The organism is Gordonia sp. LUNF6, from assembly GCF_047041125.1.
GTDB classification, from domain to species: Bacteria; Actinomycetota; Actinomycetes; order Mycobacteriales; family Mycobacteriaceae; genus Gordonia; species Gordonia sihwensis.
Genome location: NZ_CP178181.1, coordinates 853439 through 967013, shown reverse-complemented (window position 1 = coordinate 967013; position 113575 = coordinate 853439). Strand labels below are relative to the sequence as shown.

111 protein-coding genes, 1 tRNA gene and 3 pseudogenes (2 of these 115 cut by a window edge) are annotated in these 113575 nt (G+C 68.6%); 41 read left to right on the top strand and 74 right to left on the bottom strand.

The window, feature by feature from the left end; genetic code table 11:
• A protein-coding gene (gene arsC, locus ACK8HH_RS04640) for an arsenate reductase (glutaredoxin) (protein WP_006897700.1) crosses the window boundary here: on the top strand, window positions 1-19 show its 3' portion. The gene continues 326 nt to the left of window position 1, outside the view; the window shows 19 of its 345 coding nt (coding positions 327-345); its start codon lies beyond the left edge, outside the window; it ends in the stop codon at window positions 17-19.
• 21 nt (window positions 20-40) lie between these two features.
• Here arsC and ACK8HH_RS04635 read toward each other — a convergent pair whose 3' ends face one another.
• Window positions 41-496, bottom strand: a complete 456-nt coding sequence (locus tag ACK8HH_RS04635; RefSeq protein WP_006897699.1) for a limonene-1,2-epoxide hydrolase family protein — start codon at window positions 494-496, stop codon at window positions 41-43.
• Window positions 497-660: 164 nt separating this feature from the next.
• Between ACK8HH_RS04635 and ACK8HH_RS04630 the strand changes: the two genes are divergently transcribed.
• The 5 genes from ACK8HH_RS04630 (at window position 661) to ACK8HH_RS04610 (ending at window position 5858) form a co-directional block, all read left to right on the top strand.
• Window positions 661-1266 carry a 50S ribosomal protein L25/general stress protein Ctc gene (locus ACK8HH_RS04630; protein ID WP_006897698.1) on the top strand — a complete coding sequence of 202 codons (606 nt, stop codon included), beginning with the start codon at window positions 661-663 and terminating at the stop codon, window positions 1264-1266.
• 23 nt (window positions 1267-1289) lie between these two features.
• Window positions 1290-1856: an aminoacyl-tRNA hydrolase gene (gene pth / locus ACK8HH_RS04625; RefSeq protein ID WP_045538499.1), complete on the top strand. Its 567-nt coding sequence runs from the start codon at window positions 1290-1292 to the stop codon at window positions 1854-1856.
• A gap of 154 nt (window positions 1857-2010) precedes the next feature.
• Window positions 2011-3375: a GH1 family beta-glucosidase gene (locus ACK8HH_RS04620; RefSeq protein ID WP_412475578.1), complete on the top strand. Its 1365-nt coding sequence runs from the start codon at window positions 2011-2013 to the stop codon at window positions 3373-3375.
• Window positions 3372-4676: an MFS transporter gene (locus ACK8HH_RS04615; protein WP_062368020.1), complete on the top strand. Its 1305-nt coding sequence runs from the start codon at window positions 3372-3374 to the stop codon at window positions 4674-4676. Before ACK8HH_RS04620 ends, ACK8HH_RS04615 begins: the two co-directional genes overlap by 4 nt.
• Window positions 4677-4739: 63 nt before the next feature.
• The gene (locus ACK8HH_RS04610; RefSeq protein ID WP_045538511.1) at window positions 4740-5858 is read left to right on the top strand and encodes a beta-ketoacyl-ACP synthase 3; all 1119 of its coding nucleotides are present in this window, start codon (window positions 4740-4742) and stop codon (window positions 5856-5858) included.
• Window positions 5859-5894: 36 nt separating this feature from the next.
• Here the strand turns inward: ACK8HH_RS04610 and ACK8HH_RS04605 are convergent, their stop codons facing one another.
• The 7 genes and pseudogenes from ACK8HH_RS04605 to ACK8HH_RS04575 all read right to left on the bottom strand — a co-directional run bounded on the left by ACK8HH_RS04605 (window position 5895) and on the right by ACK8HH_RS04575 (window position 11838).
• Window positions 5895-6656, bottom strand: a complete 762-nt coding sequence (locus ACK8HH_RS04605) for an ABC transporter permease (protein WP_346074656.1) — start codon at window positions 6654-6656, stop codon at window positions 5895-5897.
• Window positions 6640-7644 carry an ATP-binding cassette domain-containing protein gene (locus ACK8HH_RS04600; protein ID WP_062368018.1) on the bottom strand — a complete coding sequence of 335 codons (1005 nt, stop codon included), beginning with the start codon at window positions 7642-7644 and terminating at the stop codon, window positions 6640-6642. The genes ACK8HH_RS04605 and ACK8HH_RS04600 overlap by 17 nt, the downstream gene beginning before the upstream one ends.
• A 105-nt stretch (window positions 7645-7749) precedes the next feature.
• Window positions 7750-8394, bottom strand: coding sequence for a PadR family transcriptional regulator (locus ACK8HH_RS04595; protein WP_412475577.1), 645 nt, complete (start codon window positions 8392-8394; stop codon window positions 7750-7752).
• A gap of 88 nt (window positions 8395-8482) precedes the next feature.
• Window positions 8483-9079 (bottom strand): TetR family transcriptional regulator, encoded by a 597-nt coding sequence (locus tag ACK8HH_RS04590; protein ID WP_006897690.1) that lies wholly within the window; start codon window positions 9077-9079, stop codon window positions 8483-8485.
• Window positions 9076-9945 (bottom strand): ABC transporter ATP-binding protein, encoded by an 870-nt coding sequence (locus ACK8HH_RS04585; RefSeq protein ID WP_412475576.1) that lies wholly within the window; start codon window positions 9943-9945, stop codon window positions 9076-9078. Before ACK8HH_RS04585 ends, ACK8HH_RS04590 begins: the two co-directional genes overlap by 4 nt.
• Window positions 9942-10784, bottom strand: coding sequence for an ABC transporter ATP-binding protein (locus ACK8HH_RS04580; protein WP_062368015.1), 843 nt, complete (start codon window positions 10782-10784; stop codon window positions 9942-9944). Before ACK8HH_RS04580 ends, ACK8HH_RS04585 begins: the two co-directional genes overlap by 4 nt.
• A pseudogene (locus ACK8HH_RS04575) lies at window positions 10781-11838 on the bottom strand (ABC transporter permease). The gene ACK8HH_RS04580 and the pseudogene ACK8HH_RS04575 overlap by 4 nt, the downstream one beginning before the upstream one ends.
• Window positions 11839-11999: 161 nt before the next feature.
• Here ACK8HH_RS04575 and ACK8HH_RS04570 point away from each other — a divergent pair.
• On the top strand, window positions 12000-13019 hold the full coding sequence (locus ACK8HH_RS04570; RefSeq protein WP_045538489.1) for a beta-ketoacyl-ACP synthase III: 1020 nt from the start codon (window positions 12000-12002) through the stop codon (window positions 13017-13019).
• A gap of 81 nt (window positions 13020-13100) precedes the next feature.
• On the opposite strand, the gene ACK8HH_RS04565 is transcribed toward ACK8HH_RS04570, so the two are convergent.
• Window positions 13101-13865 carry a TSUP family transporter gene (locus ACK8HH_RS04565; protein ID WP_062368014.1) on the bottom strand — a complete coding sequence of 255 codons (765 nt, stop codon included), beginning with the start codon at window positions 13863-13865 and terminating at the stop codon, window positions 13101-13103.
• A 63-nt stretch (window positions 13866-13928) separates the two neighbouring features.
• Here ACK8HH_RS04565 and ACK8HH_RS04560 point away from each other — a divergent pair, with 63 nt between their 5' ends.
• Window positions 13929-15539, top strand: a complete 1611-nt coding sequence (locus tag ACK8HH_RS04560; RefSeq protein WP_045537770.1) for a peptide chain release factor 3 — start codon at window positions 13929-13931, stop codon at window positions 15537-15539.
• Window positions 15539-16198, top strand: coding sequence for a hypothetical protein (locus ACK8HH_RS04555; protein ID WP_006897683.1), 660 nt, complete (start codon window positions 15539-15541; stop codon window positions 16196-16198). The genes ACK8HH_RS04560 and ACK8HH_RS04555 overlap by 1 nt, the downstream gene beginning before the upstream one ends.
• Window positions 16199-16215: 17 nt before the next feature.
• Here ACK8HH_RS04555 and ACK8HH_RS04550 read toward each other — a convergent pair whose 3' ends face one another.
• The 7 genes from ACK8HH_RS04550 to ACK8HH_RS04520 all read right to left on the bottom strand — a co-directional run bounded on the left by ACK8HH_RS04550 (window position 16216) and on the right by ACK8HH_RS04520 (window position 23957).
• Window positions 16216-17214: an enoyl-CoA hydratase/isomerase family protein gene (locus ACK8HH_RS04550; RefSeq protein WP_006897681.1), complete on the bottom strand. Its 999-nt coding sequence runs from the start codon at window positions 17212-17214 to the stop codon at window positions 16216-16218.
• 80 nt (window positions 17215-17294) lie between these two features.
• Window positions 17295-17963, bottom strand: coding sequence for a DUF4282 domain-containing protein (locus ACK8HH_RS04545; protein ID WP_006897680.1), 669 nt, complete (start codon window positions 17961-17963; stop codon window positions 17295-17297).
• A 160-nt stretch (window positions 17964-18123) separates the two neighbouring features.
• Window positions 18124-19941, bottom strand: a complete 1818-nt coding sequence (locus tag ACK8HH_RS04540; RefSeq protein WP_045537767.1) for an ABC-F family ATP-binding cassette domain-containing protein — start codon at window positions 19939-19941, stop codon at window positions 18124-18126.
• Window positions 19942-20008: 67 nt separating this feature from the next.
• Window positions 20009-20929 (bottom strand): 4-(cytidine 5'-diphospho)-2-C-methyl-D-erythritol kinase, encoded by a 921-nt coding sequence (locus ACK8HH_RS04535; RefSeq protein WP_006897678.1) that lies wholly within the window; start codon window positions 20927-20929, stop codon window positions 20009-20011.
• Complete coding sequence (gene rsmA / locus ACK8HH_RS04530) at window positions 20929-21825, bottom strand: 16S rRNA (adenine(1518)-N(6)/adenine(1519)-N(6))-dimethyltransferase RsmA (protein WP_006897677.1); 897 nt, start codon at window positions 21823-21825, stop codon at window positions 20929-20931. Before rsmA ends, ACK8HH_RS04535 begins: the two co-directional genes overlap by 1 nt.
• 64 nt (window positions 21826-21889) lie before the next feature.
• Window positions 21890-23002, bottom strand: a complete 1113-nt coding sequence (locus ACK8HH_RS04525) for a resuscitation-promoting factor (RefSeq protein WP_006897676.1) — start codon at window positions 23000-23002, stop codon at window positions 21890-21892.
• Window positions 23003-23078: 76 nt separating this feature from the next.
• Complete coding sequence (locus ACK8HH_RS04520; RefSeq protein WP_006897675.1) at window positions 23079-23957, bottom strand: TatD family hydrolase; 879 nt, start codon at window positions 23955-23957, stop codon at window positions 23079-23081.
• Between the two features lie 272 nt (window positions 23958-24229).
• Between ACK8HH_RS04520 and ACK8HH_RS04515 the strand changes: the two genes are divergently transcribed.
• The 5 genes from ACK8HH_RS04515 (at window position 24230) to ACK8HH_RS04495 (ending at window position 31798) form a co-directional block, all read left to right on the top strand.
• The gene (locus ACK8HH_RS04515) at window positions 24230-25762 is read left to right on the top strand and encodes a DUF222 domain-containing protein (RefSeq protein WP_412475575.1); all 1533 of its coding nucleotides are present in this window, start codon (window positions 24230-24232) and stop codon (window positions 25760-25762) included.
• Window positions 25763-25764: 2 nt separating this feature from the next.
• Complete coding sequence (locus ACK8HH_RS04510; protein WP_045537780.1) at window positions 25765-26496, top strand: HAD family hydrolase; 732 nt, start codon at window positions 25765-25767, stop codon at window positions 26494-26496.
• Between the two features lie 127 nt (window positions 26497-26623).
• Window positions 26624-28993, top strand: coding sequence for a glycoside hydrolase family 65 protein (locus tag ACK8HH_RS04505; protein ID WP_045537778.1), 2370 nt, complete (start codon window positions 26624-26626; stop codon window positions 28991-28993).
• 31 nt (window positions 28994-29024) lie between these two features.
• Complete coding sequence (metG, locus tag ACK8HH_RS04500) at window positions 29025-30596, top strand: methionine--tRNA ligase (RefSeq protein WP_045537763.1); 1572 nt, start codon at window positions 29025-29027, stop codon at window positions 30594-30596.
• Window positions 30593-31798 carry an aminodeoxychorismate synthase component I gene (locus tag ACK8HH_RS04495; protein ID WP_412475574.1) on the top strand — a complete coding sequence of 402 codons (1206 nt, stop codon included), beginning with the start codon at window positions 30593-30595 and terminating at the stop codon, window positions 31796-31798. The genes metG and ACK8HH_RS04495 overlap by 4 nt, the downstream gene beginning before the upstream one ends.
• Here the strand turns inward: ACK8HH_RS04495 and ACK8HH_RS04490 are convergent.
• Together ACK8HH_RS04490 and rsmI are read right to left on the bottom strand one after the other, a co-directional pair.
• On the bottom strand, window positions 31767-32843 hold the full coding sequence (locus tag ACK8HH_RS04490) for a tellurite resistance/C4-dicarboxylate transporter family protein (RefSeq protein ID WP_412475573.1): 1077 nt from the start codon (window positions 32841-32843) through the stop codon (window positions 31767-31769). The two genes, ACK8HH_RS04495 and ACK8HH_RS04490, sit on opposite strands and share 32 nt — an antisense overlap.
• A 2-nt stretch (window positions 32844-32845) precedes the next feature.
• Entirely contained in the window at window positions 32846-33718 is an 873-nt protein-coding gene (gene rsmI / locus ACK8HH_RS04485) for a 16S rRNA (cytidine(1402)-2'-O)-methyltransferase (protein ID WP_006894772.1), read from the bottom strand.
• A gap of 35 nt (window positions 33719-33753) precedes the next feature.
• Here rsmI and ACK8HH_RS04480 point away from each other — a divergent pair, with 35 nt between their 5' ends.
• The gene (locus ACK8HH_RS04480) at window positions 33754-35328 is read left to right on the top strand and encodes a dolichyl-phosphate-mannose--protein mannosyltransferase (protein WP_375002557.1); all 1575 of its coding nucleotides are present in this window, start codon (window positions 33754-33756) and stop codon (window positions 35326-35328) included.
• Here the strand turns inward: ACK8HH_RS04480 and ACK8HH_RS04475 are convergent.
• Together ACK8HH_RS04475 and ACK8HH_RS04470 are read right to left on the bottom strand one after the other, a co-directional pair.
• Complete coding sequence (locus tag ACK8HH_RS04475; RefSeq protein WP_006894770.1) at window positions 35282-36496, bottom strand: MFS transporter; 1215 nt, start codon at window positions 36494-36496, stop codon at window positions 35282-35284. The genes ACK8HH_RS04480 and ACK8HH_RS04475 overlap by 47 nt on opposite strands.
• A 140-nt stretch (window positions 36497-36636) precedes the next feature.
• Window positions 36637-37503, bottom strand: coding sequence for a universal stress protein (locus ACK8HH_RS04470; RefSeq protein ID WP_006894768.1), 867 nt, complete (start codon window positions 37501-37503; stop codon window positions 36637-36639).
• A gap of 176 nt (window positions 37504-37679) precedes the next feature.
• Here ACK8HH_RS04470 and ACK8HH_RS04465 point away from each other — a divergent pair, with 176 nt between their 5' ends.
• Window positions 37680-37979, top strand: a complete 300-nt coding sequence (locus tag ACK8HH_RS04465; protein ID WP_006894767.1) for a hypothetical protein — start codon at window positions 37680-37682, stop codon at window positions 37977-37979.
• A 15-nt stretch (window positions 37980-37994) separates the two neighbouring features.
• Here the strand turns inward: ACK8HH_RS04465 and ACK8HH_RS04460 are convergent, their stop codons facing one another.
• Entirely contained in the window at window positions 37995-39683 is a 1689-nt protein-coding gene (locus tag ACK8HH_RS04460) for a cation:proton antiporter (protein ID WP_006894765.1), read from the bottom strand.
• Between the two features lie 161 nt (window positions 39684-39844).
• Here ACK8HH_RS04460 and ACK8HH_RS04455 point away from each other — a divergent pair, with 161 nt between their 5' ends.
• The 4 genes from ACK8HH_RS04455 to ACK8HH_RS04440 all read left to right on the top strand — a co-directional run bounded on the left by ACK8HH_RS04455 (window position 39845) and on the right by ACK8HH_RS04440 (window position 44388).
• Window positions 39845-40855 carry an AurF N-oxygenase family protein gene (locus ACK8HH_RS04455; protein ID WP_006894764.1) on the top strand — a complete coding sequence of 337 codons (1011 nt, stop codon included), beginning with the start codon at window positions 39845-39847 and terminating at the stop codon, window positions 40853-40855.
• Between the two features lie 10 nt (window positions 40856-40865).
• Window positions 40866-42359, top strand: a complete 1494-nt coding sequence (locus ACK8HH_RS04450; RefSeq protein WP_006894763.1) for an FAD-dependent oxidoreductase — start codon at window positions 40866-40868, stop codon at window positions 42357-42359.
• 107 nt (window positions 42360-42466) lie between these two features.
• A complete protein-coding gene (locus tag ACK8HH_RS04445; protein WP_045537753.1) occupies window positions 42467-42754 on the top strand; it encodes a hypothetical protein in 288 nt (95 codons plus the stop codon).
• Complete coding sequence (locus tag ACK8HH_RS04440) at window positions 42751-44388, top strand: alpha/beta hydrolase (RefSeq protein ID WP_006894761.1); 1638 nt, start codon at window positions 42751-42753, stop codon at window positions 44386-44388. The genes ACK8HH_RS04445 and ACK8HH_RS04440 overlap by 4 nt, the downstream gene beginning before the upstream one ends.
• Window positions 44389-44421: 33 nt before the next feature.
• On the opposite strand, the gene ACK8HH_RS04435 is transcribed toward ACK8HH_RS04440, so the two are convergent.
• Entirely contained in the window at window positions 44422-45822 is a 1401-nt protein-coding gene (locus ACK8HH_RS04435; protein ID WP_412475713.1) for a carboxylesterase/lipase family protein, read from the bottom strand.
• 204 nt (window positions 45823-46026) lie between these two features.
• Between ACK8HH_RS04435 and ACK8HH_RS04430 the strand changes: the two genes are divergently transcribed.
• Together ACK8HH_RS04430 and ACK8HH_RS04425 are read left to right on the top strand one after the other, a co-directional pair.
• Complete coding sequence (locus ACK8HH_RS04430) at window positions 46027-46470, top strand: FluC/FEX family fluoride channel (protein ID WP_006894759.1); 444 nt, start codon at window positions 46027-46029, stop codon at window positions 46468-46470.
• Window positions 46467-46820 carry a fluoride efflux transporter FluC gene (locus ACK8HH_RS04425; RefSeq protein WP_006894758.1) on the top strand — a complete coding sequence of 118 codons (354 nt, stop codon included), beginning with the start codon at window positions 46467-46469 and terminating at the stop codon, window positions 46818-46820. Before ACK8HH_RS04430 ends, ACK8HH_RS04425 begins: the two co-directional genes overlap by 4 nt.
• 31 nt (window positions 46821-46851) lie before the next feature.
• Here ACK8HH_RS04425 and ACK8HH_RS04420 read toward each other — a convergent pair whose 3' ends face one another.
• Entirely contained in the window at window positions 46852-47217 is a 366-nt protein-coding gene (locus tag ACK8HH_RS04420) for an ArsR/SmtB family transcription factor (RefSeq protein WP_278126373.1), read from the bottom strand.
• A 178-nt stretch (window positions 47218-47395) separates the two neighbouring features.
• Here ACK8HH_RS04420 and ACK8HH_RS04415 point away from each other — a divergent pair, with 178 nt between their 5' ends.
• Genes ACK8HH_RS04415 through ACK8HH_RS04395 form a run of 5 tightly spaced genes read left to right on the top strand, consistent with a single transcriptional unit; the run spans window position 47396 to window position 52370 of the window.
• The gene (locus ACK8HH_RS04415; RefSeq protein ID WP_062367629.1) at window positions 47396-48985 is read left to right on the top strand and encodes an ABC transporter substrate-binding protein; all 1590 of its coding nucleotides are present in this window, start codon (window positions 47396-47398) and stop codon (window positions 48983-48985) included.
• Window positions 48986-48989: 4 nt separating this feature from the next.
• Entirely contained in the window at window positions 48990-50045 is a 1056-nt protein-coding gene (locus tag ACK8HH_RS04410; RefSeq protein WP_082781315.1) for an ABC transporter permease, read from the top strand.
• Window positions 50042-50866: an ABC transporter permease gene (locus ACK8HH_RS04405; RefSeq protein ID WP_062367630.1), complete on the top strand. Its 825-nt coding sequence runs from the start codon at window positions 50042-50044 to the stop codon at window positions 50864-50866. Before ACK8HH_RS04410 ends, ACK8HH_RS04405 begins: the two co-directional genes overlap by 4 nt.
• Window positions 50863-51693: an ATP-binding cassette domain-containing protein gene (locus ACK8HH_RS04400; protein ID WP_062367631.1), complete on the top strand. Its 831-nt coding sequence runs from the start codon at window positions 50863-50865 to the stop codon at window positions 51691-51693. Before ACK8HH_RS04405 ends, ACK8HH_RS04400 begins: the two co-directional genes overlap by 4 nt.
• On the top strand, window positions 51690-52370 hold the full coding sequence (locus ACK8HH_RS04395; RefSeq protein ID WP_412475572.1) for an ABC transporter ATP-binding protein: 681 nt from the start codon (window positions 51690-51692) through the stop codon (window positions 52368-52370). The genes ACK8HH_RS04400 and ACK8HH_RS04395 overlap by 4 nt, the downstream gene beginning before the upstream one ends.
• On the opposite strand, the pseudogene ACK8HH_RS04390 reads toward ACK8HH_RS04395, so the two are convergent.
• The 9 genes and pseudogenes from ACK8HH_RS04390 to ACK8HH_RS04350 form a co-directional block, all read right to left on the bottom strand.
• Window positions 52310-53543, bottom strand: a pseudogene (locus ACK8HH_RS04390) (ammonium transporter). The gene ACK8HH_RS04395 and the pseudogene ACK8HH_RS04390 sit on opposite strands and share 61 nt — an antisense overlap.
• 189 nt (window positions 53544-53732) lie before the next feature.
• Entirely contained in the window at window positions 53733-54647 is a 915-nt protein-coding gene (locus ACK8HH_RS04385) for an urease accessory protein UreD (RefSeq protein ID WP_412475571.1), read from the bottom strand.
• Between the two features lie 8 nt (window positions 54648-54655).
• A complete protein-coding gene (ureG, locus tag ACK8HH_RS04380) occupies window positions 54656-55282 on the bottom strand; it encodes an urease accessory protein UreG (RefSeq protein ID WP_006894749.1) in 627 nt (208 codons plus the stop codon).
• Between the two features lie 7 nt (window positions 55283-55289).
• Window positions 55290-56003: an urease accessory protein UreF gene (locus ACK8HH_RS04375; RefSeq protein ID WP_231875742.1), complete on the bottom strand. Its 714-nt coding sequence runs from the start codon at window positions 56001-56003 to the stop codon at window positions 55290-55292.
• Window positions 55990-56598 (bottom strand): urease accessory protein UreE, encoded by a 609-nt coding sequence (gene ureE / locus ACK8HH_RS04370; RefSeq protein ID WP_045540040.1) that lies wholly within the window; start codon window positions 56596-56598, stop codon window positions 55990-55992. Before ureE ends, ACK8HH_RS04375 begins: the two co-directional genes overlap by 14 nt.
• Before the next feature lie 53 nt (window positions 56599-56651).
• Window positions 56652-58370 (bottom strand): annotated as a pseudogene (locus ACK8HH_RS04365) (urease subunit alpha).
• A complete protein-coding gene (locus ACK8HH_RS04360) occupies window positions 58370-58837 on the bottom strand; it encodes an urease subunit beta (RefSeq protein WP_045540038.1) in 468 nt (155 codons plus the stop codon). Before ACK8HH_RS04360 ends, ACK8HH_RS04365 begins: the two are co-directional and overlap by 1 nt.
• A gap of 35 nt (window positions 58838-58872) precedes the next feature.
• Window positions 58873-59175 carry an urease subunit gamma gene (locus tag ACK8HH_RS04355; protein WP_412475570.1) on the bottom strand — a complete coding sequence of 101 codons (303 nt, stop codon included), beginning with the start codon at window positions 59173-59175 and terminating at the stop codon, window positions 58873-58875.
• 251 nt (window positions 59176-59426) lie between these two features.
• Window positions 59427-60254 (bottom strand): HNH endonuclease family protein, encoded by an 828-nt coding sequence (locus ACK8HH_RS04350; RefSeq protein ID WP_081598052.1) that lies wholly within the window; start codon window positions 60252-60254, stop codon window positions 59427-59429.
• A 528-nt stretch (window positions 60255-60782) separates the two neighbouring features.
• On the opposite strand from ACK8HH_RS04350, the gene ACK8HH_RS04345 reads away from it, so the two are divergent.
• Window positions 60783-60855: transfer RNA gene (locus ACK8HH_RS04345), tRNA-Ala, on the top strand.
• 40 nt (window positions 60856-60895) lie between these two features.
• On the opposite strand, the gene ACK8HH_RS04340 is transcribed toward ACK8HH_RS04345, so the two are convergent.
• Complete coding sequence (locus ACK8HH_RS04340) at window positions 60896-61624, bottom strand: hypothetical protein (RefSeq protein WP_045540197.1); 729 nt, start codon at window positions 61622-61624, stop codon at window positions 60896-60898.
• 432 nt (window positions 61625-62056) lie between these two features.
• Between ACK8HH_RS04340 and ACK8HH_RS04335 the strand changes: the two genes are divergently transcribed.
• The 3 genes from ACK8HH_RS04335 to ACK8HH_RS04325 all read left to right on the top strand — a co-directional run bounded on the left by ACK8HH_RS04335 (window position 62057) and on the right by ACK8HH_RS04325 (window position 64329).
• A complete protein-coding gene (locus ACK8HH_RS04335) occupies window positions 62057-62821 on the top strand; it encodes a lytic transglycosylase domain-containing protein (RefSeq protein ID WP_006894717.1) in 765 nt (254 codons plus the stop codon).
• A 154-nt stretch (window positions 62822-62975) separates the two neighbouring features.
• Window positions 62976-63506 (top strand): MmpS family transport accessory protein, encoded by a 531-nt coding sequence (locus ACK8HH_RS04330; protein WP_006894716.1) that lies wholly within the window; start codon window positions 62976-62978, stop codon window positions 63504-63506.
• A gap of 76 nt (window positions 63507-63582) precedes the next feature.
• Entirely contained in the window at window positions 63583-64329 is a 747-nt protein-coding gene (locus ACK8HH_RS04325) for a hypothetical protein (RefSeq protein ID WP_006894715.1), read from the top strand.
• Window positions 64330-64353: 24 nt separating this feature from the next.
• Here the strand turns inward: ACK8HH_RS04325 and ACK8HH_RS04320 are convergent, their stop codons facing one another.
• The 5 genes from ACK8HH_RS04320 to ACK8HH_RS04300 all read right to left on the bottom strand — a co-directional run bounded on the left by ACK8HH_RS04320 (window position 64354) and on the right by ACK8HH_RS04300 (window position 69108).
• The gene (locus tag ACK8HH_RS04320; RefSeq protein ID WP_006894714.1) at window positions 64354-64533 is read right to left on the bottom strand and encodes a hypothetical protein; all 180 of its coding nucleotides are present in this window, start codon (window positions 64531-64533) and stop codon (window positions 64354-64356) included.
• Between the two features lie 37 nt (window positions 64534-64570).
• Window positions 64571-65926, bottom strand: a complete 1356-nt coding sequence (gene glpR / locus ACK8HH_RS04315) for a gephyrin-like molybdotransferase receptor GlpR (RefSeq protein WP_346074669.1) — start codon at window positions 65924-65926, stop codon at window positions 64571-64573.
• A 120-nt stretch (window positions 65927-66046) separates the two neighbouring features.
• Window positions 66047-66703 (bottom strand): GNAT family N-acetyltransferase, encoded by a 657-nt coding sequence (locus ACK8HH_RS04310; RefSeq protein WP_039866720.1) that lies wholly within the window; start codon window positions 66701-66703, stop codon window positions 66047-66049.
• 30 nt (window positions 66704-66733) lie between these two features.
• Entirely contained in the window at window positions 66734-68038 is a 1305-nt protein-coding gene (glp, locus tag ACK8HH_RS04305) for a gephyrin-like molybdotransferase Glp (protein WP_062367640.1), read from the bottom strand.
• Window positions 68039-68172: 134 nt separating this feature from the next.
• A complete protein-coding gene (locus ACK8HH_RS04300; RefSeq protein ID WP_039866719.1) occupies window positions 68173-69108 on the bottom strand; it encodes a UTP--glucose-1-phosphate uridylyltransferase in 936 nt (311 codons plus the stop codon).
• A gap of 59 nt (window positions 69109-69167) precedes the next feature.
• Between ACK8HH_RS04300 and ACK8HH_RS04295 the strand changes: the two genes are divergently transcribed.
• Entirely contained in the window at window positions 69168-69755 is a 588-nt protein-coding gene (locus ACK8HH_RS04295) for a 5-formyltetrahydrofolate cyclo-ligase (protein WP_006894709.1), read from the top strand.
• A 37-nt stretch (window positions 69756-69792) separates the two neighbouring features.
• Here ACK8HH_RS04295 and ACK8HH_RS04290 read toward each other — a convergent pair whose 3' ends face one another.
• Window positions 69793-70098, bottom strand: a complete 306-nt coding sequence (locus tag ACK8HH_RS04290) for an FmdB family zinc ribbon protein (protein ID WP_006894708.1) — start codon at window positions 70096-70098, stop codon at window positions 69793-69795.
• Window positions 70099-70198: 100 nt separating this feature from the next.
• Entirely contained in the window at window positions 70199-71467 is a 1269-nt protein-coding gene (gene nhaA, locus ACK8HH_RS04285; protein WP_062367673.1) for a Na+/H+ antiporter NhaA, read from the bottom strand.
• Between the two features lie 113 nt (window positions 71468-71580).
• Here nhaA and ACK8HH_RS04280 point away from each other — a divergent pair, with 113 nt between their 5' ends.
• The 3 genes from ACK8HH_RS04280 (at window position 71581) to ACK8HH_RS04270 (ending at window position 73969) form a co-directional block, all read left to right on the top strand.
• Window positions 71581-72234, top strand: coding sequence for an SAF domain-containing protein (locus ACK8HH_RS04280; protein WP_062367642.1), 654 nt, complete (start codon window positions 71581-71583; stop codon window positions 72232-72234).
• Window positions 72235-72329: 95 nt separating this feature from the next.
• Complete coding sequence (gene mscL / locus ACK8HH_RS04275; RefSeq protein ID WP_045538908.1) at window positions 72330-73136, top strand: large conductance mechanosensitive channel protein MscL; 807 nt, start codon at window positions 72330-72332, stop codon at window positions 73134-73136.
• 149 nt (window positions 73137-73285) lie between these two features.
• A complete protein-coding gene (locus ACK8HH_RS04270; RefSeq protein ID WP_045538910.1) occupies window positions 73286-73969 on the top strand; it encodes a heme oxygenase (biliverdin-producing) in 684 nt (227 codons plus the stop codon).
• Window positions 73970-74052: 83 nt separating this feature from the next.
• Here the strand turns inward: ACK8HH_RS04270 and ACK8HH_RS04265 are convergent, their stop codons facing one another.
• The 8 genes from ACK8HH_RS04265 to ACK8HH_RS04230 form a co-directional block, all read right to left on the bottom strand.
• Window positions 74053-74697, bottom strand: coding sequence for an MspA family porin (locus ACK8HH_RS04265; protein ID WP_045538912.1), 645 nt, complete (start codon window positions 74695-74697; stop codon window positions 74053-74055).
• Window positions 74698-74727: 30 nt separating this feature from the next.
• Complete coding sequence (locus ACK8HH_RS04260; RefSeq protein ID WP_045538914.1) at window positions 74728-75360, bottom strand: MspA family porin; 633 nt, start codon at window positions 75358-75360, stop codon at window positions 74728-74730.
• Window positions 75361-75686: 326 nt separating this feature from the next.
• Entirely contained in the window at window positions 75687-76208 is a 522-nt protein-coding gene (locus tag ACK8HH_RS04255) for a molybdenum cofactor biosynthesis protein B (protein WP_006894701.1), read from the bottom strand.
• 73 nt (window positions 76209-76281) lie between these two features.
• Complete coding sequence (locus tag ACK8HH_RS04250; RefSeq protein ID WP_045538916.1) at window positions 76282-77685, bottom strand: trypsin-like peptidase domain-containing protein; 1404 nt, start codon at window positions 77683-77685, stop codon at window positions 76282-76284.
• 91 nt (window positions 77686-77776) lie between these two features.
• Window positions 77777-79195 (bottom strand): sensor histidine kinase, encoded by a 1419-nt coding sequence (locus ACK8HH_RS04245; protein ID WP_045538918.1) that lies wholly within the window; start codon window positions 79193-79195, stop codon window positions 77777-77779.
• A 3-nt stretch (window positions 79196-79198) separates the two neighbouring features.
• A complete protein-coding gene (locus ACK8HH_RS04240; RefSeq protein WP_006894695.1) occupies window positions 79199-79882 on the bottom strand; it encodes a response regulator transcription factor in 684 nt (227 codons plus the stop codon).
• Between the two features lie 70 nt (window positions 79883-79952).
• Window positions 79953-81551 (bottom strand): FAD-dependent oxidoreductase, encoded by a 1599-nt coding sequence (locus tag ACK8HH_RS04235; protein WP_062367643.1) that lies wholly within the window; start codon window positions 81549-81551, stop codon window positions 79953-79955.
• A gap of 66 nt (window positions 81552-81617) precedes the next feature.
• On the bottom strand, window positions 81618-82550 hold the full coding sequence (locus ACK8HH_RS04230; protein WP_412475569.1) for an AurF N-oxygenase family protein: 933 nt from the start codon (window positions 82548-82550) through the stop codon (window positions 81618-81620).
• A 158-nt stretch (window positions 82551-82708) separates the two neighbouring features.
• On the opposite strand from ACK8HH_RS04230, the gene ACK8HH_RS04225 reads away from it, so the two are divergent.
• Window positions 82709-83479: an SDR family oxidoreductase gene (locus tag ACK8HH_RS04225; RefSeq protein WP_006894692.1), complete on the top strand. Its 771-nt coding sequence runs from the start codon at window positions 82709-82711 to the stop codon at window positions 83477-83479.
• 100 nt (window positions 83480-83579) lie between these two features.
• On the opposite strand, the gene rpmF is transcribed toward ACK8HH_RS04225, so the two are convergent.
• Window positions 83580-83753, bottom strand: a complete 174-nt coding sequence (rpmF, locus tag ACK8HH_RS04220) for a 50S ribosomal protein L32 (protein WP_006894691.1) — start codon at window positions 83751-83753, stop codon at window positions 83580-83582.
• 205 nt (window positions 83754-83958) lie between these two features.
• Here rpmF and ACK8HH_RS04215 point away from each other — a divergent pair, with 205 nt between their 5' ends.
• The gene (locus tag ACK8HH_RS04215; RefSeq protein ID WP_006894690.1) at window positions 83959-84891 is read left to right on the top strand and encodes an AEC family transporter; all 933 of its coding nucleotides are present in this window, start codon (window positions 83959-83961) and stop codon (window positions 84889-84891) included.
• Window positions 84892-84902: 11 nt separating this feature from the next.
• Here ACK8HH_RS04215 and ACK8HH_RS04210 read toward each other — a convergent pair whose 3' ends face one another.
• Genes ACK8HH_RS04210 through ACK8HH_RS04195 form a run of 4 tightly spaced genes read right to left on the bottom strand, consistent with a single transcriptional unit; the run spans window position 84903 to window position 89624 of the window.
• Complete coding sequence (locus tag ACK8HH_RS04210; protein ID WP_006894689.1) at window positions 84903-85565, bottom strand: DUF1707 domain-containing protein; 663 nt, start codon at window positions 85563-85565, stop codon at window positions 84903-84905.
• A gap of 30 nt (window positions 85566-85595) precedes the next feature.
• Entirely contained in the window at window positions 85596-86174 is a 579-nt protein-coding gene (mug, locus tag ACK8HH_RS04205) for a G/U mismatch-specific DNA glycosylase (RefSeq protein ID WP_062367645.1), read from the bottom strand.
• 6 nt (window positions 86175-86180) lie between these two features.
• Window positions 86181-88169, bottom strand: a complete 1989-nt coding sequence (locus tag ACK8HH_RS04200) for a VWA domain-containing protein (RefSeq protein WP_045539332.1) — start codon at window positions 88167-88169, stop codon at window positions 86181-86183.
• A 3-nt stretch (window positions 88170-88172) separates the two neighbouring features.
• On the bottom strand, window positions 88173-89624 hold the full coding sequence (locus ACK8HH_RS04195) for a sigma 54-interacting transcriptional regulator (RefSeq protein ID WP_412475568.1): 1452 nt from the start codon (window positions 89622-89624) through the stop codon (window positions 88173-88175).
• A gap of 103 nt (window positions 89625-89727) precedes the next feature.
• Between ACK8HH_RS04195 and ACK8HH_RS04190 the strand changes: the two genes are divergently transcribed.
• Complete coding sequence (locus ACK8HH_RS04190; RefSeq protein ID WP_278126330.1) at window positions 89728-90327, top strand: TIGR03086 family metal-binding protein; 600 nt, start codon at window positions 89728-89730, stop codon at window positions 90325-90327.
• A gap of 18 nt (window positions 90328-90345) precedes the next feature.
• On the opposite strand, the gene ACK8HH_RS04185 is transcribed toward ACK8HH_RS04190, so the two are convergent.
• The 4 genes from ACK8HH_RS04185 to ACK8HH_RS04170 form a co-directional block, all read right to left on the bottom strand.
• Entirely contained in the window at window positions 90346-90912 is a 567-nt protein-coding gene (locus tag ACK8HH_RS04185) for a maleylpyruvate isomerase family mycothiol-dependent enzyme (RefSeq protein WP_412475567.1), read from the bottom strand.
• A complete protein-coding gene (locus tag ACK8HH_RS04180; RefSeq protein ID WP_412475566.1) occupies window positions 90909-91403 on the bottom strand; it encodes an SRPBCC domain-containing protein in 495 nt (164 codons plus the stop codon). Before ACK8HH_RS04180 ends, ACK8HH_RS04185 begins: the two co-directional genes overlap by 4 nt.
• On the bottom strand, window positions 91400-91762 hold the full coding sequence (locus ACK8HH_RS04175; RefSeq protein WP_045539337.1) for an ArsR/SmtB family transcription factor: 363 nt from the start codon (window positions 91760-91762) through the stop codon (window positions 91400-91402). The genes ACK8HH_RS04180 and ACK8HH_RS04175 overlap by 4 nt, the downstream gene beginning before the upstream one ends.
• A 148-nt stretch (window positions 91763-91910) precedes the next feature.
• Window positions 91911-92306: a YchJ family protein gene (locus ACK8HH_RS04170; RefSeq protein ID WP_045539339.1), complete on the bottom strand. Its 396-nt coding sequence runs from the start codon at window positions 92304-92306 to the stop codon at window positions 91911-91913.
• 96 nt (window positions 92307-92402) lie between these two features.
• Between ACK8HH_RS04170 and ACK8HH_RS04165 the strand changes: the two genes are divergently transcribed.
• The 3 genes from ACK8HH_RS04165 to ACK8HH_RS04155 are packed head-to-tail and all read left to right on the top strand — an operon-like array spanning window position 92403 to window position 94413.
• On the top strand, window positions 92403-92792 hold the full coding sequence (locus tag ACK8HH_RS04165; RefSeq protein WP_045539340.1) for a GntR family transcriptional regulator: 390 nt from the start codon (window positions 92403-92405) through the stop codon (window positions 92790-92792).
• Complete coding sequence (locus ACK8HH_RS04160) at window positions 92789-93715, top strand: ABC transporter ATP-binding protein (protein WP_045539342.1); 927 nt, start codon at window positions 92789-92791, stop codon at window positions 93713-93715. The genes ACK8HH_RS04165 and ACK8HH_RS04160 overlap by 4 nt, the downstream gene beginning before the upstream one ends.
• Complete coding sequence (locus ACK8HH_RS04155) at window positions 93712-94413, top strand: hypothetical protein (protein ID WP_006894677.1); 702 nt, start codon at window positions 93712-93714, stop codon at window positions 94411-94413. The genes ACK8HH_RS04160 and ACK8HH_RS04155 overlap by 4 nt, the downstream gene beginning before the upstream one ends.
• Before the next feature lie 29 nt (window positions 94414-94442).
• Here ACK8HH_RS04155 and ACK8HH_RS04150 read toward each other — a convergent pair whose 3' ends face one another.
• The 17 genes from ACK8HH_RS04150 to ACK8HH_RS04070 form a co-directional block, all read right to left on the bottom strand.
• Window positions 94443-95198 (bottom strand): sulfite exporter TauE/SafE family protein, encoded by a 756-nt coding sequence (locus ACK8HH_RS04150; protein ID WP_045539344.1) that lies wholly within the window; start codon window positions 95196-95198, stop codon window positions 94443-94445.
• A gap of 45 nt (window positions 95199-95243) precedes the next feature.
• On the bottom strand, window positions 95244-96845 hold the full coding sequence (gene purH / locus ACK8HH_RS04145) for a bifunctional phosphoribosylaminoimidazolecarboxamide formyltransferase/IMP cyclohydrolase (protein WP_412475565.1): 1602 nt from the start codon (window positions 96843-96845) through the stop codon (window positions 95244-95246).
• A complete protein-coding gene (gene purN, locus ACK8HH_RS04140; protein WP_222111768.1) occupies window positions 96842-97423 on the bottom strand; it encodes a phosphoribosylglycinamide formyltransferase in 582 nt (193 codons plus the stop codon). The genes purH and purN overlap by 4 nt, the downstream gene beginning before the upstream one ends.
• 49 nt (window positions 97424-97472) lie before the next feature.
• A complete protein-coding gene (locus ACK8HH_RS04135; protein WP_375002599.1) occupies window positions 97473-98900 on the bottom strand; it encodes a DUF6350 family protein in 1428 nt (475 codons plus the stop codon).
• A 134-nt stretch (window positions 98901-99034) separates the two neighbouring features.
• On the bottom strand, window positions 99035-99943 hold the full coding sequence (locus ACK8HH_RS04130; RefSeq protein WP_412475564.1) for a DUF5336 domain-containing protein: 909 nt from the start codon (window positions 99941-99943) through the stop codon (window positions 99035-99037).
• A gap of 109 nt (window positions 99944-100052) precedes the next feature.
• On the bottom strand, window positions 100053-102011 hold the full coding sequence (locus ACK8HH_RS04125) for an acetoacetate--CoA ligase (RefSeq protein ID WP_222111754.1): 1959 nt from the start codon (window positions 102009-102011) through the stop codon (window positions 100053-100055).
• Window positions 102008-103660: an AMP-binding protein gene (locus ACK8HH_RS04120; RefSeq protein ID WP_278126322.1), complete on the bottom strand. Its 1653-nt coding sequence runs from the start codon at window positions 103658-103660 to the stop codon at window positions 102008-102010. Before ACK8HH_RS04120 ends, ACK8HH_RS04125 begins: the two co-directional genes overlap by 4 nt.
• Window positions 103661-103733: 73 nt before the next feature.
• Window positions 103734-104588, bottom strand: a complete 855-nt coding sequence (locus tag ACK8HH_RS04115; RefSeq protein ID WP_101841611.1) for an HpcH/HpaI aldolase/citrate lyase family protein — start codon at window positions 104586-104588, stop codon at window positions 103734-103736.
• Between the two features lie 26 nt (window positions 104589-104614).
• Window positions 104615-105115 (bottom strand): MaoC family dehydratase, encoded by a 501-nt coding sequence (locus ACK8HH_RS04110; RefSeq protein ID WP_006894664.1) that lies wholly within the window; start codon window positions 105113-105115, stop codon window positions 104615-104617.
• Complete coding sequence (locus tag ACK8HH_RS04105; protein WP_062367651.1) at window positions 105112-106260, bottom strand: acyl-CoA dehydrogenase family protein; 1149 nt, start codon at window positions 106258-106260, stop codon at window positions 105112-105114. Before ACK8HH_RS04105 ends, ACK8HH_RS04110 begins: the two co-directional genes overlap by 4 nt.
• A gap of 129 nt (window positions 106261-106389) precedes the next feature.
• Complete coding sequence (locus ACK8HH_RS04100) at window positions 106390-108468, bottom strand: acetyl/propionyl/methylcrotonyl-CoA carboxylase subunit alpha (protein WP_006894661.1); 2079 nt, start codon at window positions 108466-108468, stop codon at window positions 106390-106392.
• A gap of 5 nt (window positions 108469-108473) precedes the next feature.
• A complete protein-coding gene (locus tag ACK8HH_RS04095; protein WP_006894660.1) occupies window positions 108474-110045 on the bottom strand; it encodes a carboxyl transferase domain-containing protein in 1572 nt (523 codons plus the stop codon).
• 164 nt (window positions 110046-110209) lie between these two features.
• Complete coding sequence (locus ACK8HH_RS04090; RefSeq protein ID WP_006894659.1) at window positions 110210-110824, bottom strand: TetR/AcrR family transcriptional regulator; 615 nt, start codon at window positions 110822-110824, stop codon at window positions 110210-110212.
• A 13-nt stretch (window positions 110825-110837) separates the two neighbouring features.
• Window positions 110838-112214, bottom strand: coding sequence for a carboxyl transferase domain-containing protein (locus ACK8HH_RS04085; RefSeq protein WP_412475563.1), 1377 nt, complete (start codon window positions 112212-112214; stop codon window positions 110838-110840).
• Window positions 112215-112250: 36 nt separating this feature from the next.
• Window positions 112251-112469, bottom strand: a complete 219-nt coding sequence (locus tag ACK8HH_RS04080; protein WP_045538625.1) for a hypothetical protein — start codon at window positions 112467-112469, stop codon at window positions 112251-112253.
• 129 nt (window positions 112470-112598) lie between these two features.
• The gene (locus ACK8HH_RS04075; protein ID WP_260868946.1) at window positions 112599-113264 is read right to left on the bottom strand and encodes a DUF5336 domain-containing protein; all 666 of its coding nucleotides are present in this window, start codon (window positions 113262-113264) and stop codon (window positions 112599-112601) included.
• Between the two features lie 65 nt (window positions 113265-113329).
• On the bottom strand, window positions 113330-113575 hold the 3' portion of the coding sequence (locus ACK8HH_RS04070; RefSeq protein ID WP_006894656.1) for an RDD family protein. Its footprint extends 195 nt past the window's final position; the window shows 246 of its 441 coding nt (coding positions 196-441); its start codon lies beyond the right edge, outside the window; its stop codon occupies window positions 113330-113332.

Sequence of the window (113575 nt, the reverse complement as noted above, 5' to 3'; positions counted from 1 at the left end):
CGACGAGATCCTGCCGTAGCCCGCTAACGATTCAGCCCCGCTAACGATTCACGCTGTACGCACTCACCGGATCCTCGAGCGGCCGATGCAAACCCGGAACGACCACCGCGGCGAGCGCGCGGACGAATCCCCGGGTGCAGTTCCAGAAGTCGAAGTAGTCACGCCACACGGCGATCCGGCCTTCGCGTACCTCGTTGCGGCCGCATACCCAGAACTGGATCCGCAACGGCCCCACCCGCAGTTCATCGATCCGCTCGGTCAGCACCACGCCGTCGTCGTCGGCGCTGATCGCGCGGATCTGCGCGTCGAATCCGATGCGATCGCCGTTGAGCCCGCGCATCACCTTCGCGAACCGTCGCTTGCCTCGTACGGTCGGCAGCGAGACGTTGGTGTACACGATCTCGTCGTCCACGCATTCCAGGGCCGCCTCGACCCGACCCTGGGCGAGGTCGGCGAAGAAGGCGTGGACGAGATCCGTCGGTTTCTGTGAGGTCATGCCCCGATGGTATTCTTGCCGCTGTTGTCTCGGCGAGGGTGCGAAGTCACCGTTATCGGCGCGACGGTCACCAGCTCTGCGGACTGCGTCGTCAGTCCACTCCTCGACCGTGTGCGGCGACGCTGAGGCGCCACCACGAAGAATCCCGAACCGAGGAGAATCGCATGGCTACCGCCCCGCAGCTCGCCGCCGCCGTCCGTGAAGAGAAGGGCAAGGGCGCCGCGCGCCGCGCCCGCGCCGCAGGCCAGGTCCCCGCCGTCCTGTACGGCCACGGCACCGACCCGGAGCACCTGCTGCTCCCCGACCGTGAGCTCGCCGCCATTCTGCGCGCCAACGGCGTCAACGCCGTCGTGGAGCTCGACATCGCCGGCCAGAAGCAGCTCGCGCTGACCAAGCAGGTCGACGTCCACCCGATCCGCAACTACATCGAGCACGTCGACCTGCTCATCGTCAAGCGTGGCGAGAAGGTCAACGTCGAGGTCGCCATCCTGATCGAGGGCGTCGCCGCCAGCGGCACGCTCACCATTCAGGACGCCAGCGCCGTCGAGGTGGAGGCCGAGGCCCTGCACATCCCGGAGAACATCGTCGTGGACGTCCACAACCTCCCCGCGGGCACCAACGTCACCGCCGCCGACCTGAAGCTGCCGGCCGGCGTCGAGCTGATCACCGACCCCGAGACCCTCGTGGTCACCATCGAGGCCGCCAAGACCGCCGCGGAGACCGTGGGCGAGGAGGCCGACGAGGAAGCCGCCGAGGACGCCGCGGAGTGATCTCCCCGGCTGGACGGCTCTGAGTGAAACTCATTGTCGGACTGGGCAATCCCGGTCCCGCTTACGAGAAGACCAGGCACAACGTCGGCGCGATGGTCGCCGACGGCCTGGTCTCCTCGTACGGCGAGAAATTCTCCGTGCACAAGCGCTCCGGCGCGCTGACCGCCACTGTGCGCATCGGCGGCGAACCGGTACTGGTCGCGAAGTCACGGACGTACATGAACGTCACGGGCAGGCAGATCGGCCCGCTGGCGTCGTACTACTCGGTCGCTCCCGGCGACCTGATCGTGCTCCACGACGAGCTCGACATCGACTTCGGTGCCGTGCGTCTCAAACTCGGCGGCGGTGAAGGCGGGCACAACGGCCTGCGCTCGATCAGCCAGACCCTCGGTACCCGCGACTACCTGCGCGTCCGTCTCGGCATCGGGCGCCCGCCCGGACGTCAGGATCCGGCCGATTACGTCCTCAAACCGTTTCCCGGTTCGGCGAAGGCCGAGGTTGAACTGCTGGTGGCCAACGGTGTCGACGCCGCCGAACTGCTCGTGAAGCAGGGACTCGAAGCCGCTCAGAACGTCGTTCACGCCTGGTAGTCGGCCCGACGTCACCGGACCCGCCCGACGAGCCTGCGGCCGTCGGGACAAATTTGCGCGACCGCCTTCCCGATCCCCTCGCCGTCGGCGATGATGTCCTCAGTCGACTCTTGATCAATTGATCAAATCCCGCGACATGAAGGAGGTCATCGGTATGACGGCGCCCGCAGGCGACACCAGAACCGACATCCCCGGGCTGCCCCGCCCGATCCGCTGGTCGGCGGCTACGGCAGCGTTCCAGATCGAGGGTGCGCGCGACGAAGGCGGCCGCGGTCGGTCGGTGTGGGATCTGTGGGTGCAGACGCCCGGCAAGGTGATCGACGGTTCCACCGCCGAACCAGGCCCCGACAGCTATCACCGGTGGGCCGAGGACGTCGCGCTCGCCGCCGGCCTCGGGCTCGACCGCTACCGGTTCTCCATCTCATGGACCCGGGTGCAGCCAGACGGCACCGGGCCTTCGAACCCCGCGGGCCTGGACTATTACTCGCGACTGGTCGACGATCTGCTCGCGGCGGGCGTCACGCCCTTTCCCACGCTGTATCACTGGGATCTGCCGGTGCCGATTCACGAGGCCGGCGGCTGGTGCTCACGCGACACCGCCGCACGCTTCGCGGACTACACGGAACTCGTCGCCGACCGGCTCGGCGACCGGGTGAAGAACTGGTACACGATCAACGAACCCGCGATGACCACGCTCCAGGGCTACGCCGTCGGCGCGCTCGCGCCCGGAGAGTTCCTGCTCTTCGACGCCCTCCCGACCGCCCATCACCAACTGCTGGCTCACGGTCTGGCCACCCGAGCGCTGCGGGCGGCCGGAGCCGACGCCGTCGGCGTCGCCAACAACCACACGCACGTCCGGCCGCTGAATCCCGAGTCCCCCGCCGATCGTTCGGCCGTGGACGCCTACGACCTGCTCCACAATCGCATCTTCGCCGATCCGATTCTCACCGGCGCGTACCCGGACCTGTCCGCGTTCGGCCACGAGATGCCGGTGCGCGAGGGCGACATGGAGACGATCGGCCAGGCGCCCGACTTCTACGCGGTCAACTTCTACAACCCGACGACGGTGACCGCTCCGACGGGCGAGGACAATCCGATCCCCTTCGACATCGTCCCCACCCCGGGGGCACCGGTCACCGGATTCGGCGACGAGTGGCCGATCGTCCCCGAAGCGCTCACCGCGCTGCTCGTCGACTTCACCGAGCGCTATCGCGACCTCCCGCCCCTGATCGTCAGTGAGAACGGCGCCTCGTTCCCCGAGCCGGACCGTGCCGCACGCGTCGACGACGCTGACCGGATCTCGTATCTGGACGGTCATATCCGCGCGGTGGGAGCGGCCATCGCCGCCGGCGCCGACGTCGAGGAGTACACGGTGTGGTCGCTGATCGACAACTTCGAGTGGGCCGACGGCTTCACCCAGCGCTTCGGCCTGGTTCACGTCGACTTCGACACCGCCGAGCGCACGCCCAAGGCCTCCTACGACTGGTACCGCCGCGTCATCGAGGGGAACCGCGCGTGAACCGCCCCGCCCCGATCGGGCGCCGCTGGATGACACTGTTCACGCTCGCCTGGCTGGTGATCTGGATGGCGCAGCTGACACCCCTGCAACTGCTGTTGCCGCTGCAGCTCGACTCGCAGACCTCCGACGACGGCGACCGCTGGATCCACAGCGTGGTGGTGTCCGGCCTCATCCTCGGCATCGGCGCCCTGGCGGGCGTGGTCGCCGGTCCGCTCGCGGGTGCCGCGTCCGACCGCACCGACGGCTCCCGGTTCCCGTCGTGGCTGGGCGGCCGACGCCGAGTCTGGGCGCTCGGCGGCAGTTGGGGCATCGCGCTCTTCCTCGCGCTGACCGGGCTCGCCCACCGTCCCTGGCTGGTGGCGATCTGCTGGGTCGGGGTCTCGGTGGCAGTAGCGGTGGCATCGGCGGCGTTCACCGCGATGATCCCCGATCAGCTGGCGCCCGACCAGCGCGGCGCGGCCTCGGCGGCCATCGGTTCCTCACAGGCCCTCGGCATCGTCCTGGGCGTGGGCACGGTGGTGGTCCTCGGTCTCGATGTCCTGCCCGGTTATCTGGTGCTGGCCGCACTCGTCGTCGTGGTCGGCACGTGGGCGTCGATGGGCCTGCCCGACCGCCCGGCGCCGCGCAGCGAACTCGCGATCGGCATCACCGACCGCCCACGCTGGGCGTCCTTGCGAGACCGCGACTTCTGCTGGATGCTCGGCGGTCGACTCATCGCCAACGTCGGCAACGCACTCGGAACATCGTTGTTCCTGTTCTTCCTCCTCTACGGCCTGCACCAGGACAAGGACGCGGCCGAGGACAATCTTCTGATCCTGATCGTCGTGTACACGATCTTCGTGGTCGGCAGCTCCGTGATCTTCGGGATGATCTCCGACCGTCGGGGCCACCGCCGGACGCTCACCGTCGTCGCGGCGATGGTCCAGGCCTGTTCGGGACTGGTGATCCTCGCGCATCCCACGTATGCGGTCACGATGGCCGGCGCGGCTCTCATGGGTGTCGGCTACGGCGCGTTCATGACCGTCGGCCTCGCCTTCGCCACCGATCTGCTGCCGCACGTGGAGGATCACGGCCGGGACCTCGGCATCGTCAACGTCTCCGCGGCCCTGGGTCAGTTGGTCGGGCCCATGCTGGGAGCGGGACTGGTCGCCGCGGTCGGCGGATTCTGGCTGGTCTTCGCGATGGCATGTGTGTTGTCCGTGGTCGGAGGCCTGATGACGCTGGGCGCCCGGAACACCGACTCCGCCCCCGCGGTCGTCGAGCCGACATCCTCTGCCGACGCCGGTTCGGCCCGGAAGTAGAATTACGCCCGAGTGTCCGGCGCACCACGGTCGCCGGAATCGAGCAATGAGAACGGACGAATCTTGGCGACATTGGCTACCCCGTCGGGCCACCCGAACGTTGCGATGCTGGGCATCGGCGCATACCGCCCCAAGCGACTGATCACCAACGACCAGCTGTGCCGGGTGCTCGACTCGTCCGACGACTGGATCTTCGAGCGCAGCGGCATCCGCAACCGTCGCTGGATCAGCGGCGACGAGACGATGCGGAGCATGTCAGCGGCGGCCGCCGATCGCGCGATCGTCAACTCCGGTGTCGATCGCGAGAAGATCGATCTGATCATTCTCGCCACCAGCAGCTGGCCGTGGAACGTCCCGCACGGAGCCCCGATCATCGCCTCCGACATCGGCCTCAACGGCATCCCCGCCTTCGATGTGGCGGCAGGCTGCGGCGGCTTCGGTTACGCCCTCGGCGTCGCCGCCGACGCGCTCCGCGCGGGCAGCGCACACTATGCCGTCGTCATCGGCGTCGAGACCATGTCCGTCGGTCTCGACCCGACCGACCGCAGCACCGGATTCATCTTCGGAGACGGGGCCGGAGCGGTGGTCGTGGGGCCGAGCGAGGTGAACGGAATCTCCCCGGTGGTGTCCGGCAGCGACGGCGAGAACGCCGAGGCCATCGCGCAGAACATCAACACCGTCGACTACATGGCACGATCGGTCGAGTACCAGGAGAAGGATCCGCAGACCGATCCCGTCGGGCGGATGATCATCAAGATGGAGGGGCCCAGGGTGTTCCGCTGGGCCGCCATCACCCTGCCCAAGGCGCTGACCAAGCTGCTCACCGAGTCGGGTGCGGGGCCCTCGGACATCGAGGTCTTCGTCCCGCACCAGGCCAACGCCCGGATCAACGAGCTGATGCGGAAGAATCTCGGCCTGCCCGACGACCTGCCGATGGCGGGCGACATCGAGAACACCGCGAACACGTCGGCGGCCTCGATCCCGCTGGCCATCGAGGAGATGCTGGCGACCGGCAAGGCCCAGGGCGGCCAGCTGGCCCTCATCCTCGGCTTCGGCGCGGGTCTGAGCTACGCCGGCTGCGTGGCGACACTTCCGCCGGCCCCGACCGTCTCGTCCTTCGACGGGCTCGACGAGGCCGAGCCGGGACCCCTCGCCGCGCATCTGGCCGGCATCGTCGACTGACGCCGGCCCTGACGGGTCGACTGACGCCGGTCGGGCTCAGGCGTTCTCCTTCCGGAAGACGCTGGTGCCCCACCATCCGCCCAGGGCGCTGAGCACGATCGCCGCCAGCAGACCCCACGCCACCTGCGACGACATCACGTCGCCGAGGAACGAACGGCGCACGGAGTCCACGATCCAGCGGAAGGGCATGAAGTCCGACACGCGCTCGAGCCACGCCGGCCCGAGAGTCATCGGCAGGAGGATGCCCGACAGCAGCAGGATCGGCATCAGCAGCATGTTGAGGACCGGCGCCATCACGTCCTCGCTCTTGGTGGTGAGTGCCAAGGCGTTCGACGCGGCGGCGCAGGCACCGCCGACCAACAGCGTGATGACGATGCCGAGAACGATGCCCGGCACCGAGGCCCGCATTCCCATCGCGTAGCCGAGAGCCACGAGGATCAGTGCCTGGACGAGCAGCTGCAGGAGGTCGCGCAGGAGCCGGCCGAACAGCAGCGAGGTCCGGCCGGCCGGTGTCACGCGCTCGGCTTCGATGACGCCCTCACGCCACTCGCCGATCAGCCCGAACCCGGCGAACATGGCACCGAACATTCCGAGCTGCACCAGCAGACCGGGAACGAGGAAGGTGTACGCGTTGTCGCCGACTCCCGGGAACTGCGCGACCAGCGGTTTCAGCAACGGCCCGAAGAGGACCAGATACATCACCGGTTGCATGATGCCGATGAGAACCCACGCGGGATTGCGCAGATTCATCCGCAGCTGCCGGCGGAAGACGATGTACGACTCACGCAGAAATCTCATCGGACACCTCCTCGGTGTCGGCAGCGGCCTCCGCATCGCGAAGACTGCGGCCGGTCAGGGTCAGGAAGACATCGTCGAGGGTCGGCCGCATGATCTCGATGGACTCGATCGTGTTGCCGCTCGCCTCGAGTTCGCGCAACAGCCCCGGCACCACCTTCGCCGACCCGCGGAGCCGGGCCCGGACTCCGACGCCGTCGACGCGGATCTCAGTGGCACCGAGCGACTCCAGTTGCGCCGCCGCGCGTGCGACGGGTTCACCGGCGCCGAACTCCAGGTGCACCAGATCGCCGGACACCTGTGACTTGAGGTTCTCCGGTGTGTCGGCCGCGACGATCCGGCCGTTGTCGATGATCATGATCCGGTCCGAGAGCGCGTCCGCCTCATCCAGGTAATGCGTGGTCAGGAACACCGTGGCACCGCGCTCGGTGCGCAGCTTGGAGATGTGTTCCCACAGGTTCGCGCGCGCCTGCGGGTCCAGCCCCGTCGTCGGCTCGTCGAGGAAGACCAGCGTCGGATCGTGGATCAGTCCCATCGCGATGTCGAGTCGGCGCCGCTGACCGCCCGACATGTTCTTGGGCATGCGATCCCACAGTCCGTCGAGTTGCAGTTGCGCGAACAGTTCCTTACCTCGTCGCACGGCGTCACGTCTGCTCATGCCGTACAACTGGCCGTGGTCGGCCACCTCGTCTCCGGCCAGCGCCTGAGAGAACGTCGCACCCATCTGGGAGACATAGCCGATGCTGCGCCGCACCTGAACCGACTCGGTGGTGACGTCGTACCCGTTGACCGTCGCGGTGCCCGCCGTCGGACGCAGGAGCGTAGTCAGCATTCGCAAGGTCGTCGTCTTGCCCGCGCCGTTGGGGCCGAGGAAGCCCACCACCTCCCCTTCGGCGATGTCCAGGTCGACGCCGTCGACCGCACGGACCTCGCGTTTGGACTTGCCCTTGCCGGTGACGAAAGTCGCGACGAGTCCGCGTGCGTGAATCATCCCGGTTCCTTCCGGTAGTCAAATTTGACTAGTCAATAGTGCGACGACGGCAGGCGGCGTGTCAATGGCCGGTCATGTTCGGCGGGTGGTCGGTTCGGCGGGTAGTCAGTTCGGCGCGCGGTGCAGCGCCGCGCGATAGCGTTCGCGATCCTCGACGATCTGGTAGCCGGGGTCGTCGGCGGGCGGCGCCCACCGGCCGGTGTCCTCGAAGCTGAGCGCGCCGGAGGCGATGTCGGCGAGCACCCCGTCGAGCCAGTGCAGTTCCACCTCCGCGAACTGCTTCCACAGTGCCAGAGAGCGCAACGCGTGCGGCGGTGCGTAGACCTGCCCGTCCTCCGGTGGCATGACGTCGCCGATGGCCCGGCGCACCGCGTCCCGGCGGGCGCGCAGAGCCGCTTCCGCGCGCCGGTCGTCGAGCATCGGGAGCAGTCCGAACGCGGCTTGGAAAGCGTGGCGGTCGTAGATGTTCACCTCCGAGACCCCGGCGACGATCGCGTCCTCCAGCACTACCCTGCCTGCTTCGGCGAGTTCGTACACCACCACGTCGCGACCGCCGTCGCCGATCGTGTGATCGATCAGGAGCCCCTGGCCCGCCAGAGATCGCAGAGCGTGGTAGATCGATCCGGGATTGATGCTCGCCCAGGCGTCGACCTGCCACGACATCAGCTCGCGCCGGATCTGATAGCCGTTCACCGGCTCGAACAATCCGACCGCGCCGAGCACCAGGAGCCGAGTGGTCGTGACGGACATACCTGTCACGGTAATCCGGTCAGTGCCGGAGCGGACGCACTACCCGGCGGCGCTAGATGTCCGGGGAGTACAGCTGACATGGAGGTGTCTAGAGGTCGCCCGTCAGATAGTGATCCATCACCGGCCCCACCTGGCGGGCGAGCTCGTCCGGCGTCGCACTCGCGATCTCGGGTAGCGCGAAGACGTAGCGGGCCATCACCAGGCCCAGCATCTGGCTCGCGACCAGCGAGATCCTCCGCTGCCTCTGATCGCCTCGCGCCGCGTCGTGCAGGACTCGTCCGGCCGCACCGAGGAAGAACTCCCGCACTCTGCCCGCGACCTCGTCGTCCGTCGCCGCCACACGCAGCATCGCGATCGCGCGCAGCCGCTGCTCCGGATTCTCCTCCCAGAAGCCGATGGCGCGGCGAACGAGCGCGACGCCGACGTCCGTCGACTCCGCGACCCCGGCCAGGATGTCGGCCGGATCGCGCTCCGGAGTCAGCGCCGCCACCAGCAGGCCCGATTTGGTTCCGAAGTAGTGGTGGATCAACGCGGCGTCGACGCCGGCGGCCCGCGCGACCTCGCGCATCGACGTGCGGTCGAATCCCTTGGCGGCGAACAGCTCCCGGGCAGCGTCGAGGATCGCACCGCGAGTCCGGCCGGCTCCGTCGTCGCCCGGCGGCCGCCCCCTGGTGCGTGCGTTCACTGCGCCGGCCGTTCCCGGGCGAGAACCAGCATCCGTTCCTCGATGGTGGCTCGGACGGGTTCGCACTCGGCGGAGACTCCCGCGGCGTCGAGTACCGCGTCGATCTGCGCCGGATCGGTGTCGGGCACTCGGATGTCGCGGCCGGCCAGGATCACCGGCACGTCGGCGTCGTTCAACGCCGCGAAGGCCGCCGCCCAGTCGTCGGTGCGAACGGCGATCGCGCGGGTGTCGCCGATGATGTCGTCCTCGCTGCCCGAACCGACCAGCCGACCGCCGACCATCAGGAGCAGCCGGTCGCACTGCTGCGCTTCCTCCATGTAGTGCGTCGTGACCAGCACCCCGACGCCGGCCTCCGCCTGCTGACGGATGGTGTCCCACAGCCGGGCGCGGGCGAGGGCGTCGACGCCGGACGTCGGTTCGTCGAGAACGAGGACTTCCGGTCGGTGAGCGAGGGCGATGGCGAACGCCGCCTGCCGCTGGGCGCCCAGGGACAGATCCCGCACGAGGGTGCGCCGCACGTCGGAGAACCGGCCGGGCAGTTCGGCGTTCTGCGCGCGGTAGGCGTCGGCGCTGAACTCCAGGTTCTCCTCCACCGTGAGGTCGGTGTAGAGCCCCAGGTTCTGCGGAACGTAGCCCAATCGTGCACGACGATCCCGATCCGGCGCGCCGCCGAGGACCTCGACGGAGCCCTCGGACGCCGCCGACAGGCCCAGAAGCATGCGGATGAGCGTGGTCTTCCCCGCTCCGTTGGCCCCGATGAGCCCGACCACTTCGCCTGCTTCGACGCTCATCGACACATCGTCGACAGCGGTGACGTCGCCGAATCGCCGGGTCACCGACCGCGCCCGCAGCACCGGTTCACTCATGCCGTCACCTCCCGTCGCATCCGGTCGGCGAGCGACAGTGAGATGACGATGTCCTCCAGATCGGGGTCCACCGGTTCGAGATCGACCGGGCGGGTCTCGCCGCCGGGCCGTTCGTCGGGCCAGTACTCGTGACGCTCGCGTCCCCGGCGCCATGACCACTCCGGTCGCGCAGGCTGTGCCGAGCGAGTGACGACTCCGGTGAATCCGGAGCGCACGTCGTCGTAGGAGCCCTGTGTCAGAACCCGTCCGGAGTCGAGGACCACCAGGTGCCCGGCGCGTTCGGCCTCGTCCAGGTACGTCGTCGACATCAGGACCGCGGCGCCTTCCGCCGCCGCCTCGGAGATCATCCGCCACAGATCGATGCGGCTGACCGGATCGACTCCGGTGCTCGGCTCGTCCATGACCAGCAGCTCGGGCCGGTGCAGCATCGCCATGGCTGCTCCCAGTTTGCGGCGCATACCGCCGGATAGCGCGGAGGCGGTCCGGTCCGCCGCGTCCGCGAGGCCGGCACGCCCGATCAGTTCGTCGCACCGCCGGTCGAGCTCGGTTCCGCGCAGGCCGTAGATCCCGCCGACGAACTCCAGGTTCTGCCGCACCGTCAGCGCCGCCCAGCTGCCCGGGCCCGCGGCGAGGAATCCGATGTGGTTCTTCCGCGGCGCACGCACCGTGCCCGTCGTCGGCGCGAGTTCACCGACCACGGTGCGCAGCAGCGTCGACTTGCCCGCGCCGTCGCCGCCGACCAGTGCGACGACCGTCCCGGCCGGCGCCCGCACGGACACATCGTCGAGGGCCGTCCGGTCACCGAACCGCACGCTCACCCCGTCGATCTCGGCGATCATTCGGCGCCCGCCTCGCTCGCCGCGTTGTGCACCTTCGGCGCGTTGGGAGCGAGATCACGCCGGAAGCGGAGCGTCGCCCCGGTGAACACCACGACGGCCATCACCGCCAGGACCACCAACGGGAGCCACAGCGACGAGATCGGCGCATCGCGCAGCATCACCCCCTGGGAGATCATCGTGAAATAGGTCAGCGGCAGCAGATAACCGATCCACCGCACGCCCGCGGCCATCGCTTCCAGCGGAAAGATCATGCCGGAGAGCAGAATCTGCGGCATCAACAGCATGAATGCGGTCTGAATCGCCTGCCCGGTGGTCTGGGAGACGGTCGAGATGAAGACTCCCAACCCGAGGACCACGAACAGGAAGAGCGCTGATCCCAGCGCGAATATCAGCACGTTCCCGTTGAACGGGACGTCGAACAACAGCATGCCGAGGACGGTCACGATGATCAGGTCGACCGCCGCGAGCAGGAAGTACGGCACGATCTTTCCGAGAATCACCTGACTCGGCCGGATCGGCATCACCGCGAGTTGTTCCAGTGTGCCAGCCTCCCGCTCCCGCACCAGACCGATGCTGGTGATGATGGTGCCGATGAACGTGAGGATCAGACCGATGATCGCGGGCACCATCACCCACGACGTCTTCAGATCCGGGTTGAAGAGGACCTCGACGTGGATCCGGTCGCCGAACTTGTTGAGCACCCCGACGCTCGACTGGGCGGCGAACATGTTCGACCGTCGACGAACGCCGTCGCCTGCTCCCCGGGACCGGCGGGGGCCACCACCGCGACATCGACCTCGTTCTCGCGCAGCAGGTCCTTCGCGTCTGCGGCCGTGCGGTCGGGGTAGGTATCGGTGACATCGAAGTACCCGGGCAGCGACTGCGCCACCTGTGTCGCCGTCGGCCCGACCACCGCGGTCTTGACCGAGGAGACGTAGAAGTTGGCCGCGTACCCGAAGATCACCAGCAGCAGAAGCGGCAGGACGATCAGCATGGCCATCGTGCGGGGGTCTCGCCTGAGTTCGCGGAACTCCTTGAGGATCATCGCGCGCATAGGACCATCTGACCACTGCGAGCCACTCTGGTCAACGCTTGATGAATATTTTACCGACCCACTCGGCGCCTCGCGTTACTTCCAGGTAACTGCGCGGCCGTGAGAGCGTGGAAGACAAAGGTGTGCTCCGGCACACATGCCTAGCGATCGGAGACCCAGATATGGCCGAATTGCCTGAAGCCGTCGGCACACAGATGATCGGCATGCTCGGGATCGGCGCCCACCGCCCCGAGCGCGTCGTCACCAACGACGAGATCTGCGAGCACATCGACTCCTCGGACGAATGGATCTACACCCGCACCGGCATCAAGAGCCGGCGGTTCGCGCGCCGGGACGAGACCGTGGTGGAGATGGGCGTCAACGCCGGCCGCAAGGCGATCGCCAACGCCCTCCTTTCGGGCGCGGACATCGATGCGGTCATCCTCGCCACCAACACCCATCTGCTGCTGACGCCCGCCGGCGCCGTCGCGATCGCCACCGAACTCGGTGCCAACGGAGTCCCCGCGTTCGACGTCACCGTCGGCTGCGCCGGATTCGGCTACGCGCTGTCGCTGGCCTCCGACATGGTGCGCGGCGGCAGCGCCACTCACGTACTGGTGGTCGGTGCCGAACAACTGTCGGTGACTCTGGACATGACCGACCGCACCAACTGCTTCATCTTCGGCGACGGCGCGGGCGCCGTGGTGGTCGGCCCCACCGAGAAGCAGGGCCTCGGCCCGGTGGTGTGGGGAAGCGACGGAACCCAGTTCAACGCGATCCGGCAGGACATCGACTGGGTCAGCTACATGGACGCAGGCGACATCGAGAAGCGGCCGTACCTGCGGCTCGAGGGCACCGCCGTGTTCCGCTGGGCCGCGTTCGAGATGGGCAAGGCCGCTCAGCGCGCCCTCGACGTCGCCAAGGTCGACGCCGCCGACATCGACGTCTTCGTTCCGCATCAGGCCAATTCGCGGATCAACGAGTTGCTTGCGCGCAGTCTGAAGTTCCCCGAGTCGACTGTCGTGGCGAACGACATCGAGAAGACCGGCAACACCTCGGCGGCGTCGATTCCGCTCGCCATGGAGGACCTGCTCTCCACCGGGCAGGCCAAACCCGGCGACACGGCCCTCCTGCTCGGTTACGGCGCCGGGCTCAGCTACGCCGCTCAGGTCGTCACGATGCCGCCGATACCGTTCGAGTGAGAGCTCCGAGAATTTCGGCTCCCGCAGCGCTCTGTGAGACCGTTGCGGGAGCCGAAATTTCTTCGATCACCAGAACTGGTCTTAGGTGAGCTTACCGGCCATCACCACGACCACCACGAGCAGCGCCACCCGAACCACGCCCGTGCCACGGCCGAGCACCAGCGTCGATCCCAGCACCGATCCGGCGATGTTGGCCGCGGCCAGGATCGCGCCCAGCGTCCACCACACGTCGCCCTGCACCGCGAAGACCACGAGTGCACCGCCGTTGGTGGCAGTGTTCGCCACCTTCGCCAGCGTGGCACTGGTGAGGAAACTCTGGCCGAGAAGCGCCGTCAACGTGATGATCAGGAACATGCCGGTCCCCGGACCGAAGATTCCGTCGTAGAAGCCGATGACGCCGAAGGCCACCAGCGCCGCCGCGTAGCGGCCGCGCCGGATCGGTCTCGAACCGGCGGCGCTCGCCGACCCGAACTCCGGGCGGCGCGCCACGAAGAGACCGACCGCCACCATCAGCACGATGACCACCGGCCGCATCACGTCAGAACTGGGGGCTCCGGCGGCCAGCGCGCCGAGCGCGGCACACGAGGCGGCGACGGGCACGCTCGCCGCGGCGAGCCCGCGGTCGACCGGCACCCGCCGCAGGTACAGCACCGCCGCGGTCGCGGTCCCCCAGATCGCGGTGAGCTTGTTGGTGCCGAGTGCCGTCGCCGGCGCCATCGACGGAAAGACGATGAGCAGCAGCGGGATCAGCACCAGTCCGCCTCCGCCGACCACCGCGTCGATCCAGCCCGCGACCACCGCGCCGCCGATCAACAGGGTCAGCACGGCTGGATCGGGCAGCGGCACGGGGATTCCTTCGCTCACTCGGAGATTTTGCGTCTGACGTCGGCAGACAGATAGCGTAATCGAGTGAGTTCTGAGGTCATCGCACGCGAGGTGAAGCGCCGTCGAACCTTCGCCATCATCTCCCATCCCGACGCGGGCAAGTCGACGATGACCGAGGCCCTGGCGCTGCACGCCCGGATGATCAGCGAGGCAGGCGCGGTGCACGGCAAGGGCGGCCGCCGATCCACCGTCTCGGACTGGATGGAGATGGAGAAGGCACGCGGAATCTCCGTGAGCTCCACCGCACTCCAGTTCAGCTATTCGCCGGGCGACGCCGACGCCGCCGATGCACCGAACGTCATCAATCTCGTCGACACACCCGGTCACTCCGATTTCTCCGAGGACACCTACCGGGTGCTGACGGCGGTGGACGCGGCCGTCATGCTGATCGACGCGGCGAAGGGACTGGAGCCGCAGACGCTGAAGCTGTTCCAGGTCTGCCGCCACCGCGGAATCCCGGTCATCACCGTCGTGAACAAGTGGGACCGCCCCGGCCGAACCCCGCTGGAGCTGATCGACGAGATCAGCGAGCGCATCGGCCTGATCCCGACCCCGCTGTACGTTCCGGTCGGCATCGCCGGCGACTACCGCGGTCTGCTCGACCGCCGCACCGGCGACTACATCCACTTCGAGCGCACGGCGGGCGGAGCGAAGATCGCGCCGGAGGAACTCCTCACCGCCGACCAGGCGGCCGAGCGCGAGGGCGACGCGTGGGTGGCCGCCCGGGAGGAGAGCGAACTCCTCGCCGAGCTGGGCCAGGACCACGACCAGGAGATGTTCCTGGCGGGCCAGACGTCGCCGATGATCTTCACCTCGGCCATGCTGAACTTCGGCGTGCGGCAGCTGCTCGACGCCCTCGTCGAGTTCGCGCCGCCGCCGCGCGGGCGCGAGTCGATCGACGGCGTCGAGCGCGCCGTGACCGACCCGTTCAGCGCCGTCGTCTTCAAGGTCCAGGCCGGCATGGACACCAGTCACCGCGACCGCCTCGCCTACATGCGGATCGTGTCCGGCGAGTTCGAGCGCGGCATGGTCGTCACGCACGCGCAGACCGGCAAACCGTTCGCGACGAAGTACGCGCAGGCGGTGTTCGGGCGCGACCGCTCCACCGTCGACACCGCGTTCCCGGGCGACGTGGTCGGCCTGGTGAACGCGATGGCACTGGCCCCCGGCGACACGCTGTACATCGACCCCCGGATCCAGTACCCGCCGATCCCCTCGTTCGCTCCCGAACACTTCTCGTCGCTGCGCGTCACCACCGCCGACAAGTACAAGCAGTTCCGCAAGGCCGTCGACCAGATGGACGCCGAAGGCGTGGTCCAGGTGCTGCGCAACGACGTCCGCGGCGACGCCTCGCCGGTCCTGGCCGCCGTCGGCCCGATGCAGTTCGAGGTCGTCACCGCGCGAATCAAGGCGGAGTTCAACGTCGACACCATCATCGAACCGCTCGGATACAGCCTCGCCCGCCGCACCGACGAACAGAGCGCACCCGAGCTCAACCGTCAGCGCGGCGTCGAGGTCTTCACCCGCAGCGACGGCGCGATCCTCGCCCTGTTCTCCGACAAGTGGCGCCTGCAGTACATCGAGAAGGAACACCCCGATCTGCTGCTGGAGCCGCTGGTCGCCGCGGCCGACTGATGGTCCCGCTGCGCCGCGCCGCGGTGCCCCTGATGCTCCTGGGCCTGACCGCCTGCGGCACCGACGCGACGACCGTCGACGAATCGGTCCCACCGCCTCCGCACAACGGGTCGACCAAGACGCTCGCCGACGGTGACTGCTCGGCGACACCCGCGGCCGGCCGGATCGTCCGGAGCGGTTACGGGCTGAACTATTCGCGCGGCACGATGACGGTCTCGGTGAAGCGTCCCGGCTCGCAGCGCTGCGTCGCCTTCGCCAAGTCCGGCCGCACCGACCCCGCGGTGCCGCCGGACACGCTGCTGTTCACCTTCACCGGAGACCGCGGCGAGGGCGGGCAACTGGAGTTCCTGGCGGTCGATCTCGCGGGTGGGATCCTCCCCTGGCCGGCCGGTGCGTCGGCCCGGGAGCCCGGGGCGCCTATCACCGCGACCGTCGGCGTCTCGCTCGACGGCACGTACTTCACATCCGCCACGTGCACGCTGCGGCTCGCAACCGTGACCGAGACGAGGGCTGCAGGTCGATTCGACTGCCCCGACGCGCTCGCTGCGCGGGCGAATCCCTTCGATCCCGACGACGACGTCTCCTACGACGATCCGACGGTCCCGGCGGCCCCACCCGAGTCGGCGGCGCTGTCGGGTCTGTTCACCGTGGAGAAGTAGGTCCGGACGCAGTCGCGCTAGGCGATGATCGCGGCGACGGTCGCGGCATCCACCTCTTCGACGGTCGCGGGCGAGAACGCCGGATTCCGGTCCTTGTCGACGAGGACCGCGCGGACGCCCTCGACGAAGTCGGGATGCCGGGTGATGCGGCCGGCCGCGGCCAGTTCACGGTCGAGACACTCGGCGAGCGATGAGGTCGCCCCCGCGGTGATCAGCCCGGCCGTCACCCACAGGCTGGTCGGTGACGCCGACGCCAGCAGATCGAGCATCTCCTCGGCCCACGCGTCACCGACCGCACCGCGCAGGCCGCCCACGATGCCGACGACGTTGTCGTCGTCGAAGTACTCGGCGATCTTGCGCAGCGGGAGATCGCTGGTGACCGGCCCACGATGGTCGGCGAGTGCGTCCCGCAGCGGGTCTCCGCGGCGGACGGCGTTCGCCACATCGTCGATCCGCTCCGACGGCACGAAATGAGTCGCGAGTCCGATGGCGACGGCATCGGCGCCGCGCAGGCGTGCGCCTGTCAGCCCGAGCCACATCCCGACGCCCTGCGGCAGACGCGGAAGGAAATACGTGGACCCCACATCGGGGAAGAACCCGATCGCGGTCTCCGGCATCGCGATCAACGCCTTCTCGGTGACCACCCGGACCTCGCCGTGCACGCTGATGCCCAGTCCACCACCCATGGCCGCACCGTCGACGAGGGCGACGTACGGCTTCGGGTACTCCGCGACGAGCTGGTTCAGCCGGTACTCGGCGGCGAAGTACCGGACCACCTCGTCGCTCTCACCGGCGAGCACGTGGTCGCGCACCACGCGGATGTCGCCGCCGGCGCAGAAGGCGCGATCACTTGAGGAGGTGACCAGCACGGTCTCGATCGCGTCGTCGTCGCCCCATTCCTCCAGCACGGAGTGCATCTCGGTGATCATCGACAGATCCAGGGCATTGAGCGCGCGGGGGCGGTCGAGGACGATCTCGCCGACGCCGCCGCGCACCTGGGTGCGGATGTAGGACATTCAGTCACGGTAGCGCAGCGTCCGTACCGCAGAAGAGAACGGGCGGGTCGAGCGACCGCTCGACCCGCCCGAGTATCCGATCAGCTGCGGGAGGTGTTCTCCGCGACGCGGCCGGTGTTCTCGGCGATACGAGCGGTGTTCTGGCTGATCTTGAAGATCGCGATGTACAGCTCGAAGATCACGCGCGCGAGGATCAGATAGATGAGGTACACCAGCGGCACGATGATCAGTGCCACGATCACCGTCAACAGGCCCGCGCCGACGTTGTCGCCCATCTCGGCGAAGCCGGAGATCACGCCGCCGATCAGTGCGATCGCGGCGATGATGGTGAACACGATCGTGACGATCATGTACAGCACCGGGATCACCCGGGTGGCGACCATCTTGCTGAACTGGAAGTCGAAGAGCGCCGACAGGAAGGAGCCGGACTCCTCCGGCGGCGGCTGGTGAGCGGCGCCGGGATCGACCGGGTAGGTCGGCTGGTTGTAGGCGCCGAACTGCTGCGTGTAATCGGACGGCTGGCCGTAGCCTCCGGGCTGCTGGCCGTACGTCTGCCCGTACTGGGGCTGACCGTACGGCGTCTGGCCGGGCTGGGATTGACCGGCCTGGGATTGGCCGGGTTGGGATTGACCGTAGTCGGGCTGACCGGGCTGGGACTGGCCGGGCTGCGGTTGACCGGGCTGGGACTGACCGTGATCGGGCTGCTCGCCCTCGGGCTGGTTGAACGGATCGTTAGGCGGAGTCGTCATATGTGAACCTCTCAGGAGTCATGCCTGATCGCCAGGTCGGCGACACTTGGTTGGAACAACGTAACAACTGGCTGTGACCCTCGCAGGCTCCCCGGCCGACACCGTCACGCGATGCGGTCGCGTCACGTATCGGGTCGGCGCACGCGCACGCGCGCCGCGGTCACGAATCGAGCAGTTCGGCCGCCTCCATCCACTCGGCCTCGGCGATCTCCTTGGCCGCCACCACTTCCCGGAGTCTGGCGTCCAGATCGGCGAGCCGCTCGGGGTCGACGGCGGCGTCGACCATCTCGGCGTGGAGCTTCTCCTCCTGCGCACTGAGCTTCTCCATCTGACGCTCCGCGCGGCCGAGTGCCTTGCGCGCCGCCTGGTGTTCGGCGGCCGAGAGTCCGCCGTCACCGGACGCGGGCTTCGGCTCGGCGGCCGGAGCGGATCGGCGGGCCGGAGGCGCATCGGTCTCGGCAGCCCGTCGTTCCAGGTACTGGTCGATTCCGCGCGGCAGGTTCGTCAGCGCGCCGTCGCCGAACAGCGCCCAGGTGCTGTCGCAGACCCGTTCGATCAGATACCGGTCGTGGCTGATCACGACCAGCGTTCCGGCCCAGGAGTCGAGCAGATCCTCCACCTGCTGGAGCGTGTCGATATCGAGATCGTTGGTCGGCTCGTCGAGCAGCAGCACATTGGGTTCGGCCATCAGCACACGCGTGAACTGCAGGCGGCGACGTTCGCCGCCGGACAGGTCTCCGACCGGCGTGCGCTGTCGCGCCGGGGAGAACCCGAGCCGTTCCGCGAGCTGACTCGCCGACAACTCCTTGTCGCCGAGCGTCACATGACCGGCCACCTCCTCGACAGCGTCGAGCACGCGCAGGGTGGGATCGAGGTCGTCGAGTTCCTGACGCAGCCAGCCGATCGAGACGGTCTTGCCCTCGATGCGGCGGCCCGGCGACACCGGCACCTCGCCGGCGAGCGCCCGCAGGAGCGTGGTCTTGCCGGAACCGTTGACCCCGACGAGGCCGACCCGCTCCCCCGGCGCCAGCCGCCAGGTGGTGTCCTCGAGCAGCACTCGACCCTCGGCGCCGTCCGACGACGGTGCGGTGAGCCGCGCGTTCTCGAGTTCGATGACCACGCGGCCGAGGCGGCGCTTGGCGAATGCGGAGAGTTCGACGGTGTCGCGCGGCGGGGGCACGTTCGCGATCAGCTTCTCGGCCGCCTCCACCCGGTAACGCGGCTTGGACGTGCGCGCTGGAGCACCGCGCCGCAGCCACGCCAGTTCCTTGCGCGCGAGGTTGCGCCGGCGCTCCTCGGCGGCATCGGCCTGCCTGGCGCGTTCGGCTCGCGCGAAGATCCAGTCGTTGTAGCCGCCCTCGTATTCGTCTACGCGCCCGGAGTGGACCTCCCACGTGCGGGTGGCGACGGTGTCCAGGAACCAGCGGTCGTGAGTGACGACGATGAGCGCGCTGCGCCGGTTCACCAGATGTTCGGCGAGCCAGTGAACGCCCTCGATGTCGAGATGGTTGGTCGGTTCGTCGAGGATCAGCAGGTCGGAGTCGGTCACCAGCGCGGCCGCGAGAGCCGTCCGACGACGTTGCCCTCCGGAGAGTTCGCCCACCTTGCGGTCGAGGATCGCGTCGACCCCGATACCTGCGAGGATGCCGCGGATCCGGGCGTCGCCGGCCCACTCGTGTTCGGGGGCGTCGGCGCCGACCACCGCGTCGGCGACGGTGATGCCGGGATCGAGGTCGCCGCCCTGGGTGACCGTCGCGATGTGGATGCCACCCGCTCGCGAGAGGCGCCCGGAATCGGGTTCGGTGATGCCCGCCAGGATCTCGAGCAGGGTCGTCTTACCGCCGCCGTTGAGCCCGACGACGCCGATGCGCTCACTCTCGTGCACGCCGACACTGACCTCGTCCAGAAGCGGCTTGATGCCGAAGCTCTTGCTGATGCGTTCGGCGTTGATCAGCGACGTATTGGTACGCGGGGGCATTCGTGCTTTCCGTTCAGTCAGTCGTCCAGCGAGGTCAGTCGTCCAGCGAGGTCAGTGGTCGGCGAGGTCAGTTGACCGCGATGAGGCGGGCGCCCGCCACCGGCCCGGACGCGGTCCGCACGGCCTTGGCCACACCGGACCCGGACAGTTCGGCGGCCACCCGGACGGCGGCGTCTTCGTCGGCGCACAGGAACGCGCAGGTGGGCCCGGACCCGGAGACGATCCCGGCGAGCGCTCCGGCCTCGCGGCCCGCCCGCAGGGTGCGCCGCAGCATCGGCTGCAGCGACAGCGCGGCCGGCTGCAGATCATTGTGGAGCAAAGGGGCCACGGCGCGCACATCGCCCGATGCGAGCGCCTGCATCAGCTCGTCCGGACGGGCGACGCCCGCGGCGGCGGGCTGGTCATCGCCGTCGCGGGCCCGGAGCCGGTCGATCTCCCGGTACACGTCCGGAGTGGACAGCCCGCTGCCCGACACCGCGAGCACCCAGTGCAACGCGCCGCGGTGCAGCACCGGCAGCAGTTGCTCTCCCCGGCCGGTGCCGAGCGCTGCGCCGCCGACCACGGAGAACGGGACGTCCGAGCCCAGTTCCGCGGCGATGGCGAGGAGTTCGTCGCGGGCGATGTCGAGCCGCCAGAGCCGGGCCGCAGCGACGAGCGCCCCGGCGGCGTCGGCCGAGCCGCCGGCCATGCCCCCGGCCACCGGAATCGTCTTGTCGATGGTGATCGCCACGTGCGGGTCCATCCCGGCATGCCGCGCCAACGCGACCACGGCCCGCGCGGCGAGGTTCGTCGCATCCGACGGCACCTGTCGGCGGTTCTCGCCGCGGACGGTCACCGACAGCGCGTCGTCGCCGCGCACGGTGACCTCGTCGTAGAGCGACAGCGCACAGTACAGCGTCGACAGTTCGTGGTATCCGTCGTCGCGGAGCGGCCCGACGCCCAGGTGCAGATTGATCTTCGCCGGGACCCGGGCGGTCGCGCCACCCATCATCGGGCGGCTCCGGTCTCGATCCCGGCTGCGTGGCCGGCGCGCGCGAGCCGGACGAAGTCATCGACGTCGCACCGTTCCCCGCGGAGCCCGGGGTCGATTCCCGCCGCTCGGAGGAGTTCTTCGGCCCGCGGGGCGCTGCCCGCCCACGACGAGAGCGCCGACCGCAGGGTTTTGCGGCGCTGAGCGAATGCGGCGTCGATCGCGGCGAATGTCTGCGCCCGCAGCTCCGGGTCGGTCCCGTAGACGTCGCGGCGGTCGATGCGGACCAGGCCCGACTCGATCTTGGGTTCGGGCCAGAAGACGTGTTTGCCGACGGAACCGGCTCGGGCCACGTCGCCGAAGAAGCGGGCCTTCACGCTCGGCACCCCGTAGATCCGGCCGCCCGGAGCGGCGGCGAGACGGTCGGCAACTTCGGCCTGCACCATCACGAGCGCGGTGCGGATGGTCGGGAACTGCGCCATGAGGTGCAACAGCACCGGAACCGCGACGTTGTACGGCAGGTTCGCGACCAGCGCGGTCGGCGCGTACGGGAGGTCGGCGGGGGTGACGGTGAGGGCGTCCGCGGTGACGACGTCGAAGTTCGCCGCCTGTGCGGGCGCGAACTCGGCGATCGTCCGTGGCAGTCGCGCGGCGAGCGTGCGGTCGATCTCCACCGCCACCACGCGGCCGGCCTCGGCGAGCAGCGCGAGGGTCAGCGATCCGAGTCCCGGTCCCACTTCCAGAACCACGTCGTCGGCACCGACGCCGGACACCGACACGATCCTGCGAACGGTGTTGGCGTCGTGGACGAAGTTCTGCCCCAGCGTCTTGGTCGGGCGCACATCGAGCTCTGCGGCGAGTGCGCGGATCTCGGCGGGACCGAGCAGACGAGGCGAATCAGGGACGATGTTCACCTGAACATTGTGACTGATGATCGTCGGGAGGTGCCGCAGCGGACGGCTGCACCGCGGGCGAGGATCAGCGGAGGCCGATCTGCGACGAGCAGGACGGCCACGCGCCCCAGCCCTGAGCGGCCTGCGTCTTCTCCGCGATGGCGATCTGCTCCTCGCGAGTGGCGAGATCCGGACGCGGCGCGTACTCCTGGCCGCCCCAGCGATCCCAGGTGTTCTGGTCGAACTGGATGCCGCCGTAGAACCCGTTGCCGGAGTTGATGGCCCAGTTGCCGGTCGATTCGCACTGAGCGAGACGATCCCAGACGCCGTACGGAACCGCCGGTGCACCCGGCTTGGTTCCGACGCGGACCGTGGCAGCCTTGGGCTCCACGAGAACCTTCTCGCTGATCTTGGTCTTCTTGACGACCTTGCCGTTGACGGTGGTGATCGAGTACTTCACATCGGCCTTGCCGGGAGTACCCGGGTCCTCGACCTTCTTGGTTCCCCGGGTCAGCGTGTCGTCGTCCTTGGTGTTCTCCGGCGGCTTGACGTCCTCGGTGAGGGTCTTCTCCTCGGTCTTGATCCGGGTGACGCGGATGTCCATGTCCTTGCTGACCGGAGTCTGCGCCGCGGGCACCACCTTGTCGGTGGGCGAGAGCGGCTTGCCCGCACGGGCGAGCAGGTCGCCGACCGTCTTGGCCGCAATGCTCGGCGTCGACTTCTGGCCGCCGTCGTCGAGCTTGACCCGCTTGGGCAGGGTGACGTCGAGATCGGCACCGTCCACCGGAAGCACGTCGTTCAGCGGTGCGGTCACCGCGCTGGTCGCCATGCCGCGTTCAGCGAGAACCTGACCGACGGTGGACGCGTTGGTGGTGATGTTCAACGGCCTGCCGTCGACCACCAGCTGCACTTTCTTGAGGCGGTCGACCGTGATGGTCTGGTTGTCACGCGGCGCACTCGAGAGCGGCACGTTCACCTTGTCGCCGTCGGCAGGGTCGATGCCGTTGTCGCGCAGCACGCTCCCGACCGAGAAGGCCATCGTGCTCACATGCATGGTCTGTCCGTCGACCGCCAGCGTCACCTCCTTGTGCATGACAGCTCCGGTGACGGCTCCGGCCGTGACGGTGGTCAGCACGGCTCCGAGGGCTACTCGGGCGCGCATGGAGGTGGACGTGTTGATTCTCTTCAAGACAGACATACAGTTCCCTGCCGGGTTGGGTATAGCTATCCGCGTCGGCAGCACGGATCACGGTACGGTAACGAATCGGGGTGGGTTACCGCAACGGAAACTTGTATATCCGGCGCGCATTTGCTCCAAGCGTGTGGGCCAACTCGTGATCGTCGACGCCGCGCAGTGCGGCCAGCGCGCGAGCGGTGTAGGGCACGCAATAGGACTGATTGGGCTGGCCACGATAGGGATGCGGGGTCAGGAACGGTGCGTCGGTCTCCACCAGCAACTGCTCGTCGGGAGTCAGAAGTGCGGCCTCACGCAACTCGCCGGAGTTGTTGAACGTCACAGTGCCAGAGAAGCTCAACACATACCCGAGGTCGACACATTCGCGGGCGATCGCACGGTCGCCGGAGAAGCAGTGCATCACCACCGTCTCCGGCGCCCCCTCGGCCGCGAGGACGTCCAGCAGGTCGCGATCGGCGTCGCGATTGTGGATCATCAGCGCTTTGCCGGATCGTTTGGCCAGATCGATGTGCCAGGCGAAGGCGTCGCGTTGGGTGGTCGGGTCCGCGCAGTCGTCCGAACGGGTCGTCCAGTAGTAGTCCAGACCGGTCTCACCGACGGCCACCACGCGGGGGTCGTCGACCATCTGTTCCAGCTCGGCTCGGGCCTCGTCATCCAGATCGGCGGCATGAGTGGGATGCAGTCCGACGGCCGCGAACGCTCGTCGGTCCCAATGCGCGGCGGCGACAGCCCAGCGGGCGTCGACCATGTCGTCGGCGACGGTGACCACCTGCTCCACGCCGACCGACTCGGCGTGGTCGAGGATGGCTCGGACGTCGGCCTCCGTCCGCCCGCCACAGGCCGCCAGGTGCGTGTGTGCGTCGACCAGCCCGGGCAACGCTTCCGGGTCCGGTGGCGGCAGGCGTCGCTTACGCTTCTTGATCTCCTTGGCGGTGAGTTCACCCGTCGAGTCGGTCACAGACCCACCTTGCCCGAGATCGTGTCCGTCGCGGAAATCCGGGTCCGCCTGGAAACTGGGGCACTTCGCAGTCGACGCTCTGCCCAGGCCGCCGTTCGAGGGTTCCCACCGAAACCATCGAGCCTGTCACCGATGCCCCACGGCGTAACAGAGTTGAGCCGGCGCACGTGCGTCTGTCTATGAAATCAGTTGTGTCATACCCGATTGGTAGTGTTCAGATATCCAAGAAAACATGGTGTGACCAGCTGAAACACTCGGGGGAGGTGGCAGCGATGACCGATCCGATCACCGATTCGATCGCGACTGTCGTTGCCACCGGTGCACTGCCGGGGCGGCCCGCCGAACTACTCGCCCTGATCGATGCCGCGGCGGTGAAGCTCGCCGAGACCTCCCTGTCACCGGAGACCGAACCGGAACTGCTGGCCCACACACAGACCGCCGAACGCATCCGGCGACGCTGGGACGGCGTTTCGTCCAGATTGTTGGTGGAGGTCTCCGACCGCAACGCGCACCGCACCGCCGGCTATCTGAATCCGCACCAGTACCTCTCGCAAGGGCTGCGGCTGGGAACCCGCGAGGCGGGTCGACGGCTCCGGATGACCGAGACCATCGGCGAGTTCTCCAACTTCCAAGGGCAGACGCTGCCTCCCCGGAAGCCCGCCACCGCCGCCGCGGTCGCGGCCGGGACTGTCGGCGCCGAACACGCGTTGGTGATCTCCGCGGTGCTGGCGAAAGTACCGGGCTGCATCTCGCCGGAGGTCAAAGCCCGTGCCGAGGCGGAGTTGGCCGACGCAGCGGCCGGACTGAACCCCGATGATCTGGGCAAGGTCGGTGACCGCCTGCTCGCCCATCTGGATCCGGACGGGCAGGAGAGTGATCACGTCGACCGGCAACGCCAACGCGGAATCACCATCCTCCCGCAAGACCGACAACTCATGAGCAAAGTCCGCGGCGCGATGACTCCGGAGTTGCGGGCGAAGTTCGAGGTGATCTTGACCGCCTGGGCCGCACCCGGGATGAACAATCCCGCCGACCCCGACTCACCTACCGGAACCATCGACGCCGACGGCATCGACGCCGAGGCTCTGGCGGCGGCGCGGGGTCGGGATCTGCGCAGTGCCGCCCAACGCACACACGACGCGCTGCTGGCGTTGTGTGATTACGTTCTCGCCCACGGCGGACTCGGTGCACCGAACCGGATACCGGCGGAGTTGGTCATCACCGTCACCGACCAAGAACTCGCCGCCCACGCCGGCATCGCCCTGACCGCCACCGGCACCCGCATCCCGATCGGCGAACTCGTCCGGCTCGCCGCCGACGCCGTGCCGCACCTGGCCGTCTTCCGGAATCACACCAGCGAAGTCCTCTACCAAGGCCGCGGTGCGCGGTGTGCGAGTAAGGCGCAGCGGTTGGCGTTGTTCGCCCGCGACCGCGGCTGCACCGCCCCCGGCTGCGACCGACCCTTCGCACAAACCCAGGCCCATCACGCACCGGACTGGATCACCCCCGCCGGACGCACCGACATCGACGCCCTCGGCGCCGCCTGCGGACGCCACAACCGCGCCGTCGGCACCAAACGCGGACAATGGGAAACCACCATCCTCCCCGACGGACCCCACACCGGACGCATAGCCTGGCGACCAGCCACCACCGAACACCCCTGGCGACTCAACCCCATCCACCACGCCGGACAAGCGAAGAATCTGCATCCGCCGAATCCGCACCCGCCGGCCCGTGCGGATGCAGCCGCCGGGGACACGACACGTCTGACGGGTAGAGACCCCGATCGGCGGGTAGCGTCGTGACCGTGCTGGGACTCCCTGATGACATCACGGTTGCGCTCTTCGACCTCGACGGAGTGCTCACCGACACCGCATCGGTGCACCGCGTCGCGTGGACGGACGCGTTCAACACCTTCCTGACCCGACGAGCCGGCGGCGACATCGGAGGCCGGACCGACAGCCTCCGCCCGTTCACCGACCAGGACTACTTCGACTACGTCGACGGGAGGCCCCGAATGGACGGCGTGCGCACCTTCCTCGCGTCGCGGAGCATCACCGTCGACGACGACACCGCCGCATCGATCGCGGACGGAAAGAACGACGCCTTTCTCGCCGCGCTCGCCCGCGACGGCGTCACCGCCTACCCCGGTTCCGTCCGCTACCTGCACGCCGCCCGCGAGGCAGGGCTTCACATCGCGGTGGTGACCAGTTCCCGCAACGGCGAGCAGGTCCTCGAAGCCGCGGGACTGACGCAGTTCGTGGAACAGCGCGTCGACGGCAACACCATCGTCGCCGAGCGACTCGCGGGCAAGCCCGCGCCCGACTCGTACCTGCGGGGTGCGGAACTGATGGGTGTCGCTCCCTCCGCCGCGGCGGTCTTCGAGGACGCGGTGTCCGGGGTCGCCGCGGGCGCTGCCGGTGACTTCGGCTACGTCGTGGGCATCGATCGCGTGGGCAGCGGCCAGTCGGATGCGATGAAAGCCGCCGGTGCCTCTATCGTCGTCACCGACCTCGACGATCTTCTCGCCGAGAACTGACCGCCCACCGCGCCGCCGAACCGAGCAGCTACGAGCCCGAGAAGGACCGTCCGTGATCGAACCGACCACCAGCGAGCTGGCCCACACCACGCACGGCGACACGTCGAGCCACACGGACCCGGTCAACATCCCGCAGCACGGCGTGCACCCGGTGGAGGGATTCGACGTCAGCCCGTGGCAGTTGCGCTGGCGGGGACTGGACATCGACATGATCGGCCGCACCGAGACCCTGTTCGCGCTGTCGAACGGTCACATCGGACTGCGCGGCAGCTTCGAGGAAGGCGAACCCGTCGACAAGCCGGGCACCTACTTGAGCGGGTTCTACGAGTTGCGCGACCTGCCCTACGCCGAGAGCGGCTACGGCTACCCCGAGTCCGGACAGACCGTCGTCAATGTGACGGACGCCAAGATCATCCGCCTGCTCGTCGAGGACGAGCCGATGGACCTGAGGTACGGGCGCACCGTCGAGCACGAACGTGTACTCGATTTCCGCACCGGCACCCTGCGGCGCAGCACCCTGTGGACCTCGCCGACCGGGCGCACCGTCCGCATCCGATCCGAAAGACTGGTCTCGTTCACCAAGCGCACCATCGCCGCGATCCGCTACGAGGTGGAGCCGATCGGTGAAGACATGAAACTGGTCCTCCAGTCCGATCTGCTCGCCAACGAGCCGATGGGCGGGGCGGCCTCCGCCAAGGAGGATCCGCGGTTGGCGGCGGCGCTGGAGCGCCCACTGGTCGCCGATCTCGCGGACTGCGAAGACTTCTCCGCGGTTCTCGTCCACCACACCGCACGCTCGGGACTCGCCGTGGCGGCGGGCATGGACCACGAACTGGAACTGCCCGCATCCGCGGACACCTCGATCCGCGCAGACGGCGACCTCGCACGCCTCACCGTCGCGGCCGCCGTGCCCCAGGGCACCAAGCTGGTGCTCACCAAGTACATGGGCTACGGCTGGTCGGCCCGACGGTCGGTGCCCGCGCTGCGCGCCCAGGTGGACGCCGCGCTGGCAATGGCCAAGGAGACCGGTTGGGAGGCCCTTAAACAGGAGCAGTCCGACTACCTCGACGAGTTCTGGCTCGACGCCGACATCGAACTCGACGGCGATCCCGAACTCCAGCAGGCCGTGCGCTTCTCCCTGTTCCATGTGCTGCAGGCCGGTGCACGCGGGCAATCGCGCGCCATCCCGGCCAAGGGGCTCACCGGCCCCGGCTACGACGGCCACACGTTCTGGGACACCGAGAGCTTCGTGCTGCCGATGCTGACGTACACGGTTCCCGCCGCCGCGGGCGAGGAACTCCGCTGGCGGCACGCCACGATGGACAAGGCCCGGTCGCGGGCCGCCGAACTCGCACAGCACGGCGCCATGTTCCCGTGGCGGTCGATCAACGGTGACGAGTGCTCCGGCTACTGGCCGGCCGGCACCGCGGGAGTCCACGTGTCCGCCGACATCGCGAACGCCACCGCCCGCTACATCCGCGCCACCGGCGACGAGGCGTTCGAGGTCGAGTGCGGCGTCGAGCTGCTGGTGGAGATCGCCAGGTTCTTCGCCGGATTCGGCCACCACGATTCGGCGGGCAAGTTCCGCATCGACGGAATCACCGGCCCCGACGAGTACACGGCGATCGTCAACAACAACGTCTTCACCAATCTCGCCGCACAGCAGGCACTGCGCGACGCGGTCGCTGCGTGCTCGCGCCAGCCCGTCGTGGCACGACAGCTCGGCGTGACGCACGACGAGACCGCCTTCTGGACGCAGTGCGCCGACGATATGACCGTGCCCTACGACGACGCACTCGGCGTTCACCAGCAGTGCGAGTCGTTCACCAAACTCGACCGGTGGGACTTCGAGCGGTCGAAGGGCAGGTACCCGCTGCTGCTCAACTACCCGTACTTCGACCTGTACCGCAAGCAGGTGGTGAAGCAGGCCGACCTCGTCTTCGCCATGTACCTGTTCGGCGACCGCTTCACCCCTGAGCAGAAACTGGCGAACTTCGACTACTACTACCCGATCACCGTGCGCGACTCGTCGCTCTCGGCCTGCTGCGAGGCGGTCACCGCGGCCGAGGTCGGATACCTCGACCTCGCCTACGACCTGATGAGCGAATCGGTATTCACCGATCTGCACGACCTGCACAACAACGTCTCGTCGGGACTGCACATCGCGGCACTGGCCGGCGCCTGGACCGACTGCGTCGCCGGATTCGGCGGGATGCGCGACTTCGACGGTCAGGTCACCTTCGCCCCGCGCCTTCCTTCGAAGCTCAGCTACATGTCGTTCCGCATGATGATCCGCGAATCGCGCATCGTCGTCGCCGTCGACTCCGACACCGCGACCTACCGACTGCTGTCGGGTCCGACGGTCGAACTCGCCCATCACGGTGAGCGATTCGTCCTCGGCGACGATCCGGTCACCCTCGGCATTCCACGGCTCGGGCCGCGCACCGCACCCGAGGCCCCGCCCGGATGCGAGCCGTACCAGCGCTCAGCGCGGTAGACGAATCGCGAGCACGTACAATCGGGCTACTATGCCGAGCGAGTCCTTTGGCGCGTCGTCGCCCTTCTACATCACCACCGCCATCGCGTACCCGAACGGCGCCCCGCACATCGGGCACGCCTATGAGTTCATCTCCGCGGACGTCCTCGCGCGATTCAAGGCGCTGGACGGCTTCGACGTCCGGTTCCAGTCCGGCACCGACGAGCACGGTCAGAAGATGCAGCAGACCGCGGAGAAGGAGGGCGTCTCCACCGCGGAACTGGCGAAGACCAACTCCGATCGCTTCGAGGCGCTGCACGCCGCGCTCGGCACCGATCTGAGCCGGTTCATCCGCACCACCGACTCCGACCACCACCGGGCGTCGGAGGAGATCTGGAAGCGGATGGAGGCGGCGGGCGACATCTACCTCGACTCCTACGCCGGCTGGTACGACGTCCGCGACGAGGCCTTCTTCACCGAGGACGAGACGACCGTCGACGAGGACGGCAACCGCGTTGCGACCGAGAACGGTCACGTCCTCACCTGGACCGAGGAGCAGACCTACTTCTTCCGCCTCTCCAACTATCAGGACCGTCTCCTCGCGTTGTACGACGAGCATCCCGAGTTCATCGGACCGGACGTGCGGCGCAACGAGGTCCGCAGCTTCGTCGCGGGCGGCCTCAACGACCTCTCCATCTCGCGCACCACCTTCGACTGGGGCGTGAAGGTCCCGGGCGCGCCCGAGCACGTGATGTACGTGTGGGTGGACGCCCTCACCAACTACCTCACCGGAGTCGGTTTCCCGGACGACCAGCAGACGCTGGAACGTTACTGGCCCGCCGACCTGCACATCATCGGCAAGGACATCATCCGATTCCACTGCGTCTACTGGCCGGCCTTCTTGATGAGCGCCGGCATCGACGTCCCGAAACGGGTCTTCGCGCACGGCTTCCTGTTCAACCGCGGCCAGAAGATGAGCAAGTCGGTGGGCAACGTCGTCGACCCGCACGAACTGGTCGAGAAGTTCGGGCTCGACACGGTGCGCTACTTCTTCCTCCGCGAAGTGTCGTACGGGCAGGACGGCTCCTACTCGGCGGAGGCGATCGTCTCGCGCAACAACTCCGATCTCGCCAACGAGTACGGCAACCTCGCCCAGCGCACCCTCAGCATGATCGGCAAGTACTTCGGGTCGCAGGTGCCCGAGCCGGGTCAGTTCACGGCCGAGGACCGCGCCCTGCTCGACGCCGCCGACGCTCTGCTGCCGCGCGTCCGTGAACAGTTCGACAAGCAGGCCATTCACCTCGGGCTCGAAGCACTGTGGTCGGTGCTGGCCGACGCCAACCGGTACGTCTCCGCGCAGGAGCCGTGGAAGCTCGCCAAGACCGACCTCGACCGCACCGCCACCGTGCTCTACGTATGCGCCGAAGTGGTGCGCATCGTGACACTGCTGGTGCAGCCGGTGATGCCGCAGTCGGCCTCCACCCTGCTCGATCTGCTCGCCGTCGGCTCAGATGACGCCGATCGCCGGTTCACCGCCGTCACCGACCGGCTGACGCCGGGTACCGCCCTGCCGAAGCCCGCCCCGGTGTTTCCGCGCCAGGAAAGTCCCGCCGCGGACGCATGACTCGTGATCCGGCGCCGGCGCGGGGACCCTCCGCGCTCGACGTCCTCCGCTCATTCGACGCGGCCGCCGCCGATCGCGGACTGCCCGGCCCGGCCGGGCTGATCGGTGACTGGGCCGATGCCGACGCGGTGATCGCACCGTCGATCGAACTGGTCCCCGGGCTCGCGCCACCCGACCGGCCCGACGGGTACTGGTTCGGCGCACTCGGATTCCCCGTCCGGGCTGAGGACTCCCCTCTGCCCTCGGTGGTCGGGGGCGTCACCGACGGAGTGCTGACGTTGTCGCACGGCGAATGGTCGTGGAACACCGCCACCGGTGCCCCGCTGCCGGACTGGGCCCGGGCGGCGCTGGAGGCGGCGGCTCCACCCGAGTCGAGGCGGTGGTCGGCCGAATGGGTCTCCCCCGACCGGGACCGACATCTGTTCGCCGTCCAGAAGTGCCTCAACGCCATCGCCGACGGCGAGGTCTACCAAGCATGCGTCTGCACGCAGTTCCACGGGCAGCTCGACGGCCGGCCCATCGATTTCTTCGCCGACATCGCCGCCGCCACGGCGCCGGCGAAGGCGGCCTGGTTGTCCGGGGGTTGGGGATCCGTCGCGAGCTTCAGCCCCGAGTCGTTCCTGGACCGGCGGGGCGACCGGGTGACGTCGTCGCCCATCAAAGGCACGGCTCCGGCCGCCGCCGACCCAGCGGTACTCGCCGCGTCCACCAAGGACGTGGCCGAGAACGTGATGATCGTCGACCTCGTCCGCAACGATCTCGGGCGCGTCGCGCGCACCGGATCGGTGACCGTGCCCGATCTGCTGACGGTGGTCGGCGCCCCGGGCGTGTGGCATCTGGTGTCGACGGTGGCCGCGACCCTGCGTGCGGAGGTCGGCAACCGCTCCCTGCTCGATGCCGCCTTCCCACCCGCATCGGTCACCGGAACCCCGAAGATCCGCGCGGCCGAGTTGCTCGCGGATTGGGAGGATCACGCGCGCGGGATCTACTGCGGCGCGGTGGGCGTCGCGGGCCCGGGCGGCCTGCTCGATCTCAACGTGGCGATCCGCACGGTGGCCGTCGGCCCCGACGGCGGCCTCACGCTCGGCGTCGGCGGCGGGATCACCATCGACTCGTCACCGGCCGCGGAGTGGCAGGAATGCCTCGACAAGGCGGCCTCGATCGTCGGCTTCACCTCGCATCCGGGCCCGCGTTCTCGATAGACCGCAGCGGCAGCAGCCGGGGCGACCGACCGGCCAGCGAAGCCGCGAACCCCGCGAAGGTCACGAACCAGGCCGCCGTGGCGATCCAGATCTCGACGTGCCCGATGTGATCGATCAGCGGGATACCGTTCACCGAGCCGATCTGGTGACTGCCGACTCCGTACATGCCGAGCGGGAACACGATGGCCCAGAACGAGGCGTCGTAGCGGAGTGGTATCCGGTGGCGGATATGCCGCCAGTACCCGGCGAACAGCAACGGCGGTACCAGCCAGGTACCGAACGCCCAGAAGAAGACCGACACCGATTCGACGGTTCCGCGCATCACGTCCAGCACCGGCACGTCCGCCATGCTCTCGATGTTCGCGCCCGCGACCACGGTGATCGCCGTCGCCCCCATCGCGATCCAGTACGCGCCGCTCAACTGGTCCGGTTTCGGATGGTGCATGAATATTCGCGCGGCCACGAACAGAGCCACGGCCATGTAGAGGAACACCCCGACCGCCCAGCACAGCGCGGCCAGCAGCGCGAGCTCGGCCTGACCGCTGGTGACGTGGGGCTGAACGGCGGCGGCGAGAACGGCCACCGACTGCGTCGCCACCACCCAGAGGAACCAGGTGCCGTCGGCCCGCTCGAGCTGCGACTGGCCGATGCGTGCGGTGAACGCCATCGGCGGCAGCGCATAACCCAGGACCAGCCACATCGAGGCGGCGAAGCCCAGCAGCACCAGGGCCGCGACGAGATGGCCGTCGAGCATCAGCCGGGTCCCGAGCACACTCGTCGCCGCGACGACGGTGAAGAAGCCGAAAGTGCGGTTCGGCACCCGGAGGTCGAAGACCACCGCGTCGCGATGCCGGGCGAGCCGGGCCGCATTGAGCAGCAGCAGCACGCCGAAGGCGAGACCGGTGATCCACATCAGGATCACCGACAGCAGCCGCCAGCCTTCGATCTCGGTCGCGATCGACACGATCCCGGTAGCCATCACCAGGGAGAAGTAGGCGGGATTCAGCTCGCGAACCACGTCGTCGAGACCGCGCAGCCGTGCCACGCTCACTCCCCTCGGCTCTCCAGCACGGCCTGGTACACGTCCCGCCGCGAGTAGGCGGTACCGGCGGCGGCCCGGGCGGACGCGTCCTTCAGCCGCAGCCCCGAGTCTGCGAGCCGGCGGGCCCGCTCCACCACCTCGTCGAGTCCCACCGTCTCGTCCGTCTCGGACGCTCCGGCGATCACGACGGTGATCTCGCCTTTGACGCCATCGGCCGCCCACTCGGCGAGCTCGTCGAGCCGGCCACGCCGCACCTCCTCATAGGTCTTGGTGAGCTCCCGGCAGACCGCGGCGCGGCGGTCCGGACCCAGCACATCGGCGGCGTCGGCGAGAGTCTGCGCCAGCCGGTGCGGAGATTCGAAGAACACGACCGTGCGCGGCTGCGTGCGCAGTTCGGCCAGCCAGTCCCGGCGCGCGCCCTGTTTACGGGGAGCGAAGCCGTCGAAGCAGAACCGTTCGGACGGCATCGCCGACAGCGCCAGCGCGGTCGTCACCGCGGACGGACCCGGCAGACACGTGATCGGCAGCCCCGCGTCGGCACACGCGACCACCAGCCGGTAGCCGGGATCGCTCACCGACGGCATCCCCGCATCGGTCACCAGCAGCACCGTCGCTCCCCCGACGATCGCCTCCACCAGAGCCGGCGCTCTGGACGCTTCCACCTGGTCGTAGTAGCTGATCACCCGGCCGTTGATCTCGACGTCGAGCGCCGCCGCCAGCGCACGCGTCCGGCGAGTGTCCTCGGCGGCCACGATGTCGGCCGAACCGAGCGCCTCGCGGAGCCGGGGCGACGCGTCGCCGGGCTGTCCCATCGGAGTCCCGGCCAGCACCAGCCGTCCGGCCCCCGCTGCGCTCGACTGTCCGTCACTACTGGTCACCGACTCAGACTACTGATCCGGCTACCATCGCACAGGTGACCCCCGCCGCCATCCTCGACCGCGCGACCGCGGAAGACCGCGCGCTCACCGAAGACCTCGGCACGGCACCCGGTCCGCGCGTCCCGGAGCCGGTGTTCGGGCCCACCGACCGGCTCCGCGGCACCGTCGTCGGCGCGATCCTGGTCCTCATCGCGGTGGCCACCAGGTTCTGGGATCTGCAGCACCCGACCGACAAGGGCACACCGGTCTTCGACGAGAAGCACTACGTCCCTCAGGGATGGCAGGTCCTGACCGGCGGCAACTTCATCGAGGACAATCCCGCGTACGGCCTGGTGGTCCACCCGCCCGTGGGCAAGTGGATCCTCGCGGGCGGCGAATGGATGTTCGGCTACAACCCGATGGGCTGGCGTTTCATGTCGGCGGTCTCGGGTGTGATCATCGTGCTCGCGGTGTATCTGACGGTCCGGCGGATGGCGCGGTCGACGCTGATCGGTGCGATCGCCGGCGTCTTCGCGATCTGCGAGGGCGTGCTGTTCGTGCAGTCTCGCATGGGGATGCTCGACATCTTCCAGATCCTGTTCATCGTGCTCGCTTTCGCCGCCTTGATCGCCGACCGCGATCAGATGCGCCAGCGCATGCACCGGGTGTGGCTGCAGGGCCGGATGGACGACTCCCCCTTCGGTCCGCGCTTCGGCTTCCGCTGGTACCGGTTCACCGCCGGGGTGATGCTGGGGCTGGCCTGCGGCGTCAAATGGTCGGGCGCCTATTTCGTCATCGTGTTCACGCTGCTCTCACTGGCCTTCGACGTCTCGGCACGCCGCGCCTACCGCGTCCGGCGTCCGTGGGTCGGTGTGCTGCGACGCGACCTGATCCCGTCGGCGGCGTCACTGGGCGTGCTCCCCTTCCTCATGTACGTGGCGAGTTTCGCACCGTGGTTCTCGTCCGAGACCTCGGTCTACCGTTACGTGGTCGGAGAGAAGATCGGCACCGGCGGCCCGTTCTCCTGGGTGCCTGCGGCCGTCCGGTCGTTCTGGTACTACGAGTCGGGCATCCTCGAGTTCCACGCCGGGCTGACCAACGCGGCGGGCAATCACCATCCGTGGGAGTCGAAACCCTGGACCTGGCCCATGGGTCTGCGTCCGATGCTCTACGCCATCTCCTACGGGCCTGATCAATGCGGTGGTTCGGACTGCGTGCGTGCGCAGATGCTGATCGGGACGCCGGCGATGTGGTGGCTGTCGCTGCCGATGATCGTGTGGGCGCTCTGGCGCATCGTGTCCCGCCGCGACTGGCGCTACGCGGCGGTCCTGGCCGCATACGGCGCGGGCATCCTGCCCTGGTTCGCCGACATCGACCGGCAGATGTACTTCTTCTACGCCACGGCGATGGCCCCGTTCCTGGTGATGGGGTTGGCACTGGTCTGCGGCGACCTCCTGCGCGCCGCACCCCGCGGCGCCACATCGGAGAGACGGCTGATCAGCGTCCTGGTGGTCTCGCTGTACATCGCGCTGGTGGTCGCGAACTTCGTGTGGCTCTGGCCGGTTCTGACCGGCGCGCCGATCTCTAACGTCGAATGGGGTCAGCAGATCTGGTTGCCGAGCTGGTCGTGAGCTGACGCGGTGTGACCAGCCACATCGCCAGGGCCAGCAGCACCACACAGCCCGTCACGATGAAGGCCGGGCCGAAACCGAAGACGTCTGCGACGAGACCGGTGAGGATCGGGCCCGACACCGCGCCGAGGTCGGAGGCCATGCCGTAGGCCGCGAGCGCGGATCCGCCACGCCGCTTGCCCGCCAGCATGTCGCCGAGCGCGGCCTGGTGCGTGGGTGCGAACAGGCCTGAGCCGACGCCGGCGACGGCGGTCAGCGCCAGCGCGATCCAGATGTCGGGCGAATAGCCCAGCAGCAGCGTCCCCGCAGCGGCCACGATCAGTCCGGGGATCATCACCGCTCGTCGCCCGTATCGATCCGACAACCGGCCCGACAGCAGGATCGCAATCATGTTGCCCGCGGCGTAGCACGCCAGAATGATGCCCGCCCAGGCCGTCCCGTAACCGAGCCCGTCTTGGACGAAGATCGGCACCAGTGCCACGCGGACCCCCATCGACGCCCAGCCCTGCGCGAAGTTCGAAGTCAGGATCGCGCGGTATTCGCGCTGTCGCAGCGATGCGAAGAACGCCGGCGCAGCGGGCAGGACCGCGTCGGCCGCGTCGGCGCGCTGCGGCTCGGGCGGAGGGGGCATGAACGTCGCCACCACAGCGGTCGCGACCAGCAACGCGATCGCGTACACCACGAACGGCAGACGGAGACCGAAGTCCACCAGCGCCGCACCGATCAGCGGTCCGGTGAGGTTGCCGACGAGAAAGCCCGCCGAGAAGTATCCGGAGGCCCGTCCCCGAACCTCCTGGGGCGAGAGCCGGATCAGCAATGCCATCGCCGAGACGGTGAACATCGTCGAACCGATGCCGCCCGCCGCCCGGAACACCAGCAGTTGCCAGTAACTCTGCGCGAACGCGCAGGCCGCGGTGCTCAGCGCGACGATCAGCAATCCGGTCAGGTAGATCTTGCGTTCCCCGAGGATCGTCACCAGACGGCCGCCTGCGGGCGCGAACAGCAGCCGCATCAGCGCGAACGCCGAGACCACGAACCCGGCCGCCGCCGACGACACGTCGAAGGTCTTGGCGAAGATCGGCAGCGCCGGGGCGATGAGACCGAAGCCGAGCGCGATCACGGCGTTCGCGATCAGCAGGATCCACAGTCCGCGAGGCAGGTTCTTCATTGTGGACTCAGATTATCGGGTGCGCGCGACCGGCCCGCTCATCCGGTCGGCGACGGTCGGCGGCCGCCGCGAACGTGCAGGAGCCGGGCGCTTCCGCGCCCGGCTCCTGTCGAAACCCTGTCTCGCTACCGACGCTGCCGTCAGCGGCGGACGATCATCACCGGCACCTGCGCGTGATGGAGCACCTTCTGACTGCGCGATCCCAGCAGCAGTCCGGTGAAGCCGCCGCGGCCACGGCTGCCCATGACGATCAGCGAGGCCTTGTCGCCCGCGGCGTCGAGGATCGCCTTCGCCGGCTCCTCCGGAACCACCACGCGCTCCACCTCCACATCTGGGTAGTCCTGGCCGTATCCGGCCATGCGCTCGGCGACGGCCTCGACCGCCTGCTGCGACATCTCGTCGATCTCCTGCTCGTCGAGACCGAAACCGTGCAGGGCGTCGGCATCGAGCGGAGTCCAGGTGTGCACGGCGACCAGCTTCTTCTTCCGCAGATCGGCCTGGCGGTACGCCTCGGCCACCGCCGGGTCGCTGATCTTGGAGTCGTCGACGCCCACCACGACCGGTCCGTCACCGCCGAGGGCCCCGCCGGGTACGATCACGACGCGGCCCTTCGAGTGCGCGGCGACGCTGGTGCTCACCGAACCGAGGAACAGACCCTTCACACTGCTCAGACCGCGCGTGCCGAGCACGGTGATCTGGGCGTGTTCGCCGAGTTCGAGGAGCACGCGAGCGGCGTCTCCCTCGACGATCGAGCCGTTCAGCTTCACGTCCGGAGCCACCTCGCGAGCGGTGGCGGCGGCCTCCTGCACGAACCCGGTTGCTTCGCTGCGGATCGCGTCGATCACATCCTGCGGGATCACGAGGCCGGGGGCGTAGTCACTGGTGGTGGAGCTGTATGCGGCGACGATCTTCAGATCGAGGTCCTCGAGGGCAGCCGCGGCAGCTGCCCACCGAACCGCATTGGTCGATTCGGGCGATCCGTCTACGCCGACCAGAATCAAGCTCATTTGCGACTGCTCTCCTTCACACCGGCCCGGAGCCCTTGTGTCGGCTTCCGTACTAAGCCTCGGCTCCCATTGTTCACCAAGAGCCCGGCCGCCGCATCGGTACTAGGTCCGGGTGTGTCGATCCGTACAATAGAGGTCAAACGTCCCCAACCCGACGCAATCGAGGTGTCCTGACGATGTCGACCACCACCGCCCCGCGCGAGATCCGCGACGCGGCGACGCATGTCTGCGTCACCGTCGCACTCGGAGTCGTGGTGCTGATCGCGGCGATGTCGACCAGCGGCGGACTCAACGAGTTCTTCATCCTCGCCGCCCCGAGCGTCGTGATCCTCGGGACCCTGGCGGCGATGGTCCGGACCTACCTGAACTGGAAATCGGGCGGCCGGTGGCAGATCTGGCAGGGTGCGACGTGGTTCCTGCTGGCGCTCTCGCTTCTCTGGTTCACCGGCGCACTGCCCAGCGTCATCGTGGACTGACCGGGCCGCAGCCGCTCACCGGTTCGCCTGCGCGTCGAGGCTGATCTCCTCCGCGTCGAGGCGCGCGAGCGCGGAGGTCAGGGCCTCCGAGCTGTAGGCCCCGCGGTCGCGGAGATCGATGAGTTCGGCACGCTGGCGGTCGATGATGACGCGTCGGACGCGCCGCATCTCGACCGCGTTGCGCAGACGCCGGTCCAGGACGTCGCCGGTGGGGTCGCCGTCGTCGGAGGCCTCCAGCGAGCGCACCTGTTCCACATTGCGGGCGAGCATGCTGTCGGAACAGACAGCGGGGTCGGTGAGCACTTCGACGCTGATGGAGGCCATCTCCCGGTTCAGCCGCTGCAGTTCACGCGCCGCGTCGGCACGGTGGTCGGGCAGCCTCATCCATTTGATGAACGCACCCAGCGTGCTGCCCTGGATCATCAGCGACCCGGTCGCGACGACGAAGGCGACGAGTACCAACAGCGAACGGTACGGCGTGTCGGCGGGGAGGGTCTGCGCCGCGGCCAGCGTGACGACACCGCGCATCCCCGCCCAGACCACCACGTGTCCTTCGCGGAAGCCGATCGACTCGGTCCGGTAGTACTCGATGTCCGCGAGCCGCCGGTCGATCCGGCGCTGGAACCGCCGCGTCAGCCGGTCGGCGGCCGCGTCGGGATCTCCCAGTCGGTCCTGCATCTGCTCGAGAATCGGCTCCCGGGCGATCACCCTGCGCGACCGCCGGGAGATGGCCGCGACCAGGGTCATCACGAATCCCCACCGGATCACCATCAACAGCACGAACGCGATCGCCGCGGGCCAGAAGGCGTGGATGACGCTTTCGTGGCTCGCCGTCACATCCATCACCAGGGCCTTCAGTTCGAGACCCATGAGCAGGAAGACGCCGCCCTCCAAGAGCAACTCGACGGTTCGCCACGTCTGCTGGTCCGACTGCCGGTGCGCCGCGGTGAGCCTGCGCACCGACCCTCGGCCCGTCACCAGTCCGGCGGCCACCGCGGCCACCAGTCCGGAGGCGCCCATGATCTCGGTCGGCACGTACGCGATGTAGGGCGCGGTGAACGAGACCGCCGTCGCCACCGCGGCGTTCGAGATGCGCGCGCGGGCGACGATGAAGACCCAGCCCACCGCGCCGCCGACGATGACGGCGCCGATGATCGCCCAGACGAACGAGAGGGCCACGCCCACCATCGACAGTCCGCCCGCCATCGCGGCGATCGCGGCGCGGAGCACCACCAGCGCGCTCGCGTCGTTGAACAGACTCTCCCCCGAGAGCACCGTGATGAGCCGCTGCGGCGCACCGACCCGTTTGACGGTGGTGGTCGCGACCGCGTCGGTGGGACTGAGAATCGCACCGAGCGCCACCCCGGTGGCGTAATCCGCGTCCGGCAGTATCAGCATGAAGAGCAGTCCCAGCAGGAGTGCGCTGATCACGACCAGCACGATCGACAGTCCGCTGATCGCCTGGAAGTCGCGCTTGAAGTCCATCGCGGGCAGCGCCACGGCCGCCGCGTACAGCAGCGGCGGAAGCACGCCGATCAACACGACCTCCGGATCCACCCAGATAGGCGGGACTCCCGGCAGGTAGCTCACGGCGACCCCGAAACCGACCAGCAGCAACGGCGCGGCGATCCGCACGCGGGGGGCGAGTTGGTTGGCGCCGGCGACCGCCAGCACGCACACGACGACGATTCCCACGATCTCCACGCGGTCATTCTCCCTTGCCGGCGGTGTGACCCGCGACACCGCCATATGTCCACACTGACTGTGCCATCGAACATTGACAAGATCGGGCTGCGGTGCGACGCTTGGGACAACAAGTTCTACTTCGGCGGCCTTCGTCCACCGACGCAAGTCAGGAGAAGACAATGACGTCCACGCAGCCCCGGCCCACCACGTACACACCGCCTGCCAAGCAGGACACCGGGACCGACTACCAGCAGGTCCTCGAGGACCTCTCGACCGCGTCGGTCCGACGCAACTTCGACCCCTACATCGACATCGACTGGGACGCGCCGCACATGGCCGTGATCCCGAACGATCCGCGGTGGATCCTCTCGTACAAGGTGGACCCGATCGGCCGGCATCCCTGGTACCAGAGCCTCCCCAAGGAGAAGCAGATCAAGATCGGCATGTGGCGCCAGGCCAATGTCGCGAAGGTCGGTCTTCAGTTCGAGTCGATCCTGATCCGCGGCCTCATGCAGTACGCCGACCGCCTCCCGAACGGTGACAAGCGGTTCCGTTACACCACTCACGAGGCCAAGGAGGAGTGCAACCACACCCTCATGTTCCAGGAGCTGGTGAACCGCATCGGCATGGACACCAAGGGAATGCGCTGGTGGCTGCGCCGTGCATCGCCGATCATCCCGCTGTTCTCCACCTTCTGGCCGACGATCTTCTACTTCGGCGTCCTGGCGGGCGAAGAGCCGATCGACCACATCCAGAAGGACTTCCTGCGCGCACGCGAGGAACTGCACCCCGCGATGTCCGCGGTGATGGAACTCCACGTGGCCGAGGAGGCCCGGCACATCTCGTTCGCGCACAACCACCTGCGCAACACGGTCCCCCGCAAGGGCCCGATCACCAAGTTCGCACTGTCGATCGCGATGCCGATCGTCATGCGCGTGCTGTGCAGCGCGATCGTGGTTCCGCCGAAGGACTTCGAGCGCGAGTTCGACGTGCCGAAGAGCGTCATGAAGGACATCTTCTGGAAGTCGGAGCAGTCGCAGATCTTCCTGTCCGGCGTGTTCGGCGACGTCCGCATGCTCGCCGAGCAGTGTGGCCTGATGAACCCGGCCTCCCGCCAGGTGTGGCGCGCGATGGGCATCGACGGCCGTTCCTCTCGCTACCGCAGCGAGCCCACCTACAACGCGAGCTGAACAGACAACAGTGCCTCACGTCATCACGCAGGCCTGCTGCGGCGACGCCTCGTGCGTCTACGCATGCCCGGTCAACTGCATTCATCCCACTCCAGACGAGCCTGACTTCGGCATCTCGGAGATGCTCTACATCGATCCGTCGACGTGTGTCGACTGCGGTGCGTGCGTCAGCGCGTGCCCGGTCGGCGCGATCGTCCCGGGGCACCGACTTCCCGAGGAGGCCGCGCGCTTCGCCGACGTGAACGCCGGTCACTACCCGGATCCGGCGCCGACCGAGACGCGCTTCCCGGTCCGCACCGACTGGCGGCTGCCGATGGCGCCCATCGTCAAGCCCGCGGCGCTGGGCGGCGCGACACCCGACGAACTGCGCATCGCGATCGTCGGCTCGGGACCGTCGGCCATGTACGCCGCCGACGAGCTTCTGAAGCATCGCCAGGTCAGGGTCACGGTGTACGAGCGTCTGCCGGAACCCTTCGGTCTGGTCCGCTTCGGCGTCGCGCCCGATCACCTGTCCACCAAGACGGTGACCGACCTCTTCAACGAGATCGCGCGTCATCCGAACATCCAGATCCTGCTCAACACCGAGATCGGCCGCGACGTCTCGCTCGACGAGCTCCGCAGTGCTCACCACGCAGTGCTGTGGGCGGGCGGAGCACCCACCGACCGGCCGTTGCAGATCCCCGGTGTGGATCGCGAAGGCGTGCAGAGCGCCACCTCGGTGGTCGGCTGGTACAACGGCCACCCCGATTTCGCGTACGCCGCACCGGATCTCTCGGCCGAGCGAGCGGTCGTTATCGGCAACGGCAACGTGGCCCTCGACGTCGCGCGGATCTTCACCGCCGACACCGATCGGCTCGCACCGACGACGATCGATCCCACCGCCTTGGCGGCACTGCGCGCGTCCAATCTGCGCGAAGTGGTTGTGGTGGCGCGCCGCGGTCCCGAGCACGCGGCGTTCACGCTCCCGGAGCTGATCGGCCTCGCCGACGGTCCCGCGCGAGTGTGGGTCGATCCCGCCGAGTTGTCCGGTGTCGACGCGACGAACATCGACGACCCGACGGTGGCGGCCAAGGTGAATCTACTGCGGGAGATCTCGCAGCGGAGCAAGCCCGCCGAGCCCTTCATCCGGCTGTCGTTCGGGCTCACCCCGGTGGAGATCCTGGGCGACGGGCATGCCTCCGGAGTCCGGTTCGTCAAGACCGGCGGCGACGAGGAGTCGGTGATCGACGCGGGTCTGGTGCTCACGGCCATCGGTTACCGCGGTCGCCCCGTTCCGGGTCTGCCCTTCGACGACGAGAAGGGCACGGTCGCGAACGTCGCCGGCCGCGTGGTGGAGAACGGCGAGGCGATTCCGGGCCTGTACGTGACCGGATGGATCAAGCGCGGCCCGACCGGATTCATCGGCACCAACAAGACCGACTCCGGCGAAACCGTGGCGAATCTGCTCGCGGACGCCGAGGCCGGCGCCCTCCCCCGGCCCGGAACCGCACCGGTCCCGGCCTGACCCGAGAGGAGACGGGCCACGCCGGCCTGTGGATGAACGATGGAGCCGAACAAGCTCCGCGTGCGTCTAACGAATGAAGAGTTCATCTCGATCATTCGGAGGCGTCCATGGGATTCGGCATCACTCCCGATCAACTGAACAGCATCGTCGCCCTCTGGCGACGGTCCAGCGATGAGATCGCCGGCCTCGACTGCGAGGCCGGCGATCTGTCTCTGGCGGGCAGCCGGTCGGCGGAATCACTGCGAGCGTGCGCCGCAGCGGTGCACGACGCCGCCGCGGCCCTCTCGCGGCAGCTCGCCGGCTCGGCCGCGGCGCTCGAGAAGTTCAACACGACGACGGTGGAGTCGGACCGGGCCTGCGCCGCCGACCTCGCCGCCCTCCGGAGGCCGCGGTGACCGGCGTCGCCCAGGTTCTCCGATGGCGTCCGGAGACCCTGCTGGCCACGGCCACCGCTTTCGACGTCGGCGGTGAGAGCGTCGCCAACACCGCCGATGCCGTCCGCCGGTCCTTCGACCTCGATCCGACCTGGTCGGGAGTGACCCGAACCAGTGCCGGACACCGCGTCGACGCCGAAGTCACGGCGCTGCATCGATTCGAGCGGACGCTCGTCGACCTCTCCGACGCCACGCGAGAGGGACACGGACGGCTGTCCGCGGTGCGCGACCGCATCGTCGGCCAGATCCGCACGGCGCGGAGCTCGGGCTTCAACATCGGCGACGACGGCGCCGTCGCCCACCCGGATCCTCGACGTCGCGCGGACGCCGACTATCTCACCGAGCGGATCACCGCCCTCCTCACTGAGGCCGACGCCGCCGACACCGCGCTGAGCGGCAGGCTCACGATGCTGATGCGGCACCTCGACGGGTCGGGGAACGTGGTGCCCCTCCCGATCGGCGGATACGCTGAGGCCACCGAAGCGGGCCGACTGCTGGACCTGATGCCGCCGGACGTGGTGGAACGGTACTGGGAATCACTCGCTCCGGCGCAGCGACGCAATCTCATCGATTCCGTGCCGGAGGTTGTCGGGAACCTCAACGGCATCGACTTCGCCGACCGCGCGGAGGCCAACACCATCTCGATTCAGCGGACGCTCGACGCCGAAGTCGCGGCCGGCCGGCGCGACGGTGCGAAAGCCCGACAGCTGCGCGCCCTCCTGCGTCCCGCACCCGACCCGCTGCATCCCGGCAGGTCGGTTCCGCGGACCTTTCTGGGTTTCCGCGACGTGGGAGACGGCCGGTTCATCGAACTCGTCGGAGATCTGACAGCGGACGCCACCGGCGCGGCGGTGCTGGTCCCCGGCACCGGAACCGGGTTACACAGCGTCGACGTCTATCGGCGGCGCGCAGCCAACCTGTCGCACGCCAGCGGCGCACCGGTGATCGTCTACGCCGACGGCCCGCTGCCGCAGAAATTGATCGACGCCGATCTCAGCCCGATCGCGGGCACCGCCTCCGACGCCGAGCCCGCACGCCGGATGGCGCCGGGCCTGGTGGAGTTCGCCGCGGCGCTCGACCGGCAGATCGACGCGTCGGGGCTCGACCTGAAGACCACCGTCATCGGGCATTCGTACGGCGGAGCCGTGGTCGGCACGGCGGAACAGTCGGGGCTGCGATCCGATCGCGTGGTGTACGCCTCGTCGGCGGGCACCGGTGTGGAGGACCGGCCTTGGAACAACGCCGAGCCGCACGTCCAGCGGTACTCGCTCACCCCGCCCGGTGACCCGATCCAGTACTGGCAGCAGATGGGCTCATCGGTCCACGGCGGCGATCCGGACACCGCGCCGGGTGTGACACGGCTCGACACCGGGAACTACAGCGACGGCACGCCGGTAGCGGGACGCTCCGCGCACTCGGGCTATCTCGACGACGAGGGTTCCGGGGCGATGCGGGCGATGGCCGCCGTGGTGGCCGGGCGCTGTCCGCCCCCGTACATCGAACGCGCCCCGGATATCGACGCCGCGCAGGACGCCCTCGACGTCGTCGGCGGATGGATCGAGGAGGGGCTGAGCCTGGTGACGCCCGGAAGATGACTCCGCCGAGGCCCATGGAGGCCCATCGGGATCTCAGCCGAATACGTGGGGATCGGCGGCTTCGGTGTGCCGCGCCCGTCCGGGATCTCCGGTCTTCGCGAACCGCACCCACGCCGCGTGCATCGCGTCGGCGACCGACTGGTCCGGGTCCGGTCCGGTGAGCGCGTGAGCCGCTTCCAGGTGATCGAAGACGAAGGGCAGCTCGACGGCGTGTCCGGCCCGGATGTCGCACACGGGGCTCTCCCAGGCGAACTCGTAGAGGTATGTCGGCGACTCGGGACGCAGTTCGGCGAGTGCTCTGGTGGGGTCGGCGAAGGCGATCGCCGTGATCGCCTCGCATAACGCATCCCCGGCGCTCACCCCGTCGGCGAGCCGTTCGTCCAGCAGTGCGGTCGGCATTCCGGCACGTGAGAGCATCGCCCGCGCCATCTCGGGAGTCGCCGCCTCGAGCACTCCGGTCGGAGCGAAGAAGAACCGGAACTCGGTGGCGTTCCAGCCGGCGAGCAGCCCGATCCCCGCGCCCGCGCCGTCGGCTATCCGATTCTGCGGAATGTCGGGCAAGATCTCGCCGTCGAGGACCGGGAAAATGTTCATGATGCCCATGCCGATGTCGGTGACGGTCTTGCCCCAGATCTCCGGGTCGGGGTTCATCGTGAACTCGAGGACCGCCTGAGTCTGCGCCTTCAGCAGATCCGCCGTCGGTATCTCGCCGAACGCGGCTGCGGCATGGGGGACTCCGAGCCGCTCGGCGAGTCGCGCGGTCACCTTCCGGGCGTCGTCGACGTCGGCCACCGTGATGCCGTTGCCGCTCTGCATCGCGGCCCGCCCGAACAGGCCGGTGACCCGTGGTGACGACAGCAGCGACGCGACACTCATCGCCCCCGCAGACTCACCGAAGATCGTCACGTTCGCCGGATCGCCGCCGAAGGCGGCGATGTTGTCGCGCACCCACTCCAGCGCCGCGATCTGATCGAGCAGTCCCCGGTTGTCCGGCGCGTCCGGGAAGGCGCCGAATCCCGGAACTCCCAGACGGTAGTTGACGCCGACGCACACCACACCGTCACGCGCGAACGTGTCGCCGGCATAGATCGCGATCCGGTTCGATCCTCGGGCGAAGGCACCGCCGTGGATCCAGACCATCACCGGCAGTCGACCTTCGGACGAAGGATCCGGAGTCCACACGTTCAGGTTCAGATAGTCGTCGCCGAGTTCGACGACGTTGTCGAGGATCGCGGCTATCGGTGCCGGATACCCGACCTGTGGTGCGGTGGGACCGTAGGAGGTGGCGTCGCGGACGCCGTCCCACGGCTCGTGCGGACGCGGTTCCTGAAAGGTGGCGGCCCCGACGGGCGGTGCGGCGTAAGGGATTCCGAGGAACGCGGCGACGCCGCCGCGGATCCTTCCGCGGACACGCCCGGCGGTGGTCGAGACCACCGGGGAACCGCCGCTCGGAAGTCCGGACGCACCGCCGCGTGCAGATGCAGATGAGGTGTGGGTCACATGTCCACGCTACCCGGCGCGGCGGTCAGTCACCCGTTGCGCGCGAGCCGGATTCGCGATCGGCGGCTTCGGCCGAAACCGGCCTCGCGTCTTATAGGATTCGCTTGTTCACGACAGTTACGGGGGTGAGGGACCGACATGTCAGAGCGCATGCACGTACCGGACGCCTTACGCGGCACCGGCGTGATCTGGGTGTTCCTCGGCGGAATGGCCGGCACCTTCGTCCGGTGGCTCGCCGAGGAGAATCTGCCGTCGGGCAAGGGGCGGTGGCCGTGGGACATCTTCACCGTCAACATCGCCGGCGCACTGATTCTCGGTTTCCTGCTGCAGTTGCTGCTGCGACTGGGGCCGGACGCGGGTCTTCGCAAGAAGATCCGGCTCGGGGTCGGCACCGGCTTCTGCGGCAGCCTCACCACCTACAGTTCCTTCGCCCTGGACCTCTCCGACCTCGGTCGTGACGGTTTCCCGTATCTGGCTGCCGGGTACGCCGCGGCGAGCGTCTTCATCGGACTGATCGCGGTGGCGGTGGGGGTCGCCGCCGCGCGCCGGTGCGTCCCGCAGCCCGCGGAGGCGACACCGTGATCGTCCTCGCCATGATGGTCGGCGGCGGGCTCGGCGCCGTGACCCGCTTCGTCCTCGACGCGCTGATGCGCACACGCAAGCTGACCACCGCGATCGGTCCGACCGCCATCATCAACATCCTGGGTTCACTGCTCATCGGTCTGATCGCCGGGTGGGCGACCACCGGTTCGCTCGACTCGAACTGGAACGTCATCATCGCCACCGGCTTCTGCGGCGGGTTCACCACGTTCTCCACCTCGATGTACGAGACCCTGTTCTTCGGTCTGACACCCCGCGCGGTGATCTATCAGGCGTCGACTCTCGCCGGGTCGGTGGTCGCGTGCCTGCTGGGGCTGGCCCTGACCCTGTGAGCGACCGGCGGGTGTCGGGGACCTCGCGACGTCAGTCGCCGCCCGCGCCCGGATGTCGCGCGCTGTGCGGATGGCCGTGTACGTGGGCGATCCCGACTACGTCGTGCAGGATCTGGTGCACCACGGCGTCGTCGATCATCGAGTAGCGCACGCGGCGCCCGGCCCGGGCGGTCCGCACCCACCCGCTGTCGCGGAGGGCACGGAGCGACTGCGATGCCGCGTTCTCGGTGATCCCCACGCGCTCGGCGAGTTCGGCCACCGCCAGATCGGGCTCGCGATGCATCTCCACCAGGAGCGCGAGGCGGGTGGGATCACCGAGAAGAGCGAAACGGGTCGACCAGATCTCGATCTGTCTCGGCGTCAGCCGCTCCCGCGACTGCGCAGACCGTTCCGCCATGCGCATTTCCTCTCGAACTCGTGTGGTCATTCCATCACGGTCGGGGCCGCGCCCGCGACGGGTCCGTCGATCGTTTCCGCGAATCCGGCCGCGCCGCCGAATCTCTGATACACGTTCAATTCGACATATGTCAGTTCACACACATGTCCCGTCCTCCTTCGACGTCAGGCACAGCTCCATGCGCACCAGCCGCCTCCTGTGTCCCGCCCTCGTCCTCGTTCCGGCTCTCGTCCTCGGCCTCGCCGGGTGCACGTCGTCCGACGCCGGAGGCACCGGCCAGATCGTCCTCGCCGACGCCGTCGAGCTCGGCGGCTACAACCCCCTCGACGGCTACGGGACACTCGGCGTCTCGCCCCTCTACGAGGGTCTCCTCCGGCCGTCGGCAGCGGACAGCTCCCGGGTACCAGACCTGGTGCCGGCGCTCGCGAGTGAGCCCCCGCGCGCGGTGAGCCCGGGGGTCTGGCGGCTGCCGCTGCGCGAGGACGTCCGATTCTCCGACGGCTCGGCACTCGACTCCGCCGACGTGGTCGCCACCTACCGCGCGCTCACCGACCCCGCGGTCGCCTCGTCGATGAGCGCGGCGATCGGCCCTATCTCCGAAGTCGCGGCCGAAGGTCCGCACGCGGTGACCGTCCACGTGACCGGCGAGGCCGATCCGTCGCCGTATCTGCTGCTGGGCATCGTTCCCTCGGAGAAGGTCGAGAATCGTCCGGCCGCGGATTGGGACATCGGCAGGCATCCGGTGGGCACCGGCCCGTACCGACTCGAATCCCTGCAGCCCGATCAAGCGGTCTTCGTCGCGCGCGAGGACTACTGGGGGTCGGCGCCCGCCCTGAAGAAGGTGGTCTACACCTACACGCCCGACGACAACGCCCGGGCGCAACGGATCGTCAGCGGCGAGGTGTCGGGAGCGAACCTGCCGCCCAAACTCGCGAACAGTCTGGCGGACCGATCCGGCGTCACGGTGGTCGACGCCGACTCCGCCGACTGGCGCAGCGTGAGTCTGCCCTCGCAGAACGCGTTCACGGCGGACGTCGCCTCCCGGCTCGCGATGAATCTCGCGGTCGATCGCCGTGCGCTGGTCGACGATGTGCTCGGCGGTCGAGGCACCCCTGCCGCCACCCCGATCTCGGCGGTCTACGGCGAGAACTACGAGCCCGCCGCCCGGTTCACGGTCGACGTCGCTCGCGCGGGCACGATCCTCGACCGCGCCGGGTGGGTCCGCGGGCCGTCGGGCGTCCGCCGGTGCGGCGGCGACAAGGCCGAGTTCACACTGCTCTACCCCGCCGACGACACCCTCCGTCGCGACCTGGCGGTCGCGTTCGCCGCCGCGGTGAAACGCGTCGGGATCTCCGTGGATCCGCACGGCGCCAGCTGGGACGAGATCGAATCCCGGCTCGCCGACGACGCGGTGCTCCTGGCCGGCGGCGAGTTCCCGTACAGCATCGATTCCCAGGTCTACTCCGCACTGCACACCCGGACGCCCGGTGCGTCGCCGTTCTCCAATCCAGGTGACTTCGGCTCTCCGGAGATGGACCGACTGCTCGAACAGGCGCGCGCGAGCGCTCCGGGGCCGGCGAACGAAGCCCGCTACCGCGAGATCCAGCGGCTGTACCGGGAGGCGCCGTCCTCGGTGTTCCTCGCCTTCGTCCATCACACCTACGCCGTTCGCGACGACGGCTGGCGCTACGATCCCCCGGTGCTGGAACCGCATGCTCACGGGGTGGTGTGGGGGCCGTGGTGGAACCTGCCGTCCTGGCGGCGGTGAGACGATGACCATCGCGCCGAACCGGCCCGCCGTACGGGTACCGGCCTCCATCGACGAACCGCCCGAACCGCGCGCCGGCCGATCCCGGACGCGCCGCGCGGGCCGACTGCTCGTGCGCCGCGCCCTCATCGGGGTCCCGACCGTCGGCCTCATCTCGCTCGGCATCTTCGCGCTGGCCGCGGCATCACCGTTCGATCCCCTCACCGCGTATCTGGGCAGCCGGTATCAGAGCGCGACGCAGGCTCAGCGTGAGGCCACCGCCGCCGCCTATCACGTCGATCAGAGCTGGTGGTCGGCGTGGTGGCAGTGGTGGCGCGATGTACTCAGCGGCGACCTCGGCTGGTCCTCGACGCTGTCCCAGCCGGTCGCGACGGCGCTCACCGAACGCCTGCCCTTCACCTTCGGCATGGCCGCGGTCAGCTTGACGCTGGCGACCGTGATCTCACTGTCGGTCGGGACCGTGGCGGGCATGCGGAGGGGCGGACTGCTCGACCGATGCTGCACCGCGGGCGCCACCGTTCTCGCCGCCGTCCCGCCGTTCGTGGTTTCGCTGGTGCTGGTCACCGTCTTCGCCGTCGGTCTGAGCTGGTTCCCGTCCTCGGGTGCGCGAACCCCGGGCAGCCGCTACTCGCCGTCGGATCTGCTCGCGCACGGTGTGCTGCCGACGGTGGCGCTGACCGTGTCGATGATCCCGTGGCTGCTGTTGACCACCCGGGCCTCGGTGGTCGAGGCGACGGGCTCGGATGCCGTCCTCGCGGCGCGTGCGCGCGGGATCAGCGGGATGCGGCTGCTGCGCGGCCACGTGCTCCCGGTGTCGGTGCTGCCGACGCTCGCACTGATCGGGACCCGGCTGCCCGAACTGATCGCGGGCGCCGCGATCGTCGAGACCGTCTTCGGCTGGCCCGGACTGGCGAAGGCACTCGTCGATTCGGCCGTCGGACTCGACTTCCCGCTGCTCGCCGCGCTCACCCTGGGATCGGCGGTGCTGGTCATCGTCGGCTCGGCGCTGTCGGATGCGGCCGCCGCCTGGATCGACCCGAGGATCGGGCTCACCGCATGATCGGGCGAGTGAAGCTGCGCCCCGGCCGGACCGGATGGCTGGCGGCGGGCCTGGCGGCCGTCGCCGTCGTGGTGATCGCGCCGCTCGTCGCGGGCCCGCAGCAGCCCGACTTCGCGCGAGCGCTGACCGCGCCCGGACACGATTTCCTGCTCGGATCCGATCATTCGGGCCACGATCTGGCGATCCGGACCGCTCAGGGCCTGCAGATCTCCCTGCTCATCGCCGCGATCTGCGCCCTGGTGTCGACCGCCATAGGCATCGCCGTCGGCGTGGGAGCGGCCGCTTTCGGCGGCTGGTTCGACGCGTTGACCATGCGGTTGGTCGACGGTGTCAACGCCCTTCCCCATCTGGTGCTCGGGGTGGTCATCGCCGCGATGTGGCGGGGCGCCCCGCTCGCGATCATCGCGTCCATCGCGCTGACCCACTGGCCCGCGGTGGCTCGTGTGGTCCGCGCCGAACTCCTGAGTCTGCAGACCGCGGGATGGATCGAGTCGGCGCGGCTCGCGGGCGCGGGCCGCACTTTCATCGCCACCCGGCACATGGTGCCCGCGGTGACCGGGCAGGCCCTGGTCGCGATGGTGGTGCTTCTGCCCCACGCGGTCTGGCACGAGACCACACTGTCGTTCCTCGGCGTGGGTCTGTCGCCGGATCGGGCGAGCCTGGGCACCCTGCTCGACGACGCCCGCGGCGACGTGCTCACCGGTGCGTGGTGGACGCTGGTGGTGCCGGGGCTGGCGCTGATCGCCGCCGCGCTCGCGGTGACGCGCCTGGGAACACTGGTGGCGCGGCGTCACCGACCGCCGGCCGGGAGCGTCTGGTGACGGCGGCGGTCGCCTCCCTGGCCGGCGTCACGGTGGACGTGTCCGCGGACCGGGGCCGGCGGCGCACCGCGGTGCGCGTGCTCGACGACGTCTCGCTCGAACTCGCACCCGGCACGGTCACGGCGCTGATCGGCGAATCCGGCTGCGGCAAGTCGATGGTCGCCTCGGCTCTGTGCGGACTGCTCCCCGTCGGCTCGGTCGCCACCGGACGCGTGCGGATCGGCGACCGCACGCTGGACCCTCGCGACTCGGCGTGGCATCGGGTACGAGGACGAGAGGTGGGCCTGGTCCCGCAGTCGCCGGCCACGAGCTTCACGCCGGTGCGGACCATCGGAAGCCACTTGTCCGAGACGGTGACGGTACTGGGCGCGGACCGCTCGGTCCGTGAACTGGCCGACGCGGTCGCGTATCCGGCGCGGGCGCTGGACCGGTATCCGCACGAGGTGTCCGGCGGGATGGCGCAGCGTGCGGCGATAGCCGGGGCCGTCGCGGGCCGGCCGCGAGTCCTCGTCGCCGACGAGCCGACCTCGGCGCTCGACCCCGAGTTGGCCGCGGCGACCTGGCGGTTGCTCGCCGGAGCCGCGGCCGACGGCGCGGGCGTCCTCGTCGTCACCCACGACATCGAGACCCTCCGGCAGGTCGGCGTCTGCGATGCGATCGCCGTGATGCGCGAGGGCCGACTGCTCGCCCGGTTCTCAGCCGGCGAGTTCGACGGCCTCGCCGCCACGTCGGCGTCGGACGCGGCGGACGCTGCGTACTCTGCGGACGCGACGACGCGACTGACCGACGACGAGTACATCGCGCAGTTCCTGCAGGAGGTCCGGTGATCGAGGCGAAGGGTTTGACCGTCTGCTACGACGGTGTCGAGGTGGTGAGCGACGTGGACGTCGACGTCCGTCCCGGCTCGATCACCGGTGTCCTCGGGCGGTCGGGCAGTGGCAAGACCACGCTGCTGCGGGCTCTCGCCGGCCTGGTCCGGCCCGCTCGCGGATCGGTCACGTACGGCGGATCGGTCTGTCCGAGGCCGGGATCGATCGCCATGCTCGCGCAGCATCCGCGACAGGTGGCCGATCCCCGATGGACCCTGGCCCAGACCATCACCGAACCGGCGCGGATCGCCGGCAGGCGCGCCGAGCGCGACACCGCCGCCGTCGCGGCGCAACGCGCCGGGCTCGCCCTCGATCTTCTCGACCGGTTCCCGTCACAAGTGAGCGACGGTCAGCTCCAGCGCGCCTGCCTGGCACGAGTGCTCGTGCAGCGTCCGGGATATCTGCTGTGCGACGAGCCGACGGCGATGCTCGACCCGATCTCGGCGCGCGCCGTCGTCGAGGTGATCAGCGCGCTGGCGCGCGACGGGGTCGGCGTCGCACTCGTGAGCCACAGCCGCGCGCTCGTGCGAGCGCGCAGCCGGTGTGTGCTGGACCTGTCGGACGACGCTGCGGGTCAGCTGCCGGCCGTCGGCCGGACCGACGTGGAACCCGTCACCGACTCGTCGTCGTTGTAGGCGCAGGCCCCCTGTTCCACCTCGTCCATGCGGTCCTCGTCGGCCGGGTCCACCCGCAGCCCGACCGTCCACTTGATGAGAAGCGCGATGATCAACGTCAGGACGAACGAGTAGCCGATGACCGCCAGCAGTGCCACCACCTGGTGTCCGAGGAGTGCCCCGCCGCCGCCGAAGAACAGCCCGTCGTGGCCCGAGTCGTTGATCTCACGGCTGCCGAAGAAACCGACGGCGAGGGTGCCGAGAACGCCGCCGACGAAGTGGACGGCGATCACGTCGAGCGCGTCGTCGTATTTGAAGACGTCCTTGAGCCGCAGCGCCAGGTGGCAGACGGCGCCCGCCAGCACGCCGATGACCAACGCGCTGACGGTGCTGACGTATCCGGCCGCGGGAGTGATCGTCGCCAGTCCGGCGACGCCGCCGGTCACCGCGCCGAGCACGGTGGCCTTGCGGGTCAGGACCCATTCGATGAACAGCCAGACCACCAGGGCCGCCGCACCGGCGACGTGCGTGTTCAGCAGGGCCTGCGCGGCGAGCCCGTCGGCGCGCAGGCCGTCGCCCGCGTTGAACCCGAACCAGCCGACCACAGGATTCCGGCGCCGACGATCACGAACGGGATCGAGTGCGGCAGCGGAGCGCGGTTCCCGAACACCTTCCGCCGGCCGAGCACCAGCAGCAACGCGACCACGGCGGCTCCCGCCGACGCGTGCACCACCATTCCGCCGCCCAGTCCTGCGCTCCGAGTTTCACCAGCCAGCCGCCCGGGTTCCACAGCCAGTGCGTGATCGGCGGGTACACCACCACCGACCAGGCGATCAGGAACACCACCCACCCGAAGGCCTTCAACCGGCCGACCACCGCGCCGGTGATCAGCGCGGGTGTGATGATCGCGAACATCATCTGGTAGGCGACGAAGGCGAGCGTCGGAATCGCCAGATGCGTCGCGGCGTCGACCACGTGACGCGGGTTGGTGGGCACCGACCCCAGATCCGAGAGCCCGAACAGTTCGAGATCGCCGGTGACCCCGCCCTTCGACGGCCCGAACGCCAGGGTGTATCCGATGACGACCCACGTGAGAGTGACGATTCCGATCGGCACGATGTTCTGCTGCATCATCGTCAGCACGTTCCGCTTGCTGACCATGCCCGCGTAGAACAGCGCCAGACCCGGTGTCATGAACAGCACCAGGGCCGCGCAGATCAGCACCCAGCCGGTGTCACCCGGACTCACTTCCAGGGACGCTCCGGCGGCCAGCACGCTCGCTGAAGGTTCAGACATTCACTCGTCTCCTCGGCTTGTCGGAGTCTGCAGGCTCCTCCTGCAGGGGGTTGGCGAAACCGCGGGCGGGGTGAGCCGCGGCCGTCGTCACTGCTGGCCCCGCCACGGTTGTGCGGGGCCGATCGGTGCACCGAGCACTTCCTCGCGCACGATCGACCAGAAGGCCCGGACCCGTTCGGTGACGGGCTGGCGCTCCACGCCGAGCACCTTGAAGATGAGTCCGCAGTCGCCGGGGAGCCGGCTAGCGCCGCTGTAGGCGCCGTCGATGAGGCCGGTCGGCACTCGGACCAGGATGGCCTCGGCGTACTCGGGCGGGGTCAGCATGACAACGTTGCCGAAGACGTCGTAGCGCCCCATGGCGCCGGGATGGCGGATGGGGCTGCGCTGCGGTTCGATCAGGATCTTCTCGGTGAACAACCGCGTCCCGTCGGGGCGCCGCGCCTTCATCAGCGAGGAGAAGACGTCGTACCCGAAGACCTCGTCGGCGCGGTGGTGCTTGCGGCCGGACAGCACGATCTCCGAGGACAGCAGGGTCGCCGACTCGGCGATCTCGATGTCGCTCGTCACCACGTACCGCGAGTTGCGGTGCGGGATCGTCGAACCCGGGAGGTACTCGACGTAGGCCCCGTCGCCGAGCACGAAGGTCTGCGCGTGCACGGCGTAGTTGGCGTCCATCTGCTGCACCTTGGTGGCCGACTGGGTGGTGATGTGGACGCGCGTATCGGTCTCGGCCACGACGTCGACCGACAGGCGGTCGCCCTGCACCACTCCGCCGGAGGTGGAGACGATGCAGACGCACGCCATGTCGGGGACGGCCTCGTCCCAGTACAGGGCCTGCTGCACCAGCAGCGGCGTCTGGCGGTACAGGTCGGCGAGAACGGTTCTGCCACGCCGTTGTTCGAATCGCATTCGCAACGCACCGATCTTTCCGGGGGTGCCCACCCGGGCCTGTCTGGGCTGATCCTGGTAGATCGCCAGCTCGGGCAGGTCCACGGCGCCCACGGCCTCGGTCAGCCGCCGACGGAGTCGAAGAGGACTCCGTGGGCGATCAGGTCGACGACCTCTTCGACACCCTCTCCGGTCTTGCAGTTGGTGAACACGAAGGGCTTACCGTTGCGCTGCGCGGCCGAATCGCGTTCCATCACCGACAGATCCGCGCCGACGTACGGCGCCAGATCGGTCTTGTTGATGACGAGGATGTCCGACTGCGCGATGCCCGGACCGTTCTTGCGCGGGATCTTGTCGCCGGCGGCCACGTCGATCACGTAGATGAAGAAGTCGACGAGGGCCGGGCTGAAGGTGAGCGTCAGGTTGTCGCCGCCGCTCTCGATGAACACGATGTCGGCGTCGGGGAAGGTCGCCTCCATCTCCTCGACCGCGGCCAGGTTCATGCTCGGGTCCTCCCGCACCGCGGTGTGCGGGCACGCGCCGGTCTCGACGCCGACGATCCGCTCCTCGATGAGCACCCCTTTGAGCGCCTTCTGCACGTGCTTGGCGTCTTCGGTGGTGACGACGTCGTTGGTGATGATCAGCACGCTGGTGCCGCGCTCCACGAAGTGCGGCGTGATCGCCTCCAGCAGTGCCGTCTTGCCCGAGCCGACGGGTCCGCCGACGCCGATGCGAGTGGTCTTCTTCATTGGGTCCTCAATTCAAGAACATGCGTACGTGCGATCGGACATGGATCGGCGCGAAGATGTCGAGCATGGGAGCGAACGTGGACATGTCGTCCAAGCTCAGGTCTTTCACCGCGTGGTAGTCCTCGTCGGCGGTCGCGCCGACATCGAAGAGGATCTGCTGGGTGTCCATGTGGTCCACGCGAACCACCCGCAGCGCCGCTCCCACCACGGTCGCGGCGACGCCGTACTGGTGGATGCCGAACGACTCCTGTTCGCCGGCACCGATTTCGGCGAGCACCAGGGCCCGGGTGGCGGGATAGGTGCCGGGCACCTCGCCCGATTTGATCCGCTCGAGCCAGTCGGCGATCGGCGCCAGACGGAGTCCCAGTTCGGCGAGCTTGCGGCCCATCCGCGTCACCATGACGCGGCCCTCCTCGTTGAGCTTGCGCTCGATCACCGCGAAGTCGGCATCCGCGAGCCCCGCGTCGTCGCAGGCGAGCGCGGCGCGGTGCGCGTGCAGCACGGCGATGCCGTCGCAGGACGCTCCCTGCTTCACGCACACCTGCACGAACTGCCGCAGGCTCTCGGCGTCGGTGACCAGGCCTTCGGCGACGGCCGTCTCCAGGCCGTTGGAGAAGGAGAACGAGCCGACCGGCAGCATCGTGTCGGAGAACTGCATCGCCCGCATGAAGCGGGTGATGTCGGGGACGGCGCCGGTCTCGGTCACGTCAGTGGTCGTCACCGGCGTGGCCGTGCGGATGCGTGTGGGTGTGGCCCCCGCCCTCGCGGGCCGCACCGCCGAACAGCCGTCGAGCCTCGTGCGGCGCGATGTACGGGATCACCTCGGCGCCGGGGATGAACCGGTGCACCACGCCCTCGAGTGCGTGCGTGCGCATCACCGAGTTCATCACCGGCTGCGCGACGGTGAGCGGCACGTACACCTTGACGCCCTTGACCACGGCGGGCCAGTGCGGGTTGCCGATCGCATGCCCCAGCTCCAGACGGGTCTGGATCACGGTGTTCTCGTCGCGTCCAGCCACCTGGCTCAGGTCCACCTCCATCACGTCCTGAAGGGTGATCCGGGCGATGATCGCGGTCTTTGCGTCCTCGTCGTATTCGAGCACGTCGCCGTCGCGGAGCTGCACGCCGCGGTCCAGCGACACGGCCACCTCGTCGCCGTTGGCGGTGGTCCGCCGCAGCCGCGACTTCTGCGCCTCCCACTGGTCGAGGAAGACGTAGTCGCAGTCGGCGTCGGCCAACCGCGCCTTCCATTCGTCGTCGTGCTCGTTGCCGAGAATCGACTCCACGACGTTGAGCCCGGTCGCCGGACTTTTCATGAAGAGTTGCCTCCGTAATACGGTCGGTAGCGGGTGCGGTCAGCTGATGAAGTTCAGCTGAAGAAGTACAGCTGGTTGAGACTGATGTGGGTGGCCGGTTCGACGTACGCGTGCTCGCCGTCGACGGTGACCGCGAAGGTCTCGGGATTCACCTCGATGTCGGGTATGTAGTCGTTGCGGACCATGTTGTCCTTGCTGATCTCACGGGTGTCCTGGACGGGGATCACCTGGCGTTCGAGTCCGTACCGTTCGGCGATCCCCGACTCGTACGCCGCCTTGGAGACGAAGGTCGCGGACGTCTCCTGCAGGGTCTTCCCGTAGGCGCCGTACATCGGGCGGTACATCACCGGCTGCGGGGTCGGCAGGGACGCGTTCGGATCACCCATCGCATGCCAGTTGATCACTCCGCCCTTGATGACGGTGCGGGGCTTGGCGCCGAAGAAGGCCGGCTCCCACAGCACCAGGTCGGCCATCTTGCCCGGGGCGATCGAACCGACCGAGTGGGCCAGACCGAAGGTGATCGCCGGATTGATCGTCACCTTGGCGACGTAGCGGAGCACGCGGAAGTTGTCGTTGCCCGGCGCGTCCTCGGGCAGCTTGCCGCGGGACCGCTTCATCGCGTCAGCCATCTGAACGGTGCGCAGCCAGTTCTCGCCGATCCGGCCCATCACCTGCGAGTCGCTCGACACGATCGAGATGACGCCCATGTCGTGCAGCACGTTCTCTGCGCCGATCGTCTCGGCGCGGACGCGGCTCTCGGCGAAGGCGACGTCGGACGGCACCAGCGGATTCAGGTTGTGGCAGACCATGATCATGTCGAACAGCTCCGCCTGCGAGTTGATCCCGTAGGGCAGCGTCGGGTTGGTGGACGCGGGCAGCACATTGCGTTCCGCGGTCACGCGGAGCAGGTCGGGCGCGTGACCGCCGCCCGCGCCCTCCTAGTGATAGGTGTGAATCGTCCGGCCGTCGAATGCGGCGATGGTGTCCTCGACGTAGCCGGCCTCGTTCAGCGTGTCGGTGTGGATCGCCACCTGGATGTCGTAATCGTCGGCGACGGCCAGCGCCGTCTTGATCGCCTCCGGTGTGGAACCCCAGTCCTCGTGGATCTTGAGACCGCCCGCCCCGGCGAGCAGTTGCTCCTCGATCGGCGGACGCCTCGACGAGTTGCCCTTGCCGCAGTGCAGGACATTCACCGGCAGACCTTCGTTGGCCTTGAGCATCATCTCCAGATTCCATGCGCCGGAGGTGATCGTGGTGCCGTTGGTTCCGTCGGTGGGACCGACGCCGCCGCCGATCAGCGTGGTGATGCCGCCGGACAGTGCGGTGTACGACTGCTGCGGCGAGATCATGTGGACGTGCGAGTCGAGGCCCGCCGCGGTGAGGATCAACTGCTCGCCGGAGATCGCATCGGTGGCCGGCCCGGTGATCAGGCCCGGCGTGACTCCGTGCATGGTGGACGCGTTGCCCGCCTTGCCGATACCGGCGATCTTGCCGTCCTTGATACCGACGTCGGCCTTCACCACGCCCAGTTCGGCGTCGATGATGACGACGTTGGTGATGACGATGTCGAGGGCGCCGGTGTCGCTCGTCGACGACGGGTCCTGGCCCATACCGTCGCGCAGCGTCTTGCCTCCGCCGTAGATGGCTTCGTCTCCGATGACCCGGAGGTCCTTCTCCACCTCGACGTACAGATCGGTGTCGCCGAGGCGGATCTTGTCGCCGGCGACCGGACCGAAGAGTCCCGAGTAATCCTTCCGAGAAATGCTGGTCATCACTTGTCCTCAATTTCTGACGTACGGGCTTGTGCGGGCTGTGGCGCGGACTTGAAGCCTCGCTGCTCGAGCAGGTCCACCACGTGCTGATAGCGCGGCCGGTAGACGTCGCGCACCGGAGCCCAGCCGTTGACGATGCCGTTGAACCCGTACACCCGGCTCTTGCCGGCGAACGGAACCAGCGTCACGTCCTGTTCGTCGCCCGGCTCGAATCGCACCGCGGTGCCCGCCGGAATGTTTAGGCGCCATCCGAAGGTGGCGGGCCGATCGAACTCGAGTGCCCGGTTCGCCTCCGTGAAGTGGAAGTGTGATCCGACCTGGACCGGCCGGTCACCGGTGTTGCGCACGGTGATCTTCTGTCGGGGCCGCCCGACGTTGAGCTCGATCGGCTCGTCCCGCAGGACGTACCCGCCCACCGGGACTCCCGAGGGCACCCCATCGTCGTTCGTCGAATTCTCCGAGGCCATGCTGCGCTACCCTTCGTAAGCTCGCCGAGTGGTGGTCAACGAATCGGATTGTGGACCGTCACGAGACGGGTGCTGTCGGTGAACACGGCTTCCACTCGGACCTTGGTGATCATGTCGCCGACGCCTTCCATCACGTCGTCGACGGTGAGGACGTTGGCGGCCTCGCTCATGACCTGTTCGACGGTCTTGCCGTCGCGAGCGCCCTCGAGTGCGGCGGCGGTGATGATCACGACGGACTCGGGGTGGTTCAGTTTGAGCCCGCGGGCTTTTCGACGTTCGGCCACCATCGCGAGATTCAGAATCGTCAGCTTGTCGAGCTCACGCGGCGTCAAATGCATGCCATCCCCTTGAAAGACATCGAGCGGTGATCCCGCCGCCGTCTCCGCACGGAAGACCGCGGTGTGACTCATGTGATTTGAACTAGCACCGGCTCCGACTCGCCGCTGAGTTCTGGACAACTCGCCCGAAGACCGGCGCACGGTAGCACCCGATGGCGCGGAATGTGTTCCAGATCAGTGGATTTCGGCCGTCCGAATGGTCACGCCACTTTCCGGCGTCGACGACCCCACTCGGCGATAAGACCTCGCCGTCAACCGTAGGTGCGGCGCACGGCGTCCGACTCGGTCGGCAGCGGCTGATCAGGGCACTTCTCGAGAACCCGGGAGATCGCGTCCTTCTCGGCGCCGGTGACCCACAGGCGGTACTTGAGTTTGACCGCCACCTGCCGCGCCACGTATGCGCAGCGAAAGCTCTTGTTCGGCACGAGCCAGGACGCCGCGTCCGAGTCGGACTTGGCGGAGTTGGGGGCGCGCGTCGAGGCGATCAGGTTCAGCGGATCGTTCGAGAAGGCGATCCGCTCGGCCCGGCTCAACTGCTGTGCGCCCTTCTGCCACCCGTCGCCCAGGCTCACGACGTGGTCGATCGGCACCAATGCCGATGTCTTGTTCCCGCGCACGAATTCGACCACCGAGCCGGTGTACGGGTCGTGCAGAGTCCCTGACTGCACCACGCACGGCGGCACGCGGGGCGAGGTGCCGCGGACCTTGCACGTCACATCGGTCAGATCGCGGGAGAGGATGTCCTCCCGCGTACTCAGCCCGTTGCGACCCCAGGCGGCGGTTTGGTCGTCGGTCCATGCCGGACCGAACTCGGCGCGCGCGTACCCCGTCTTCGGCGCCCGCCCCTTGACCGCGAGTCGCGCCAGCCCGGCCCGCGCCGTCCCCACGGGAGCGGGCGCCTGCGTCTCCGGCTCGACGGCCCCGGACGGGGACACCGGTACGGGAACGTGCGAGCGCGTCACCGAGGGAGTTGCCGGAGCCTGCGCGGCGGGCGCGGGCAGCGAGCATCCGGACACCAGGCCGGCGACGAGCGCTCCGGAGGCGACTGCCAGAGCTGTCCGTCGCGGCCTCCTCGTCATTCCCACATGCGCGAGAGTAGACGGCGCCTCGGACACCGGAACCAGCGAGTCTCGACTGCCACTCAAGACTTCCCCGGCGCCCCGTGCGTTAACCAGAAGTGAGGTCAGGTTAACTTCGGGTGTCCGGATCTCCGCGGAGCGCGGCGCGCACCAGATATTCACAGCAACCCCGCAGGTAAAACGCACTTTCTTTCATGCACGAACGGCACTGTGTTCGTAGCCACCACCGCAGGTGAATGTGATTCGGGTCTGCATAGAGATACCGATTCGACCGGTTGTGTAACGATTTTCTGGCATCGCCCGATGCGGCCAACTCCTACCGAAAGGCGAACACATGTTCCCCGCTCTGACCCAGTTCTTCAACGACTTCACCGTCTTCGGCGGCGACCTCCTGCACGTCGCCATCACCATCGGTTTCGGCGGATAGGCCACCGTTGGACGCCGGTACGCGGCCCCTCGACGCAGGGGCTTTGCGTACCGGCGTTCGCGTCCTGTTAGACTGATCTCCGGTCGTCGGCAAGACGCTCAGGGGCTATGGCGCAGTTGGTAGCGCGACTCGTTCGCATCGAGTAGGTCAGGGGTTCGATTCCCCTTAGCTCCACAGAAGTGAGGCCAGGTCAGAGGAAATCCTCGACCTGGCCTCACTCGTTCTCACGGCCGCATCCCCGGAAGCGCTTCCGCCAACAGACGAGCGATGAGAAGACGGCGCACGCCACCGCCACGCTGATCGGCACCGCCCACGCGATCACGCCGAGACCAGCCAAGATCAGCAGCATCACCAGGGGCACGAACAGCGGGAGGAGCGAGCCCGCACCGGGCCACGAGCTCATGAGCCGTCGCCGGCGGCGGCGTCGGGTAGGTGGACGCGCCGCGCGTGATCGACGAACTCCGCCAACGCACGCCACGGGTCCGCTACCTGTGCGGCCCCCCGACATGCCCGCAGGATCATCCCGCCACGCGCCGCGCACTGCGGCGCTGATCTCAGCGTCATCACCCGTGACCTGTACGGAGAGTTCTTCCATCCGGCTCACGAGCTTCTGCACGCGCGGGTCGTCGGCGGTCGCACCGGACAGGCGCAATTCCTCGACTCGTCGGTACAGATGAGGCCATTCGATCTCGGTCCGGTAGGCCAGGCCCGGACCGGTCTCCGCCGCTGCGGCAGCGAGGCGCTCGCGTTGCTCCCCGTTCAAGTGGCGGTCGAGCACCTCGCCCGCGCCGGTGCGAGCCGCTCGCATGAGCCGCAGCATCTCCGCAGGGTCGACGCACTCGACACTGGCGTCCCCGGCGGCGACCACTGCGGCCAGTCGTTCCCGCAACCGGCCCAGAGCGATCAGTTCCGCATCGACGCGCCGGAGTTGATCAGACAGCACCCGTAGCGGGGCGAGCCATCTCGTCCCAGTGATGCAGGGTCCGCACCGTCAGTCCGCTCGTCTCCGCGACCTGACCGGCGCTCCACCGCTTCGACACGTTCGCCATGTCTCCACCATGCAACCTCACGTCGCGTGAGGCGCAAGCCGCGCGAGACACACCGCGCGTGAGCTCCACCCCGAACTCCGGAAATCGGACGCTACCTGCGGTTTCGTGTCTCACCTCACAAACTGGGCGAGGCGCCGTCGTTGACCTGCAATATCACCGAACTACTACAAAGCACCATAGGCGCTTGGTAACGACCTAATAACGGTATCGCGACGAACTCATGTACGTTCGTCCGCAGTCCTCGAACAGCCGCCGTTCGCGGCCCGAATCGCCTGCGTGGCCGGCTGTCGAGAGGAAGCCACCCTCCCCGACACCAAGGTCTGACCATGCATCCGAATCGCAAACCACTGAAGTCCGCCCTGCTCGTCGCGGCCGGCCTGGTTCCGGTCACCGGAGCCCTGATGGGCGTGACGTCGAGTTCCCCGGACCGCGTGGCATCCTCCGACCACGCCGCGGCCTCGACGCCCATCCGTGCCGAGGCCGACCCCCGTCCGGCACCGTCGACCACCCAGACCCCAGTCCGGCCGGTCGCCGCCACACGGCACGCCACCCCTCCCGCACCCGCGCTGCCCGCCTCGGTGACGACCGGCGTGATCCCGCGCATCAACTTCGAGGCCTACCGCTCGGCTGCGGCCACGATGGCCAAGACCACGCCCCGATGCCATATCGATTGGAAGCTGATCGCAGGCATCGGCCGGGTGGAGTCGCAGCACGCCAACTTCGGTGACGCCGACTCGCGCGGCCAGTTGCGGCATCCGATATACGGCCCCGTCCTCGACGGCTCGCTCGCCGGCAACCAGGTCATCGCAGACACCGATGGCGGACGCCTCGACGGCAACGCACAGTACGACCGCGCCGTCGGACCGACCCAGTTCCTCCCCGCGACGTGGGAACACTATGCGGCCGACGGCAACGGCGACGGCAAGGCCGACCCGCAGAACCTCTTCGACGCGGCACTGACGACGGCGCGCTACCTCTGCGACGAGAACCTGGACCTGGCCGATCCGGCCGGGCAGAGCCGCGCCGTCCTGCGATACAACAACTCCGCCGAGTACGTCAGCAACGTCCTCGGATTCGCGCGGAGTTACTGAGCGCGCCATTCCACCGCGCGCGTCCGTTCACGCGACGCCGTTCTGTCGTCCGACTAGACGACTTAAGCCGGTTTGTCCGACCCTTCGCATACCATCCCGGATGTCCGACTGAGGGGTTTCATCCCTCAGGCAACACCTTTCACAGGAGTCCGAGATGACAAACCCCGAGTCGCAGCCTCAGCAGCCGAATCCGTACGGTCAGCAGCCGAATCCTTACGGTCAGCCGTACCCGTACGCCCCGCAGCCGCCGGCGAAGAAGCGAAAGAAGTGGCCGTGGATCGTCGGCGGACTGGTGGTGCTGTTCATCGCCGTGATCGCGGGCTGCTCAGCAATGGTCGGCGGCGTCGCGAATGAGATCGACAAGGCCGCGAACAGCACCGCCACCGTCACCTACCGGGTCACCGGCGGGGGTACCGCGTCGGTGACCTACAGCGACAAGGACTTCAACATGGCCCAGGACACCGCAGCGCAGCTGCCCTGGACCAAGGACGTGACCCTGCAGGGGTTCGGCAAGATCGCCAGCCTCACCGCCACGAACGACTTCGAGGCCGACGCGAGCCAGACGATCACCTGCGAGATCCTGGTGAACGGCCAGGTGAAGAACACCCAGACCAGCAAGGGTCCGGCGGCCACCGCGAACTGCACCTACAGCGTTCCCACCGAGGAGAGCCAGCCGAGCAGCTAGTCGCCCGGGTTGTCCGCAGGTCCCGTCGCCATGACGGGACCTGCACGCCCCGGCCCACGACGATAAGCTCAGCGGCATGGCGCTCAGTGATACAGAGGTCGCGACGGTCCTCGACCGCGCGATCGCGACGATCGACCCGATGCTCGACGTGCTCATCACCGCCGATCCGCTGGACCTGAAGCCTCGGACGCACGCCTTCCAGAATCCGCGGAACTGCCTCGACCGCAGTGCCGTCGCAGCGTCCGGCGTTCTCAACGTCCTCGACTGGCCGGGTACCGCCGGATGGGACGACCTGCCACTGCGCGACCACGCCGACTGGTGGGTCTCCCGCATCGGTCTGGTGACGACCGGCGGCGTCGCGTTCCCCAGCATCTTCGGTCCCTGGACCAAGAAGCTGCCGATGTCCGATTACCTGGGATTCGCCAGCCAGGCGCTGGTGCTGCGTGCGGTGAGCCGTGAGTACGGCGTGGTGTCACGCGACGCCGCGGTCACGATGCTCGCATCGATCCTGTTCGGCCGGAACCTCGATGTCCGACTCGAATCCCCTGCCGACGCCGAACCCTTCGACGACGGTTCGACCCGCCGAGAGAAGGCGTTCGTGTCCCGGCTGTGGAGCGTTGGCCGCACCCTTCACGACCTGTCCCGGTCGCTCGGCGATCGACCGGGCTCTCCACGCCTGTTGAGCTGGCTGGGCTGGATCCCGTTCGTCGGCGGCGCCGCGAGCTATCTCGGTGAACTCATCGCACTTCGCCGCGCTGCCAAACTGTGCAGGGAATGGGTAGTCGCCCACCCCGACACGATCAGCACCGGCGAGCAGCCCTGACAGCGTGCATCTCGCGGAAGACGCCTACGACTCCTCGTCGTCCTGAGAATCGGCCGCCGCGTTGCGCGCGGCGGCGATCTCCAGCGCACGACGCGCCGTCGCCTCATCCGGATAGGGTCCCATCCGATTGAATACGTTGCCGATCTTGCCCTGCGTCACGTTGCCCGTGGAGAGATCGAAGTACCACTGGTCGTCGTCGCTCATGTCTCCAGCCTAGGGCGAATCATGCCGCACGGCAGCGTTACACAGCCGTTCGACGGAACTGCAGGCTGTCGTGATCATCGTCGGCGCTGTCGTCGTACTCGGACTGGTAGGCGAAGTCGTAAGTCGGGAGATGGTCGAAGGCCGGGTCCTCGTCGTCGATCTCGAGGACGATCGCTCCGCCGGGCCGGCGGAGGCGTGCGGGCGGCTCCATGTAGGTGGGTTCGGCTCGACGAGACTGCAGCCGCTCGTCCTCCAACCGCTGACGTCGGCGGCGAGCCGCGCGCTGAGCAGCTCGCGCGTGCTCCTCACGCACTGTTCTGCGCAGGAACACCAGGTACAGCGAGAACACCGCGACCATCGCGACCGCGGCGATGATCCCCCACGGCCGGAAGACGAATGCGCCGACGATAGATCCGATCGTGAGCACTGCCAGGATGAGGACCATCCGCTGCCGTTCGCGGTACTGCATCCGCTCACGTTCGGCCACATGGTCCGGTCCGCGCCCGCCGCGACCGCGGAGTTCGCGCGCCGTCGGAGCAGACCCCGCGTCGTCGTCCAGGACGGAGCCGAACTCGCCCGCCGCCGCTGCATCGTCGTCATCGTCCTGCGCGTACTCGTCCTGCGCGTACTCGCTCTCGTCGTCCTCGGTGTCGTACTCGTCGTACTCGTACGCGTCCTGGTCGTCCTCGGCGTGCTCCTCGTACTGGTCTTCCTCGAACACCTCGCCGTCGTTCGCCTCGTCGTATGCCTCGTCCACCGGGATCTGATCCGCGTCACGCGCGGCCTGTGCCTCGTCGAGGTCGACCACGTCCGCTACAACCACCGGGATCTGGTCGGTCATCTCGACCGCCGACAGGACGTCCACGTCCGGCCCCGCCTCAGACTCCGCCTCAGGCTCCTCGGCAGACTCTTCGGCGTCGACCATCTCGGCGTCGTCCAGTCCATCCAGGTCGGCGTCGTCGAGTTCGACATCGACCACATCGTCGTCCTCGGTCTCCGCCGGTGTCTGGTCTCCGGCTTCGTCGACGAGCTCCGCGTCGACGGTCTCGATGACCCCCGAATCGGCCTCCAGACGGTCGACGTCGTCATCCCGATCGTCGACTGCCGCATCCGCTTCGTCCGCCGCTTGCGTCGCGGAAACGGCCGTGACGTCGGCCTTGCGCTGCGCGGCCTTCGCCTGTTCGGCGGCCTTCGCGGCGGCGCGCTGGGCGGCGCGCGCCCGAGCCGCGGTCCTGCTCGACGTCCGCCGACTCGAGCCGCCACGGTGCACCAGGCGGGTGTTCGCAGCCGCTTCGGTTGTCTTGCGGGCCTGAGGCCGACCGCGCAGCACCATGGGGACCAGCACGAACAGCCAAACTGCGATCAGGGTCACCCACAGCACAGAAGTCGGCATGACCGGCAGCTCCTTTCCGGGTCGAGCGACGAGTATCCACTCCACAGGGTAGGAACCGTCCGACGGCGTGCGGCTCAGGCGCGCCGGGGAACTTCCATTTCTCAGCGAACGATCAGCACCTCAGACGGCGTGGGCGCGACCGGCGCGGATCAGTGTGTCGACCGCGCTCCCCGACACCTCGTCGACGGTGAGCCCGAACAGCAGATGGTCGCGCCACCGCGCGTTCACATCCATGTACCGCTTCAACAATCCCTCGCGACGGAAGCCGATCTTGGTCAGCACCGCCTGCGACGCCGCGTTCTCCGGCTGCACGGTGGCTTCCAGCCGGTGCAGTCCGACCGGCCCGAAGGCGTGATCGACACCCAGCGCCACGGCGGCCGAGGCCACGCCACCGCCCGCCACGTCGGAATCGACCCAGTACCCGATCCACGCGCTGCGCACCGCCCCGCGCTGAACGTTGCCGATGGTCAGCTGCCCGGCGTACCGTCCGTCCACCTCGATCACGAAGGGCAGCACCGTTCCGCGCTTGGCCTCGGACTTCAGGAGCGAGAACAGCGGCGCCCAGGACGACGGCTGGTGGCGCGCGTCCCACGGCCCCTGGCCGGTCGGTTCCCACGGAAGCAAGTCGTTCTGGTTCTTGATCCGCAGTCGACTCCACTCGCCCGCATCACGCATCCGGATCGGGCGCACGCGAACCACACCGGACTTGACCCGGACGGGTCCCAGCTCCGCCGGCCAACCCGGGCTCCGCGGCGAATCGACCAACCACCTCAGCACAGGGCGATTGTAGTCAGGCGGCCCGGCCCGCTATCCGCGCTGCGCCAAGAACATGACATCGACGTGATCACCGGTCCGCAGTTCTTCGACGTCCTCGTCCACCACGATCAGGCAGTTGGCCTCGGCCAACTCCGCCAGCAGATGGGAGGCGCCGCTCTCCGACTCGCCGATCACCTGGACGAGATACTCCCCGGACCGCTCGTCGCGCATCAGCTGGCCGCGCAGGAATCCGCGCCGGCCCTCCACCGACAGAATCGGGCCGATCGTCCGTGCCGTCACCATGCGCCGCATCGGCTGCCGTTTGCCGAGGGCGATGCGGATGAGGGGCCGGACCATCACTTCGAAGGTGACGAGCGCGCTGACCGGGTTGGCGGGCAGCAGGAAGGTGGGGATCTCGTCCCGCCCGAGCCGTCCGAAGCCCTGCACCGATCCCGGATGCATTGCCACACGCCCGATCTCGAGGTCGCCGAGATCGGCGAGCGCCTCGCCCACGGCGCGCGACGCGGCCCCGCCGATCGATCCGCAGATCACCACGATCTCCGACCGGATCAGCTGGGCCTCCACGGCTTCGCGCAGGCGGGCGGGGTCGCGCTCGGCGATCCCGACGCGGTGCACGTCGGCGCCGGCGTCGCGCGCGGCGGCCGCGAGGGAATAGCTGTTGATGTCGAAGACCTGCCCGGCACCGGGTTTCCGATCGATGTCGACCAGTTCGTTGCCGACGGCGATCACCGAGACCCGCGGTCGCGGATGCACCAGGACCCGCGACCGTCCGACCGCGGCCAGCAGACCGACCTGCGCGGGGCCGATCACCGCGCCCGCGCTGACCGCGACGTCACCGGGACGGACGTCGTCGCCGGTGCGCCGGACGTAGTCGCCGCTGTCGACGGCGTGCCCGACCATCACCCGCGATTCGCCCCCGTCGGTCCATCTGACCGGCACGACCGCGTCGGCCAGCGTGGGCATCGGCGCTCCGGTCTCGACCCGGACCGCCTGTCCCGGCTGCAGCCGGGTCGGGGTGCGCGAACCCGCGGTCACGTCTCCGACCACCGGGAGATGCACCACGAGCCGGCCGCTGTCGTCGAGTTCCTCCACCTCGATCCCGTCCGCGTTCAGCTCGGTCACATCGTCGGGGGCGGGAGCGCCGGCCGGCGCCACATCCACCGCGCGCACCGCGTAACCGTCGACGGCGGCTTGATCGAAACCGGGCAGCGGGTCGGAGGTGACGACCTCCTCCGCGCACAGCAGGCCCTCGGCCTCGGAGATGGCCACCTGCACCGGTCGCGGTGCGACCACCGAAGCCGTCACGAGGCTCAAATGGTCCTCGACCGAGCGCATAGTTCTCCTCACGTCCCCCGAGTGGTCTCAGATCGGTGCGCGCCGACCGCTCGCACGACCGGGCAACGCGCAGTTCGAGGCTAACGGCCCGCTCCGCGCAGAGCCCGCAGGCGCGCTGAACACAGCGAGATCGGTCAGTCGTCGGCGAGCCGTCGAACCAGCCATTCCCGCAGCTCCGGACCGTAGTCGTCACGGTCGAGAGCGAAGTCGACGGCGGCCTTCAGGTATCCGCCGGGATTCCCGAGATCGTGCCGGCTGCCCTCGTGGACCACGACATGGACGGGCTCGCCCCACTCGATCAACAACGCGATCGCATCCGTCAGCTGGAGTTCGCCGCCCGCGCCCGGCTCGATGGTGCGCAACGCGTCGAAGATCTTGCGGTCGAGGATGTACCGGCCCGCCGCCGCCAGATTCGAGGGAGCTTCCGCTGCGGGCGGCTTCTCGACCATGCCGCGCACCCGCTTGACCTCCGGATCGTCGGCGACCTCCTCGACGTCGAATACGCCGTACGCGCTGATCTTCTCCCCGGGCACCTCGATCGCGCACAGGACGCTGCCGCCGTACCGAGCGTGTGCGGCCGCCATCCGGCCGAGGACTCCGCCGGGCAGCACCAGATCGTCGGGCAGCAGCACCGCGATCGCATCCTCGTCGTCAGCCAGTTCCGGTTCCACGCAGCCGACGGCGTGGCCGAGGCCGAGCGGGCGGTCCTGCACCACCGAGTCCACCTCCAGCAGCGACGGGGCGTTCCGCACCTTGGCGAGCATCGCCTCCTTGCCGCGCTTGGCGAGGCGGCCCTCGAGGACCAGGTCTTCGACGAAGTGCGCGACCACACCGTCTTTACCCGGCGAGGTGACGATCAGCAGCCGCTCGGCACCCGCCGACTTCGCCTCTTCGGCCACCAACTCGATGCCGGGGGTGTCGACGATGGGCAGCAGTTCCTTCGGCACCGTCTTGGTGGCCGGCAGAAACCTGGTGCCGAGACCGGCCGCGGGAACGACGGCGGTGTACGGGATGGGCGGCGCATGCATCACGGCGCGCCGGCCTGACGGTCGAGCGGAGGTGTCGGACATGTGCCTCAGCGTAATGGCCGTTTCTGGCAGGATCGGACGTGAGTCTCTGAAAGGGAGCCATGAGCACCGAAAAGTCCGACATGCGGCGCCGCGTCCTCGATGCCAGGTCCCGGATGTCGCCCTTCGTTCTCGCCCAGTGCAATGCGGAACTCGCCGAATGGATGTATCGGTTGCCCGTCGAACTCGCCGCGGGCGACACGGTCGCAGCATACGTCGCCACCCGCGCCGAACCCGGCGGGACGGCGATGCTCGACGCGCTGCTCGATCAGGGGCTGCGGGTGCTGCTTCCGATCGTCCCCGAGGGCGATCCGGCACGACTGCAGTGGGGCGAGTACCGCGGCGAGAGCTCACTGACTCAGGGCCGGTGGCGCCTGCTCGAACCTCAGGGCTACCGGCTCGATCCGGATGTGCTGCACGACGCCGCCCTCATCCTGGTCCCGGCGGTGGCCGCCGACCGCACCGGCGCGCGGCTCGGCCGGGGTGCCGGCTATTACGACCGCACCCTCGCCGCCGTGGAGGCGCCGGTGGTGGCCGTGGTGCACGATGCCGAGTTGTTCGACGACGGCGTCCCGCACGAGGCCAACGACGTCCCGATGGACTGGGTGCTGACCCCGGGCGGCGGATTCAGCCGCGTGTCACCGGGCTGATCGGACATTTGCGCGGAGCGACCCGCGCGAGCCCGTGTCAGGCGGAGGCTGCCGCCGGTGCCGCCGCGGCGCTCGTCCCGGAGGCCGAACCGCTCGTCGACGAGTCGGACGACGACGAGGTCGAGCCGGAGTCGCTGGAGGAGGAATTGGCTGCCACCGATCCGCCCGAGCGAGAGTCGGTGCGGTAGAAACCGCTGCCCTTGAAGACGATGCCGACCGAATTGAAGAGCTTGCGCAAGCGGCCGCTGCACTGCGGGCACTCGGTCAGCGAGTCGTCAGAGAACGCCTGCTGGATGTCGAACTTGTTGTCGCACTCAGTGCACGCGTAGCTGTAGGTGGGCACGGAAACCTCCGAAGGTCGAGAACTCGTTGTCTAGTGTAAACCGAATCTGGCACTCAATCATTCCGAGTGCCAGCGACGGTGCGGATCGAGTGCTTTCGGCCTAGTCGTCCAGCTCGACGGCGGCCTCGCCGTTCACGCGCGCATGCCGCACGTCCCACCGGAGCAACGCACCGCCGAGGACGGCCGCGACCAGCGAACCGAGCAGGATCCCCACCTTCGCCGCGGGTTGGTGATCCGCGGGGAGACCGGTGGCGTCGGAGAACGACAGTTCGGCGATCAGCAGTGCGACTGTGAAGCCGATACCTGTCAGCAGTCCCACGGGCACGAGGCTGCGCACAGAGATGCCCTCCGCGAGACGCAGCGGCGTCAGCCGTGTCACCAGGAAGGTGGTGACCACCACTCCGAGCACTTTGCCGACCACGAGACCGCAGAACACGCCGATGCTCACCGGCTGCACGATGTGCCCCACCCCGATGACCGTCACACCCGCAGAGGCGAACGCGAACAACGGCAGGGCGATGCCCGCCGAGATCGGCGCCACGGTCTCCGCGAACGATTCGGTGCGCGGGTGACGCTCGTCGAATACCAGAGCGGCGGGGACCGCGAAACCGAGGAGGACGCCGGCCACGGTGGAATGGACACCGGACGCGTGGACGAATCCCCACGCGGCCAGCCCCAGCGGCGCCAGAATCCACCAGTGCGTGCGACGCAATCTCACCGCGAACCCGAAGGCCACGACGCAGACCAGCCCGATCGCGAGCATCACGAAGTCGATGGTCTCGGTGTAGACCGTGGCGATCACGATGATTCCGAGCAGGTCGTCGACCACCGCGAGTGTCATCAGGAAGACGCGCAGCGCGCTGGGCAGTCCTGCGCCGAAGATCGCGAACACCGCCAGCGCGAAGGCGATGTCGGTAGCGGTCGGCGTCGCCCACCCGCGCAGCGCCTCGGGATCGTTGGTGGCGACGATCGCCACATAGATGAGTGCGGGAACCACCATCCCGCCCACCGCCGCCGCCACGGGCACACCGGCGCGGCGCGGGTCACGCAGACTGCCTGCGACGAATTCGTGCTTGAGTTCGAGCCCGACGACGAAGAAGAAGATCGCGAGCAGACCGTCGGCCGCCCACTCGGCCAGCGACAGGTCGAGATGGAGCGACGCCGGCCCCACCACGGTTTCCAGCATCGAGTGATACCCCTCGCGCCACGGCGAGTTCGCGAGGGCGAAGCCGAGCAGTGCGGCGACCAGAAGAACCGCGCCGCCCTGGATGTCACCGCTGATCCAGCCCTTCCACGCCTGTCGCCGCGACGATCCCTGATCGGTCCCCGAGTCGGTCGTCGATGGGCCGTAGACCTCGTGATCGCTCATGTACACATCTTTGCAGACACCGAATCTGTGGAAATCGTTGTCGAGCGAGCGTGCGCATCCACAATCGGCGAATTGCCCACGACCGGCGGCGCCACCCAGCGGACTGTTGCGGTATGAGGATTTCGCATCGCCCCGGCCATCTCTCACCGAGCGCGTTGTCGCGGGTGCAGGCCATTCTCGGTACTGGACGATTTCGGTCAATTCGGATTCGACGAATCGCTGCGGCACTTCTCGTCATCGCCGCGCTCGGCGCATTCGCCGTATCGCGGCGGCACGTCGGTTCGCCGATCGTACTGACGGCTGCGACCGATCTTCGACCGGGCACTCTCCTCACCGCCGCGGATCTCGCCGCGCGTGCCGTACCGGCCGACCTGTCCCCTCCCGGTGCGCTCACCGATACCGGCTCCGCGATCGGCCGCAAGCTGACCGGACCGGTGCGCCGCGGCGAGATGATCACCGAGACACGGCTGCTCACGTCGCGGCTGCCCACCGCACTGACCGGCGATCCGGGAGCGCGGCTGGTGCCGATCCGCCCCGCCGACGAGTCGGTCGTCGCCCTGGTCCGCCAGGGCGACGTGGTGGACGTCCTCGATTCGGAGGCCACCGTTCTGGCCCGAGGCGCGATAGTCGCCGGCGAACCGTCGAATCCGTCGGGCAAACCGATGAACTCGGCGGCGACGCCGATTCTTCTGGCGATGAACGAGCAGGCGGCCCGCCGAGTGGCATCGACCGGATTAGACATGGCCTTGGCCGTCATACTCCACTGAATGACAGCCGAACGGTCCTGTTCCACCGCACGAAACCTTTATATGTGGTTTAGACTCAGCAACCAGCAATAGCACCAAGATCAGAGGGGACGCGCGTGCTCAAAGGTTTCAAAGACTTCATAATGCGGGGCAATGTGGTCGAACTGGCCACAGCGGTGATCATCGGTGCGGCGTTCACGGCGATTGTCACCGCATTCACCGAGAAGATCATCAATCCCCTCCTCGCCACGATTCCCAGCGGCGACTGCCCCACCGCGGACGGCGCCGCCAGTGGCCCCGCCCAGATCTGCGGGTTCGGATTCTCGATCAAGTCCGACGACCCCGCGACCTTCCTCGACTTCGGTGCCGTCATCTCCGCGGTCATCAACTTCATCATCGTCGCCGCGGTGGTCTACTTCCTGATCGTCGTTCCGTACAACAAGCTGCAGGAACTCCGGAAGCTCCAGGACAAGGAGGAGGATCCGGATCCCGAGATCGTCCTGCTGACGCAGATCCGCAATGCCCTCGACCCCGACGCCAAGGAGCGCGACGAAGCCGAGAAGGCCGCGAAGGAGGCGGAGATGGCTGCCGCCGATCGCGCGAACCGCGAGCCGGCACCGACGCCGCCTGCGCCGATGGCGCCTCCCCCGTCACCCGGCTACGGCGATCGGACGCAGACCATGAACATCCCGCCTCAGGCGCAGCAGGCTCCGCCGCAGGCCCACCCGCAGCACGAGCAGCAGCCGGGGCACCAGGGTTTCACGCCGCCGTCCGGCCCGCCGACCGGAGGCTTTCCGACCCCGAATCCGGCGCCGGGCGAGTACCCGCCTCCGGGCAATCTGCCCCCGGGTCAGTACGCTCCGGGCCAGTACCCGCCGCCTCCGGGTCAGAATCCCGGTGACGCGCCGCGTCACTCACGCTGACTCATCGACGAGACCGAATTCTCGACGAGACGCACGGCACCCGCCGCGGGGCGGGTGCCGTGCGTCGTTTTCGGGCACTCCGACTCGCGTGTACGACGCGAAATTGTTACCTTAGCCTTGCCTTTAACTCGATCTCTGAAGGGGACGTTATGCCGACCACCGCATCTCCCGACCTCGCGGCAGACCTCCGCTTGTCGGAGCAGATGAAGCAGGGATCGTCCTCCGAGCACGAGCAGGCCGAGAACTCCGAGTTCATCTCTGAGCTGCTGGCCGGCCGGATCAACGAGGCTGGGTACATCGCTTACCTGCAGCGCCTGCGCATCGTGTACGACGCGCTCGAGCGCGCATCGCGTGCCCTCGCCGACGACCCCCAGGTGTCACTGGTCCACGACCCGGCGCTGGAGCGGGTCGCGACGATCGACGCCGATCTGGCTCACTGGAGCGCGCGCGGGGGCATCGTTCCCGAGCCGGTCGACTCTCCGGCCGCCGACGCCTATGCCGCGCGCATCACCGAATCCGCGTCGCGGGGTGGCCATCTGGTGGCTCACCACTACACGCGCTACCTCGGCGACCTGTCCGGCGGCCAGGCCATCGGCCGCCTCCTGGACCGGGAGTTCGAGCTCGGCGGCGAGGGCGTCTCGATGTACTCCTTCGAGCTCGCCACCGCGAACAAGCCCTACAAGGACGCGTACCGGGCCAAGCTCGACGCGATCGGCGATTCGCTCAGCGCCGCCGACCGCGAGCGCATCGTCGACGAGGTCCGGGTGGCCTTCCGACTCAACCAGCAACTCTTCGCCGAACTGGTCGGCCTGCTGGACGACTACCGCCGCTGACCGGCGCCCGGCTCGAAAGCCACCGGCACAGGAAAGGGCCGCGACCTCCTCGGAGGTCGCGGCCCTTTTCGCCTGGTGCTCGGTCAGCCGATGCTGAACGGCTTGCCGTAGAGCGTCACGTTGCCGACGTAAGTGTCGGTGGAGACGCGGACGGTCACCTTGGCACGCGCCTGGGCGTAGCCCGCGCAGCCGTCGACGCCGAAGCGCTCGTTGCTGTAGGCGACGCCGCCCTGAGCGTTCTTGAAGGTGAACGCGTTGGTCTCGTAGTCGTCGACCACGGAATGGATGACCGGCGTGTAGACAGCCTTGCCCGGGGACAGCTTGATGCCGCCCGTGCCCCCGAATGCCTTCGGGTCTAGCGTGACCGTCTGATCCGGGATGCTGCCGGTGATCTTGCCGGTGGCGCCCATGTCGGCACCGAAGTTGACCTGGCAACCGACGATGTAGCCGGCATTGACACTGCCGCCCTTGACGCCGCCGGTGGTCTTGACGCTGACCTTGCCGGAGACGAAGACCTCTCGGGAAAGCGGGGTGCTGGTGACGGCGCGGCCGATCCTGGCCGACTCGCCGTACAGCTTGATGGTGACGCTGCCCTCGGGCAGCGACTTGGTCTTCGAGACGCTCGGCAGTGCGACGGCATTGGCCGGAGCGGCGAGCGTGGCGCCGGCGGCGACGGCGCCGGCGAGTGCTGCGGACGCGGTGAGACCGCGGACTACGCGCTTGTTCATTCTTCTACCTCGTGAGTCTGTGATCTCGGGTCAGCCGAGGCTGAACGGGGTGCCGAGCAGGTTGGCCTGCACGTAACCGCTGTTGCCGGACAGGGACTTCTCCTCGGCGTCGTAGCCGTCGGCCGCGACCACCTGGACCACCGAGCGCGCCGAGGCGTACCCGCCGCACTGCTGCACGTCGATCGAGAAGCTGTCGACCATGATCGTGCCCTTGCTCTTCTTGAGGCTGATCTTGTCCGTCTTGGCGTACACGACCTGGCCCGGAGCCAGCGGCACGGACAGCGAACCGCTACCGGACACGCCTCCCGACAGGTCGAACGATCCGCTGAGCGTGCCGGTGAAGCCCGTCAGGTTCACCTGGCAACCGACCAGGTAACCGACGGTCATGACACCGGTGCCCTTGCTCAAGGTCGTCTTGTAGGTTCCCGACACGGCGGCCGCGCGGCCCGCACCGTTGGCGGCCAACGACGGCATGATCCGGCTGCTCTCGCCGCTGCGCGAGATCTCCACCACCTGGCCGTCGACACCGACAGCCTTGGTGCGGCCACCCGGCAGACGACCTGCGTCAGCCTGACCTGCTCCGACTACTGCTCCGGTTACTGCGGTGAGCGCGACTGCAGCCAGGGCTGCAGCGCGGCGCTTACCGACACCACTGAACTTCACACGTATCACCCTTCAACGTGACCGACACCACGGTCGGCTTAAGACTGTGCGGCAGATAATGGATTCTCAGCCGCGGCTTAGATTAACCCAGCCGCACAGTCGCCGCTCGGCGCCGGAGAGGATTGCCGGATTTCACGTGAGAAGGGTCACTTACCCGCTAGTTATGGTGTGGGGGCCGGTTCTCGTCGTACCAACGACGACCACGCCCGGAATGCGCGTCTTCGCCCGGGTCGGTCCTGACCTCGGGCAATTCATCGCCGAAGACGGCGTCGAGGCGCCGCTTGCGACGCCACGCCTCCTCCTCCGACCGGTCGGCCGAAGACGTCTCAGAACTCACTGATCGCGGCGATGACGTGATGCGCCAACGGGATCAGCGTCGCCATGCCGTCACGGACGGCCGCGCGGGAGTCGGCGAGATTGACCACGACCGTCTGCCCCGAGATGCCGGCGAGTCCGCGCGAGAGCCCCGCGTCGGTAGCGCCCGCGGACAGTCCCGAACTGCGAATGGCCTCCTCGATGCCGGCCAGCCGACGATCGAGCAGGGGCTCGGCCGCCTCGGGCGTCACGTCCCGCGGCCCCACCCCGACACCGCCGACCGAGACGACGAGATCGACGCCGCCGATCACGGCGGTGTTGATCGCGTTCCGGATCTCCACCTCGTCGCCGGAGACCGTGGTGGTCGCGTCGACGTGGAAGTCCGCCTCCTCGAGCAGTTCCACCACCAGCGGCCCCAGCAGATCGTGATCCTCCCCGCCGACGGCGCGGTCGTCGATCACCACCACCAGGGCCCGCGGCGTCACGATGCCCTGGACCACGGCTTCGGCTTCGGCTTCTGCGGCGTCAATCATGATTCGACCTTCCTCGAGTGCACCGCCGTCGCGGCGCTCGTGTGTGGCTTGTCCTCCGGGCGCCCGGTGCCGATCAGCTGGCGCCCAGCTTCACGTCGACGGTCTTGGTCTGCCCGTTGACGACGTACGTGATCTTCACGGTATCCCCCGGAGCATAGGAACGGATAGCGGCGACGAGCGCGTCCGACGAAGCGATCTTGCGGTCTTCGACCTGCGTGATGACCGCGCCCTTCGGGATTCCCGCCTGATCGGCGGCACCGCCGCCGACCACATTCACCACCTGGGCGCCCGGCTGCGTCACGTCGCTGCTGGGCCGGACGTTGACGCCGAGGCTCGCTTGCTGGACACGGCCGCCCGAGCGCAGCGCGTTCGCGATCCGCATCGCCTGGTCCACGGGAATCGCGAAACCCAGGCCGATGCTGCCGGACTGCTGCTCGGTGCCGCCGTTCACGGTCGCGATGGCGGTGTTGATGCCGATCAACGCACCGTTGGCGTTGACGAGTGCGCCGCCGGAGTTGCCCGGGTTGATCGCCGCGTCGGTCTGGATGGCGTCCATCACCGATTCCACCGAACCGTCGGCGCCGGAGGTGGACACCGGCCGGTTCAGGGAACTGATGATGCCGGTCGTGACCGTCCCTTCGAGTCCGAGCGGCGACCCGACGGCGATCACCTCCTGGCCCACCGAGAGGTTGGCCGACGAGCCGATGGTGATCGGCCGCAGACCGGTCTTGTCGACCTGGATGACCGCGATGTCGGATGTGGGATCGGTGCCGAGCACCTTCGCCATCGCTCGACTGCCGTCGTAGAAGCTGACCAGGATCTTGTCCGCGGGCTTACCGCCGCCGGCGCTGATGACATGGTTGTTGGTCAGGATCACGCCGTTGTCGCTGAGAATGACGCCCGAGCCCGATCCGACCTGATTCCCGACCTCGACGGTGATCGAGACGACCGACGGGAGGACCTGGGCCGCGGTGGCCTGCACCGAACCCGGCGCGGCACTGGGCTGCGCGGTGTTGGTGGGTCCGGAGGCGACGACGTTCGACGTCGACGATCCGTCTTTGTTCGAACCGCCCGCGACCGAGGCGCCGATCGCTCCTCCCGCGCCGCCCGCGAGGAGCGCGACGGCCACGGCGCCGATGAGAAGCTTGCGACCCCCGTTCGACCGTGCCGGCGGAATGTCGGCCGACGATCCGGGCGCCTGCGGCATCTGCCCTAGCGGTGCGGTTCCGCCCGGCTGCTGCTGGTAGTACGGCGCGGTCGGCTGATCGGGCCGCGGGTACTGACCGAGCGGGCCGGTCGCTCCCGGAGGCGGCGACGGGAACTGACCGCTGGGCGGGTTCGACGGCGAGCCCGGTGAATGGTTTCCAGCGTCCGCACTGCCGTAGGGATTCGTGGGAAGTCCGCCGGTCGGAGGTTGATTCGGATCTCCGGGGACCTGACGCCAATCGTCGTTGCCGGGGTGTTCGCCGTTGGTCATGGATTAGACCCTATTGCACCATTCTGTGAAGCCGCTCAGTCCCCGTTGCCGAGTTACTGCGAGGTTCCTGCCGAGTACCTGTGAACGATCGTCAGCGTCTCACGACGATCGGATCGGGCTCAGTATGGTGCGGCAGACCGGGTATCCGCATGCGAATCAGCGCACCTCCCTGGTCGGATCCCTCGGCCACCACCGAGCCCCCGAGACGGGTGAGAACCTGCCGCACGATCGCCAGGCCGAGGCCCGAACCCGGCATCGATCGAGTCGCGTCGGCGCGGTAGAACCGTTCGAACACCATCTCGCGATCCTCCGGGGCGATGCCCGGCCCCGCGTCGGCCACCGTCAGCTCGGCACTGGCCGGTCCCACCTGATGGAGCCGCACGTGCACGGTGCGGCCAGGCGGACTCCACTTCGCTGCGTTGTCGAGCACGTTCAGCACCGCCCGCGCGAGGCCGTGCTCCTCACCGAAGACGAACCACGGAACGGTTTCCACGTCGAAGTCGATGTCGGCGCGCCGGCGCCGGACCCGCTCGAGTGCGGCGTCGATGACGTCTTCGAGGGCGACCTCCTGGTGCACGGCCTCCAGCGCGTCGTCGCGCGCGAGATCGACGAGATCGCCGACCAGGGTCGACAGTTCCTCGATCTGCGCCATCACATCCGAGCGCAGTTCCACCATGTCGGCCGCGGGTACGGGCGGTGCACCCGGTGCCGATGAGGCGATGAGCAGTTCGAGGTTGGTGCGCAGCGAGGTGAGCGGAGTCTTGAGTTCGTGTCCGGCGTCGGCGACGAGACGGGCCTGCTTGTCGCGCGACTCGGCGAGCGCGCGCAGCATCGTGTTGAAACTCTCGGTGAGCCGCGCGAGTTCGTCCTTGCCGGTCACCGGGATCGGCGTGAGGTCTTGAGTTCGTGCGACGCGTTCGGCCGCGGCCGTGAGACGGGTGACCGGGCGCAGTCCGGTGCGGGCCACCGCGGTTCCGGCGATCGCGGCGAAGGCCACCCCCGCTCCGCCGACGATGAACAGCACCGAGCCGAGCCGGCCGAGGACCGCGTCCGTCCGGTCCAGCGACTGCGCCAACACCAGCGTGCTGCCGTCGGACAGTTTGCGCGCCAGCACCCGGTGGTTGGCGGTGGTTCGCAGACTCTGATTGAGCTTGCCCGGCGGATTGGTCGACTTCGCCACATCCTTCTCCGGATCCCCGAAGGGGACGTCGCCGACCATGATGGCGCGGCCGTCCTGCTCGATCAGTGCGATCGAGATGGACGTGGAGAACACGGTGCCCGCCACCAGCGCCTCGGGACCGTTGCTCAGCCGGCCGAGCTTGGCGAGGGCAGTGAGACCGTCGGCACGGGCGACGAGTTGGGTGTCGACGTCGTTGTACATCGCGCGCGACACCACGAAGTACGCGGCTCCGGCCATCAGCACCGCCGACAGCAGGACCACCGCGGCGGCCAGGAGCGCGACGCGGCGTCGCAGTGAGACCGCGCGCGTCAGGCGGAACGGACCACGCATCGGCTACGGTGTGCCCTCGCGCAGAACGTATCCGACGCCGCGCACGGTGTGGATCAGGCGCGGCTCGCCGTCGGCCTCGGTCTTGCGGCGCAGGTAGCCGATGTAGACCTCCAGCGCGTTGCCGGAGGTCGGGAAGTCGTAGCCCCACACCTCCTCGAGGATGCGACTGCGGGTCAGCACCCGCTTCGGGTTGCTCATCAGCATCTCCAACAGCGCGAACTCCGTGCGGGTGAGGCTGATCTGGCGCTCGCCGCGGGTCACCTCGCGGGTCACGGGGTCGAGGGTGAGGTCGGCGAAGGAGACCGCCTCGCTCTCCTCCTCGTCCCGGGTGGTGCGGCGCAGCAGCGACCGCAACCGGGCCAGCAGTTCCTCGAGTGCGAAGGGCTTGGGCAGGTAGTCGTCGGCGCCCGCGTCCAACCCGCTGACCCGCTCCGAGACCGAATCGCGGGCCGTGAGCACGAGGATCGGCAGGTCGTCGCCCGCCGACCGGAGTCGCCGGCACACCTCGAGACCGTCCAGACGCGGCATCATCACGTCCAGAATCATCAGGTCCGGGCGATCGGCGATCACCTTCTCCAGCGCCTCCAGCCCGTCGCCCGCGGTCTCGACCGAGTATCCGTTGAAGCTGAGCGACCGTCGGAGCGATTCGCGGACCGCACGATCGTCGTCCACCACCAGGATGCGCATGGTTACAGTCTTATATCCACAACTGAGATTCGACTGAGCGAACACGCCGTTCGGCGCGATTCGGTCGCGCTCAGCGACGCCGCCGTCCCGCCGCCGCCAGCATGTCGGCCACCTCGGTGAACTTCACCCGGGGACGCCCCTGACGGGCGCCCAGCTCGCGCTCGCGCCGGTCGATCGCCGCGATCCCCCGGTAGCCGATCGCCTGACGTCGCCTGCGCCGCAACAGTGCACTGAACTCCTCGGCGGTACCGCCTGCGCGACGCAGACCGGATGCGGCGTCCTCGATGAACGCCTCGACCGTGTCGATGGCGTGCAACTTGTTGGAGCCGATACCGCCGGTGGATCCGCGGGCGGCCCAGCCGACGGCGTACGCACCGGGAATCGGTATGCCCTCGGCGTCGACGATTCGGCCCTCGCGCACCGGGAACCGGCCCGCTTCGGTGTCGAACGGAAGCCCGCCGACCGGTACGGACCGGTAACCGATCGATCGGACCAGCAGATCTGCGGCGATGCGGTACGAGCGTCCGCCGGTGTTCACCGAGACCGACTGCAGCGCGCCGTCTCCGTGTGCGGCCTCGGGGACCGTGTTGAAGAGGAACACGATCCGGCGGCGGTCGGAGGACGCGGGTCCCGAGAGGTCGGGCGGCAGGTCGGGCAGCGGGTCGAGCGAGGCCGTGCCGTCGTGCACCACCACCTCCACGCCGGGAAGCACCGACAGCGCGCGGTACTCGGCCGCGGTGTACGCCGCGGCGTCCTGACCTCGCCGGCCGAGCAGGACCACCTCATGGATGTCCTGCCTGCGCAGGAGGTCGAGCGCACGGTCGGCGATGTCGGTGACCGCCAGTGCCTCCGGCGGCGATACGAGAATGCGGGCGATGTCGAGCGCGACGTTGCCCGTCCCGACGATCACGGCCCGGCCGCTGCCGCCGACCGGGATGTTCGGACCCGAAGCGCCGGGCACGGCGTTGTACCAGGCCACCAGTTCGGTGGCCGACGTACTGCCCGGCAGATCCTCGCCGGCGATCCCGAGGCGGCGGGCCTGCGATGCACCGGTCGCGTAGAAGACGGCGTCGAAGTGGTGCGCCAGTTCGCCCGGCGTGATCTGACCGGCCCGTACATCGGGGCCGATCTCGACATTGGTGGCCATCGTGACCCGCGGGTCCCGGTACAGGATGTCGAAGGTCTTCATGACGTCCTTGGTGCTCGGATGGTCGGGCGCGACGCCCGCGCGGACCAATCCGCCCGGTGTGGGCAGCTTGTCGAACACCGTCACCTGCGCGTCCGTCCGGTTCAGCACCGTCCGCAGGGCGTATCCGCCCGACGGACCCGTGCCGACGATCGCGACCCGCAGATCGCGCGGCAAACGCGGGATCTCCGGGTACACCACATCGGTCCAGCCGGACGAGACATCGGGGTTGTCGCGATAGTAGGCGGCGTTGATGTCGGCGAAGATCTCGTCGCGCTCACCGAGCCGGTCGGCCGGGAAGATCGCATTGACCGGGCACGCGTCGGCGCATGCTCCGCAGTCGATGCACGCGTCGGGGTCGATGTGCAGGATGTCGGAGGTGCCGAAACCCCGTTCCTCCGGCGTCGGGTGGATGCAGTTCACCGGGCACACCGACACGCAGGCGGCGTCGCTGCAGCAGGACTGGGTGATGACGAACGACAACGAGTGCCCCTTTACTTCGAGCGCGTCCGGGCTGGTCGGGAAGCGGGTCCGGCGATCGATCCGCCGCTAGATCATGTGCGCCTTGCGGTAGCAGTGCATGGCCGGCTTGGTCAGCAGGCCCACCTCGTCGAGGAACTCCATGAGGTGACCGCAGCTGCTGCGGATCATCGAGTGGAAGTGGCCGTTGTCGCGGCGCTCGGCCAGCGCACGCTTCACGTCGAGTCCCGCATCGGCGTAGGCCTTCGGCTGGATCAGACTGCTCACGATGAGGTACGCGCCCGCCGCCACCGACAGCGCGCTGAACTGCCTGCGGGCCCAGCCGATCCCGTCGACCGACTCACGCACCTGTTCGCGCGCGAACTTCATGTGCCGGGATTCCTCGAGAACGTGGATCTCGTTGACGGTCCGGATGAAGGGGAGCACCCGCTCGTCGCGCATGCATCCGCGTTGGAACACGTCGAGAACCTCCTCGGCGACGAGAATGCCCGCATAGGCGACCTCGTTGCGCGCAAGGAGCTTGAAAGACTTGCCCAACTGGGCGATCTTCGGGTGCGGATGATACGAAGTGCCGACCATCTTCTCCGACGCCTTGGCGAACATCAGCGAATGCCGGCACTCATCGGCGATCTCCACCAGCGCGAACTGGAACTCGGAGGAGTGGTAGTCGCCGACGTACTGATCGCGCAGAACCATCTCCTGCAGAATCATCTCGAACCAGATGCCGATGTTCATGATCGACGCGAACTCGTGACGCGTCAGATCGACTCGCTGCTCGTCGGTGAGCTCGTCCCAGTAGTCGGTGCCGTACAGCGACGACCACTCCGGGCTGCATCCGTACTTGTCGGGATCCATCGGCAACGACCAGTCGATCTCGGTCATCGCATTGCGCGAGAGCCGGGCGGCCGATCGCAGCAACCGTTCGGACACCTGCTCGGCACCCGAGTCCTGCAGGCTGATCAGGTTGTCGCCCGCATTCTCCCGTTCGATCGCTGCCGTCATGTTGACCTCCGGTACATTGTTCCATCGCATCTTGTAACAACAATCATTGTCACGGTAACACTCGCGTCCTGCGACGTAAACGGTCTAGAGTTCCTACCGGAGAGTAATATCAATGCGAGGGGCGTCCTCGCAGGTCACAGTGGGGAGAATCCAGAGTCATGCCTTCGATCTTCATTTCCGGCGGTGCCGCGGGCATCGGCCTCGCGACCGCCGAGCGATTCGCCCTCGAAGGCTGGACGGTCGGCGTCTACGACGTCAGCGACGAGGCGCTGGCCGCCGTCCGCGAGGAGCACCCCGACTTCATCACCGGTCACCTCGACGTCCGCGACCCGCAGCAGTGGTCGACGGCACTGGCCGAGTTCACCTCGCACACCGACGGCCGCCTCGACGTGCTCGACAACAACGCCGGGATCCTGGTGGCGGGCCCCCTCACCGAGATCTCGACCGACGCGATCAAGGCGCAGATCGACATCGACGCACTGGGAGTGACCCTGGGCGCCCAGGCGGCCCACCGGTATCTCAAGGCGACTCCGGGATCGCATCTGGTGAACATCGCCTCCGCATCCGCGATCTACGGCCAGCCGGGAATCGCCACCTACAGCGCGACCAAGTTCTACGTCGCAGGCCTCACCGAGGCGCTGGAGTTGGAGTGGGCGGCCGACGACATCCGCGTCGTGAGCATCTGGCCGCTGTGGGCCAAGACCGCGCTCGCCGACAACGATGCGAAATCAACCAGGACGCTCGGTGTCCGCATCACCCCCGAACAGGTCGCCGACAAGGTCTGGGAATCGGTTCATCCGACCATCGCGGACCGCGTGCTGAGCCGCACGAGCTACTCGGTGGGGCTGCAGACCACGGTTCTGGGCAACGCGGCCAAGTTCATTCCCAACGTCCTCAACCGCGGCGTGAACAAGATCCTCTCGCAGTAGCCTCCGACGAGACGGAGCCTCCGCAGGCCCCACGACGAAACGGCTGGGGCCGGCGATCTCTCGCCGGCCCCAGCCGTTGAAGTCTGTGTGTCAGCCGCGCTCAGCGACGGTCGAGATCGACCAGACCGAGCTTCGCTGCCTTGACCAGGCGGCGCGGGATGCGCTGCGAAACACCGTTGATCTTCTCTTCCTGCAGTGCGACGTTGTCCGCCTTCCACTGCGAACGACGGCTACGGGTGTTGGCCCGCGACATCCGGCGCTTGGGTACTGCCATGGTTCCAGCCCTTCTCTTACCTGGCGCGGGTGGGCTCGGGCTGTCTCCCGACCCGCCAGACCCGCTGAAGTCTTCTCACCACGGCACAGCGGCCGCGGCACACAACCAGACCAGGTTAGCCGCCGCGGGCTCCCGGATGCAAAACGCGGCGGCCCGGACGAGGTCGTGACCGGAGGGTTCGGGCGCCGCGGGCATAATGCGTCGGGTGTCTGGCGTCATCTCGGGGTTCACCGTCATCTTCATCGTCGTCGCCCTGGGTTACGTTCTCGGCCGGACGGGCAGTCTCGGCGAACACGCGGCGGCGGTGCTGGCGCGCACCGTCTTCTTCGTCTGCACACCCGCACTGCTCATCCACTCTCTGGCCACCAGCGATCTGTCGGCGATCTTCTCGTCCACGCTCGTGGTCGCCTCGGCATCGGCCGTCGCCGTGGGCGCGGTCTACGCGCTGATCGCGTGGTTCTGGCTGCGCCGCGCCGTACCGGAGATCGTGATCGGCGCGTTGTCCTCCTCGTACGTCAACAGCGTGAACCTGGGTCTGCCGATCGCGATCTTCGTGCTCGACGACGCGTCGTTCATCGCTCCCCTGCTGCTGTTCCAGATCGTCTTCTATTCCCCGGTCGCCCTCGCGACCCTCGATCTGACCGCGCTGTCGGCCGAGCGACGGACCTCGACGCTGCGCACGGTGACCACGCCGTTGAAGAACCCGATCCTGGTCGGCGGCGTGATCGGCCTGATCGTCTCGGTGGCCGGATGGCATCCGCCGCAGGCCGTGATGGAACCGCTGGACATGCTGGGGCAGGCCTCAGTCCCGCTGGCGCTGCTCACCTTCGGCCTCACGCTCACCGGCGTCACCGTATTCAAGAAGGGCCAGAGTCCGCGGCGAGACGTCGCGCTGGCCGCCGCGATGAAGGTGGTCGCGATGCCGCTCGTCGCCTACGCGCTCGCACGCTGGGGATTCGGGATGACCGGGCATCGGTTGTTCGCGCAGGTCGTGATCGCCGCCCTGCCGACCGCGCAGAACGTCCTGGTCTACGCGACCAGATACCGGCGCGGTGAGGTCCTCGCCCGCGACTCGGCCCTGATCACCACGCTCCTGTCGATCCCCGTCATCGCGCTGATCGCCGCCACGCTGGCCTGACCGGCCCGCCGTCAGCGGGCACGACGGGGGCCGAGCCGGTCGGCCCGGCCGCGCCTCTGCACACGGACCCCGCCCATCAACGAGAATCCGGTGATCACCACCCGCGGGGCGCCCTCGCCGCCGGGACCGGCGGCGCTGCCGTCGAAGCCGCCCATGACAGCCCTCCCGTGCACCTCCACGGTGACGTCCGGCGGGACCACGATGTCGACGCCGCCCATGATCGCCTTGCACTTCACCGTGAGCACAGGCGCCGTGTACTCGACGTTCCGCAGGTCGAGCACCACGCCGCCCATCACTGCGGTGGCCTTCAGTCGATCACCCACGACCGCGCCTCCGCCGACTTCGGTTCCGCCGAAGAAGCCGGACGCGGACGTGACGGGATCGGCACCGGAGGCACTGACGCGGGTCTGGCCGAATGCGGCGTCGGCGGCCACCGAGCGGAGCTGATCGAGGGGCAGGTCCCGAGTCAATGCGTCCAGATCGGCCCGGGTCCGCGCGACCGAGGCATCGCCGGCGCGCCGGCTGTACTCCTCCGGAGTGAGCACGCCCATCGTCATCGCGGCCGATAGATAGGAATGAGTGCGTTCGCGGTCGGCGTCGCTGACCAGCATCGCGGCGGCATCACCGGCGGATGGCTGCGGAGCACGGGAGGTGCGGGGCTCGATGTCGCTCATCTGCCCAAGCCTAGACAAGAATCGCCCGGCTCACCGGCGACGCACATCGCGTACCCCGGCCGCGTCCGCCGCCCGCCGGTACGCAGCCGCCAGGGTCTCGACGGTCTCGTGCGCATTCAACCCGCTCGGGTTCGGCAGTACCCAGAGCTCGGCGCCGCCGATCGACTCCGGCTGCCGGCCCACCACGGCCGTGCGGCGCCCGAACGCCGCGCGATAGGCGGTGACCCCCAGGATCGCGAGGACGCGCGGCCGCACCCGGAGCACCGTCGCCTCCAGTTCCCGACCGCCGCGCAGCAGCTCGTCCCGAGCCAGGTCGGAGGCTTTCGCGGTGGCCCGCGCGACGACATTGGTGATGCCGATCCCGGCATCGGTGAGCGCCGCGGCGTCGTCGTCGGACATCCCCGCCGACGCGTCGATCACGTGATCGGTGATGCCCGCGGCGTGCAGTGCCGGATAGAAGCGATTGCCGGGCCGGGCGAAGTGGGCCCCGGTCGCCGCGGTCCACAGCCCGGGATTGATGCCCGCGATCAGCAGCCGGCAGTCGGGGCCGATCAGATCCGGAACGGTCGCACCGATCCGGTCGAGCAGTTCCTCTCGGGTGAACCCCACCGCCGGCTACCGGGCCCGTCGCGACCGGAGGTAATCCCCGACCACGGCCGCACCGAGACCGTCGAGGTCCGGCGCCACGACGCGGCCGCCGATCCGGCGCGCGATGCGGTCGATGAACCGCGCCAGGCCGGGATCCTCGCCCAGCCGGAAGAACGTGATCTGGGTGCCCATGCGCGAGAGATGATCCAGCTCCGACACCGTGAGCCCGATAGTGCGCGGATGCGGCGGGTAGAAGAAGAAGTCCTCTCCGTCCGGCTCCAGATGCGCGGTCGGCTCACCGTCGGTGACGATCAGCACCACCGGCTGGGCATTCGGGAACCGCCGGAGGTGCCGCTGCGCCAGCAACAGCGCGTGGTGCAGGTTGGTGCCCTGCTCCATCCGCGGCTCGAGCGCGGTCAATACGTCGACGGTGGTGTCGCGGGCCACGCGGCCGAACTCGATCAAGTGCAGTTCGTCGGTGCGGAACCGGGTGCTGATGAGCTGATTGAGGGCCAATGCCGTCCGCTTCATCGGAGTCCAACGGCCCTCCATCACCATGGAGAACGAGGTGTCGACGAGGAGGACGACGGCGGCCTGGGTCCGCGCCTCGGTCTCGATCACTTCGATGTCACCGACGTCGAGGCGCACGCCGTCGCCCGATGCGAGACGAGCGGCCGCGGACGGGTCCTCGGCGACGGTGCGCAACACCGCGTTGGTGACGGTGCGGGTGACGTTCCACGGCTGGGTGTCGCCGAACTGCCACTCACGGCTGCTTCCGGTGGGCTCCCCGAGCCGGCCGGCGAGGTCGGACTGCCGGTCGCCGCCGCGTGCGGACAACTGCTGGGCGATGTCACGCAGGATCGCCTGCCCGAGTCGGCGCATCGCCTTCGGACTCAACCTCGTCTGACCGTCCGGGGCGCGGTCGAAGAAGCCCTCCTCGCGCATCGCCCGGTCGAGTTCGGCGAGCGTCCGCGCATCGGCCGCGGCTTCGTCACCGAGTTGCCGCGCGAGGGCGTCGAGGTCCACGTCCTCGAGCTGCGCCCCCGCGTATCCCTGCGACAGCTGCTCTGCCAGGTTCTCGAGCTCGGCGATATCGCGCAGCGCCGCCGCGCCCTCGCCGAGTCCCATCGGCTGATCGCCGGAGAACTCCTGGCCGCCGTTCCAGTCGAGGTCGGGCCGCGCCTGACGCAGCGCGTCGTCCATCTGCGCGAGCTGCGACATCAGCGCAGGCGAACCGAAGGCCTGCTGCGACAGTTCGGCGAGCTCCGCCTGCTGTTCGGGGGTCAGCGAGTTGAAGAACTGCTGCGCTGCGGCGGACCGGCGCGCCAGGGAGTCGATCAGCTCCTCGGTGCTGCGCGGATCCTCCGGGAAGAACTCGCCGTGCTTGTCCATGAACTCGGCGAACTGCTCGCTCGTGTCCTCGCCGCGATTGTGCGCGGCGAGCAGGTCGTTGAGATCGTCGAGCATCTCCGAGATGCGCCGACGATCGTCGTCGGTGGCGCCCTCCAGAGCCTGCTTCATTCCGGCGAACCGCTGGTCGAGCACTTCGCGCCCGAGCAGGTCGGAGATCTTCTCGTAGTCGGCGCGCGCCTGCGGACTGCGCCAGTCGTAGTCGGCGAGTTCGCGGACCGCCTGCGCCGTCGACGCCGGAAGGCTCTCGATCTGCATCTCGGCGAGCCGGGCGTCGTCGTCGAGGTCGCGCGCGAGTTGCTTGCGTTCGCTGAGCACCGCCGAATCGAGCAGTTCGCGGATCTCGTCGAACGTCCCGTCGAGGTTCCGGTTCCGTAGCAGTTCGCGCCGTCTGCGGTTCGCCATCTCCGCCAGCCGGTCCAGCCCGCGCATGTTCTCGCTCCCGCGACGGAGGAACTCGCGAAGCGCACGGTCGGGCGAGGATCCCGCCATCACGTCGTCACCGATCGCCTCCAGGGCCTCGCGGAGGTCGACGGGCGGCGCCAGCGGGTCGGGCCCGCCGGTGTAGCGCCGGTAGGACGAGCGGTGGAAGCGCCTTCTGCTCATGAGCTAGGCCGTGTCGTCCTCGTCGACCTGTTCCACCAGGTAGGCGGTGCGGCCGTACTCGTCGGTGTCCTTGCCGATCCGGCGCGCGAGATACAACCCCTCCAGGGCCAGTTCGGCGGCGCTGGCGCGCTCGGCGGCGTCGGTGGAATCCAGGCGCCGGGTGATCTCGTCGATCACTTCGGCCACCGCGCCGGTGTCGCCGAGCGCTGTCAGCACGTCGCCCGCGGGAACGCGGTCGCCGGTGAGCACCTCCTCGCCCGCCTCCAACGCCGCGACGAGCGGCGCCATGTCGACGCCGCCGAGGTGGGCCCGGACGGTGTCGGCGACGGATTTGCGGAGCAGGTAGTCGAGGATCTCGAGCTCACGCCCCTCCTCGCCGGACTCGAATTCCACTTTGCCGCGCAGCACCTCGATCACCGCGTGCAGGTCGACCGGTCGCGCGACCGGGAACTCCTCGCCGGCCACCACGGAACGATGCAGCGCGGCCGCGGCCACCGTCTCCGCAGCGGCGATCGAGAACCGCGCGGACACACCCGAGCGCTGGTCGATCGACGGATGCTCGCGGGCGTAGCGGGTGAATCGCGCCAGCACCTCGATCAGATAGGACGGCACCGAGGCGACGAGGTCGGCCTCCTGCTCGATGACGTCCACCTCGTCCTGCAGGTCGAGCGGGTAGTGCGTGCGGATCTCGGCACCGAACCGGTCTTTGAGCGGAGTGATGATCCGCCCTCGATTGGTGTAGTCCTCGGGATTCGCGCTGGCCGTCACGAGGACGTCGAGGGGCAGTCGCAGGCTGTAGCCGCGGACCTGGATGTCTCGCTCCTCCATCACATTGAGCATCGACACCTGGATCCGTTCGGCGAGGTCGGGCAGCTCGTTGATCGCGATGATGCCGCGATGAGCCCGCGGGATGAGACCGAATGCGATGGTCTCCGGATCGCCAAGACTCCGCCCCTGGGCCACCTTCATCGGGTCGATGTCGCCGACCAGGTCGGCCACCGAGGTGTCCGGGGTCGCGAGCTTCTCGCTGTACCGTTCGCTCCGATGCCGCCATGCCACCGGCAGCGCGTCACCGAGCTCCGCGGCCCGCCGGATCGAGGCGGGCAGGATGGGGTTGTACGGATGCTCGTCGAGTTCGGAGCCGTCGATGACCGGCGTCCATTCGTCGAGCAGCCCGGCCAGCGTGCGCAGCAGCCTGGTCTTGCCCTGTCCGCGCTCACCGAGCATCACCACATCGTGCCCCGCGATCAACGCGCGTTCGAGCTGCGGGATCACGGTGTCGTCGAATCCGACGATGCCGTTCCACGGGTCGTCGCCTGCGCGCAGCGCCGTCAGCAGATTGTTGCGGATCTCGTCCCGGACGTCACGTTCCACGTGCCCGGAGGCACGCAGTTCGCCGACGGTGGTGAGAGCCGGTGCAGGAGTGTCGATATCGGTGACAGCCACGTCATCCACGCTACCTCCCGATCCGGCCCGCCCGCTGAAGGCGGCGAATTCGTCCGTGGTCTGTCAGTGCTCGTCGATACGCTCTACTCACCTCTTCGGAAGGATTCGCATCATGTCCTCGAACACCGCTCCCTGGGATTCCCTCGACACCTACGACAACGGGCTGACCTTCTTCACCGGCGTGGTGGAGACCGTGCCCGCCGACCGCTGGACCGCTCCGTCTCCCTGCGACGGATGGACGGCACTGGACGTCCTCGGGCACGTGGGCGAGGCGGCACTGGTCGGCGCGCGCATACTCCGCGGAGGCGAGCGCGAGTTCAACAGACACGATCCGCCCTCGTCGGCGGTCGAGGGCGACCCGGCGGTGTGGTGGGCGGCCGCAGCGGCACAGGCCCGTCAGGCCCTGGCCGAGGTGACCGATCTGGACCGCGAGGTCGACAGCCCCGTCGGACGCCGGACGGTGAGGGAGGGTCTGTCCTTCCCCGCGGTGGACTTGTACCTGCACGGTTGGGACCTCGCCGCGGCCACCGGCTCGCGCGTGCGGTTCCCGGCCGCAGCCGTCCAGTTCATCCGCGACGTCTTCGCCCACGTCCCCGACGAGGTGACCCGCAGGCCCGGCGTTTTCGGCGCCCCCGTCGAGGTCGGCGCGGATCGCGACGAGACGGACCACATCCTCGGATTCGCCGGCCGGGACCCGGACTGGTCCGCCTGAGGGCCCTGCTCCGGACGGCTATCGGGCGTCGGCGAAGTGCGGGTCGCGGCCGATGAACGCCGCCAGGCGCATCACTGGGTCGGCGCCGGCCGGTGCGGTCTTCGCGGGACCGTACTGACCGGACGAGCGCAGCACCTCTTCCATCCCCCGCAGTCCGTCCAGCAACTGCGCCGCGAACTCCGCGTTCAGGTCCGGGCGACGGCCGCTCGCCTGCGCGAGATCCCAGGTGTGCATGAACACGTCGGCTGTGTAGAAGCGGTCGACGGCATCAGCCAGCGGCATCGTGCCCACCCTCGGGTGCGAGAACTCGACGTCGTCGCGCATGAACAGCTCCTGGACACGCGCCGAGTGCGCCGACCAGACGGCGGCCGGATCGTCGGCCGACGGCGCCGCGTCGAACCGAACGCCGCCGTCGGCGAGAAACGCCGGAAACCACCCGGTGAGGTGGGCGACGACGTCCCGTGCCCGCCAGCCGTCGACGGGCGACGGCGCGTCCCAGTCGGCCGTGGCGGCCGCCTGCGAACCGAAGTCGGAGGCGACCACGCGGTGACGATCGGACGCCGTGAGACCGCTCAGTCGGCTCACGCCCGGACCTCGCCGTCGGCGAGCAATCGGTCGAGCTTCGCATAGCCCTCCCGCACGCCGACCTCCATACCCGACCGCAGCCAGGCGTCACGGACCTCGATGGAGTCGCAGAGCGACTGCGCCTCCAATCGGGTGCGCCCGTCGCCCAGATCGATGAAGCGGAGGGGCTCCAACGACACCTCGTCGGGCATGCCCTCGAAGGTGAAAGTCTGAACGATGCGATCGTCGCCGACGGTGTGGAAGCAGCCCCGGAACCCGAACTCCTGCCCCTCGTGTTCGGAGACGTACCGCCATTCGCCGCCGCTGCGGGCATCCCAGATCACGACGCGCGAGGTGATGGCGTCGGGTCCCACCCACCGCATGAAAAGTTCCGGGTCGAGGTGCGCTTTGGCGAGTTGGGCCGGTGTGGCCCGGAAGTCGCGGGTGATCCGGATGATCGGCAGCGCCGGGTCGGCGTCGATCGCGGCTTCGGGATAGGTCTCGGTGTTCATGATGCGGCCCCTTCGGTGTCGGTGGAGTGCGCGGCATCGGCGCCCGTCATCTCTGCGAGGACTGCGTCGAGCCGCTGGTACCGCGCTTCCGCTCGGCGGCGATACCGTTCGATCCATTTGGCCATCAGGTCGAAGACCTCGGTCTCCAGGTGCACCGGACGTCGTTGCCCGTCCCGTGAGCGCGTCACCAGGCCGGCCTCTTCGAGCACCTTCAGATGCTTGGAGATCGCCTGCACGCTGACGTCGTAGGGTTCGGCGAGCTGCCCCACGGTCGCGTCCGCGGCCGTGAGACGCGCGACCATGTCTCGACGCGTCGGATCCGCCAGTGCCGCGAATATGAGAGACAACTCGTCGGCCATCGCCGTCGACCTCCTTATTCAACCAAATGGTTGTCTACGAGTAGACGCCGCGTGAGGTGCGTTGTCAACCCCTTGGTTGAGTATCGACGACTGCCGCCTGTCGCAGGAGAACGCCGCGGCAGCCCGTTCACAGCGCGTGGCGGCCGCTTCACACCGCGTGCACGCCGTCCACGTAGAGCCAGACACGGCCGACTCGGACGAATCTACTGCGCTCGTGCAGTTCACCGCGGCCTCCGGAGTCGCGGAAGACGGCAGTGAAGGCGACGACGCCCGTCTGATGAAAGGGCGACCCGTCCACGACCTCGTCGATATGGAGATGCAGCCAGCGCGTGCCGGATTCGGGCGCACACTCGTCCGGCCTGGTGTCCGGATGCCAGGTCGCGAGCAGGTGCTCCTCGTCACCGAGTGCGAACGCCGTGAACCTGCTGCGCATCAACGCTTCGGCCGTCGGCGCCGGCCTCCCCACACCGAGGCCCGTGAGGTAGCGCCCGCAACACGCCGTCAGCACCTCTCCCGAACCGCACGGGCATCGCCGATCGCTCATTCGGCCAACCTATCGCACCGCACCCCTTGACAACCTCCGACGACTGGTTGCATGGTTAGTTAGTCAAGTAATTAACCAAGAAACCGAGGCGGTCCAATGATTGACGACGGGAGGGCCATCTTCCAGCAGGTCGCCGACCACGTTGCCGATTCGATCATCGACGGCACCCTGCCCGAGGAGACTCGCGCGCCCTCCACCAACGAACTCGCCGCCTTTTACCGCATCAATCCCGCGACCGCAGCGAAGGGCATCAACCTGCTCGTCGACCAAGGCGTCCTCTACAAGAAGCGCGGCGTGGGAATGTTCGTCGCCGCCGGGGCCCGCGCCGCGTTGAGCGTGCGTCGCCGGGAGGCCTTCGCCGACCGGTTCGTGACTCCACTGCTGGTGGAGTCACGCCGGCTGAACCTGACCGCCGACGACGTCGTCGCCCTCATTCACGAACGTTCCACCACCATCGATCAGCCGTCGGAAGGAGTCCGGCCATGACCAGCCAGACCAGCGCACCCGCCATCAGCGCGCGAGGCCTCACCAAGCGATACGGATCGACGAACGCCCTCGACGACGTGAGCTTCGACCTTCCGGCGAACACCGTCTGCGGGCTGTTCGGCCGCAACGGCGCGGGCAAGACCACGCTGATGTCGATCCTCACCGCTCAGAACTTCGCGACGTCCGGTGAGCCCCGGATCTTCGGCGAAGACCCGTACGAGAACACGCACGTCCTGCCGCGCATCTGCTTCGTACGCGAGAGCCAGCGCTACCCCGAGGACTCCACTCCGGCCCAGGCTTTCCAGATGGCACGGTTGTTCTTCCCGAACTGGGACCAAGAACTCGCCGACCGCCTCGTGGAGGAGTTCCGGCTTCCCGACTGCCGGCGCATCAAGAAGCTCTCCCGGGGTCAGCTGTCCGCGGTCGGAGTCATCATCGGCCTCGCCTCCCGCGCCGACGTGACCTTCTTCGACGAGCCCTACCTCGGTCTCGACGCCGTCGCCCGACAACTGTTCTACGACCGTCTCCTCGAGGACTACAGCGACTTCCCCCGCACCATTCTGCTGTCGAGCCATCTCATCGACGAGGTCTCGAACCTCGTCGAGCAGGTGCTCGTGGTCGACGAGGGCAGGCTCGTCCTGAACGAGTCGGCCGACGACCTCCGCGGCATGGCGTTCACCGTGGTCGGCGCCGAATCCGCCGTCGACGCCTTCATCGGCGACCGCGAAGAACTGCACCGCGACCGACTCGGCTCCGTCGCCTCGGTGACCGTCCTGGGACGACTCGAGGACACCGACCTGGCCGAACTGTCCGCCCGCGGCATCGCCACCGCTCCGGTCTCGATGCAGGAACTGATCGTCCGTCTCACCACTCGCGCCGACCGGCGTGAGCCAACCTCTCGTCCGATGGGAGCCTCGCGATGAACCGCACAGCGAACGTCGTCCGCATGCAACTGATCAACAAGAAGATCTTCGTCTGGCTGCCGCTGACGATCTTCGGCGCCGCGTTCGCGATCTCGCTGATCATCTACGGGGCGATCTACGCCTCGGTCAGCGACCTCACCGACCCGATCTACGGCGGCGCATCACAGGCACCCCTCTGGTACTTCGCCGTGATCGGCATCCAGGCGATGTCGCTGACCTTCCCGTTCTCCCAGGCCATGAGCGTCACTCGTCGCGAGTTCTATCTCGGGACCACCCTCACCGCCCTCCTCGCGTCCATCGGCCTCGCCGTGCTGTACGTGATCGGCGGCCTGATCGAGAAGGCCACCGACGGTTGGGGGATCGACGGCTACTTCTTCGCGGTGCCGTGGATCTGGAACCAGGGACCCGCGGCCGCCGGCCTGCTGTACTTCATGGCGCCGATGCTCACGTTCACCATCGGCTTCTTCGCCGCCACCGTGTACAAGCGGTTCGGCATGCTGACACTGGTCCTCATCGGCATCGGTCTGGCCGCGGCGATCGCCCTCGCGATCTTGGGCATCAGTCTCGGCGGCGGCTGGCCGGCCGTCGGACGCTGGTTCACCGGTCTCACGCCGGTCGCGGTAGGCGGTTACGGGCTCGTCCTGGTGGCGGCGCTGTCGGGCGTCTCGTACGCGACTCTGCGGCGAGCGATTCCGTAGGACGCGTACGGCTCAGGTACGCGTACGGCTCAGCCGGCCGGACGGAGGCCGAGCCATACCGCGAGTCCGAGACCGCACAGACCGATCGCGATCCGCAGGGGCCGGGCAGGCAGCCGAGCGACCAGCGACGGCCCCATCCAGCCGCCGAGCAGACAGCCGATGCCCATCGCCACCGCCGCCGGCCAGTGCACCGGACCGAAGACGATGAAGGCGACGGCCGCGACCGCATTGGCGACGCCCAGAAGCGCCGATTTCAGCAGCATGGAGTGCCACAGCGGCAGACTCGTCAGGAGCAGCGCGAGCGCGAGAAAGATCACGCCGGCTCCCGCACCGAAATAGCCGCCGTAGATCGACACCACGAACACCGCGACCGGCCAGGCCACCGGACGGTCGGAGCCGTGCTCGATCCACCGTCGAAGACCGGGCTGCGCCAGCAGCGCGACCGACGCCAGCGCCACCAGGTACGGAACGACGTATCCGAACGCCGCGGCGGGCGCCAGCAGCAGCAACGCCGCACCCACGATTCCGCCGGCCAGCGCCATCAGCGACGAGCGCAGCAGCGACCGGCCGCCGTCGTCGGCAGTGAGCGCCCGGCCCGACTTCGCGAAGCTCCCCACACCGACGGCGACCAGAGCCACCGTGTTGGTGACATTGGCGGACAGGGGCGTCAAGCCCGCCGCGAGCAGCGCCGGATAGCTCACGATAGAAGCCAGCCCGGTCATGTAGCCGACCACGCCCGCACCGAACCCCGCGGCCACGAGTGCGAGGAGCCCGATCACCGTCATGCGGCGAGAGCGCTGTTCATGCGCGCCTCACGTGCCGTACGGCACTCAGTGTGCGAAGTGACGCGCCCCGGTCAGGTACATCGTGACGCCCGCAGCCTTGGCGGCCTCGATCACCTCGTTGTCGCGGACCGAACCGCCCGGCTGGACCACCGCGCGCACGCCGGCGTCGATCAGCACCTGAAGACCGTCGGGGAACGGGAAGAAGGCGTCGGACGCACCGACCGCGCCCGCCGCGCGCTCGCCCGCCCGGTTCACCGCCAGATGCGCGGAGTCGACGCGGTTGACCTGACCCATCCCGACGCCGACCGACGCACCGTCGGAGGCGAGCAGAATGGCGTTCGACTTGACCGCACGGCAGGCACGCCAGGCGAAGACCAGATCGCGCAGCGTCTGCTCGTCGGCCGCGGTACCCGTGGCGAGCGTCCAGTTGGCCGGATCGTCGCCCTCGGCGTCGATCACGTCGCGCTCCTGCAGAAGCAACCCGCCCGAGACCGGACGCATCTCGATACCGCTCCCGGCCGGAGCCTGCGCGACGAGGATGCGGATGTTCTTCTTCCGCGAGAGGACGTCCACCGCGCCGTCGGCGTAGCTCGGCGCGATGATGACCTCGGTGAAGATCTCCGCCACCTGCTCGGCCATCTCGACCGACACCTCGCGGTTGGTGGCGATCACGCCCCCGTACGCGCTGACCGGATCGCAGGCGTGCGCCTTGCGGTGCGCTTCGGCGATGTCGGCCCCCACCGCGATGCCGCAGGGGTTCGCGTGTTTGATGATCGCGACCGCCGGTCCGGCGTGGTCGTAGGCGGCACGCCAGGCGGCGTCGCCGTCGGTGTAGTTGTTGAACGACATCTCCTTGCCGTGCAGCTGCTCGGCCTGAGCCAGCCCCGGTGCTGCGTCGGTGTCGACGTAGAGCGCGGCCGCCTGATGCGGGTTCTCCCCGTAGCGCAGGGTGGCCGACCGCTTCCAGGTGGCGCCGGCCCACACGGGGAACTGCGCGCCGGTGGTCGCACCCGGTTCGCCTGCGGTCTCCTCCGACGGCGCGACCACCGAGGTCATCCACGAGGCGACGGCGACGTCGTAATCGGCTGTATGACGGAAGGCCTTGGCCGCCAGCTGCTTCCGCTGTGCCAGGGTGAACCCGCCACCGGCGACGGCGGCGGCTGCGTCCGGGTAGTCGGCGGGATCCACCACCACGCCCACCGACGGGTGGTTCTTGGCGGCGGCACGGACCATCGAAGGACCGCCGATGTCGATCTGCTCGACGCACTCGTCGGGGGCGGCACCGGAGGCGACGGTCTCGGTGAACGGGTACAGGTTCACGACCACCAACTCGAAGGGCGCCACGCCCAGCTCGTCGAGCTGCGCCAGATGATCGTCCTTGCGAGTGTCGGCCAGGATGCCCGCGTGCACCCGCGGATGCAGGGTCTTGACCCGCCCCTCGAGGCACTCCGGGAAGCCGGTCAGTTCGCTGACCTCGACCACCGGAACGCCCGCACCGGCGATGGTCTTGGCGGTGGAGCCGGTCGAGACGATCTCGACGCCCGCGCCGTGGAGGGCGGTCGCCAGTTCGGTGAGCCCGCTCTTGTCGTAGACGCTGATCAGCGCGCGCTTCACCGCGCGAGCTCCGGAGTCTGCAGGTGCATTCACTTGATGTGTGCCTTTCGTCCATCTGTGACAACGCCACGGGTCACGACCGCATGCACCACTTCCGGCAGCAGCACACGTTCGACTTCTTTGATGCGTTCGTGAAGGGTCTCTTCGGAATCGTCGGGCAGCACCTCCACGATGCGCTGCGCGAGGATCGGTCCGGTGTCGACGCCGTCGTCGACGAGGTGCACCGTGGTGCCGGTGACCTTGACGCCGTACGCGAGGGCGTCGGCGACCCCGTGCGCGCCGGGGAACGCGGGCAGCAGCGCGGGATGCGAGTTGAGGATCCGGCCGCCGAAACGGTCGAGGAATGCGGGGCCGAGGATCTTCATGAAGCCTGCGGTGACCACCCACTCCGGGGCCAACTCCGCGACCGAGGCGGTGAGCGCCGCGTCCCACGCCTCACGGTCGGGGTACTCCCGCAACTCGCAGAGGATCACGGGCAGGTCGGCGTCGACGGCGCGGTCGGCGGCCCCGCAGTCGCGGTCGACCACTACGCCGACGACGCGGAAGGGTGCGTCGTCGGTTGCTGCGAGGTCGAGGACTGCGGCCATCAACGATCCGGTGCCGGATGCCATGACGACCACGGGCACACGGGCGTCCTGGGCTGATGTCACGACCTACAGCTTAGTTGGGCAACTCCCGCACTGAACCGGGAGGTCGGTCCCCCGCCGGGGGTCCGTGGTCTGCGCCACTCGCGACCGCCGGATCGACGTCGTCGAGCGCCTCGGTCCCGTCCTCGTCACCCGAGTCCGGATCTTGGTCCGAATCCGCGTCCGCTCCCGGGTTCGAGTCCGCATCCGCGTCCACCGGTTCCGGCTCGTCGAGCAGTTCGTCAAGATCCAGGTCGGGAGCCCCGGACGCCCGCCGACCGCCGAACCTGCGGTTGAGCCAGAGGATCCCGGCGGTCGCCGTCGCCGTCACCCCGAGCGCGGTCAGCGTGAAGACCCCGGCCAGCGGAACACTGACGCCGGCCTCCCCCATCTCGCCGAGCGTGCCGCCCGAGAACGCCACAGCCACCACCATCAGCAGTGAGGCCACCGCCGCCCCCACGCCGATCGCCCGCAGATGGGCGACGAGGTCGTCGCTGCGGGTGTGCCAGCCGATCAGCACACCGGCCAGTGCGGGCACGGCGTAGAGCAACGCCCCCCAGGCGCCGAGATCGGAGCCGGGGACCACCGCCGCGATCGGCACCGGCGGCAGCGTCCCCGGGTGCGTGCTCAGCGCATCGATCGTCGTGCCGCCCAGCGTCGCGCTCGCGCCCGCGGTGACGGCCGCGGCGTTCACCACGAAGTTCGGCAGGTAGAGGATCGACAACACCGACAGCCCGAGGTAGCCGTCGAAGGTGTTGCCTCGCGAGAGGAGATCGGAGACCGCGCCGAGATGCGCGAGGAAGCCCGCGAACACGGCAACCCCGCCCCCGGCGATCAAGGCGAAGAAGGCGGCGACCCCGGCTTCGGCGCCGATCCGGTCGGACGCAGCGACGGCGAACTCATCGAGGAACGGCCCGATCACGCGAGGGACCACGCCTGCCAGCGCCGCCACACCGTGGACCACGATCGTCATGCCGAACGCGGCGAGCGGACTCGGACTGCCCACCGGACCGGACGAACTGCCGTCGGCGACCACCGCGAGAGCGAGCGCGGTCGCGACCAGTGGCCCGACCACAGCCGTTCCAGCGATGCGCAGGAGCTCGTTGAACGAGGTCGCGTCGACCGTCGCCCGACGGACCACCCGGTACGTTCCGTATCCGATCAGGAGTGTCGGAACCAGCGGAAGCACCCCGATGGTGACGCCGCCGACGGTCAGCGCCGTCTGATTGGCCGCGAGCCATCCGGCCGCGGTCGCGGACCCGAAGCTGGAGAACCCCGCGCCCGCCGCGACCTTGGTGATCAGCACGGTCACCGCCGACACCAGCCAGGCGACGGTCGGAACGGTGAGCCCGACCTTGATCACGTCCCAGGTGGCGGGCAGTTTCGGCTCCTGGTCGGCACGGCGGGCCAGACGGACCTGCCGAAGACGGGCCGCCAGATTCGGAGTTGAAGGCGCGGACATCGCTTACCAGGGTGTCACGGTCCGGCAGTCGAGCCCCGCCGACGCGCCGCACTCCCCTGCCCCGAACGAAAAACTGTCGAGTTCGTACCCCGTACGGGTACGAACTCGACAGTTTCTTGACTGAGCGAGCAGTGCTACTGCTTGTCGGCGTCCTCCGGCTTCACGAAGGCGGTGGTCGCCCCGGCGTCCGAGGCCGGCGGGGTGTCGGCCTGACCGTACGACGGTGTCGCCGACGGCTGGCCGTAACTCGAACCGGGCTGGTAGGAGGCCTGCGCCTGCTGACCGTATCCGGCCGCCGGCTGCTGGGCCGCCTGCTGCTGGGCCTGCTGACCGTAGCCGTGGCCGTACGACGACGCCGCGGGATCCGCCGCCGGCGCCGCGTGGGCGGCGGCGGGAGCCGCGACCGCGGCCGACGCGTCGGCTGCGGCCGTCTTGATCTGACCCGCCTCGATGAGCAGCCACACCACCGCGGCCAGGAAGGCCAGGATGGAGGTGATCAGCAGGATGATCGCGCCGGCTCCCTTGCCCGCGTCAGCGGTCGCGAACTGGAACACCGTGATGAGGGCACCGACGGTCGACAGCGCGAACACCACGCCTGCGACCCACTTCTCAGTACCGAGCAGGAAGGTCACGAGAGCCAGCACACCCGCGACGGCGATCAGACCGTACGGGGTCGCGAACTCGGTCTCGAACAGCTTCGCGCTGTACTGGGCACCGTACGGACCGGTCTCCTTGAAACCCGCCACGAAGCCGCAGAACAGCGTGATGACGCCGAGCGCGCCGATGACGGCGGCGAGGATGGTCGTCGTGTTGGCGGGAAGGCCCTGACTCGCGGGCTGCTGCGGCTGCTGGTAGCCGTAGCCCTGCTGGCCGTACTGCTGCTGCGCCGCGTACTGCTGGCCGTAGCCGGCCTGCTGCCCGTACTGCTGCTGGCCGTACTGCTGCTGACCGTAGCCGGACTGCTGGCCGTACTGCTGACCGTAGGCCGACTGGGATCCGGCGTCGCCCTGGCCATAGCCAGACCCCGACTGCGGGTACGTCATCCGATCACTCCTCGTGAGACTAGGGCCACCGTGGGCGATGGCCGGCGAACTTCTGGTCCACGCTAATACACGTCCCTGTCTGTCCGCTGAACGCCGTCCATCGGTCGAATCACCAGCGATGGGCTCTTCCCTGCTCGGCGTACCACTCGATGAGGCCGTAGTCGTCGACCGACTTCGGATCCACGTTGACCTCGCTCCGGCCGGCGAGAATCGCCGTGACCGGCACTTCCAGCTTCTTCCCCGTCCGGGTGTGCGGGATGCCCGGCGCGAGGATCATCTCGTCGGGAACGTGCCGCGGCGACAACCGAGTCTTCACCTCGGCGGCGACACGCGCGGACAGTTCATCGGTGAGTTCGGCACCGGGGACCAGGGTCACGAACAGCGGCATCCAGTATTTGCCGTCCGGTCCGTCGACGCCGAGCACGAAGGCCTCGGCGATCTCCGGCATACCCTCGACCACCTCGTAGATGTCGGCCGAACCCATGCGGATGCCGTGCCGGTTCAGCGTCGCATCGCTGCGGCCGTGGATCACCAGCGATCCGCGCTCGGTGACGGTGACCCAGTCACCGTGCCGCCACACCGGCTTAGCCGGGCCCTCGCCCTCCCATTCGTGAGCGAAGTACGCCTTCCGGTAGCGCTCCCCGTCGGGGTCGTTCCAGAATCTGACCGGCATGGACGGCATCGGCGTGGTGACGACCATCTCGCCCACTTCGCCGATCAGCGGCCGACCGCTCGGCGACCAGCTCTCGAGTCCGACGCCGAGATAGCGTGCCGACAGTTCCCCGGCGACCACCTCCACTCCCGTGGTACCACCCGCGAATGCGCTCACGACGTCGGTGCCACCGCTGATCGAGGACACCGGCAGACCCGCCTTCACGTTCTCGTCGATCCATCCGAACAGATCCGCCGCGAGCGTCGAACCGGTGCTGCCCAGCAGCCGCAGCGCCGAGAGGTCGTGGTCCGCGCCGGGATGGAGTCCGGCCTTGCGCGAGGCCTGCAGCTGTCCCGGGCTGGTGCCGAAGAAGGTGACCCGTTCGTCGGCCACGATCTGCCAGAGGCGGTCCGCGTCCGGGTAGAGCGGCGAACCGCTGTACGTGATGATCCGGGACCCCACCAGCAGCCCGGCGACCTGGTAGTTCCACATCATCCACGACAGGGCCGTCTGCCAGAAGAAGACCGACTCGGTGTCCAGATCCGACTGGATCGCCGCCGCCTTCAGGTGCTCGAGCACCACGCCGCCGTGCCCGTGGACGATGCCTTTGGGGCGGCCCGTGGTGCCCGAGGAGAACAGCACCCACAGCGGATGATCGAACGCGACCTTCACCGGCTCGGGACGGCGACTCTCGTCCGCGATCACCTCCGACCAGCGCACCACTGCGGCGCCGGGGTCGCCGACGTCACCGGCGCCGGGGTCGCCGACCATGATGTGCGTGACCTCGTCGCCGAGCAGTCCGGCGAGCGTGACCGAGTCGGCGCGCTTGTCGACCTCCTTGCCGTTGTATCGGTAGCTCGCGGCGGAGACGAGCACCGTGGGCTCCAACTGCGCGAGCCGGCCGGCCGCACCCTCCGGCGCATAGTCCTGACCGCAGCCCGACCAGATCGCGCCCAGTGACGCGGTGGCGAGGAACGCGATCACGGCCTCCGGGATGTCGGGCAGGTACGCCGCGACGACGTCGCCGCGGCCGACACCCGCCTCGCGGAGCGCGTGCGCGACGGCGCCGACCCGAACCGGGAGTTCGGCCCACGTGACCGACGTGCGGTTGCCGTCCTCGTCCAATCCGACGATCGCCTCGCCGGGCAGATCCGCATGTCTCAGCACCACGTCGACGTAATTCAGTGCCGTACCGGGGAACCACACGGCACCGGGCATGGTGTCGTCGGCGAGCACCGCGTCGTCCCCGTCGCCCAGCGGCGTCTCGGCGATCTCGTCGAGCGCGAAGAAATCCCACACGCACCGCCAGAAGCCCGGCAGATCGGTCACCGACCGTTGCCAGACGTCGTCGTATGAGGTCAGCGGCGCTCCGGCGCGTTCGGAGAACTTCTCGGCGAAACGATCGAAGACGGTCACGACCCCAGCCCCAGGACCTCGATCGCGCGTTCGCGCATCTCCACTTTGCGCACCTTGCCGGTGACGGTCATCGGGAACTCGTCGACGATCTGCACGTACTTGGGAATCTTGTGACGGGAGATGTGACCGGTGGCGAACTCACGGATCGAGTCCGCGGTCAGTTCGTCCGCGCCTTCGCGAACCCGGATCCAGGCCATCAGTTCCTCGCCGTACTTCTCGTCCGGGACACCGATCACCTGGGCGTCGATGATGTCCGGATGCGTGTAGAGGAACTCCTCGATCTCACGCGGGTAGATGTTCTCTCCGCCGCGGATCACCATGTCCTTGATGCGGCCGGTGATTCTGACGTATCCGTTGTCGGCCATGACCCCGAGGTCGCCGGTGGCCATCCAGCCGTCGGCGTCGAGCACCTCGGTGGTCTTCTCCGGATCGTTCCAGTAGCCCTTCATCACCGAGTACCCGCGGGTGCGGAACTCGCCGGTCTCACCGCGCGGCAGGGTCTCGCCGGTCAGCGGGTCGGCGATCTTGATCTCCAAGTGCGGCCCGACACGGCCGACCGTCCCCACGCGAAGGTCGAGGTCGTCGTCCATGCGCGTCTGCGTCGAGACCGGGCTGGTCTCGGTCATGCCGTAGCAGATCGACACCTGCGACATGTTCATCTCGTCGATCACCCGGCGCATCACCTGCTCCGGGCACGGCGAGCCCGCCATGATGCCGGTACGCAGGGAGGACAGGTCGAAGGCGGTGCCCTCGTCGGCGCTCGAGTCCAGGAGAGCCAACTCGGCGATGAACATCGTCGGCACGCCGTAGAGGCTGGTGCACCGATACTTCTCGACCGCCGCGAGTGTGGCTTTCGGATCGAAGGCCGGGGCGGGGATCACCATGGCGCAGCCGAAGGCGATCGCCGCGAGGTTGCCCATCACCATGCCGAAGCAATGGTAGAAGGGCACCGGCAGGCAGATGCGGTCGTGCTGGGTGTACTCCAGCAGCGATCCGACCAGATAACCGTTGTTGCCGATGTTGAGATGAGTGAGCGTGACGCCCTTCGGCGCTCCGGTGGTACCGGACGTGTACTGGATGTTGATCGGATCGTCCGGGTTCAGTCCGGCCGCGATCTCGGCGATCTCGGCCACCTCCGCCGCCGACGGCGGGGTCAGCATTTCGGCGAAGGCATCCGACTCGAACAGCACCACCTCGCGCAGGTCCGGCGTCTGGTCGCGCACGTCCTCGAGCATGACGGCGTACTCCGAGTCGCGGAAGCTCGTGGCCGCCAGCACCAGCGAGGTGCCCGACTGCTTGAGTGCGTACGCGAGCTCGTGGCGCCGGTACGACGGATTGATCACGACCAGGATCGCGCCGATCTCGGCGGCCGCGAACTGAGTCAGCACCCACTCGAACCGGTTCGGGGCCCAGAGCCCCACGCGATCGCCCGGCGCCACCCCGTGCCGGAGAAGTCCGGCCGCCAACGCCACGACGTCGCGGCGGAACTCGGCGTACGTCCAGGTCCGGTCGACGGCGGCGTCGATCAGGGCGTCGGAGTCCGGATAGCTGCCCGCGGTGGCGGCGAGGGTCGCACCGATCGTCTGGGTGAGAAGTGGGGGCTCGGTCTCCCCGATCGCGTACGAGGGGGCGGCGGCTGTGCCGGTCATGGTGTCCTCCGTGAGGGTTGAGGTGTCTCGTGGGGGTCGGGTGGGTCGGTCGGATGCGGGGGCGAGTGCCGGCTCAGCCGGCGGGAGGCTGCATCACCCGGGCGAGGATCGCTCGGGCTTGGGCGATCACCGGGCCGTCGATCATCTGCCCGTCGACGGCGAACACGCCGCCGTCGTGCGCGAGGGCGCCGTCGCACACCTTGCGGGCCCATTCGACGCGCTCGGCCGACGGTGCGTAGCCGGCGCGGATGTGCTCCACCTGACTCGGATGGATGCAGGCGGTGGCCGTGTAACCCTGGGCGACGGCGTCGCGGACCTCCGCCACGAGTCCGTCCACGTCCGCGATGTCGATGTGGACCGCGTCGATCGCCGCCACACCGAAGGCCGCGGCCGCGAGCCGGACCCGTGCCCGGACGTGCCTGGCGATGTCGCGGTAGCCGCCGGTGCCCGGCTCGTCCGCACCGAACCTGCTCGACGTGCCGCCCATCCCGGCCGCGAGATCCTCGGCACCCCACATCAGGCCGACGCAGTTGGGCGCCGCCGCGATCTCCTCGACACGAACCGCGCCGAGAGGTGTCTCGATGAGCGCGATGGTGGGCAGTCCGTGCGCGGTGATCTGCGCCGCGGATTCGACCTTCGCCTGCATCACGACCCGATACGGCGTGCACTGCACCGCGTCCAGATCCCGCTGATGCTCCACGCTGCCCGCGGGGTTGATCCGCACGATCACCCGGTCGGCCGCGATCGGATCGGCGATCAGCGCCTCCCGGGCGTCGGCCTTGTTGACCTCGGCGACGGCGTCCTCGAGATCGAGGATCACCATGTCGGCGCGGTCGAGCGCCTTGGCGTACCGCTCGGGGCGGTCGGCCGGGCAGAACAGCAGAGCCGGTCCGGCCGGCGTCCAGGATTGCGCTGTGGACCCTGTCATTCCCGACCCTCTCACTCCGGACACTGTCATTCCCCTTCGGGTCGAACGCGCACGAGGGTCGAGCGCGAGGCACGGGCCACGATCACTCCGTCCTGATTGCGGCCGATGTGCGTCAGGTCGACGATCCCCTCGCCCGGACGCGACTTGGACAGCCGCTTGCCGGTGCACTCGGTCTCGCCGTACAGGGTGTCGCCGGCGAACATCGGTGCCGGGAAGGCGATGTCGTGGAAGCCGAGATTCGCGACCAGCGTCCCCTGAGTCAGCTGTGCCACCGACAGCCCGACGATCGTCGACAGCGTGAGCATCGAGTTCACCAGCCGCTGACCGCCGAAGCCCGGCTGCGTGGCCGACCACGCCGCGTCCAAGTGCAGGGCCTGGGTGTTCATCGTCAGCGTGGTGAAGAACGTATTGTCCGCCTCGGTGATGGTGCGCCCGGGACGGTGTTCGTAGACGGTGCCGATCTCGAACTCCTCGAACCAGAGCCCACGCTGCGTGACGTGCTTGGCGCCGCCGTCGGCCGCGGTCATGCCGGCAGTCCCAGCGATCGCGCGATCAGCATGAGCTGCACCTCGGTGGTGCCCTCGCCGATCTCGAGGATCTTGGAGTCGCGGTAGTGCCGGGCCACCGGGTACTCGTTCATGAAGCCGTAGCCGCCGTGGATCTGCGTCGCCGTCCGGGCGTTGTCCATCGCGGCCTCCGAGGAGATCATCTTGGCGATCGCGGCCTCCTTCTTGAAGGGCTTGCCCGCGAGCATCTTGGCGGCGGCGTCGTAGTACGCCATCCGCGCGACGTGCGCCCGGGCCTCCATGCGGGCGATCGCGAACGACACCGACTGGAACTCGGCGATCGCCTTGCCGAACGACTTGCGCTCGCGGGCGTACTTGACCGATTCGTCGACGCACCCCTGGGCGACGCCGGTCGCGAGACCGGCGATGGCGATCCGGCCCTCGTCGAGGATCGACAGGAAGTTCGCGTAGCCGCGGCCTCGTTCGCCGAGCAGGTTCTCCCGTGGCACGCGCGCGTCGTCGAAGCTCAGCGGGTGGGTGTCGGAGGCGTTCCAGCCGACCTTGTTGTACGCGGGTTCAGCGGTGAAACCCGGTGTTCGGGCGGGCACGATGATCGTCGAGATCTCCTTCTTGCCGTTGTCGCGCTGCCCGGTGACCGCCGTGACGGTCACGAGCGAGGTGATGTCGGTGCCGGAGTTGGTGATGAACTGCTTGCCACCGTTGATCACCCACTCGTCGCCGTCCTCGCGTGCCGTGGTCGCGGTGGCGCCGGCGTCCGAACCGGCGCCGGGCTCGGTGAGACCGAAGCCCGCGAGACGGCGGCCCGCGAGCAGATCCGGCAGCCAGGTCTCCTTCTGCTCCTGGGTGCCGAACTTGTAGATCGGCATCGCGCCGAGACCGACCCCGGCCTCGAGCGTGATCGCGACCGATTGGTCGACCTTCCCGAGTTCCTCGAGTGCGAGGGCGAGCGCGAAGTAGTCGCCGCCCATCCCGCCGAACTCCTCGCTGAACGGCAGGCCGAACAGGCCCATCTCGCCCATCTGCCCGACGACCTCGTACGGGAAGGTCTTCTTCTCATCGTGTTCGGCGGAGACGGGCGCCACCACCTGCTGTGCGAAGTCGCGCACCGTGTTCACCAGGTCGGTGTATTCCTGCGTCAGTTCCATGGAGTGAGATTCCTCGTCGTATGTGGGGCCGGGTCCATCGGTCCGGCGCTGTCTGTGGATCGCTGTCTGGGGTTGAAAGTCTCTGGCTGGGGAGCCGTGTGTCGTTGACGTGGTTCGCGTCGAAGCGGCTCAGTCGTCGACCTGGACGTGCGCGAGCAGTTGCTGCGCGTCCACCTTGTCCCCGACCCGGACCTTGATGGACGCGGTTCCGTCGATCGGAGCGCGAAGGGTGTGCTCCATCTTCATCGCCTCGACCACCACCAGCGGGTCGCCGGCCGCGACCTGCTCGCCGTCGACCCCGGGCACCGCGACCACGGTGCCCGGCATCGGACTGACGATGTGGCCCGCGGCATCGCCTTCATCGTGCTCCGACAGCGCACGGACCGTGTGCAGAATCCAGGTTCCCGGCCGGCCCGACACCCAGCGGCGACCGCCGCGGGCGTCGACCGCCACCTCCCAGCGGTGCGAACGTCCGTCGACGATCAGGTCGAAGGCGTCGCCGGGCACCTGGCGCAGCCGCACCGGGGCCTGCCACGGTTCGCGGTCGAGATCCTCGAAGGAGATCGTCACGTGTGCGTCGAGGGTCCCCGGCCGCGGCGTGCGGTTCTGATCGATCTGCGCCGACACCGTGTAGACGTGCCCGGACTCGGCCAGCCGCGCGAGGACCGGTGACGGTGCGCCGATGCGGAAGCCGATCGCGGACGACCAGAGATCGTCCGGGTCGCCGAGGTCCAGAGCGCCGAGCGCACCCGCGACCAGCGCGTGCGGATCGGGCATCGGGGCGGCGTAGTCGGCGGCGATCCGGTCGAGCAGTTCGGTGTCGAGCACACCGTCGCGCACATCGCGCTGCGCGAGCGCGTAACGGCAGAAGCCGATGTTGGTCACGACGCCGAGCAGCCGGGTCTCCGACAAGGCCTCGTCGAGACGGTCGAGCGCCTCGGCGCGATCGGTGCCGTAAGCGATCACCTTGGCCAGCATCGGGTCGTAATCACTGCCGATCACCGACCCCTCCTCGATGCCGCTGTCGACGCGGACACCGGGCCGCTGAGCCCCGGTGGCGAGCCGAGCCGGCTCCATCGAGGCCGCACGCGGCCACGACAGCCGCGTCACCTCACCACCGGTCGGCAGGAATCCCTGCGCCGGATCCTCGGCGTAGACGCGTGCCTCCACCGCGTGACCGGTCATCACGATGTCGTCCTGCGTCAAGGCCAGCTTCTCGCCGCGGGCGATCCGCACCTGCTGCTCCACCAGGTCGACACCGGTCACCATCTCGGTCACCGGATGCTCCACCTGCAGCCGGGTGTTCATCTCCATGAAGAAGAAGTCCTCGGGCGCGGTGGCCGAGACGATGAACTCGACGGTTCCCGCCCCGGTGTAGCCGACGCTGCGGGCCGCATCGCAGGCCGCCTCGCCGATCCGCTGCCGGGTGGCCTCGTCGAGCAGCGCCGACGGCGCCTCCTCGATGACCTTCTGGTGGCGGCGCTGCAGGGAGCACTCGCGCTCACCGAGATGGATCACGTTGCCGTGCTCGTCGGCCAGGATCTGCACTTCGATGTGCCGCGGCGTGAGCACGAAGTGTTCGAGGAACAGGGTGTCGTCGCCGAACGCCGACGCCGCTTCGCGACGCGCGGTGGCCAGCGCCTCGGGAAGTCCGGACGGGTCCTCCACTCGGTGCATGCCTTTGCCGCCGCCGCCCGCACTCGGCTTGATGAGTACGGGGAAGCCGACGCCGCCCGCGGCGTCGATCAGTTCCTGATCCGTCAGGCCCGGACGGGAGATGCCCGGGACAACGGGCACGCTGCGTTTGGTGACCGCGTCGCGCGCGGTGATCTTGTCGCCCATCGTGGCGATCGCCGATGCGGGCGGTCCGATGAAGATGATGCCCGCTTCGGCCAGTGCCTCGGCGAACTGCTGGTTCTCCGACAGGAAGCCGTAGCCGGGGTGCACGGCGTCGGCACCGGTGAGCCGGGCCGCCTCGATGACGGCGTCGATCCGCAGATAGCTCTGCGTCGCCGGTGCCGGGCCGAGCCGGACGGCCTCGTCCGCGGCCTTGACGTGCGGGGCGTCCGCATCCGCGTCCGAGTACACGGCCACCGATTTGATGCCCATGTCGTGGAGCGTGGCGATCACACGGCAGGCGATCTCGCCGCGGTTGGCGACGAGGACCTTGCGAATGCTGCGAGTGTCAGTAGTGGTGTTCACGTGCATGTCCCTCACATCCGGAAGACGCCGTAGGCGGGATCGTCGAGCGGCGCGTACCGGCAGGCCTCCAGGGCCAGCCCCAGCACGGTTCGGGTATCGGCGGGATCGATGATCCCGTCGTCCCACAGTCTCGCCGTGGAGTAGTACGCGTCGGATTGACGCTCGAACTGATCGCGGATCGGCGCCTTGAAGGCCTCTTCCTCCTCCGCCGACCAAGTGCCGCCGGAACGTTCGATACCGCCCCGCCGGACCGTGGCCAGGGTGTCGGCGGCCTGCGGTCCGCCCATGACGGAGATCCGGGCGTTGGGCCACATCCACAGGAAGCGCGGCGAGTATGCGCGGCCGCACATGGAGTAGTTGCCCGCGCCGAACGAGCCGCCGATCATCACGGTCAGCTTGGGCACGCGTGCGCAGGCCACGGCGTTGACCATCTTGGCGCCGTTCTTGGCGATGCCGCCCTCCTCGTACTGGCGACCCACCATGAAACCGGTGATGTTCTGGAGGAAGATCAGCGGGATGCGGCGCTGGTCGCACAGTTCGATGAAGTGCGCTCCCTTGAGCGCCGACTCGCTGAACAGCACGCCGTTGTTGGCCACGAACCCGACCGGGTGACCGTGGATCTTCGCGAACGCCGTCACCAGCGAGGTGCCGTAGCCGGCTTTGAACTCGGTGTACTCGCCGCCGTCGGACAGGATCTCGATGACCTCGCGCACGTCGTACGGGATCCGCGAATCGGTCGGCACCACGTCGTAGATGTCGGTCTGCGGGCGCTGCGGCGCGCGGGTGGGCACCGTCTCCCACTGCGCGGGCTCGCGCGGGCCGAGGGTGGCGATGATCTCGCGCACCTTGGCCAGTGCCTGCTCGTCGTTGTCGACGAGGTGATCGGTGACGCCGGAGACGGTGGAGTGCATGCTTCCGCCGCCGAGTTCCTCCGCGGTCACGTCCTCGCCCGTCGCCGCCTTCACCAGCGGCGGGCCCGCCAGGAAGATGGTGCCCTGGTTCCGCACGATGACGTTCTCGTCGCTCATCGCCGGGACGTAGGCGCCGCCCGCAGTCGAGGAACCGAGGACTGCCGAGATCTGCGGAATCCCGGCCGCGCTCATGGTGGCCTGGTTGTAGAAGATGCGGCCGAAGTGCTCCCGATCCGGGAAGACGTCGTCCTGGTTGAGGAGCATCGCACCGCCGGAGTCGACCAGGTAGATGCACGGCAGCCGGTTCTGCGACGCGATCTCCTGCGCGCGCAAATGCTTCTTGACGGTCACCGGGTAGTACGTGCCGCCCGACACCGTGGCGTCGTTGGCGACGATCATGCATTCGCGGCCGTGGATCCGGCCGATGCCGGCCACCACGCCGGCCGCCGGAGCCTTGCCGTCGTACATGTCGTAGGCCGCGAGCGGAGCCACCTCCAGGAACGGCGAACCCGGATCGATCAGGGCGTCGATCCGGTCGCGTGGGAGGAGCTTGCCGCGCGAGAGATGTCGCTCTCGCGCCTTCTCGCCGCCGCCCTGCGCCGCGGCGAGCAGCCGGGTCCGCAACACGGCCACGTTGGCGTGATGCGCGTCTGAAGAGGATGTCGCCGTCATGCCGCCCTTTCAGTTAGCTTCGATTAACTGAAATACAGGATAGGTGACGGCGCCCACATTCGCCAGTCCCTGGCGGGGTCTCACAGCGGAATGAGTGAATTGTGCAGCTGAGGCGTCCTCGCACGGACCCGAAACGGTCTCGTGGGAGCCTGGCCGGCGTGCCGTCAGCCCTGCAACGCGCCCATCGCCATCCCGGTCAGCAATCCGCGCAGCCGGTCCCGGGGAAACTCCGGAAGCCGCGGCGAGGAGTTGAGCAGACCGAACATGGCGTGGATGCGCACCCGCGCCTCTACCGCTTCGAGTTCGACGCCGCGGTCGATGGCGTGGTCCATCAGCACTCGCACCCACACCTCGACGTAACGGCGCTGCAACGAACGCACGCGGTGCCGCGCCTGCGGCGACAGCGACCACAGATCGCGGTCCTGCACACTGATCAGGTCCGGCCGGGTCACCAGCACGTCGATGTGGAACTCGATGAGTCGTTCGAGCACCTCGACCGGTGTTCCGCCCTCGGCCGCCGCGGCCACGCCGCCGTCGTGCAGCCGCTCGCTGATGTCGATCAGAATCGTGTCGAGCAGCTCGGATTTGGACTGGAAGTGCCGGTACATGGCCGGGCCGCTGATCCCGACCTCGGCGCCGATGTCCTCCAGCCGCACTCCGTTGTAGCCGCGCTGGGCCATCTGCCTGGCCGCCGCCGACAGGATCTCCACGCGCCGCGCCGCCTTCGCCTGTTCACGGCGAGTGGCCGGTCGCGGCGTCGGGACGGGTTGCGAAGACATGACGCTGCCGACTCTACCGCCCGACCCGCACCCGCCCCGAGCGATCGGCGACGGGGTCGGTGGCGATCCAGCGGTCGATCGCCGCCACCGTCTCGTCGAGTGTCGTCACGACCTCGTCGACGATTCCCAGCCGGCGCAGCTCGCGCACCCAGACGTGCTGAGCCCGGGCCATTTCAGCCGCATGGCCGACGTCGCCGCGCATGATGACGCTCGCCCCCTCGGGCGGAAGCGGTGCGAGCCAGCCGTCAGCGGCACCGATCACCCGATCGGCCGGGAACATCGCGAGCGCCGCGCCGCCCGTGCCCTGCCCGAGCAGAACCGACGCCGTGGGAGTCGCGGCCGACAGCAGCTCCATCGTGCACGCGGCGATCTGCCGAGCCAGGCCCGATTCCTCGGCCGCCCGCGACAGTTCGCCGCCGCTGGTGTCGACGACGGTCACCAGCGGCAGTCCCCACCGGACGGCGAGCGCGATACCCCGGCGAGCGACGCGAAGGGCGTCGGCCGAGATCGACCGGCCCTCCGATTGGATCCGGCGATCCTGCCCCGCCAGCACCACTGGACGGCCGCCGAACCTCGCGAGCGCGATACGGATCGGCCCGTCGCCCGCCAGCCGCACCGCCCCGAGATGAGTCTCGAGTTCGGTCAGCCCGGGGCGCATCCGGTCACGTGTGGCGGCCACCGCCGACCACGCGTCGTCGACCTCCGCTGCGAGCGGTCCCGCCGCCTCGTGCCGGACGGCCGGCGCAGCGGGATCGAGCGCCGCGAGGACGCTCGCGACCCGAGCGCCGAGGCGGCGGTGGTCGACGACGTCGTCGACGAATCCCAGGCGGTGCAGGTTCTCGGCGGTCTGCACGCCCGCCGGGAACTGGCGGCCGTGGATGCCCGCGTACACCTTGGGTCCGAGGAATCCGGTCAGTGCTCCGGGTTGAGCCCAGGTGACGTCGCCGAGCGCCCCCCAGGAGGCGAAGACCCCGCCCGTGGTCGGATGTCGCAGATACACCAGGTAGGGCAGCCCGGCGTCGCGGTGCTCGGCTACGGCAGCGGTGATGGCGGCCATCTGAAGGAACGCGGGCGTGCCCTCCTGCATGCGCGTTCCGCCGGACGCGGGAAGCGCCAGGAGAGGCAGCCGCTCCGCCGTGGCGCGGCGCACCGCCTCGACGATCCGCGCACCGGCCGTCGCACCGATCGACCCGCCCGATACGCCGAATTCGCTGACCACCAGGGCGATGGGACGACCGCCGACGCGCCCCGAGCCGGTACAGACCGACTCCGGCTCGGTGGACCGATCCCAGCTGCACCACGTCCCGTCGTCGAGCACGGCGTCGATCATCGCCGCGGCGTCTGGCCGCTCATTACCCGGCCGCCCATTACCCGGCCGCTCAGTACCCATATGCCCGATGATGCCTGACGCCGGGCGTTCGGGCAGTCAACTCATGTTCGGCGTCCACAACGGGTAGCACCAGCGCTGCGGGACCGGCGAGATCGCGTCGATGGCCGCGCAGATCAGAAAGCAGACCGTACCCGTGCAGTACATCCGCGGAGGGGGCGCGTGGGTCGGTGCGGCCGACGCGGCCGGTGCCCCGGCGAAGGCGACGGTGAGTCCGACCGCCGCCACGGCGGCGAGGAGCGTGATTCTGCGGATCATGGCGAGCCTCCAATCCCCTGTGGACTGCCTCCGGCGAACGCTCTGTCCTCGACGCTACGACGAGCGACGAGCCTCGTCCAGGGCGCAGCACGATTCGGCCGAACGATCACCGCTCGCGTCCGACCGAGCTCAGAATCGGGGCGGCGGCCCCTGGTCGGCGGGAGCACGACCGTCGATCACCGCGGCGATCGCCAACAACGCCGCTTGGATGAAACCGACCGTCAGCGCCACATAGGCACCGGCCCCGAGACTCAGGAACGGCGGAAGACCCAGTGCGCAGACGAGCAGACCCAGCCAGCCGAAGATCGCGAGGAAGGCCAGCAACGGCAGGTAGCGCCGCCACCTCGGTGCGGCCAGCCCCGCTGCCGCGACACCGACTGTCCCCAGCAGCAGAAAGAACCAGCCGGGACTGAGAATCAGCGACGGGCTGAGGTAAGCGGGCACATCGAAGGTTCCGTTCATGCCAGTGGCCCAGACCTCGGCCTTGTGGTCGATCTCGTCGGAGACCGTCACCCAGCCGAGGAATCCCATGAAGAACGTGACCAGTCCGGCCGCCGTGGACCCGACAGCCATCAGGACCGGCGTCGGAGTGCGCGAGAGGAGCGGGGGCCTGACGGGAGGCGGCGGGTAACCGGGCGCGCCGTACATCATCGGCGGCGGTCCCGGCTGCGCACTCGGTCCCGGACCGTATCCGGGCATCGGGTTGGCGGAAGTCCAGGAATTCGTCTCTTGGCCGAGGGCCTGCTGCGAGTCCGGCTTCGGGTCCGGCTGATCCGGATGCGGCGGGTTGGTCATGTCCGTATCTAACCACCCGGATCCGACACTGCGGGCCCGGTCGACGGCGGCGGTCCGCCCCTCTCTCATCCGTCGGTGTAGATCACCTTGGTCCGCAGCACCGCGTCCTGCAACGACATCCGCCGCGGAGACAGCACAACCCAGAACAGTCCGACCGGGAACACCACGCAGGTCAACGCCCGGAGCAGGATCTGCGCAAAGTGCATCGGCCGTCCGCTGACGCGCACCACACGCAGTCCCATCAACACGTTCCCCACCGTCCGGCCGGTCACCGACCACCCGGCGACCAGATAGACGAACGCGATGCCGAG

Coding starts and splice junctions, on each gene's coding strand:
- ACK8HH_RS04635 (WP_006897699.1), bottom strand. CDS start 496: ATGACCTCACAGAAACCGACGGATCTCGTCCACGCCTTCTTCGCCGAC.
- ACK8HH_RS04630 (WP_006897698.1), top strand. CDS start 661: ATGGCTACCGCCCCGCAGCTCGCCGCCGCCGTCCGTGAAGAGAAGGGC.
- ACK8HH_RS04620 (WP_412475578.1), top strand. CDS start 2,011: ATGACGGCGCCCGCAGGCGACACCAGAACCGACATCCCCGGGCTGCCC.
- ACK8HH_RS04605 (WP_346074656.1), bottom strand. CDS start 6,656: ATGAGATTTCTGCGTGAGTCGTACATCGTCTTCCGCCGGCAGCTGCGG.
- ACK8HH_RS04600 (WP_062368018.1), bottom strand. CDS start 7,644: ATGATTCACGCACGCGGACTCGTCGCGACTTTCGTCACCGGCAAGGGC.
- ACK8HH_RS04595 (WP_412475577.1), bottom strand. CDS start 8,394: ATGTCCGTCACGACCACTCGGCTCCTGGTGCTCGGCGCGGTCGGATTG.
- ACK8HH_RS04585 (WP_412475576.1), bottom strand. CDS start 9,945: ATGAGTGAACCGGTGCTGCGGGCGCGGTCGGTGACCCGGCGATTCGGC.
- ACK8HH_RS04580 (WP_062368015.1), bottom strand. CDS start 10,784: ATGATCGCCGAGATCGACGGGGTGAGCGTGCGGTTCGGTGACCGGACG.
- ACK8HH_RS04570 (WP_045538489.1), top strand. CDS start 12,000: ATGGCCGAATTGCCTGAAGCCGTCGGCACACAGATGATCGGCATGCTC.
- ACK8HH_RS04555 (WP_006897683.1), top strand. CDS start 15,539: ATGGTCCCGCTGCGCCGCGCCGCGGTGCCCCTGATGCTCCTGGGCCTG.
- ACK8HH_RS04550 (WP_006897681.1), bottom strand. CDS start 17,214: ATGTCCTACATCCGCACCCAGGTGCGCGGCGGCGTCGGCGAGATCGTC.
- ACK8HH_RS04545 (WP_006897680.1), bottom strand. CDS start 17,963: ATGACGACTCCGCCTAACGATCCGTTCAACCAGCCCGAGGGCGAGCAG.
- ACK8HH_RS04540 (WP_045537767.1), bottom strand. CDS start 19,941: ATGCCCCCGCGTACCAATACGTCGCTGATCAACGCCGAACGCATCAGC.
- ACK8HH_RS04535 (WP_006897678.1), bottom strand. CDS start 20,929: ATGGGTGGCGCGACCGCCCGGGTCCCGGCGAAGATCAATCTGCACCTG.
- ACK8HH_RS04525 (WP_006897676.1), bottom strand. CDS start 23,002: ATGTCTGTCTTGAAGAGAATCAACACGTCCACCTCCATGCGCGCCCGA.
- ACK8HH_RS04515 (WP_412475575.1), top strand. CDS start 24,230: ATGACCGATCCGATCACCGATTCGATCGCGACTGTCGTTGCCACCGGT.
- metG (WP_045537763.1), top strand. CDS start 29,025: ATGCCGAGCGAGTCCTTTGGCGCGTCGTCGCCCTTCTACATCACCACC.
- ACK8HH_RS04495 (WP_412475574.1), top strand. CDS start 30,593: ATGACTCGTGATCCGGCGCCGGCGCGGGGACCCTCCGCGCTCGACGTC.
- ACK8HH_RS04475 (WP_006894770.1), bottom strand. CDS start 36,496: ATGAAGAACCTGCCTCGCGGACTGTGGATCCTGCTGATCGCGAACGCC.
- ACK8HH_RS04470 (WP_006894768.1), bottom strand. CDS start 37,503: ATGAGCTTGATTCTGGTCGGCGTAGACGGATCGCCCGAATCGACCAAT.
- ACK8HH_RS04465 (WP_006894767.1), top strand. CDS start 37,680: ATGTCGACCACCACCGCCCCGCGCGAGATCCGCGACGCGGCGACGCAT.
- ACK8HH_RS04455 (WP_006894764.1), top strand. CDS start 39,845: ATGACGTCCACGCAGCCCCGGCCCACCACGTACACACCGCCTGCCAAG.
- ACK8HH_RS04445 (WP_045537753.1), top strand. CDS start 42,467: ATGGGATTCGGCATCACTCCCGATCAACTGAACAGCATCGTCGCCCTC.
- ACK8HH_RS04430 (WP_006894759.1), top strand. CDS start 46,027: ATGTCAGAGCGCATGCACGTACCGGACGCCTTACGCGGCACCGGCGTG.
- ACK8HH_RS04420 (WP_278126373.1), bottom strand. CDS start 47,217: ATGGCGGAACGGTCTGCGCAGTCGCGGGAGCGGCTGACGCCGAGACAG.
- ACK8HH_RS04415 (WP_062367629.1), top strand. CDS start 47,396: ATGCGCACCAGCCGCCTCCTGTGTCCCGCCCTCGTCCTCGTTCCGGCT.
- ACK8HH_RS04410 (WP_082781315.1), top strand. CDS start 48,990: ATGACCATCGCGCCGAACCGGCCCGCCGTACGGGTACCGGCCTCCATC.
- ACK8HH_RS04405 (WP_062367630.1), top strand. CDS start 50,042: ATGATCGGGCGAGTGAAGCTGCGCCCCGGCCGGACCGGATGGCTGGCG.
- ureG (WP_006894749.1), bottom strand. CDS start 55,282: ATGAAGAAGACCACTCGCATCGGCGTCGGCGGACCCGTCGGCTCGGGC.
- ureE (WP_045540040.1), bottom strand. CDS start 56,598: ATGAAAAGTCCGGCGACCGGGCTCAACGTCGTGGAGTCGATTCTCGGC.
- ACK8HH_RS04360 (WP_045540038.1), bottom strand. CDS start 58,837: ATGGCCTCGGAGAATTCGACGAACGACGATGGGGTGCCCTCGGGAGTC.
- ACK8HH_RS04355 (WP_412475570.1), bottom strand. CDS start 59,175: ATGCATTTGACGCCGCGTGAGCTCGACAAGCTGACGATTCTGAATCTC.
- ACK8HH_RS04350 (WP_081598052.1), bottom strand. CDS start 60,254: ATGACGAGGAGGCCGCGACGGACAGCTCTGGCAGTCGCCTCCGGAGCG.
- ACK8HH_RS04335 (WP_006894717.1), top strand. CDS start 62,057: ATGCATCCGAATCGCAAACCACTGAAGTCCGCCCTGCTCGTCGCGGCC.
- ACK8HH_RS04330 (WP_006894716.1), top strand. CDS start 62,976: ATGACAAACCCCGAGTCGCAGCCTCAGCAGCCGAATCCGTACGGTCAG.
- ACK8HH_RS04325 (WP_006894715.1), top strand. CDS start 63,583: ATGGCGCTCAGTGATACAGAGGTCGCGACGGTCCTCGACCGCGCGATC.
- ACK8HH_RS04320 (WP_006894714.1), bottom strand. CDS start 64,533: ATGAGCGACGACGACCAGTGGTACTTCGATCTCTCCACGGGCAACGTG.
- glpR (WP_346074669.1), bottom strand. CDS start 65,926: ATGCCGACTTCTGTGCTGTGGGTGACCCTGATCGCAGTTTGGCTGTTC.
- glp (WP_062367640.1), bottom strand. CDS start 68,038: ATGCGCTCGGTCGAGGACCATTTGAGCCTCGTGACGGCTTCGGTGGTC.
- ACK8HH_RS04300 (WP_039866719.1), bottom strand. CDS start 69,108: ATGTCCGACACCTCCGCTCGACCGTCAGGCCGGCGCGCCGTGATGCAT.
- ACK8HH_RS04295 (WP_006894709.1), top strand. CDS start 69,168: ATGAGCACCGAAAAGTCCGACATGCGGCGCCGCGTCCTCGATGCCAGG.
- nhaA (WP_062367673.1), bottom strand. CDS start 71,467: ATGAGCGATCACGAGGTCTACGGCCCATCGACGACCGACTCGGGGACC.
- ACK8HH_RS04280 (WP_062367642.1), top strand. CDS start 71,581: ATGAGGATTTCGCATCGCCCCGGCCATCTCTCACCGAGCGCGTTGTCG.
- ACK8HH_RS04270 (WP_045538910.1), top strand. CDS start 73,286: ATGCCGACCACCGCATCTCCCGACCTCGCGGCAGACCTCCGCTTGTCG.
- ACK8HH_RS04265 (WP_045538912.1), bottom strand. CDS start 74,697: ATGAACAAGCGCGTAGTCCGCGGTCTCACCGCGTCCGCAGCACTCGCC.
- ACK8HH_RS04255 (WP_006894701.1), bottom strand. CDS start 76,208: ATGATTGACGCCGCAGAAGCCGAAGCCGAAGCCGTGGTCCAGGGCATC.
- ACK8HH_RS04250 (WP_045538916.1), bottom strand. CDS start 77,685: ATGACCAACGGCGAACACCCCGGCAACGACGATTGGCGTCAGGTCCCC.
- ACK8HH_RS04245 (WP_045538918.1), bottom strand. CDS start 79,195: ATGCGTGGTCCGTTCCGCCTGACGCGCGCGGTCTCACTGCGACGCCGC.
- ACK8HH_RS04240 (WP_006894695.1), bottom strand. CDS start 79,882: ATGCGCATCCTGGTGGTGGACGACGATCGTGCGGTCCGCGAATCGCTC.
- ACK8HH_RS04230 (WP_412475569.1), bottom strand. CDS start 82,550: ATGACGGCAGCGATCGAACGGGAGAATGCGGGCGACAACCTGATCAGC.
- ACK8HH_RS04225 (WP_006894692.1), top strand. CDS start 82,709: ATGCCTTCGATCTTCATTTCCGGCGGTGCCGCGGGCATCGGCCTCGCG.
- rpmF (WP_006894691.1), bottom strand. CDS start 83,753: ATGGCAGTACCCAAGCGCCGGATGTCGCGGGCCAACACCCGTAGCCGT.
- ACK8HH_RS04210 (WP_006894689.1), bottom strand. CDS start 85,565: ATGAGCGACATCGAGCCCCGCACCTCCCGTGCTCCGCAGCCATCCGCC.
- ACK8HH_RS04200 (WP_045539332.1), bottom strand. CDS start 88,169: ATGAGCAGAAGGCGCTTCCACCGCTCGTCCTACCGGCGCTACACCGGC.
- ACK8HH_RS04190 (WP_278126330.1), top strand. CDS start 89,728: ATGTCCTCGAACACCGCTCCCTGGGATTCCCTCGACACCTACGACAAC.
- ACK8HH_RS04180 (WP_412475566.1), bottom strand. CDS start 91,403: ATGAACACCGAGACCTATCCCGAAGCCGCGATCGACGCCGACCCGGCG.
- ACK8HH_RS04175 (WP_045539337.1), bottom strand. CDS start 91,762: ATGGCCGACGAGTTGTCTCTCATATTCGCGGCACTGGCGGATCCGACG.
- ACK8HH_RS04170 (WP_045539339.1), bottom strand. CDS start 92,306: ATGAGCGATCGGCGATGCCCGTGCGGTTCGGGAGAGGTGCTGACGGCG.
- ACK8HH_RS04165 (WP_045539340.1), top strand. CDS start 92,403: ATGATTGACGACGGGAGGGCCATCTTCCAGCAGGTCGCCGACCACGTT.
- ACK8HH_RS04160 (WP_045539342.1), top strand. CDS start 92,789: ATGACCAGCCAGACCAGCGCACCCGCCATCAGCGCGCGAGGCCTCACC.
- ACK8HH_RS04155 (WP_006894677.1), top strand. CDS start 93,712: ATGAACCGCACAGCGAACGTCGTCCGCATGCAACTGATCAACAAGAAG.
- ACK8HH_RS04150 (WP_045539344.1), bottom strand. CDS start 95,198: ATGACGGTGATCGGGCTCCTCGCACTCGTGGCCGCGGGGTTCGGTGCG.
- purN (WP_222111768.1), bottom strand. CDS start 97,423: ATGGCATCCGGCACCGGATCGTTGATGGCCGCAGTCCTCGACCTCGCA.
- ACK8HH_RS04135 (WP_375002599.1), bottom strand. CDS start 98,900: ATGTCCGCGCCTTCAACTCCGAATCTGGCGGCCCGTCTTCGGCAGGTC.
- ACK8HH_RS04130 (WP_412475564.1), bottom strand. CDS start 99,943: ATGACGTACCCGCAGTCGGGGTCTGGCTATGGCCAGGGCGACGCCGGA.
- ACK8HH_RS04120 (WP_278126322.1), bottom strand. CDS start 103,660: ATGACCGGCACAGCCGCCGCCCCCTCGTACGCGATCGGGGAGACCGAG.
- ACK8HH_RS04115 (WP_101841611.1), bottom strand. CDS start 104,588: ATGACAGGGTCCACAGCGCAATCCTGGACGCCGGCCGGACCGGCTCTG.
- ACK8HH_RS04110 (WP_006894664.1), bottom strand. CDS start 105,115: ATGACCGCGGCCGACGGCGGCGCCAAGCACGTCACGCAGCGTGGGCTC.
- ACK8HH_RS04105 (WP_062367651.1), bottom strand. CDS start 106,260: ATGGAACTGACGCAGGAATACACCGACCTGGTGAACACGGTGCGCGAC.
- ACK8HH_RS04100 (WP_006894661.1), bottom strand. CDS start 108,468: ATGCACGTGAACACCACTACTGACACTCGCAGCATTCGCAAGGTCCTC.
- ACK8HH_RS04095 (WP_006894660.1), bottom strand. CDS start 110,045: ATGACGGCGACATCCTCTTCAGACGCGCATCACGCCAACGTGGCCGTG.
- ACK8HH_RS04090 (WP_006894659.1), bottom strand. CDS start 110,824: ATGTCTTCGCAACCCGTCCCGACGCCGCGACCGGCCACTCGCCGTGAA.
- ACK8HH_RS04085 (WP_412475563.1), bottom strand. CDS start 112,214: ATGGGTACTGAGCGGCCGGGTAATGGGCGGCCGGGTAATGAGCGGCCA.
- ACK8HH_RS04080 (WP_045538625.1), bottom strand. CDS start 112,469: ATGATCCGCAGAATCACGCTCCTCGCCGCCGTGGCGGCGGTCGGACTC.
- ACK8HH_RS04075 (WP_260868946.1), bottom strand. CDS start 113,264: ATGACCAACCCGCCGCATCCGGATCAGCCGGACCCGAAGCCGGACTCG.